This is a genomic window from Streptomyces bacillaris, assembly GCF_003268675.1.
Classification (GTDB): Bacteria; Actinomycetota; Actinomycetes; order Streptomycetales; family Streptomycetaceae; genus Streptomyces; species Streptomyces bacillaris.
In genome coordinates this window covers 7,105,449-7,220,791 of sequence record NZ_CP029378.1, presented here as the reverse complement: position 1 = coordinate 7,220,791, position 115,343 = coordinate 7,105,449, and the positions used below count along the sequence as shown (strand labels likewise).

82 protein-coding genes and 11 pseudogenes (2 of these 93 cut by a window edge) are annotated in these 115,343 nt (G+C 70.6%); 32 read left to right on the top strand and 61 right to left on the bottom strand.

The window, feature by feature from the left end:
- Window positions 1–1,895, bottom strand: the 5' portion of a protein-coding gene (locus tag DJ476_RS31495; RefSeq protein WP_112492102.1) for an ATP-dependent Clp protease ATP-binding subunit. It extends 595 nt beyond the left edge of the window; 1,895 of the gene's 2,490 nt are visible here — the first part of the coding sequence; the start codon lies at window positions 1,893–1,895; its stop codon lies beyond the left edge, outside the window.
- A 318-nt stretch (window positions 1,896–2,213) separates the two neighbouring features.
- Between DJ476_RS31495 and DJ476_RS31490 the strand changes: the two genes are divergently transcribed.
- Together DJ476_RS31490 and DJ476_RS31485 are read left to right on the top strand one after the other, a co-directional pair.
- On the top strand, window positions 2,214–3,065 hold the full coding sequence (locus tag DJ476_RS31490) for a hypothetical protein (RefSeq protein WP_103419439.1): 852 nt from the start codon (window positions 2,214–2,216) through the stop codon (window positions 3,063–3,065).
- Between the two features lie 232 nt (window positions 3,066–3,297).
- Window positions 3,298–3,543 (top strand): hypothetical protein, encoded by a 246-nt coding sequence (locus DJ476_RS31485; RefSeq protein ID WP_112492101.1) that lies wholly within the window; start codon window positions 3,298–3,300, stop codon window positions 3,541–3,543.
- A 141-nt stretch (window positions 3,544–3,684) separates the two neighbouring features.
- On the opposite strand, the gene DJ476_RS31480 is transcribed toward DJ476_RS31485, so the two are convergent.
- The 3 genes from DJ476_RS31480 to DJ476_RS31470 form a co-directional block, all read right to left on the bottom strand.
- Complete coding sequence (locus DJ476_RS31480) at window positions 3,685–4,719, bottom strand: FecCD family ABC transporter permease (protein ID WP_112492100.1); 1,035 nt, start codon at window positions 4,717–4,719, stop codon at window positions 3,685–3,687.
- Complete coding sequence (locus DJ476_RS31475; RefSeq protein WP_112492099.1) at window positions 4,716–5,783, bottom strand: iron chelate uptake ABC transporter family permease subunit; 1,068 nt, start codon at window positions 5,781–5,783, stop codon at window positions 4,716–4,718. The genes DJ476_RS31480 and DJ476_RS31475 overlap by 4 nt, the downstream gene beginning before the upstream one ends.
- Window positions 5,784–5,879: 96 nt before the next feature.
- Window positions 5,880–6,626, bottom strand: a complete 747-nt coding sequence (locus DJ476_RS31470) for a helix-turn-helix domain-containing protein (RefSeq protein WP_112492098.1) — start codon at window positions 6,624–6,626, stop codon at window positions 5,880–5,882.
- 141 nt (window positions 6,627–6,767) lie between these two features.
- Here DJ476_RS31470 and DJ476_RS31465 point away from each other — a divergent pair, with 141 nt between their 5' ends.
- Window positions 6,768–7,760, top strand: a complete 993-nt coding sequence (locus DJ476_RS31465; protein ID WP_112492097.1) for an ABC transporter substrate-binding protein — start codon at window positions 6,768–6,770, stop codon at window positions 7,758–7,760.
- On the top strand, window positions 7,760–9,538 hold the full coding sequence (locus tag DJ476_RS31460) for a siderophore-interacting protein (RefSeq protein WP_112492096.1): 1,779 nt from the start codon (window positions 7,760–7,762) through the stop codon (window positions 9,536–9,538). The genes DJ476_RS31465 and DJ476_RS31460 overlap by 1 nt, the downstream gene beginning before the upstream one ends.
- Window positions 9,539–9,549: 11 nt before the next feature.
- Here DJ476_RS31460 and DJ476_RS31455 read toward each other — a convergent pair whose 3' ends face one another.
- On the bottom strand, window positions 9,550–10,572 hold the full coding sequence (locus tag DJ476_RS31455) for an oxygenase MpaB family protein (RefSeq protein ID WP_103419436.1): 1,023 nt from the start codon (window positions 10,570–10,572) through the stop codon (window positions 9,550–9,552).
- 93 nt (window positions 10,573–10,665) lie between these two features.
- Between DJ476_RS31455 and DJ476_RS31450 the strand changes: the two genes are divergently transcribed.
- Window positions 10,666–11,268, top strand: a complete 603-nt coding sequence (locus DJ476_RS31450; RefSeq protein WP_103419435.1) for a TetR/AcrR family transcriptional regulator — start codon at window positions 10,666–10,668, stop codon at window positions 11,266–11,268.
- A gap of 42 nt (window positions 11,269–11,310) precedes the next feature.
- Here DJ476_RS31450 and DJ476_RS31445 read toward each other — a convergent pair whose 3' ends face one another.
- Window positions 11,311–13,272 carry an acyl-CoA dehydrogenase family protein gene (locus DJ476_RS31445; protein ID WP_112492095.1) on the bottom strand — a complete coding sequence of 654 codons (1,962 nt, stop codon included), beginning with the start codon at window positions 13,270–13,272 and terminating at the stop codon, window positions 11,311–11,313.
- A 104-nt stretch (window positions 13,273–13,376) separates the two neighbouring features.
- On the bottom strand, window positions 13,377–14,246 hold the full coding sequence (locus DJ476_RS31440) for an alpha/beta fold hydrolase (protein WP_112492677.1): 870 nt from the start codon (window positions 14,244–14,246) through the stop codon (window positions 13,377–13,379).
- Between the two features lie 391 nt (window positions 14,247–14,637).
- Between DJ476_RS31440 and DJ476_RS31435 the strand changes: the two genes are divergently transcribed.
- Window positions 14,638–15,525: a bile acid:sodium symporter family protein gene (locus DJ476_RS31435; protein WP_103419433.1), complete on the top strand. Its 888-nt coding sequence runs from the start codon at window positions 14,638–14,640 to the stop codon at window positions 15,523–15,525.
- Between the two features lie 102 nt (window positions 15,526–15,627).
- On the opposite strand, the pseudogene DJ476_RS31430 reads toward DJ476_RS31435, so the two are convergent.
- The 3 genes and pseudogenes from DJ476_RS31430 to DJ476_RS31420 form a co-directional block, all read right to left on the bottom strand.
- Window positions 15,628–16,924, bottom strand: a pseudogene (locus DJ476_RS31430) (pyroglutamyl peptidase).
- A gap of 86 nt (window positions 16,925–17,010) precedes the next feature.
- Window positions 17,011–17,475, bottom strand: a complete 465-nt coding sequence (locus DJ476_RS31425) for an LIC_13387 family protein (RefSeq protein WP_112492094.1) — start codon at window positions 17,473–17,475, stop codon at window positions 17,011–17,013.
- Entirely contained in the window at window positions 17,472–18,743 is a 1,272-nt protein-coding gene (locus DJ476_RS31420; protein ID WP_318294824.1) for an FAD-dependent monooxygenase, read from the bottom strand. Before DJ476_RS31420 ends, DJ476_RS31425 begins: the two co-directional genes overlap by 4 nt.
- A 69-nt stretch (window positions 18,744–18,812) precedes the next feature.
- On the opposite strand from DJ476_RS31420, the gene DJ476_RS31415 reads away from it, so the two are divergent.
- Window positions 18,813–19,412 carry a TetR/AcrR family transcriptional regulator gene (locus tag DJ476_RS31415; protein ID WP_112492093.1) on the top strand — a complete coding sequence of 200 codons (600 nt, stop codon included), beginning with the start codon at window positions 18,813–18,815 and terminating at the stop codon, window positions 19,410–19,412.
- A gap of 78 nt (window positions 19,413–19,490) precedes the next feature.
- On the opposite strand, the gene DJ476_RS31410 is transcribed toward DJ476_RS31415, so the two are convergent.
- Window positions 19,491–20,405: a LysR family transcriptional regulator gene (locus DJ476_RS31410; protein ID WP_112492092.1), complete on the bottom strand. Its 915-nt coding sequence runs from the start codon at window positions 20,403–20,405 to the stop codon at window positions 19,491–19,493.
- A gap of 157 nt (window positions 20,406–20,562) precedes the next feature.
- On the opposite strand from DJ476_RS31410, the gene DJ476_RS31405 reads away from it, so the two are divergent.
- Window positions 20,563–21,909, top strand: coding sequence for a D-arabinono-1,4-lactone oxidase (locus DJ476_RS31405; RefSeq protein ID WP_112492091.1), 1,347 nt, complete (start codon window positions 20,563–20,565; stop codon window positions 21,907–21,909).
- Window positions 21,906–23,095 (top strand): annotated as a pseudogene (locus DJ476_RS31400) (amino acid deaminase/aldolase). Before DJ476_RS31405 ends, DJ476_RS31400 begins: the two are co-directional and overlap by 4 nt.
- A gap of 46 nt (window positions 23,096–23,141) precedes the next feature.
- On the opposite strand, the gene DJ476_RS31395 reads toward DJ476_RS31400, so the two are convergent.
- On the bottom strand, window positions 23,142–23,552 hold the full coding sequence (locus DJ476_RS31395) for a Fur family transcriptional regulator (RefSeq protein ID WP_103419426.1): 411 nt from the start codon (window positions 23,550–23,552) through the stop codon (window positions 23,142–23,144).
- A gap of 397 nt (window positions 23,553–23,949) precedes the next feature.
- Here DJ476_RS31395 and katG point away from each other — a divergent pair, with 397 nt between their 5' ends.
- On the top strand, window positions 23,950–26,205 hold the full coding sequence (gene katG, locus DJ476_RS31390) for a catalase/peroxidase HPI (protein ID WP_112492090.1): 2,256 nt from the start codon (window positions 23,950–23,952) through the stop codon (window positions 26,203–26,205).
- 160 nt (window positions 26,206–26,365) lie between these two features.
- Here the strand turns inward: katG and DJ476_RS31385 are convergent, their stop codons facing one another.
- Window positions 26,366–27,679 carry a hypothetical protein gene (locus tag DJ476_RS31385; RefSeq protein WP_112492089.1) on the bottom strand — a complete coding sequence of 438 codons (1,314 nt, stop codon included), beginning with the start codon at window positions 27,677–27,679 and terminating at the stop codon, window positions 26,366–26,368.
- 156 nt (window positions 27,680–27,835) lie between these two features.
- Window positions 27,836–28,240: an FKBP-type peptidyl-prolyl cis-trans isomerase gene (locus tag DJ476_RS31380; protein WP_112492088.1), complete on the bottom strand. Its 405-nt coding sequence runs from the start codon at window positions 28,238–28,240 to the stop codon at window positions 27,836–27,838.
- 249 nt (window positions 28,241–28,489) lie between these two features.
- Between DJ476_RS31380 and DJ476_RS31375 the strand changes: the two genes are divergently transcribed.
- From DJ476_RS31375 to DJ476_RS31360, 4 genes and pseudogenes are all read left to right on the top strand, one after another.
- The gene (locus DJ476_RS31375; RefSeq protein WP_112492087.1) at window positions 28,490–29,149 is read left to right on the top strand and encodes a response regulator; all 660 of its coding nucleotides are present in this window, start codon (window positions 28,490–28,492) and stop codon (window positions 29,147–29,149) included.
- A gap of 330 nt (window positions 29,150–29,479) precedes the next feature.
- The gene (locus DJ476_RS31370; protein WP_318294822.1) at window positions 29,480–33,700 is read left to right on the top strand and encodes a LamG domain-containing protein; all 4,221 of its coding nucleotides are present in this window, start codon (window positions 29,480–29,482) and stop codon (window positions 33,698–33,700) included.
- A 110-nt stretch (window positions 33,701–33,810) separates the two neighbouring features.
- Window positions 33,811–40,116 carry an RHS repeat domain-containing protein gene (locus DJ476_RS31365; RefSeq protein ID WP_112492085.1) on the top strand — a complete coding sequence of 2,102 codons (6,306 nt, stop codon included), beginning with the start codon at window positions 33,811–33,813 and terminating at the stop codon, window positions 40,114–40,116.
- Between the two features lie 324 nt (window positions 40,117–40,440).
- A pseudogene (locus tag DJ476_RS31360) lies at window positions 40,441–40,613 on the top strand (IS5/IS1182 family transposase); the annotation flags it as partial.
- 119 nt (window positions 40,614–40,732) lie between these two features.
- Here the strand turns inward: DJ476_RS31360 and DJ476_RS31355 are convergent.
- The 9 genes and pseudogenes from DJ476_RS31355 to DJ476_RS31315 form a co-directional block, all read right to left on the bottom strand.
- Window positions 40,733–41,593 carry a SigB/SigF/SigG family RNA polymerase sigma factor gene (locus DJ476_RS31355; RefSeq protein ID WP_112492084.1) on the bottom strand — a complete coding sequence of 287 codons (861 nt, stop codon included), beginning with the start codon at window positions 41,591–41,593 and terminating at the stop codon, window positions 40,733–40,735.
- A 549-nt stretch (window positions 41,594–42,142) separates the two neighbouring features.
- Window positions 42,143–42,352 (bottom strand): ANTAR domain-containing protein, encoded by a 210-nt coding sequence (locus DJ476_RS35865; RefSeq protein WP_318294821.1) that lies wholly within the window; start codon window positions 42,350–42,352, stop codon window positions 42,143–42,145.
- Window positions 42,353–42,497: 145 nt separating this feature from the next.
- Window positions 42,498–42,872: pseudogene (locus DJ476_RS35860) on the bottom strand (transcriptional regulator); the annotation flags it as partial.
- Window positions 42,873–42,877: 5 nt separating this feature from the next.
- On the bottom strand, window positions 42,878–43,597 hold the full coding sequence (locus tag DJ476_RS31345; protein WP_103419418.1) for an ANTAR domain-containing protein: 720 nt from the start codon (window positions 43,595–43,597) through the stop codon (window positions 42,878–42,880).
- 25 nt (window positions 43,598–43,622) lie between these two features.
- Window positions 43,623–44,015, bottom strand: coding sequence for an STAS domain-containing protein (locus DJ476_RS36165; RefSeq protein ID WP_103419417.1), 393 nt, complete (start codon window positions 44,013–44,015; stop codon window positions 43,623–43,625).
- A 906-nt stretch (window positions 44,016–44,921) separates the two neighbouring features.
- A pseudogene (locus DJ476_RS31330) lies at window positions 44,922–45,512 on the bottom strand (fatty acid desaturase family protein); the annotation flags it as partial.
- Window positions 45,513–45,546: 34 nt separating this feature from the next.
- A protein-coding gene (locus DJ476_RS31325) for an IS3 family transposase (RefSeq protein WP_112489517.1) occupies window positions 45,547–46,739 on the bottom strand; the annotation gives its coding sequence in 2 pieces (ribosomal slippage) (window positions 45,547–46,475 and window positions 46,475–46,739; 1,194 coding nt in all).
- A 293-nt stretch (window positions 46,740–47,032) separates the two neighbouring features.
- Window positions 47,033–47,323, bottom strand: coding sequence for an ANTAR domain-containing protein (locus tag DJ476_RS31320; RefSeq protein WP_318294820.1), 291 nt, complete (start codon window positions 47,321–47,323; stop codon window positions 47,033–47,035).
- Window positions 47,324–47,668: 345 nt separating this feature from the next.
- Entirely contained in the window at window positions 47,669–48,304 is a 636-nt protein-coding gene (locus DJ476_RS31315) for a hypothetical protein (protein ID WP_146066198.1), read from the bottom strand.
- A 289-nt stretch (window positions 48,305–48,593) separates the two neighbouring features.
- On the opposite strand from DJ476_RS31315, the pseudogene DJ476_RS36160 reads away from it, so the two are divergent.
- A pseudogene (locus DJ476_RS36160) lies at window positions 48,594–48,677 on the top strand (succinyl-CoA--3-ketoacid-CoA transferase); the annotation flags it as partial.
- Window positions 48,678–48,789: 112 nt separating this feature from the next.
- Here DJ476_RS36160 and DJ476_RS31305 read toward each other — a convergent pair.
- The 3 genes from DJ476_RS31305 to DJ476_RS31295 all read right to left on the bottom strand — a co-directional run bounded on the left by DJ476_RS31305 (window position 48,790) and on the right by DJ476_RS31295 (window position 51,352).
- Entirely contained in the window at window positions 48,790–49,167 is a 378-nt protein-coding gene (locus DJ476_RS31305) for a cation-transporting P-type ATPase (protein WP_241565544.1), read from the bottom strand.
- A 171-nt stretch (window positions 49,168–49,338) separates the two neighbouring features.
- Entirely contained in the window at window positions 49,339–50,220 is an 882-nt protein-coding gene (locus DJ476_RS31300) for a universal stress protein (RefSeq protein WP_208853548.1), read from the bottom strand.
- Between the two features lie 217 nt (window positions 50,221–50,437).
- Entirely contained in the window at window positions 50,438–51,352 is a 915-nt protein-coding gene (locus DJ476_RS31295; RefSeq protein WP_112492674.1) for a universal stress protein, read from the bottom strand.
- A 359-nt stretch (window positions 51,353–51,711) separates the two neighbouring features.
- Here DJ476_RS31295 and DJ476_RS31290 point away from each other — a divergent pair, with 359 nt between their 5' ends.
- The 3 genes from DJ476_RS31290 to DJ476_RS31280 all read left to right on the top strand — a co-directional run bounded on the left by DJ476_RS31290 (window position 51,712) and on the right by DJ476_RS31280 (window position 54,180).
- Window positions 51,712–52,191, top strand: a complete 480-nt coding sequence (locus DJ476_RS31290; protein ID WP_112492673.1) for a cation:proton antiporter regulatory subunit — start codon at window positions 51,712–51,714, stop codon at window positions 52,189–52,191.
- Between the two features lie 4 nt (window positions 52,192–52,195).
- A complete protein-coding gene (locus tag DJ476_RS31285; RefSeq protein ID WP_103417907.1) occupies window positions 52,196–53,371 on the top strand; it encodes a cation:proton antiporter in 1,176 nt (391 codons plus the stop codon).
- A gap of 353 nt (window positions 53,372–53,724) precedes the next feature.
- Window positions 53,725–54,180 (top strand): cyclic nucleotide-binding domain-containing protein, encoded by a 456-nt coding sequence (locus DJ476_RS31280; RefSeq protein WP_103417906.1) that lies wholly within the window; start codon window positions 53,725–53,727, stop codon window positions 54,178–54,180.
- Between the two features lie 423 nt (window positions 54,181–54,603).
- Here DJ476_RS31280 and DJ476_RS31275 read toward each other — a convergent pair whose 3' ends face one another.
- The 15 genes and pseudogenes from DJ476_RS31275 to pflB form a co-directional block, all read right to left on the bottom strand.
- Window positions 54,604–55,467, bottom strand: coding sequence for a universal stress protein (locus DJ476_RS31275; protein WP_103417905.1), 864 nt, complete (start codon window positions 55,465–55,467; stop codon window positions 54,604–54,606).
- Between the two features lie 5 nt (window positions 55,468–55,472).
- Window positions 55,473–56,495, bottom strand: coding sequence for an alcohol dehydrogenase AdhP (adhP, locus tag DJ476_RS31270; RefSeq protein WP_103417904.1), 1,023 nt, complete (start codon window positions 56,493–56,495; stop codon window positions 55,473–55,475).
- A gap of 32 nt (window positions 56,496–56,527) precedes the next feature.
- Window positions 56,528–57,019: a universal stress protein gene (locus DJ476_RS36155; RefSeq protein ID WP_404827600.1), complete on the bottom strand. Its 492-nt coding sequence runs from the start codon at window positions 57,017–57,019 to the stop codon at window positions 56,528–56,530.
- Between the two features lie 54 nt (window positions 57,020–57,073).
- Window positions 57,074–57,250 (bottom strand): annotated as a pseudogene (locus DJ476_RS36150) (universal stress protein); the annotation flags it as partial.
- Window positions 57,184–57,426: a universal stress protein gene (locus DJ476_RS36145; protein WP_404827560.1), complete on the bottom strand. Its 243-nt coding sequence runs from the start codon at window positions 57,424–57,426 to the stop codon at window positions 57,184–57,186. The gene DJ476_RS36145 and the pseudogene DJ476_RS36150, both read right to left, overlap by 67 nt.
- Before the next feature lie 324 nt (window positions 57,427–57,750).
- The gene (locus tag DJ476_RS31260; protein ID WP_112492082.1) at window positions 57,751–58,626 is read right to left on the bottom strand and encodes a universal stress protein; all 876 of its coding nucleotides are present in this window, start codon (window positions 58,624–58,626) and stop codon (window positions 57,751–57,753) included.
- Window positions 58,627–58,906: 280 nt separating this feature from the next.
- Window positions 58,907–59,824 carry a universal stress protein gene (locus tag DJ476_RS31255; protein ID WP_112492081.1) on the bottom strand — a complete coding sequence of 306 codons (918 nt, stop codon included), beginning with the start codon at window positions 59,822–59,824 and terminating at the stop codon, window positions 58,907–58,909.
- Between the two features lie 170 nt (window positions 59,825–59,994).
- Window positions 59,995–60,792, bottom strand: coding sequence for a sigma 54 modulation/S30EA ribosomal C-terminal domain-containing protein (locus tag DJ476_RS31250; protein WP_103417900.1), 798 nt, complete (start codon window positions 60,790–60,792; stop codon window positions 59,995–59,997).
- A 369-nt stretch (window positions 60,793–61,161) separates the two neighbouring features.
- Window positions 61,162–61,602: a pyridoxamine 5'-phosphate oxidase family protein gene (locus tag DJ476_RS31245; RefSeq protein ID WP_103417899.1), complete on the bottom strand. Its 441-nt coding sequence runs from the start codon at window positions 61,600–61,602 to the stop codon at window positions 61,162–61,164.
- A gap of 227 nt (window positions 61,603–61,829) precedes the next feature.
- Window positions 61,830–62,735 (bottom strand): universal stress protein, encoded by a 906-nt coding sequence (locus DJ476_RS31240; protein WP_103417898.1) that lies wholly within the window; start codon window positions 62,733–62,735, stop codon window positions 61,830–61,832.
- Between the two features lie 152 nt (window positions 62,736–62,887).
- Window positions 62,888–63,517, bottom strand: a complete 630-nt coding sequence (locus DJ476_RS31235) for a DoxX family membrane protein (RefSeq protein ID WP_112492080.1) — start codon at window positions 63,515–63,517, stop codon at window positions 62,888–62,890.
- A gap of 295 nt (window positions 63,518–63,812) precedes the next feature.
- Window positions 63,813–65,570: a GAF domain-containing sensor histidine kinase gene (locus tag DJ476_RS31230; RefSeq protein ID WP_112492079.1), complete on the bottom strand. Its 1,758-nt coding sequence runs from the start codon at window positions 65,568–65,570 to the stop codon at window positions 63,813–63,815.
- Window positions 65,571–65,687: 117 nt separating this feature from the next.
- Window positions 65,688–66,380, bottom strand: a complete 693-nt coding sequence (locus DJ476_RS31225; RefSeq protein WP_112492078.1) for a response regulator — start codon at window positions 66,378–66,380, stop codon at window positions 65,688–65,690.
- 92 nt (window positions 66,381–66,472) lie between these two features.
- A complete protein-coding gene (gene pflA, locus DJ476_RS31220; RefSeq protein ID WP_103417895.1) occupies window positions 66,473–67,210 on the bottom strand; it encodes a pyruvate formate-lyase-activating protein in 738 nt (245 codons plus the stop codon).
- Complete coding sequence (gene pflB, locus DJ476_RS31215; protein WP_112492077.1) at window positions 67,207–69,465, bottom strand: formate C-acetyltransferase; 2,259 nt, start codon at window positions 69,463–69,465, stop codon at window positions 67,207–67,209. The genes pflA and pflB overlap by 4 nt, the downstream gene beginning before the upstream one ends.
- Window positions 69,466–70,087: 622 nt before the next feature.
- Between pflB and DJ476_RS31210 the strand changes: the two genes are divergently transcribed.
- Window positions 70,088–71,293: a globin domain-containing protein gene (locus DJ476_RS31210; protein WP_112492076.1), complete on the top strand. Its 1,206-nt coding sequence runs from the start codon at window positions 70,088–70,090 to the stop codon at window positions 71,291–71,293.
- A gap of 1,011 nt (window positions 71,294–72,304) precedes the next feature.
- On the opposite strand, the gene DJ476_RS31200 is transcribed toward DJ476_RS31210, so the two are convergent.
- Entirely contained in the window at window positions 72,305–72,727 is a 423-nt protein-coding gene (locus DJ476_RS31200) for a pyridoxamine 5'-phosphate oxidase family protein (RefSeq protein WP_103417891.1), read from the bottom strand.
- Between the two features lie 203 nt (window positions 72,728–72,930).
- Between DJ476_RS31200 and DJ476_RS35855 the strand changes: the two are divergent.
- The 3 genes and pseudogenes from DJ476_RS35855 to adhE form a co-directional block, all read left to right on the top strand.
- Window positions 72,931–73,059: pseudogene (locus tag DJ476_RS35855) on the top strand (MFS transporter); the annotation flags it as partial.
- A gap of 1,993 nt (window positions 73,060–75,052) precedes the next feature.
- Window positions 75,053–75,703: a CBS domain-containing protein gene (locus DJ476_RS31185; protein ID WP_162638815.1), complete on the top strand. Its 651-nt coding sequence runs from the start codon at window positions 75,053–75,055 to the stop codon at window positions 75,701–75,703.
- 219 nt (window positions 75,704–75,922) lie between these two features.
- On the top strand, window positions 75,923–78,565 hold the full coding sequence (gene adhE, locus DJ476_RS31180) for a bifunctional acetaldehyde-CoA/alcohol dehydrogenase (protein ID WP_103417889.1): 2,643 nt from the start codon (window positions 75,923–75,925) through the stop codon (window positions 78,563–78,565).
- Between the two features lie 203 nt (window positions 78,566–78,768).
- Here adhE and DJ476_RS31175 read toward each other — a convergent pair whose 3' ends face one another.
- A complete protein-coding gene (locus tag DJ476_RS31175) occupies window positions 78,769–80,025 on the bottom strand; it encodes a YncE family protein (RefSeq protein ID WP_107499805.1) in 1,257 nt (418 codons plus the stop codon).
- 755 nt (window positions 80,026–80,780) lie between these two features.
- Between DJ476_RS31175 and DJ476_RS35850 the strand changes: the two are divergent.
- From DJ476_RS35850 to DJ476_RS31160, 3 genes and pseudogenes are all read left to right on the top strand, one after another.
- Window positions 80,781–81,008: pseudogene (locus DJ476_RS35850) on the top strand (winged helix-turn-helix domain-containing protein); the annotation flags it as partial.
- 199 nt (window positions 81,009–81,207) lie between these two features.
- Window positions 81,208–81,603, top strand: coding sequence for a Fur family transcriptional regulator (locus DJ476_RS31165; protein ID WP_103417887.1), 396 nt, complete (start codon window positions 81,208–81,210; stop codon window positions 81,601–81,603).
- Between the two features lie 115 nt (window positions 81,604–81,718).
- Window positions 81,719–82,249: a GNAT family N-acetyltransferase gene (locus DJ476_RS31160; RefSeq protein ID WP_318294819.1), complete on the top strand. Its 531-nt coding sequence runs from the start codon at window positions 81,719–81,721 to the stop codon at window positions 82,247–82,249.
- Window positions 82,250–82,291: 42 nt separating this feature from the next.
- On the opposite strand, the gene DJ476_RS31155 is transcribed toward DJ476_RS31160, so the two are convergent.
- The 8 genes from DJ476_RS31155 to aztB all read right to left on the bottom strand — a co-directional run bounded on the left by DJ476_RS31155 (window position 82,292) and on the right by aztB (window position 91,853).
- On the bottom strand, window positions 82,292–83,101 hold the full coding sequence (locus tag DJ476_RS31155; RefSeq protein WP_103417885.1) for a class I SAM-dependent methyltransferase: 810 nt from the start codon (window positions 83,099–83,101) through the stop codon (window positions 82,292–82,294).
- An 80-nt stretch (window positions 83,102–83,181) separates the two neighbouring features.
- Entirely contained in the window at window positions 83,182–84,405 is a 1,224-nt protein-coding gene (locus DJ476_RS31150; RefSeq protein WP_112492073.1) for an aminotransferase class V-fold PLP-dependent enzyme, read from the bottom strand.
- Window positions 84,402–85,739 (bottom strand): pyridoxal-phosphate dependent enzyme, encoded by a 1,338-nt coding sequence (locus tag DJ476_RS31145; protein WP_112492072.1) that lies wholly within the window; start codon window positions 85,737–85,739, stop codon window positions 84,402–84,404. The genes DJ476_RS31150 and DJ476_RS31145 overlap by 4 nt, the downstream gene beginning before the upstream one ends.
- On the bottom strand, window positions 85,729–87,234 hold the full coding sequence (locus DJ476_RS31140; RefSeq protein ID WP_318294818.1) for a Y4yA family PLP-dependent enzyme: 1,506 nt from the start codon (window positions 87,232–87,234) through the stop codon (window positions 85,729–85,731). Before DJ476_RS31140 ends, DJ476_RS31145 begins: the two co-directional genes overlap by 11 nt.
- 218 nt (window positions 87,235–87,452) lie before the next feature.
- Window positions 87,453–88,652 (bottom strand): zinc metallochaperone AztD, encoded by a 1,200-nt coding sequence (aztD, locus tag DJ476_RS31135; protein WP_103417881.1) that lies wholly within the window; start codon window positions 88,650–88,652, stop codon window positions 87,453–87,455.
- Window positions 88,653–88,758: 106 nt separating this feature from the next.
- Window positions 88,759–89,736 carry a zinc ABC transporter substrate-binding protein AztC gene (aztC, locus tag DJ476_RS31130; RefSeq protein WP_103417880.1) on the bottom strand — a complete coding sequence of 326 codons (978 nt, stop codon included), beginning with the start codon at window positions 89,734–89,736 and terminating at the stop codon, window positions 88,759–88,761.
- Entirely contained in the window at window positions 89,733–90,968 is a 1,236-nt protein-coding gene (locus tag DJ476_RS31125) for a hypothetical protein (RefSeq protein WP_112492070.1), read from the bottom strand. Before DJ476_RS31125 ends, aztC begins: the two co-directional genes overlap by 4 nt.
- A 21-nt stretch (window positions 90,969–90,989) precedes the next feature.
- The gene (gene aztB, locus DJ476_RS31120; RefSeq protein WP_112492069.1) at window positions 90,990–91,853 is read right to left on the bottom strand and encodes a zinc ABC transporter permease AztB; all 864 of its coding nucleotides are present in this window, start codon (window positions 91,851–91,853) and stop codon (window positions 90,990–90,992) included.
- A gap of 15 nt (window positions 91,854–91,868) precedes the next feature.
- On the opposite strand from aztB, the gene aztA reads away from it, so the two are divergent.
- Together aztA and DJ476_RS31110 are read left to right on the top strand one after the other, a co-directional pair.
- Window positions 91,869–92,612 carry a zinc ABC transporter ATP-binding protein AztA gene (aztA, locus tag DJ476_RS31115; RefSeq protein WP_112492068.1) on the top strand — a complete coding sequence of 248 codons (744 nt, stop codon included), beginning with the start codon at window positions 91,869–91,871 and terminating at the stop codon, window positions 92,610–92,612.
- Between the two features lie 739 nt (window positions 92,613–93,351).
- A complete protein-coding gene (locus tag DJ476_RS31110; protein WP_112492067.1) occupies window positions 93,352–93,741 on the top strand; it encodes a cupin domain-containing protein in 390 nt (129 codons plus the stop codon).
- Between the two features lie 135 nt (window positions 93,742–93,876).
- On the opposite strand, the gene DJ476_RS31105 is transcribed toward DJ476_RS31110, so the two are convergent.
- Both DJ476_RS31105 and DJ476_RS31100 read right to left on the bottom strand, forming a co-directional pair.
- Window positions 93,877–94,086, bottom strand: coding sequence for a transposase (locus DJ476_RS31105; RefSeq protein ID WP_162638813.1), 210 nt, complete (start codon window positions 94,084–94,086; stop codon window positions 93,877–93,879).
- 160 nt (window positions 94,087–94,246) lie between these two features.
- The gene (locus DJ476_RS31100) at window positions 94,247–96,736 is read right to left on the bottom strand and encodes an alpha-L-arabinofuranosidase C-terminal domain-containing protein (protein WP_112492065.1); all 2,490 of its coding nucleotides are present in this window, start codon (window positions 96,734–96,736) and stop codon (window positions 94,247–94,249) included.
- Between the two features lie 951 nt (window positions 96,737–97,687).
- Here DJ476_RS31100 and DJ476_RS31095 point away from each other — a divergent pair.
- Complete coding sequence (locus DJ476_RS31095; RefSeq protein WP_112492064.1) at window positions 97,688–98,770, top strand: aldose epimerase family protein; 1,083 nt, start codon at window positions 97,688–97,690, stop codon at window positions 98,768–98,770.
- A gap of 72 nt (window positions 98,771–98,842) precedes the next feature.
- Here DJ476_RS31095 and mmsB read toward each other — a convergent pair whose 3' ends face one another.
- The 3 genes from mmsB to chvE are packed head-to-tail and all read right to left on the bottom strand — an operon-like array spanning window position 98,843 to window position 102,827.
- Window positions 98,843–100,090: a multiple monosaccharide ABC transporter permease gene (mmsB, locus tag DJ476_RS31090; RefSeq protein ID WP_112492063.1), complete on the bottom strand. Its 1,248-nt coding sequence runs from the start codon at window positions 100,088–100,090 to the stop codon at window positions 98,843–98,845.
- Window positions 100,087–101,661, bottom strand: coding sequence for a multiple monosaccharide ABC transporter ATP-binding protein (gene mmsA / locus DJ476_RS31085; RefSeq protein WP_112492672.1), 1,575 nt, complete (start codon window positions 101,659–101,661; stop codon window positions 100,087–100,089). Before mmsA ends, mmsB begins: the two co-directional genes overlap by 4 nt.
- A 56-nt stretch (window positions 101,662–101,717) precedes the next feature.
- Window positions 101,718–102,827, bottom strand: a complete 1,110-nt coding sequence (gene chvE, locus DJ476_RS31080) for a multiple monosaccharide ABC transporter substrate-binding protein (protein WP_112492062.1) — start codon at window positions 102,825–102,827, stop codon at window positions 101,718–101,720.
- Window positions 102,828–104,119: 1,292 nt separating this feature from the next.
- Here chvE and tkt point away from each other — a divergent pair.
- Both tkt and DJ476_RS31070 read left to right on the top strand, forming a co-directional pair.
- Window positions 104,120–106,207 (top strand): transketolase, encoded by a 2,088-nt coding sequence (tkt, locus tag DJ476_RS31075; RefSeq protein WP_112491785.1) that lies wholly within the window; start codon window positions 104,120–104,122, stop codon window positions 106,205–106,207.
- Between the two features lie 63 nt (window positions 106,208–106,270).
- Window positions 106,271–106,711 (top strand): annotated as a pseudogene (locus DJ476_RS31070) (IS5 family transposase); the annotation flags it as partial.
- A gap of 53 nt (window positions 106,712–106,764) precedes the next feature.
- On the opposite strand, the gene DJ476_RS31065 reads toward DJ476_RS31070, so the two are convergent.
- Window positions 106,765–107,301, bottom strand: a complete 537-nt coding sequence (locus DJ476_RS31065; protein ID WP_112492061.1) for a GNAT family N-acetyltransferase — start codon at window positions 107,299–107,301, stop codon at window positions 106,765–106,767.
- A 207-nt stretch (window positions 107,302–107,508) separates the two neighbouring features.
- Between DJ476_RS31065 and DJ476_RS35225 the strand changes: the two are divergent.
- A pseudogene (locus DJ476_RS35225) lies at window positions 107,509–107,823 on the top strand (transposase); the annotation flags it as partial.
- Window positions 107,824–108,243: 420 nt separating this feature from the next.
- On the opposite strand, the gene DJ476_RS31050 reads toward DJ476_RS35225, so the two are convergent.
- Together DJ476_RS31050 and DJ476_RS31045 are read right to left on the bottom strand one after the other, a co-directional pair.
- Window positions 108,244–109,644: a family 43 glycosylhydrolase gene (locus DJ476_RS31050; RefSeq protein WP_162638811.1), complete on the bottom strand. Its 1,401-nt coding sequence runs from the start codon at window positions 109,642–109,644 to the stop codon at window positions 108,244–108,246.
- Window positions 109,645–109,855: 211 nt separating this feature from the next.
- Window positions 109,856–111,298 (bottom strand): AbfB domain-containing protein, encoded by a 1,443-nt coding sequence (locus DJ476_RS31045; RefSeq protein WP_112492059.1) that lies wholly within the window; start codon window positions 111,296–111,298, stop codon window positions 109,856–109,858.
- A 974-nt stretch (window positions 111,299–112,272) separates the two neighbouring features.
- Here DJ476_RS31045 and DJ476_RS31040 point away from each other — a divergent pair.
- Entirely contained in the window at window positions 112,273–113,667 is a 1,395-nt protein-coding gene (locus DJ476_RS31040; protein ID WP_404827599.1) for a family 43 glycosylhydrolase, read from the top strand.
- A 106-nt stretch (window positions 113,668–113,773) separates the two neighbouring features.
- Here DJ476_RS31040 and araA read toward each other — a convergent pair whose 3' ends face one another.
- Entirely contained in the window at window positions 113,774–115,264 is a 1,491-nt protein-coding gene (gene araA, locus DJ476_RS31035) for an L-arabinose isomerase (protein WP_112492058.1), read from the bottom strand.
- 19 nt (window positions 115,265–115,283) lie between these two features.
- On the bottom strand, window positions 115,284–115,343 hold the 3' portion of the coding sequence (locus tag DJ476_RS31030) for an L-ribulose-5-phosphate 4-epimerase (RefSeq protein WP_112492057.1). Its footprint extends 603 nt past the window's final position; the window shows 60 of its 663 coding nt (coding positions 604–663); the start codon falls outside the window, past its right edge — the gene reads right to left on this strand; the stop codon is at window positions 115,284–115,286.

The following is a 115,343-nucleotide window of genomic DNA, read 5'->3' as shown; positions in this document are numbered from 1 at the left end:
GTCAGCTGGCCGGCCTCCTCGTATCCGACGTAGCCGGGAGGCGCGCCGACGAGCCGGGCGACCGTGTGCTTCTCCTGGAACTCGCTCATGTCGAACCGGATCATCCGGTCCTCGTCACCGAACAGCAGCTCGGCGAGGGTCTTGGCCAGCTCGGTCTTGCCCACGCCGGTGGGACCGAGGAAGAGGAACGAGCCGACGGGCCGGTCGGGGTCGCCCATGCCCGCGCGGTTGCGGCGGACGGCTTCGGAGACGGCCGTGACGGCCTCGTCCTGGCCGACGATCCGGGCGTGCATCTCCTCCTCCAGCTTGAGGAGCCGCTCCTTCTCCCCGGCGGTGAGCTGGGCGACCGGAATGCCCGTGCGGCGGGAGACGATGTCCGCGATGTCGGAGGCCGTCACGGACACGACGCCCTCGCGGCGTTCCTCGATGCCCGCGAGTTCGCCCTGCACCTCCGCGATCTGCTCCTTCAGCTCCTTGGCCCGCTCGAACTCCTCGGCGGCCACGGCCTGGTCCTTCTCCCGGCGCAGCTTCGCCAGGCGGTCCTCCCGGCTGACGACCTCGGTGGAGCGGTTGGCGCTGCGCAGCCGTACGCGGGCGCCGGCCTGGTCCATCAGGTCGATGGCCTTGTCGGGGAGGTAGCGGTCGGAGATGTAGCGGTCGGACAGCTCGGCGGCGGCGGTCAGGGCACCGTCGGCGAAGCGGACCCGGTGGTGGGCCTCGTACGCGTCCCGCAGCCCTTCGAGGATCTGTACGGTCTCCTCGACGGTGGGCTCCGGAATCAGTACGGGCTGGAAGCGGCGCTCCAGGGCGGCGTCCTTCTCGACGTGCTTGCGGTACTCGTCGATGGTCGTCGCGCCGACCACGTGCAGTTCGCCGCGGGCGAGGGCGGGCTTGAGCATGTTGCCCGCGTCCATCGAGCCCTCGCCGGTCGCGCCCGCGCCGACGACGGTGTGGAGTTCGTCGATGAAGAGGATGACCTCGCCCTCGGCCTGCTGGACGTCCTCGATGACCTTCTTGAGCCGCTCCTCGAACTGGCCGCGGTACTGGGCCCCGGCGACCATGCCGGACAGGTCCAGCGAGACGACCCGCTTGTCCTTGAGGGTGTCGGGGACCTCGCCCGCGACGATGCGCTGGGCGAGCCCCTCCACGATGGCGGTCTTGCCGACGCCCGGTTCACCGATGAGCACGGGATTGTTCTTGGAGCGCCGCGACAGGATCTCGATGGTCTGCTCGATCTCCTCGGCCCGGCCGACCACGGGGTCGAGCCTGCCCGCCCTGGCCTCCTCGGTCAGATCCCGGCCGAACTCGTCCAGCGTTGTGGCCGGTTCCTTCGCCCCGGCGCCCGGGGAGCCCTGGCCCCCAGCCGCCCGGTCGGTCATGCCGCGCAGCTCGGAGACGTCCATGTCCTGGGCGCGCAGGAACCGGGAGGCGCCGGAGTCGGCGTCGCCGAGGAGCGCGCCGAGGATGTGCTCGGGCCCGATGTAGGAGACCTCGGCCGCCTGCGAGCGGGCGTGGGCCAGGGCGAGCGTCCGCTTGGCCGCCGGGGTGAGTCCGGGCTCGGAGGACGGCTCCTGGGACTCGCGGGGCAGCACCTTGGCGATCCGCTCCCCGAGCGCGTCGGGGTCGACCCCGGCGCGGGCGAGCAGTCTGCGGGTGGGCTCCACCTGGGTGGCGGCCCACAGCAGGTGCTCCGTGTCGAGGTCCGACGTACCGTCCTGGACCGCCCGGCCCGCAGCGGCGTCCAGGAGTTCCCGTGCGGGTTCCGTGAGGAGCCGCCCGATGGGCACACGCTGTACGGCGGGGGGCGAGGACGCCGGTGACATTCCGAAGAAGCGGTTGAGCAGATCGCTGAAGGGGTCCGGCGAACCGGAGGGAGAACCGAAGGCCATCGACATACCGGCTCCAGGGAGGCGGGTGGAGGGGGTCCCACCCACTCAAACCCGAGGCCCGGCGCTCCGCAAACGGTGGGGCGGGCAGCTTTCGGCGAGGTGCCTCCCGAACCTCTCCGGGGCTCGTCTCCGGGCCGGGGAACGGCGCGCCTCCGCGCGCGGCACGACGTCGACCGGTCATGGCGGCAGGTCGTACGGTGCCGTCCGGTCGTACGGTGCCGTCCCCGTCGGCGTAGTTCTGGTGGCCGGTGCGCGGCGAGCGGCGGAGACTGCTGAACGGCACGCGCCGGCACCGTCGGCGGACCTGCCCGTACGGAAGGCGCCATGGCGGAGAAGGCGGGCTTGAGCAGCGTCAGCCCCGGACCGGGCCAGGAGGAGCCGCCCCGGTCCGCCGACCGCAAGGGCGGCCCCGGGCACACGGTCCTGCTGGCGCTGGTCCTCGCGGTTCCGGTGACGAAGGTCGCGTACACGGTCGGGGGCGGTGGCGCCGCCCGTGACGTGTTCGTCGGCATGGAGCCCGCGAACTGGCCTGACGTCCTCATCGGCATGGTACTCACCGATCCGCTCCTCGCCTCCGTGCTGGCCGTCGTCGTCTCCCGGGTGGTGTTCGCCCTGTTCGCCGCGCGCGGCGCGGTCCCGGTGGGAAGCGGTTTCTGGGCAGTTGTCCAGCGGGTGGCGCTGACCGTCGTCAACCCGATCGCGGTGGGGGTGGTGGACACGTGCTTCTTCGGCCCCTGGTGGGGGCTGGGCACCGGGCTCGCCGCGTACGCGCTGCGCAAGGGCGTCGTGGTGGAGTACCGCACCGGCAGACGGCGGCCGCACGGACACCGTGCCGGGCGGCCGGCGACGGCCGGGGCGCACCGCGAGGGTGACGGCCGGCCGTCGTCCGGGCTGCGCCGGGTGGCAGCTCTCGAACAGTGGGTGGCGCTGGGCCTGACCACCGTCGCGCTCCCCGTCCTGTGCTTCGTCTCGGCGCTGGACGGGCAGGCGTGGACCTCGATCGTCCGCTGCCAGGTCACCGACGGCACCCGGTCCGAGAGCAACCGCCTGATCGAGCTGGGCCGCAAGGGCAATGGTGTCGTGGGCTGGAACCTGGACACGGAGGAGATCTCCAACGGCCTGGGGTGCACGGGCGAGGAGAGCCTGTACGTGCGTGAGCCGTGGTGGCGCGGCTGAGAGGCCGGTCCCACGGATCTGCGGAGGGAGGGCTCGCCCGAATGCGCGGAGACGCTCACCGCGGCAACGGCAACGGCAACGATCCCGGGCGGGCGGCCACGGATTCTCCGACAGGTGACCCGAATGCCGCATTCCCCCTGCCGGGAAAGATCGTTGTGCGGGGTGCGACAGCGCAGGAAACGAGGAGCAGACGTACGAAGGAAGCATTCCGCTCGAGGGCTCTCTCGAGACCATGAACCGGCTGCAGGCCGACTTCGAACGACGGCTCGGAGGTATCGAGCGCAAGGCACCGCCCGCACCCCTGGCCCACCCGCACCCGCAAGAACGTTTCAGCTCATCGGCGTGGACCCCGGAGGACGGCTACCGCCCGCTCGGGATCGAGGCCATCTGGACCGCGGCCCGCGCAGCGCCGGACAGCCGTTCAAGCAGTCAGCAGGAACGCTTCCCCGCCCCCAGCTGGGCCGCTCCTGCCGACTAGCTCCTCCCGAGGACAGGAAAGCGGAATGACGGGAAGGCGGATCCACGGGAAGGCGGGAAGACCGGACGCCGCGAAGAGAAGAAACGTTCACCCCACCCTCTCTCGTCAGACCAGTGGCCAAACCGGTTGAACCGGACACCCCTACCGCCCGCGCCGGGACTCCCGTACCAGCAGCACCAGCAGGTACGCCCCGCCCACGCACACGGTGACTGCCCCGGTCGGCAGCACCACGCCCGGGACGGCGTGCTGGGCGGCGATGTCGGCGCCCAGCAGCAGGAGGGCGCCGACGAGGGCCGAACCGGCCAGGTCGACGGAGGTGCCGCGCCCGGTGAGGCGGCGGGCGATCTGGGGTGCGGCCAGGGCGACGAAGGCGATGGGTCCCGCGGCGGCGGTCACCGCGGCGGTCGCGGCGACGCCGAGGACGACCAGCAGCAGCTTGGTACGCTCGACGGGCACGCCCATCGTGGTCGCCGTCTCGTCGCCCAGTTCCAGTCGGCGCAGGCGGTGCTGGGCGACCGGGGCGGCCAGGGCGACCGCCGCCAGCAGGGCGGAGGCCATGAGGACGGCGGGCCGGCCGATGGCGCTGAGGGAGCCGGCGCCCCAGACGGCGGCGCGCAGCGCGGTGTCCACGTCGGCCTTCACCGAGAACCAGGTGTTGACCGAAGAAAGCAGGGCGCCGACCGCGATGCCCACGATGATGAGCCGGAAGCCCCGCACGCCCCGCCGGAACGCCAGCAGGTAGACGGTGAGGGCGGTGAGGAGCCCTCCGGCCAGGGCGCCCGCGGCGAGCGCCGCGTAGCTGCTCGCGCCCGCGAGCAGCGTGAGGACGACGCCGGTGTACGAGCCGGTGGTGAAGCCGATGACGTCGGGGCTGCCGAGCGGGTTGCGGGTCAGGGCCTGGAAGACCGCGCCGCCCACGGCGAGGGCGGCCCCGAAGAGGACGGCGGCGACGATGCGCGGCGCCCGCCACTCCAGGACGACCGTACGGACGCCGGTCCCGGCCGTGCCGGACGCGACGGCGGCCAGGTCGGTGAGGGTGAGCGGGTAGCTGCCGAGGGTGAAGGCCCAGAGCGCCAGCGCCACCAGCGCGAGTGCCAGCACCGCGCAGACGGCGACCGCACGGCGCGTCACCTTCAGGCTCAGGGTCCCGGCCCTGAGGACGAACACGCCGTTCACAGCTCCCTCGCCCGGCTTCCGCGGACCAGCAGGATCAGGACGGGTGCGCCGATGAGCGGCATCATGACGCCGACCGGGAGTTCGGCGGGCATCACGATCAGCCGGCCCAGGACGTCCGCGGCGAGCACGATGGCCGGGGCGAGGACGGCGGAGTAGGCGAGGATCCACCGCCAGTCGGGGCCGGTGAGCCAGCGCACCGCGTGCGGGACCATCAGGCCGACGAACATCAGAGGTCCCGCGGCGGCCGTCGCCGCGCCGCAGAGCAGGGCGACCGCGATCACCACCCCGCACCGGGTGGCGCCGACCCGCAGCCCGACCGCCCGTGCCGCGTCGTCACCGAGGGCGATGGCGTTGAGCGGGCGCGCACAGCAGAGGGCGACCACCAGCCCGGCCAGGACGAAGGGGACGATGTCTCCGGCGGTGCCCGTGGGGCGGTCGGTGATGGTGCCCGCGCCCCAGAACCGCATCCGGTCGAAGGTCTCCGTATCGATGAGGGCGAGGGTCTGGGAGATGCCCGCCAGCACCGCAGTGAAGGCGACCCCGACGAGGGTGAGCCGCAGCGGCGAGGGGCCGCCACGCCCGCCGCGTCCGCCGCTCGCGGCGAGGTAGACCAGCGCCGAACCGGCGACGGCCCCGGCGAAGGCGAAGGGCAGGTACTGCTCGATCCGGGTGACGCCGAAGACGGCCACGGCCAGGGTGACGGCGAACCCCGCGCCCGCGTTGACGCCGAGCACGCCCGGGTCCGCGAGCGGGTTGCGGGTGAGCGCCTGGATGAGCGCCCCCGCGACGCCCAGGGAGACGCCGACGACGATGCCGAGCAGCGTGCGGTCCACGCGGGCGTCGCCCACCGTGGCGTGCGAGGCGGAGCCGTCGGGGTGGGTCAGCGCCTGCCACACGACGTCGAGGGGGAGCATCGCGGAGCCGACCGCGACGCTGAGGAGGACGGCGACGGAGAGCACGCCGAGGGCGACGCCCAGGCCGAGGAGCCGGTGCGTGCCGCGCCGCGACGGCCGCGGCGGCGGGGCAGGCGGTGGCTCGGTCGTCTTCGTGAGCACCTGTGACATCGGACCTCCCTGAGCGATCCGCCACCGGACAGCCGGAAGTGCCGTGCGTGATCGACGTACGTGAACTGCGTGGGCCGGTGCGGCCCGGCCATGGCTTCAGCGGCCGCCGAGCGCCCCCACCGCATCCGTGGTGAGCGCGCTCACGGGCACTCCGGACTCGCGGCTCAGCGCGCGCAGCAGTCCGGCCCGGGTCGCGTATCCGGCCGCCCTGGCCGCAGCCGTCAGCTCACCTCCGCCGCGGAGGTGTTCGACGGCGGCGTTCATCCTGGCCCGGTTGCGCCACCGTGTGAAGGGCAGTCCGGTCTCGTCCAGGAAGACGCGCTGCACCTGGCGGGCGCTCATCCGGTGCCGTACGGAGAGCTGCTCCAGGGTCTCGGCGGGGGTGCGCAGGGCCTCGCGGGCGAGTGCGCGTACGGCGGGATGGGCGGGCAGGACGACGGGGAAGTACTGCCGGGAGATGCCTCTCAGCACCCGTCCCAGCGCCTGCCGGAACGGCTCCACCTGCTCCGCCGTGGTCGGCGCGGCGCCGAGTGTGGTGGTCATGACCTCGACGATCGCGGGGACCGCCCCGAGCGGCTGGACGCGGCATCGTGGCTGGTCAGCGGGGTCGAGGAAGGGTCCGAGCGCCATGCCGCCGGGCTCGATCCGCAGGGCGTGCGGGACGCGCGGGGCGAGCCAGAGGGCCTCGTGGCGGCCGAGCCGCCACTCCTCGCCGTCGGCGGTCAGCCGGGCGGTGCCGCTGGCCACGTAGATGAGGTGCGGCTCGTCGTGCTGGTGGGTGTCGTGGCCGAGGAAGCGGATGGCGTTCTCCGCGACCACGGTGCCGAGGGATGTCACCGGCAAGCGTGCCTCCCGTTGTGTGCGACGCGTCGTGTCCGTCACCAGCGATGTCGTACGCGGATCGGCGCGGCGGTACCAGCGAGGTTAGCCTCACCTTACCAATCCGGTTCGAACGTTCGAACCTGCCCAGTCACATGAGGTCCCATGTCTGCTCCTGCCCGCCTTCTCGCCTTCGCGCTGGTCACAGCGCTGGCCCTCACCGGCTGCTCGGCCTCCTCCTCCCCGTCGGACGGCGGGGACAAGGGGTCCGCCGCCGCGAAGACCCGTACCGTCACGACCGACTACGGCACGGTGAAGGTACCGACCGCGCCCCAGCGCGTGGTCGTCCTCAACCACGCCCTCGCCGGGTACCTCTACGACCTGGACGTGCCGGTGCGCGCCACGATCCCGGAGGACGCGGACGGCAAGGGCGAGTTCTCCCCGTACTGGGAGAAGGAGGCGAAGGAGGACGGCACGACCTTCCTGCCCTGGAGCGTCGACGGCTTCGACCTGGAGGCGATCCTCGCCCTGAAGCCCGACCTCATCGTGGGCGGTGGCATCGGCTTCCCGCTCTTCCAGGCGGAGAAGGTGTACGACGACCTCTCCGGCATCGCCCCCACCGTGCTGGTCGGTAAGAAGCTCGGGGACTGGCGGAGCCAGTTCTCGTTCCTCGCCGACGACGTGTTCGGCAAGGCGGACGTCTACAAGGAGCACGTGGCCGCCTACGACAAGCGGATCGCGGAGGTGAAGGCGTCGATCACACCGCCGCCCGGCCCGGTCTCCTACCTCACCTTCACCGGCGACGGCACCGCGTTCGGCCTGGTGGAGAGCGTGGGTCTGCCCAACGAGCTGAAGAAGGTCGGCATCGAACCGGCCCCGGTCTTCGCCGACGGCGGGTTCAAGGTGTACGGGCAGGGCGGTGACATGTTCGAGCTGTCGACCGAGAAGGCCGGCCAGACCGTCACCCAGCCGTCCGTGTTCGTCATGGGCTTCAACGCCGACACGACCGATGTCGCCACGCTGAAGAAGAACCCCGTCTACAGCGCGCTCCCCGCCTTCACGACCGACCACGCCTACGACCTGCCCTACTGGGTGCTGCGCGGCGACTACGACGAGTCGATGGCGCTGCTCGACATCATCGAGAAGAAGTTCTCCTGATGGCCGCCCAGCGCGCGTACACCACGCACCCCCTCGTCCTGCGCCGGGTCACCGTGCGCCGAGTCCACGAGGTGACCCCGAAGATGCGGCGGGTCGTCCTCGGGGGCGACGACCTCGCCGCGTTCACCCGGGACGGCACCGGCCGTCCCGCCTTCGCCGCGCCCGGGTTCGACGACCACATCAAACTGATCCTGGCCACCGACGGGGACATCCGCGCGGCGCTGCCCGCCCAACTGCCGTACGGCATCGAGTGGACGCCGTCCGAACACCGGCTGACCCGCGACTACACGCCCCGCCGGGTGGACCTCGACGCCGGAGAGCTGCACCTCGACTTCGTGGTGCACGGCGAAGGACCGGCGGAGGCCTGGTCGGCGTCGGCGCGGGAGGGCGACGAGCTGTGGTTCGTCGGACCCAAGTCCTCGCTGCGGCTCCCGGAACGGCTGGACTGGATCCAGCTCGTCGGAGACGAGACGGCGCTGCCCGCGATCGGCCGCTTCCTGGACGAGCGCCCCCTCGACGCCCCGGCGCACGTCCTGGTCACCGTCTCGGACGCCTCGGCCCGCCAGGAGCTGGCCCTGCGCGACGGCGACACGGTCACCTGGGTGGTCGCGGAGCCGGGTGACGCGGCGGCCCTGGACGCCGCCGTACGGGCGCTGCCGGTGCCGGAGGGCGAGGGGTACGTCTGGGCGGCGGCGGAGAGCCGGGCGCTGCTTCCCGTACGCCGGTACCTCCAGCGGGAACGGAAGCTCCCCAAGGACCGGCTGAACATCACGGGATACTGGCACCGGGAGGACTCCCCCGCCCCGGAGGCGGAGAACGCGGCCGGTGCCGACGCGCAGGCTTCCGCCGTCGGTCCGGTCCCCTCGCCGCTGCCGTGGCTGGCCGTACGGGCGGCGGTGCAGCTCGGTGTCGTGGACGCGGTGGCCGACGCGCCGGGTCTGACGGCCGGTGCGCTGGCGGCCCGGCTGGGGGTGCCCGTGGCGGGGATCGACGTCCTGCTGCCGGTGCTGGCCGCGTACGACGTGGTCGTCGGCACGGACGACGGAGCGTCCGGGCTGCGCCTCGGCACCGCGGGCGAGGAACTCCTCGACGAGCACGAGCGCGAGGAGTACGCGGGCCACGAGGCCGAGCTGCTGCTCGCCCTCACCCACCTCGCCCCCGCGCTCCGGGGCGGCTCCTCCCCCTGGCGTCTCGCCTCGGGGGCCACCCTGCACGAGACGGTGTCGGGCGACGCGGAGCGCTACGGCGAACTGGTCGAAGAGTGCGAGCAGTTGGTGTTTCTGCTCGGCGGGCTGACGGCCGATCCGCTCTGGGAGGGCGTCTGCAGCTGCCTGCTGACCGGCCCCGGCAGCGCCTCGGTGGTGGCCGCGCTCGACGACGCGGGGCTGCGGCCGCGGTTGCGGGTCGCGGAGGACGCCACCCCGGCGGCGGTCCTGCGCGGACACGTCACCGCGCCGGACCGCGTCGACTGGACGCCCGGTCCCGCCGATGTCGCCGTGGCCGCGAAGGCGCTGGCCCACCGCACCGACGAGGAGGCCGTCCTGCTGCTCACCCGTCTCGCCGGGTGGACCGGGACGGCCGTGCTCGTCGAGGCCTCCCGCCCGGACGGCCTGAGCCCGCACGCGGCGGAGGCGGGGCTGCACGCGTACGCCGCGACCGGCAGCCCGCTGCGCGACTCGGCCGCGCTCGCCGCCCTGGCTGGGCGGTCGGGCTGGGCGGTCGAACGGACGGTCGCGCTGGGCTGGGGCACGGAGGCCACGGTGCTTCGCAGAGCCTGAGGCGTACGGGATCAACGCCCCGGTACGTAATGCTGCGGGAGCCCCCGCCGCTCCTCCGGCGGCAGGTTGCGGGCGGGGGTCTCCACCGGGCCGGTCGCCGGGCGGCCCCGCTCGCGGTCCCACCCCGCCCGGGCGCGCGGGTGGAAGCGGTACCGCTCGGGAACGCACCGCCAGACGTGGTGCACCACCCGCCCCAGCGCGCGCAGCAGCCGTTCGTCCCGGGGCGTCCAGCGCAGCCCGAGGCGCTCCCGTACCGCCTGCGGATACAGACCGACCGTGATCCACAGCGTCAGCCGGACCATCGGGACCCGGAGGACGGCCCACAGCGGTTCCGGCAGCCGGCGCAGGAGGGGCGGCCGGGCGATCCGGCGCATGTTCAGGACGTCCCGGGTCGGCCGGTTGTCCTCCAGGACATGGGCGCACATGTGGTCCCAGTACCGCTGGAACTCCTCCCAGCTACCGGGGACGGGCTTCATGGAGAGCCCGTACAGCGCGTACCAGCGCACGTGCTCGTCGAAGAGCGTGCGCCGCTGGGCCTCGGTCAGTCCGCCGCCGAAGCACTCGGCCACCCGCACGGTCAGCATGAAGAAGGTGGCGTGCGCCCAGTAGAACGTTCCCGGGTTCAGCGCGTGGTACGGGCGGCCGCGCTCGTCGACCCCGCTGATCGAGGCGTGGTAGCCGCGCACTTCGCGGGCCGTACGGGCGGCGAGCGGGCCGTCGTACACGACTCCGCCGATGGGGTAGAGCGAGCGGAAGAGACGCTCCCACCGCTCCTCGAAGAAGCGCGAGTGCTGGGCGACGCCCGCGCCCAGCTCGGGGTGCATGTTCTGCATCGACCCGGCCCAGGGGGCGAGGAGGAGCCCCCGCCAGTCACCGAACCAGCGCCAGGTGAGGGAGTCGGGGCCGAGGGGTTCGACGGTTCGCGGTCCGGCCGGGGTCGGGGGCGGATCCGCCGGGGCCGGGCCGGACGGGTCCGGGCCGCGCGGGTCCGGTCCCGCCGGGTCATGGGCTGATGGTTCCACGTGCGCCTCCACTTCTGAGGACACCTGTCATCACTTGGAACGTTAAAATGTGAGGACACCTGTCGTCAATGGGTCGGCGGGCAACACCGTTGAGGGGAAGGCGAGTTGGCCGAGCGGAGCTGGGGCGGGACCAAGCTGGCCGATCGTCGCGCGGCCCGTCGGCAGGCGCTGCTGGACACCGCCGAGCGGCTGGCCGGGGAGGAGGGGTGCGCGGCCGTCACGGTCCGCTCCGTCTGCAGGCGGGCGCGGCTGACGGACCGCTACTTCTACGAGAGTTTCGCCGGGCGCGACGAGCTGCTCCTCGCCGCCTTCGAGCGGGTGGCCGACGAGGCCAGGAGGGCGCTGGAGGAGGCCGTGGCGGTGAGCGCCCCGCAGCCGGAGGTCCGGGCCCGGGCCGCCGTCGCCGCCTTCGTCGCCCTGGTCCTGGACGCCCCGCACAAGGGGCGGCTGCTGCTCCTGGAGCCCTTCGCGGACCCGGCGCTCGGGGCCCACAGCCACCGGCTGATGCCGGTCTTCACCGATCTCGTCGGCGGTCAGCTCGCCGGTACGGGGGACGGCATCGACCGCCGGATGGCCGCCCACGCGCTGGTGGGCGGCCTGGCGAGCCTCTTCGCGGGGTGGCTGCACGGCACGCTCGACGTCCCGCGCGAGCGGCTGGAGGCGCACTGCGTGCAGTTGGTGCTGGCGGCGACCTCACCCCGGGAGTAGTGACGTCACCCCCCGGGGGGGGAGTACGGGGGGGGCGGCGGGTCAGCCCACCAGGTCCGGGGCGCGCAGCATCTCGGCCGGGATGCCCCAGGCGTCGACGAGGTCGCCCGCGAGGGGCCGGATCTTGCGGCAGAGGTCGTTCACCTCGCGGGTGATCGCCTTGGAGCGCTGGACGGTGAGGCGGCCGTGCTCCATGAACCACGCCCGGTCCGCTTCGATCGTCGACAGGGCGAAGAGGTCGCAGAGCAGGCCGAGCGCGACCTTGTTGCCGCCCTCGGGCAGCGTCCGCATCTTCTCGACGAACGCCTCCAGCACCAGCCGCTCGACATGCGCGTGGGCGACGGCGATGACGTGGTCCTGCACCTCGGAGAAGACCGCGCCCGCGTCGCGCTTCCGGTCGATGCCGCTCTTGAGCCTGCGGGCCACCCCGGCGAGCATGTGCTCCTCCCGGTAGCGGACCATGGCGAGCTGGTACTCGGAGTCGAGCAGCCCGGCCTCCTGGTCCCACTCGTCGCCGCCGGGCAGCAGATCCCGTACGCGTTCGAGCAGTTTGTGGGCGGAGGTCTTCTCGATGACCGTCTCGACGGCGAGGTTGGTGACGTACCGGACCATGCCGAGCTGGTCCAGGTCCTCGAACTCGCTGGCGTAGTCCGTCAGCAGTCCCTTGGCGACGAGCTGGAGCAGGACGTGGTTGTCGCCCTCGAAGGTGGTGAAGATGTCGCTGTCGGCCTTGAGGGCGGCGAACCGGTTGACGGCGAGATAGCCCGCGCCGCCGCACGCCTCGCGGCACTCCTGGATCGTCCGGGTGGCGTGCCAGGTGCCGAGCGCCTTGGTCCCGGCGGCCCGGGCCTCCAGCCGGCGCCGGGCCTGCGGGTCGTCCTCGACGCCGGAGAACACGTCGTGCAGCTGCCCGCGGACGACGTCCTGGGCGAAGTGCAGGGCGTACGTACGGGCGATGAGCGGCAGCAGCCGGCGCTGGTGCAGCCCGTAGTCCAGGAGCAGTTGCTCCTCGCCCTCGGGGTTGGCCTCGAACTGGCGCCGCCGCAGGGCGTACTTGGTGGCGACGGCGAGGGCGACCTTGGAGGCGCTCACCCCGGCCCCGCCGACGCTGACCCGGCCCTGGACGAGGGTGCCGAGCATGGTGAAGAAGCGGCGGTCGGGGTTGTCGATCGTGCTCTCGTAGACGCCTTCGGAGGTGACGTCCGCGAACCGGTTGAGCAGCGCCTCGCGGGGCACGCGCACCCCGTCGAAGCGGATGCGCCCGTTGTCCACGCCGTTGAGGCCCATCTTGCGGCCGTCGTCCTCGATGTCGACGCCGGGCGCGGGCTCGCCGTCGACCCGGATCGGTACGACGAAGGCGTGGACGCCCTCGGACGTACCGCCGACCTCCAGCTGGGCGAAGACGACGGCCAGCTCTCCGTGGCGGGCGGCGTTGCCGATGTAGTCCTTGCGGGCCTGCTCGCCCTCGGTGGTGATGACGAACTCGCCCGTGGCGGCGTCGTACCGCGCGACGGTGCCGAGCGCCTGCACGTTGGAGCCGTGCCCGGTCTCGGTCATCGCGAAGCAGCCCATCAGCTCCCCGGTGATCAGGCGGGGCAGATAGGCGTCGTGGTGGCGTTCGGTGCCCAGGTGGAGGATCGCTCCGCCGAAGAGCCCGAACTGCACGCCGACCTTGACCAGCACCGACAGGTCACCGTAGGCGAGCGTCTCGAAGGCGGCGATCGAGGCCCCGACGTCGCCGCCCCCGCCGTACTCCTTGGGGAAGCCCATGCCGGTCTGCCCGGTCGCCGCCATCCCGACCACCAGCTCGCGCACCCGCTCGCGGAACGCGTCGATGCCGAGTTCGTCGGCCTCCTCCAGGACGGAGGCGTACGTCACCAGGTTGGTGCGGACCAGGTCGCGGACCTCGGCGTACTCGCCGTCGAGCAGCCCGGTCAGGGCCGGGACGTCGAGCTGCGGCTGCACATATCCGTCGGGAGCGGGGGCTGTTCTGTCAGTGGTCATATCCGTTCGCTACCCCGCCCGGGAACGATCACTCGGTCGGACACTCTGCCGGACGGGGTACATACGGCCGGACCCGCTCCGGCTCCATCCGGGCCCGCTCCGGCCTACGAGGCGCCGTCCAGCACCTCGCGCAGCCGGTGGGCGAACTCGTCGGGCTTGCCCGGGTAGCCGAACTCCCCGTCCAGGAAGCCGCCGTGGTGGCTGGGGAAGACGGTGGCCCGCTGCCCGAGCAGTTCCGCGACGGCGTCGGAGGTGCGCCCGGTCTGGACGGCACGGGACTCCTCCCCCACGGCGATCACCACCCGGGTGGGCGCACCCGTGACGGCCTCGACGTCCGGGCGGTGGTCGCTGATCGCCCAGGACCGGTCGGAGAGAAGCGGATCGTCCCGCGACCCGTCGTCCTCGGTGGGCATCCCGAACGCGGCCGGGTCGGGGGCAGGCTGCGCGAAGTACGCGTCGGTGAACTCGCCCTCCCAGGAGGTCATGGCGACGAAGGCGGCCATCCCGGCCCCCCACCCGCGCTGCTCGTACGCCTCCCGGACGGCGGCCCGGGCCCGGACCGCGGCGGGGCCGTCCGGGGTGAGGGTGATGAGCGGCGGTTCGTGCGCGACCAGGACGGAGACGTCGCCGGGGTGGCGCGCCACGAGCGCGAGCGCGGTGACCGCGCCGCCGCTGCTGGCGAACATCTCGACCGGGCCGCCGCCGAGCGCCCCGATCACGGCGTGCAGATCGTCGGCCTGGGTCTCGGGGGTGTGGTCGGTCCGTCCGTCGCCGCGGGTGCTCCGACCCAGTCCGCGCGGGTCGTAGGTGACGACCGTCCGCTCGGGGAATCGGGCCGCGAGCGCGGCGAACCCGGTGGCGTCCATGGGCGCGCCGACCATGAACAGCGGCGGACGCCCGTCGGCTCCGGCCTGGGGCTCGCGCACGTCGTAGACGAGATCCGCGCCGGCCGTGGTGAGCGTGTGAGTCTTCATACCCGGGTAGACCGCCCCGGCCACGAAAACTCATCGCACGCGCACCCGCGGCTCGGCGGCCCGGGCCTTTCAGCCGGTCGTCCGGGGCCGTACCCACCCGTGACCTGGTCGTCCGAGTCAGGGCGTCGGGGGCGTGGGGGTCGGAGGGGTAGGAGGCCGGGGCGACTTCGAGCATCAGCTCACCGATCGCGTGGCGGGGGCGTTCGTGTCACTGCCGGGGGCCCGTGCTCGTAGGCACGCGGCGCCATGCCCGGGCCGAGGATGAGGCAACAGAGAGACGGCCAAGGTCTTGCCACCGCCTGGTGCTGCGGACGACCATCGCATGGCCCGGCCCCCGTCACCTGCGCCGGAATCCCTGCCGCGCCCACTCCTTCCCATCCACAGGAGACCGATGAACGACTCAGCGCTCATCACCACCGGCCTGCCGATCGCCCTGGCGATCATCATGTTCGGCCTCGGGCTGTCCCTCACCACCGACGACTTCAGGAGGGTCAGCCGGTCACCGAGGGCCGTGGTCGTCGCGCTGGTGCTACAGGTGCTGGTGCTCCCGCTCATCGCCTTCGGGCTGGTGAAGCTCTTCGACCTCGACCCCCTGCTCGCCGTCGGCGTGATGCTGCTGGCCGCGTCCCCCGGCGGGACCACGGCCAACCTCTTCAGCCACCTCTTCCGAGGAGACGTGGCCCTCAACATCACCCTGACCGCGATCAACTCGGTGCTCGCCGCCATCACCATCCCGATCATCACCAACCTGGCCATCGACCACTTCGACGCCCAGGGCGACCTCGGTCTGCAGCTCGGCAAGGTGGTGCAGGTGATCGCCATCGTGCTCATCCCGGTCGCTGTCGGTATGGCGGTCCGCCGACGCTCCGCCGACTTCGCCGCACGCGCCGACCGTCCGGTCCGGATCTTCTCCATCCTCGTGCTGGTGATCGTCTCGGTCGGTGCCCTGCTGGGTGAGCGGGAGAACCTGGCCGACTACATGCAGCAGGTCGGTCTGGTCACCGGCATCTTCTGCCTCGCGAGCCTCACCCTCGGCTACGCCGGTGCCCGGCTGCTCCGCCTGGACAAGCGCCAGGCGATAGCGAGCTCCATGGAGGTCGGCATCCACAACACGACGGTGGCACTCACCATCGCGCTCAGCGTCCTGGACAGCACCGAGGTCGCGATCCCCAGCGCCGTCTACTCAGTACTCATGTACGTCCTCGCGGCCGCCTTCGGCTACCTGATCACCCGACGACACACCGACACCGAGAAGAACCTCCACCAACCGACCGGATGACAACGCGGCACCACGGAAGGACCGTCCGCCCGGCCGCCCGGGGGCAGGAGAGGCGATCACGTAACAGAATTCCCGACCCGACAGAGTTCCCGCCCCGGAGGACTAGCGGCCCGGGCCCTTCTCCCACCCTTCAGGGGCCACGCCCACCGCCGTCACCACCAGGGCCCGTACCTGGCGCACGATGTCCGCACGGTTGCGCTCGAACTCCGGGTCGGTGACGGTGCCCGTCGCCGGGTCCGTGTTGCCCGTGCCGAACTGGAGCACCGGCGTGTGCAGATGGCCGCCGGGCAGCCCCGGCAGTCCCAGCCGGTCGCGCAGCAGGGTGGCCCGGTAGGCGATCTCGTTGGAGAGGTAGTCGCCGCCGCCTCCGGCCCGTGCGGTCGAGCCCGGGGTGGGGCCGTCCGGCCTGCTCACCGGCTGGGTGGCGCCCGCCGGGATCTCGGTGACCTGGGTGTTGTCGTACACCGGGAAGCGGCCCGTGTCCGCCTCGGTGAGCAGGCGGTACGGGAGGGTCGTGGAGGTCCACTGCGGCTGCGAGGCGGGATCGGTGACGGGGACGGTCTCCGTACGGGAGAGGTTCTCGTTGTCGGGGAAGCCGCCGCGCCAGGCGCCGTTGGTGCGTTCCACGTCGAAGCGGCCCGGGCGGCCCTGGCTGACGGTGGTGAACAGGTCCAGGTGGGGCAGGTGCCGGGCGAGGGCCCTCTCGACGGCCCCGTCGGCGAAGTCCGTCCAGCGGACCGGGAAGACCACGGTCTCGATCCGGGCCGGTCCCTCGGCGGTCCGCACCAGGGTGCCGTCCAGGGCGAGTGCGCTCGCGCCCGAGGGGTTGCCGATCCGGACGTCCCGGTCCAGCGTGAACGGGTCGAAGCCGGTGACGAGGACGCGTTTCACCCGGGGCCCGGGGTGGCGGATGTCGTCCTGGCCGCGCGAGGCGGTCTCCAGAGCGGTGCGCAGGGCCGCGCGCCGCCGCTCGTCCAGGGCGAACCGGGGGGGTCCACGTACGGAGTTCGCTGCTGAGGGCGAGCCGGGCCCAGTACAGCGGCCGGTCGTCGCCCCGGCTCAGGTCGCCCCCGGCCGGGCCGCGCCCCTGGGCACGGTCCACGGCCCGCCGCCACAGCGCCGAGGCATGGCGGGTGACCTCCCGCTCCGCCTGGGCGTAGTTGCGGGAGCCCTCCAGGGCACGGGCGAAGCGCGGGGCGAGGACGTCGAATCCGCTGCGGCGCAGGATCTCCTGCGGGGCGGCCCGGTCGAGGCGCTGCTCCTCGACCGTGGTCCGCCCGGTGGCGCGTACGGCGTCGGCGGGGGCCGCCGTGGCGGGCAGGGTGGAGCCCGCCAGGACGAGCGCCAGCGCCACACCGCCGAGGCCGAGCCGGGTGATTGCGGGGAACGGGTGCGTCACGTGGGCCCTTTCGGCAGAAACGGTTGGCCCGCAGTATCGCGGCACGACGGGCGGCGGCGCCATGGGGCAGGGTTCCCGCCCGTACGTCAGACCGCGGCCCCTCTCCGCAGCGACAGGGCGAAAGCGCAGCTGGTGACGGCCAGGACGACGATCGGCGGCGCGGGCAGCAGGATGACCGCTGTTCCGAGGATGACCAGGGAGGCCACCAGGGGTACCCAGCCGAAGGCGGTACGCAGTCGGACGAGGTCAGGAGCGTGCCGGACGGCGGCGAGCATCAGCAGACCGCAGGCGACGGCGAAGAAAGCCATGGCGATGCTCATGCCGTGGGTGACGTCGAAGGCGGTGCGTTCCAGGCCGAGCAGGGTGAAGGTGGACTCCCGCATGGCTGTGTCGGCCGTACGTTGCTCGGGGGTCGGGGCGGCCGAGGCCGCGGCGGCGGAGAGGGCGAGGTGGCCGACCCCTAGGACGACGAATCCGTAGGCGCCGACCTTGAAGGGCCGTACGGCGTCGGCTCCGGCAGAGGTACGGGCGGCGGGGATCGCGGTGGTCATGGCTGCTGCTCCTTGATGTCGACGGACGGGTGGGGCGTTGGGGCAGGGGTCGGGGGCGGGTCAGAACCGGCCGACGGGCCCGAACCGGTCGCCGAGGCCGGGCCTGGCGGGGGCTGCCAAGCCAGGAGCGTGTCCAGCCCCCTTCTCGTAACCGCCGAAGGCGTGGCCCGTACGGCGAAGTTGCGGACGGAGACGGCCACGGGATGGGAGAGCCGGGCGAGGTCCCCCATGTGCCGGGAGCGACGGCTGATCCGGGTGGTGCGTCCGTGCCGGGCCTCCGTGTAGGCGGCGAGCGCGGCCGGTACGTCGGTGTCGCCCGCGAGGAGGTGCGCCAGGACGACCGCGTCCTCGATGGCCTGGCAGCCGCCCTGGCCCAGGTTGGGCGTCATCGCATGGGCGGCGTCACCGAGCAGGGCCACCCGGCCGGAGTGGAACCGGGGCAGGGGCGCGGCGAGTTCGTAGAAGTCGTGGTGGAGGATGCCCACGGGGTCGGGGCCGTGCCGGTCCGATTGTTCAAGGCGTTCCAGCAGCGCGGGGATCGGGTCGTGCCAGGCGCCGAAGCGCCGGATCAGCTCAGCGAGGTGGTCGGCCGGTCGCGTACCGGGCCCGGTGACGGCGGTCGCGTACACATAGACCCGGCCGTCGACGAGGGGGACGATCCCGAACCGCTCCCCTCTCCCCCACGTCTCGGCCGCCGGCAGCGCGGGCAGGCCGGTGCCGGACAGCACCGCACGCCAGCCGGTCTCACCGGCGTAGCGCGGACCGGGGTGCCGGGGGAAGAGCTGTCCTCGGAGCACGCTGCGCAGTCCGTCGGCCGCCACGACGGCGTCCGCGCGCAGCTCCCCCTCCGGCGTACGCACCACCACCGCATCGCCGCCGTCGTCCACCCCGCTCACCGGGACGCCGAGGCGCAGTGCGTCGGTCGGCAGGACGGCGGCGAGGGCGTCGATCAGGAAGCCGCGGTGCACGGCGCGGGCGGGAAGCCCGTAGCGGGAGGCAGCGGCGCCGGTCCGGCTCAGCCACGCACCGTCGGGGGTACGGAGTCCGAGCGCACCGGCCAGGGGCTCACCCTCCGACACCGCGGGTCCCAGGCCGATCGAGTGCAGGGCGCGCAGGGCGTTGGGGGCGAGCACGATGCCCGCGCCGATCCCCGTGACGGCGGGAGCCCGCTCGCACACGGTCACCCGCCACCCGCGACGGCTCAGCGCCACCGCGGCCGTCAGGCCCCCGATCCCGCCCCCGGCCACGACAGCATGACGAACACCCATAAGGAACGCCTCCCCACACACGCCCTCTACACCTGTAGAGGATCACGCTCCGAACTCTACACCTATAGAGTGCGGACCATGCCTGCTCCTCTTCCCGACCGCCGGGACCTGATCGCCGACACCGCCATCGCCACCGTGGCCGCCGCAGGCCTGCGCGGCCTGACCCATCGCGCGGTCGACACGGCGGCGGGGCTGCCCGCCGGCAGCACGTCGTACTACTTCCGCACGCGATCCGCCCTGATCAGCGCCTGTTACCTCCGCCTGGCCGCGCTGACGGTCACCGATGTGGACCTCTGGGAGAAGGAGCACGGCACCCCGGATCCGGACTCCGCCGCCGAGGCCCTCGCCGCGCTGCTGCACCACTGGCTGACCACGGAACGCGACCGACAGCTGGCCCGCTTCGAACTGAGCCTGGAGGCGACCCGCCGCCCGGAACTCCGCGCCGACCTGGAGACCGGCGGCCGCGCCGCACGAGCCAGGGCCGCCACGCTGCTGGCCTCGCTCGGCGCCCCCGACCCGGAACAGGCGGCGGACCTGCTCGTCGCCTGGACCGACGGCCTGCTGTACGACCGCCTCGCCGGGGCCCCGGCCGCGAGCCGCCCGGCACCGGACCCGGCCGAACTGACCTTGGTCGTACGGCGGATGCTCACCGCCCTGCTCGCTCCCTGAGGGCACGCCCCCCGAGGCACGGAAGCACCCCGGGAACGACCGAACCGACAGGGTGCTCCTGGACCGTCGAGGCCCCGATCAGACCAACGGGGCCTCGATGGCGCGCACGATCGCGCTCTCCCGGTCGCGTACCTCCCGGGCGACGGCCACGAACCGTTCCACGTCCGGGCCGCCCTGCCCCCGCCGCCGGGCGACGGCCACCGTGGAACCGGGGACCCCGGTGAGCGGGACGTACCGTACGCCCGCGAGCGGGGTGTGGCGCCGGGCACCGGCCACCGTGATCGAGCAGGCCAGGCCGGCGGCGACGAGCTGCAGCTCCTCGGTGTGGGTGGTGGTCTCCCGGACGAGGCCGGGCGGGCGGCCGCCACGCTGTTCGTCCAGGGTCCAGTAGCGCCGCCAGACCGCGTCGGCAGTACGGCCGACGGCCAGCGGTTCGTCGATCACGTCCTCGGCGGTGAGGCTCGCCCGCCCGGCCAGCCGGTGGTGCGGCGGCAGCGCGACGACCAGGGGCTCCACGAAGAGCGGCAGCACGTCGAGATCGGGCAGGGCGAGCGGGAGCCGGACGATCGCGACGTCCGAGGAGCCGTCGGCCAGCCCGGCGGAGGGGTCGGCGAGGCCGGTCTCGTGCAGCTCCAGCTCGATGTCCGGGCACCGCGCCGAGAACGCGGCCAGGATCGGCGTGGTCAGCTCCAGCGCACCGCCCATGAGGAACCCCAGGCGGACCCTGCCCCCCGGGCCCGCGCTCCGCGCCGCGGCCACTCCGGCGTCCAGCACGGCGAGCGCCTCCCTGACCGAGGCCAGGAACACTTCCCCGGCCGGGGTCAGCGCCATTCGGCGCGTGGAACGGTCCAGCAGCCGCACGCCGACGGCCTCTTCGAGGTCGCGGAGCTGCTTGCTGAGCGCCTGCTGGGTGACGAAGAGGCGGGGTGCCGCCCGGCTGAGGTTCAGCTCTTCCGCCACGACGACGAAGTTCCGCAGTTTCTGCGTGGCCACATCCACAACCTCTGATGGTAGACGCACGCCCGATTCGTTGTTTCCCTCCGGAACGCGGGCGCCCCTACGGTCGCCCCAGGACGCGAACAGGCTTCGAACACCTCAAGCGCCTCGAACGGCTCGAACACCTCGATCACCGCGAACGAAGGAGACCGTAGTGGCGGAGAAGTGGCGCAACTGGGCCCGCCAGCAGAGCTGTTCCCCCACCCGCGTCGAACGCCCGGCGAGCGAGGAGCAGTTGAGCGAGGCGCTCGCCCGCGCGGCCCGGGACGGACTGCGGGTCCGGCCGGTGGGCAGCGGGCACTCGTTCACCGACACCTGTCTCACCGATGGCGTCATGGTGGACCAGAGCGGCATGGGGCGCGTCCTCGACGTCGACCGGGCGACCGGTCTGGTGCGGATCGAGGCCGGTATCAAGCTGCACCGACTGACCGCCGAACTCCACCGGCACGGGCTGGCGTTGGAGAACCAGGGCGACATCGACACGCAGTCCCTGGCCGGGGCGATGGCCACCGCCACCCACGGCACCGGGGAGCGCTTCCCCAATCTGTCGGCCAATGTCGTCGGCTGCCGGCTGGTCACCGCGACCGGCGAGGTCGTCGAGATCGACGAGGCGGGCGACCCGGACGCCTGGCGCGCGGCCCGGGTCTCGCTCGGGGCGCTCGGCGTGATCTCCGAGTACACGCTGCGCTGTGTCCCCGCATTCCGTGTCCACCGGGTGGACGAGCTGCGCCCGGTGGGCGAGGTGCTGGCCGATCTGGACGCGCTCGTGGCCACGTACGACCACTTCGAGGTCATGGCGCTGCCGCACACGGACCAGGTCCTGACCTATGCCTCGCGCCGTACCGACCGCCCGGCGGCTCCGCCGGGCCGGGTCTCCGCGTGGTGGAACGACGACGTGCTCAGCAACGCGGGCCTGGGCGCCGCCTGCCACCTGGGCCGTCTCTTCCCCCGTGCGGTTCCGGGGATCGCCCGTGCGGTCACCGGCGCGGTCGGCCGTTACGAGCAGCTCGACGACAGCCACCGGGTCTACGCGCACCGGCGGCGGGTCCGGTTCACGGAGATGGAGTACGCGATCCCGCGCGTCCACGCCGCCGAGGCGCTGGAGCGGGTCCGGGCGCTGATCACCGACCGGCGGCTGCCCGTGCTGTTCCCGATCGAGCTGCGGTTCACCGCGCCCGACGACGCCTTCCTCTCCACCGCGTACGGCCGCGACACCGCCTATCTCGCGGTCCACCAGGTCGTACGGGCCGAGTACGAGGCGTTCTTCCGCGCTGTCGAAGCCATCATGGACGAGTACGGGGGCCGCCCGCACTGGGGCAAGCGCCACTTCCAGACCTCCGGCACGCTGGCCCCCCGCTACCCCGGCTGGCAGGACTTCCAGGCCGTACGGGCCCGTCTCGACCCGGACGGTGTGTTCACCAACGACTACGTGGCCCGGGTCCTCGGCCCGGTCGGTGCGGCGCCCGCCCGTCCCCGTACCGGAAGGACCGACCGCCCGTGAACACCGTCGACTTCACCGCCCTCGACCGGGCCACCCGCGAGATCCGGCCACCGTTCGCGGTGCTGGACCTCCGGGCCCTCCACCACAACGCGGAGTCCATGCGCCGCCGGGCCGGGGGCAAGCCGATCCGGGTCGCCGGCAAGTCGGTACGGTGCCGGTCCGTCCTCCGCTCGGTGCTCGCCCTGCCCGGCTTCGCGGGCATCCTCGCCTTCACCCTGCCCGAAGCCCTGTGGCTCGCCGAGGAGTTCGACGATGTGCTGGTCGGCTACCCGACCGCCGACGACGACGCCCTGCGCCGACTGGCGGCGGACCCGGCGCTCGCGGCCCGGGTCACCGTGATGGCCGACTGCCCGGCGCACCTGGACCGGATCGCCGCAGCCGCCGCGGCGGGCGGCCGGCCACTGCGGGTCTGTCTCGATCTCGACGCCTCGCTCACCTCCCTCGGCGGCAGGCTGCACTTCGGCACGCACCGATCGCCGCTGCACACCCCCGCCCAGGCCCGGGATCTCGCGCGGGCCGTGGTCGCGCGCTCCGGCCTGCGGCTGGTCGGGGTGATGGCGTACGAGGCCCAGATCGCCGGAGTCGGTGACAGCGCCCCCGGCGCACCGCTAAGGCGTGCGGCGATCCGGGTGTTGCAGGGGGTCTCCCGGCGTGAACTACGGCTCCGTCGTGCGGCGGTGGTCGCGGCCGTACGGGAGGTGGCGCCGCTGGAGTTCGTCAACGGCGGCGGGACCGGCAGCCTGGAGTCCACCGCCGCCGAGGCCGCCGTCACCGAACTGGGCGCGGGGTCGGGTCTGTACGCGCCGACCCTCTTCGACACCTACCGCGGCTTCCGGCCCCGGCCCGCGGCGTTCTTCGTCCAGTCCGTCGTCCGGCGCCCGTCCGCCGCCCGCGCGACCGTGCTCGGGGCGGCTGGCCCGCCTCGGGCGCGGCGGGCCGCGACCGGCTCCCCACCCCGGTCTGGCCGCCGGGCCTGCGGCTGACCCGGCTGGAGGGCGCGGGCGAGGTCCAGACGCCGCTGACCGGTCCGGGCGCGGCAGGGCTGGCCATCGGTGACCGGGTCTGGTTCCGGCACACCAAGGCCGGGGAGCTGTGCGAGCGCGTGAACGCGCTCCATCTCGTGGACGGCGACCGCGTCGTCGACGTACTGCCCACCTATCGGGGCGAGGGCCGGGCACTGCTGTAGAGGGACACCGCTTCGGACGGGCTCTCCCGCGGAGGCGTCGGCCCGCTCAGGCGCAGGCCGGGCAGAGGCCGCGGTAGGTCATCTCCACCGAGCCGACGGTGAAGCCGAACCGCTCGGACTCGGGCAGATCACCGAGGGCGTCGCCCGCCGGGAGGACGTCGCGGACCGTGCCGCAGCCGGAGCAGACCAGGTGCTGGTGGGGGCGGCGCGCGTTCGGGTCGTAGCGCTTGGCGCGGCCGACGGTGGAGACCTCCAGCACCTCTCCGAGCGCGACCAGCTCCCCCAGCGTGTTGTAGACGGTGGCGCGGGAGATCTCGGGGAGTTTGGCGGCGGCCCGTACATGCACCTCGTCCGCCGTCAGGTGCACATGGTCGCCGTCGAGGACCTCCGCGACGACACGCCGCTGGGAGGTCAGCCGCCAGCCACGGCCCCGCAGCCGCTGAAGGAGGTCGCTCACTCGATTCACCTGCCTCGTTTCACGGAGGGCTTCGTTTCGGGCCATGCGATGCGCGGAAGGATCCCACGGCGCCGTACCCGATCGCTATACTTAGTGCGCTTCTTGACTTAGACGATGTCCATTGTAGGATCGATCCCGGCGACATCCAAGAGACAGGAAGACTCCGGTACGGCAGCAGAGACATGCGACGGAACACCGCCGGACCACCGCGCGGCGCCGCCCGTCGGCCGAGCACCCTCCTCGCCACCATCGCCCGGGACCACCCGGTGCGGCGGTCCGCGAGACCTCGGTCCGGCTCACGGCGAGCCTTCCCACCCCAGCGTGCCCCTTCTGCACGGCCCGAATCCTCCTCCCCCGTTCAGCGCCCCACGACCCGCCGGGTCCGGAAGGATTTCCCATGACCGAGAACCACGAGTCTCACGTCTTCGACCCCGTCACCCCGGATTCGCCCGAGACGGCCATCCCCGAGGTGCCCGAGGCGCAGGCGAGCGGCTGCCCCGTGGCCCACGGCCGCGCGCCGCACCCCACGCAGGGCGGCGGGAACCGCCAGTGGTGGCCGGACCGCCTCAACCTGAAGATCCTGGCCAAGAACCCCGCCGTGGCGAACCCGCTGGGCGAGGAGTTCGACTACGCCGCCGCGTTCCGGGCGCTCGACCTGCCCGCCGTGAAACGGGACATCGCCGAGGTGCTCACCACCTCGCAGGACTGGTGGCCCGCCGACTTCGGCAACTACGGGCCGCTGATGGTCCGGATGGCCTGGCACAGCGCCGGCACGTACCGCATCAGCGACGGCCGCGGTGGCGCGGGCGCCGGTCAGCAGCGCTTCGCCCCGCTCAACAGCTGGCCGGACAACGGCAACCTGGACAAGGCGCGCCGTCTGCTCTGGCCGGTCAAGAAGAAGTACGGCCAGTCGCTCTCCTGGGCCGACCTGCTGATCCTCACCGGCAACGTGGCCCTGGAGACCATGGGCTTCAAGACCTTCGGCTTCGCCGGTGGCCGCGAGGACGTCTGGGAGTCGGAGGAGGACGTCTACTGGGGCCCGGAGACCACCTGGCTCGACGACGAGCGCTACACGGGCGACCGTGAGCTGGAGAACCCGCTCGGCGCGGTCCAGATGGGCCTGATCTACGTCAACCCCGAGGGCCCCAACGGCAACCCGGACCCGATCGCCGCCGCCCGCGACATCCGCGAGACCTTCCGCCGGATGGCGATGAACGACGAGGAGACCGTCGCCCTCATCGCCGGTGGCCACACCTTCGGCAAGGCGCACGGCGCGGGCCCGGCCGAGAGCGTCGGCGCGGACCCCGAGGGCGCCCCGCTGGAGGAGCAGGGCCTCGGCTGGCGCAGCTCGTACGGGACGGGCAAGGGCGGGGACGCCATCACCAGCGGTCTGGAGGTGACCTGGACCAGCACCCCGACCAAGTGGGGCAACGAGTTCTTCCACAACCTCTTCGCCTACGAGTACGAGCTGACCAAGTCCCCGGCCGGGGCGCACCAGTGGGTCGCCAAGGACGCCGAGGCGACCATCCCGGACGCGCACGACCCGGCGAAGAAGCACAAGCCGCAGATGCTCACCACCGACCTGTCGCTGCGCTTCGACCCGGCGTACGAGCAGATCTCGCGCCGCTTCCACGAGAACCCGGAGGAGTTCGCGGACGCCTTCGCCCGCGCCTGGTACAAGCTGACGCACCGTGACATGGGCCCGATCCAGCGCTACCTGGGTCCGGAGGTGCCCTCCGAGGTACTGCTGTGGCAGGACCCGCTGCCCGCGCGCACCGAGGAGCCGCTGGACGCCGCGGAGATCGCCGCGCTCAAGGAGCAGGTGCTCGCCACGGACCTGACGGTGGCTCAGCTGGTCTCGGCCGCCTGGGCCTCGGCCGCGTCCTTCCGCGGCAGCGACAAGCGCGGTGGCGCCAACGGTGCCCGGGTCCGCCTGGAGCCGCAGCGCGGCTGGGAGGCGAACGACCCGGACGAGCTGGCCCAGGTCCTGCGCGCCCTCGAAGGCATCCAGGAGTCCTTCAACACCAAGGGCGGCAAGAAGGTCTCGCTGGCCGACCTGATCGTCCTCGCGGGCAACGCGGCCGTCGAGCAGGCGGCCAAGGACGCCGGCGTCGAGGTCGAGGTGCCGTTCACCCCGGGCCGGGTCGACGCCACGCAGGAGCAGACGGACATCGAGTCCTTCGCCGCGCTGGAGCCCGCGTACGACGGCTTCCGCAACTACGTCGGCAAGGGCACCCGCCTCCCCGCCGAGTACCTCCTCCTGGACCGCGCCAACCTCCTGACGCTCAGCGCCCCGGAGACCACGGTCCTGGTCGGCGGTCTGCGCGTGCTGGGCGCCAACACCGGCGGCTCGAAGCACGGCGTCCTCACCGAGCGCCCGGGCACGCTGACCAACGACTTCTTCGTGAACCTGCTCGACCTGGGCATCACCTGGAAGTCGACGTCGTCGGCACAGGACGAGTTCGAGGCCCGTGACGCGAGCGGCCAGGTCAAGTGGACCGGCACCCGCGCCGATCTGGTCTTCGGCTCCAACTCCGAGCTCCGCGCCCTCGCCGAGGTCTACGCGAGCGACGACGCCCGGCAGAAGTTCGTGACGGACTTCGTCGCCGCCTGGGCCAAGGTCATGGACCTGGACCGCTTCGACCTGGTCTGACCTGCTGCCGCGTCCGTGGGGCCGGTGCGTGTGCGCGCACCGGCCCCACGGCATGTCGGGGGTCGGCTCGGTCCCACCCGCTTCCGAGCGCGGCTAGGGCCTGTCGTCAAACTGCCGCCTGCCGGGCGTCGCACGGCAGGCGGCAGTTTGACGACAGGCCCTAGGCGGGAACCGCCGGGAACACCACCAGCGAGCCGTCCCTCTCACGGGCCATCTCGATCACCACGTCGGCGACGCGGCTCCCGCCCGCGACATCGTCACCCAACCGGCGGATCCGGTACATGGCGCGCATCAGGCGATCGACCTCACCCGGTGTGAACACGGGCGGCCGCAGACCGCCCGGGCGGGCCAACTCCAGCGCCGACAGGCGCACGAGGACGTCGGCGATCCCCGACTCCAGCTCTTCGAGGCGCTGTTGGTCGCGCCGGAGAGCACGAGTGAAGCTATCGAACAGGTTGTCAGGGTCGTTCTGGGCGTGCTCGACGGCCTGCAGCACGTTGACCCGCCGCTTCAACGCGGCAGCCAGGGCGGCGAGTTCGAGGTGTGCACGGAACCGGCCGCCCTCCTCGTCGATGCCGGGGAACGACTTGGTCAACGTACCGATCTCGACGGCCTCACCGGCAGGGAGCTTGTCCAGGGCGCTCCGCCACCGGGCGAGACGGCGGTCGGCGGCGCCCAGCGCCGTGTTGATGGCGTGCACCGCCGAGTCCAGCCCGAGCGAGATGCCGAGCTTGCCCTGGTCGAGCAGGATGGCCGTGGCCTTGTCGATGGCATCGCGGCAGCCGTCGAGTGCGCTGTGCTCGTCATCGAGCTTCTCTTCCCGCAACTGCTCCAGCAGTTCCGTAATGTGCTCGATCGCCTGCTGACGCTTGCGGTCGGCGTGCGCGCTCACCCCCACCGCCACAGCCATGAGCACGAACGGCGCGGCCACGGTGAGCGCGGCGCTCCCGGCGGCCGCGACACCGGCTGTCGCACCGGCTCCACCGACGGCGCCGACTGCTGCCGTGCGGCCGACCGGCAGGAACGTCACGCCGGAGACGATCTTGCCGGTGGTGTCCACGAGCGGCCCACGGACACCACCGGCCATCGCCCTCGATCCCATCGAGCAGATGAAACCCTGATCGAACTGGGCGGCGAACTTCGCCGGAACGACCATGCGATACAGGGTCTCGCCGCCGGCGGTCGCCTTGGCCGCCGTGGACGAACTCCGCGCGGTCCGCGTGACGAGTTCCGACAGGTGCTGCGCCAGAGGGCTCGCGGCCTCGAGCGCGATGCCCCGACCGCGGTCGAGCTTGTCGGGCAGCGGATGTGCCTCCAACGTGGCGATCGGCCGGTCGGCCAAGGCGGCCAGCACCCCCCGCAGTTCACCCAGGCGCTCGGCCGTCATCGGCCCGTCCCCGGCCACTGCGGGCACCCGGACGTCCCCCGTCGCGAGCGTCCACACCGGAACGGTCGCCTTGAGATAGTCGATCATCGTCTCCCCTTGTTCTCCCGGCACAGCCTATGGCCGGGGTGCGAGGAGAGCAGCCGATTCCCGATCTCCCGGACCGGACGTCAGCCCCCGTCCGCGAGCAGCCCGAAACCGCGACGCTGCGGCGTCGGACGGGCCTCCGCGGCCCGGGCGAGCCCGTCAGGCCCGGCCTTTCTCCGGCGGTCCCCCCACCACCGTGAGCAGGTCCACGACGAAGATCAGCGTCGAGCCCGCCGGGATCAGCGGAGAGGGTGACTGCTTGCCGTAGCCGAGACGCGGCGGAACGATGATCTCGCGTCGCCCGCCGACCCTCATGCCCCTCACGCCCCGGTCCCAGCCCTTGATGGCCCTGCCTCCGCCCACGGCGAACTTGAACGGCTGGTCCCGCTCCCAGGAGGAGTCGAACTCCCTCCCGGACGCGAACGTCACCCCCACGTAGTGCAACTGGACGACCCGTCCCGGCCGCGCCTCGGGCCCGTCCCCGACCACCAGGTCCCGGACCGTCAGTTCGTCGGGGGCGTCCCCCTCCGGAACCTCGATCACGGGCTTCGTCAGTTCGCTCATCACGGCCCCATCGCTCGCCACCGGCCTCCCTCGCACGGGCCGACCGGGCACATGGACCTTCCATGCGGCAGGCGATCACGCTAACGCGGGAGTTCCGCGGATCCTCGTGACGGCCCGGGACGGCGTGGGACGGGCAGGGACGGCATGGGACGGCATGGGACGGCCCGCACCAAGGGTGGCACGTACATTCAAGGCAGTCCGGCCCCGGAGAGAAGTCCTGTTCACTCCCGGAGAGGAGCCCCCTTACCCATGAGCCCGCAGTCCCCCGTCGTGACGGTCGCCGTCATCGACGACCACCCGGTGGTGGCGGCCGGCATCGCCGCCTGGTACGCCGTCGCCGACCCGCCGGTGCGGCTGCTCGCCGTCGGCACGGACATCTCCGCCGCCCTCCACGGGCCGGGACGGGACGCGGACGTGGTGGTGCTCGACCTCCAACCGAGCGAGGTCGGAGCGGACTTCGGCACGCTACGGGAGTTGGTGACACAGGGCCGGAACGTCATCGTCTACACCGTGCTGGACAGTGAGGACACCGCCCTGACCGCCCTGGACCTGGGCGCCGTCGGCTATCTCACCAAGGCCGAGGGCGCGCACCACCTGGTGGCAGCCACTCATGCCGCCGCCCGTCAGCTGCCATTCACGCCGCCCGCGCAGGCCGGTGCGCCCGGCAGCGGCCGGCGCCCGGTGCGGCCGACGCTGGCCCGGCGGGAGATCGACGTGCTGCGCGCCTGGTTCCAGTGCGAGTCCAAGGCGCTGGTGGCCCAGCGTCTGAACATCTCGGTCCGGACGGTGAACACCTATCTCGACCGGGTGCGGATCAAGTACGCCAACGCGGGTCGGCCTGCCTCCACAAAGGCCCATCTGGTGGCGCGGGCGGTTCAGGACGGGCTGGTCTCGCTCGACGAATTGTGAACGGGGCGCATCGCCCCCTCGGCCACGGCCGGTATCGCCGCACCGGTGGCCATGGGCTGCCCTGCGGGTAGGGGCTGAACCGTTTCTCGGACGCCGGGGTCTGCGCTGAGGGTCGAACGGCCGTCACTCCTGTCCCCCAACTGCCGCTACCGTCCCCGAGAACCAAGATTTCTCCATGCTTTCTCCTCCTCCCGGTCACTTTTCGTCCGGGAGAAGGAGCACGGGTGCCCGGACTCCGGTACGGCCCCGTTCGCGTGGCTCATGACGGACCGTCACACTGCACAGGGAGACAGAATGGGGCCAGGGGGCTCACGACGTAGACGGCACAGCGTGCTCGCGGCGGGGATCTGCGCGGCGCTGTGGCTGACCGGGCTGGCGGGCCCGCTCCCCGCCTCGGCCGCCGGTACGTCGTCCGACCGGCCGGCGGGGGCAGGCATCGGCTACGAGCCGTCGGTGGCGGAGGAGAGCGCGGAGGGCGCGGCCCTGGCAGCGGCCCGCGCGTCCGGCGAACCGGTGGAGGTGCCCGCCCTGCGCGGTGAGACCCGTGAGGTCTTCGCCACCCCCCAGGGGACTCTGGAGGCCCGTGAGTACGTCACGCCGGTGTGGACCAGGTCCGGCGGCACGTGGCGAGCCGTCGATCTGGATCTGGCCGTCCGCGCCGACGGCACGGTGGGACCGATCGCCTCCACCGTCGGCCTCGCCTTCTCACCGGGCGGCGACACGGCGCTGGTCCGGCTGACCCGCAACGGCCGCGAGCTGGCGCTGTCGTGGCCACGCCCGCTTCCCGAGCCTCGGCTGGCCGGCGACACCGCCCACTACCCGGAGATCCTGCCGGGCGTGGAGCTGCGGCTGACCGCCGTCCCCGACGGCTTCATGTCCCTGCTGGTGGTCTCCACGCCGGAGGCCGCGGCCCACCCGGAACTGGAGCGGCTGCGGTTCGGTCTGGCGACCGAGGGCATGGCGGTGGACGTCACCGACGACGGCGGGCTGGCCGCCACCGACGCGGGCTCCGGGGGCACCGTCTTCGAGGCGCCGACGCCCCTGATGTGGGACTCGAGGCAGGAGGAGGACGAGGTGGCCACCGCCCGGAACCGCTCCGGGGACGCCGGAACACCGAAGCCGTCCGGCGCCGAGGGTCCCGGCGGTTCGTCCCGGATCGCCGAACTCGGTGTCGAGGTCACCGACGGCGGCTCCGCGCTGGTGCTCACCCCTGCAACGGAACTGCTCACCGCGGAGGACACCGACTACCCGGTGTACATCGACCCGCAGTGGCACTCCCCGCGCGCCTCCGCCTGGACGATGACCTCCAAGGCGTTTCCGACCACCCGCTACTGGCAGTTCAACGGCAAGGCCGACGAGGGGCTGGGCAACTGCACCGGCTGGTCCGGCTGCGCCTCCGGCGACGTCAAGCGGCTGATGTACCGGATGGACACCTCCCGCTTCGTCGGCACCCGTGTTCTGAGCGCCGAGTTCGTGGTCCGCAACGTGCACTCCGCCCAGTGCACCAACCATCCCGTGGAGCTGTGGAGGACCAAGGCCATCTCCAGCAGCACCAGCTGGAACACGCAGAACGCCTCAGGGTTCTGGATCGAGCGGCTGCGCACCGAGTCCTTCAACTACGGCAGCGGGCTGTCGGGCTGCAAGCCCGCCGGCGACGCCGAGTTCCCGATCCGCGCCGCCGTCCAGCAGGCCGCCGACAGCAAGGCCTCCACGATGACCTTCGGTCTGCGGGCAGGCAACGAGACCAGCCCGTACCACTGGAAGCGGTTCCACAAGAACGCCCATCTACGGGTGGAGTACAACCGTCCGCCCCGGCAGATCCCCATGTCCCAGCTGACGATGGAGTACGGGGGCACCTGCCGGGGGCCCTCCGACCCGGTCGGCGTCCGCACCCTGGGCCAGCTGCGGGCCGGTAACGTCACCGACCCCGACGGCGACAGCGTCCAGGTGCAGATCCAGATCAAGCGCGGGTCGGAGGTCCTGTGGAACTCCGCCCTCACCACGGGCAAGGCGTCCGGCTCGCAGCACGCGGTGACCATGCCCGGCGGGCTCCCCAAGGGTGAGACGCTGCACTGGATCATCCGCGCCTACGACGGCCGGGACTACGGCCCCTGGTCCTCCGACGGCTCTCCCACCGGCTGCTACTTCGTGTACGACACCACCGTGCCCGAGGCCCCGGTGATCGGCTCCTCCCAGTACCCGGCCTCCGACCCGGAGGACCCGCAGGACCCCTGGCTGGACGGCACCGGCAAGTACGGCACCTTCACGCTCAGCACCGACGACTCCTCCGTCACCGCCTACCGGTACGGCGTCAACGGCGATCCGCACCCGGCCAATCGGGTGGCCACGACGGCTGGGGCCCCGGCGACCGTCCGGGTGCTGCCGGACCGGCCCGGACTCCACATGGTCACCGCCCAGGCGCTGGACGCCGCGGGCAATCTCTCGGAGATCCGCACCTACCAGTTCCGGATCGGGACCGGCAGCGGTGAGCGTACGTCCTGGCGGTTGAACGAGCCCGAGGGCGCGGAGCGGTTCACTGCCACCGCGCCGACCCGGACCGCCACCCTGCACGGGGGCGCCACCACCGGCGCACCCGGGGCGCCGACCGTCGGCGGCACCGCGCTGGCACTGGACGGCACCGGCGGATACGCCGCGACCGACCGTGCGGTGGTGGACACCAGCGGGCCGTTCACGGTCTCGGCGTGGGCCCGGCTGGAGACCAAGCCCGACCACGCGGCCATCGTGGTGACCCAGACCGGTACGGACAAGCCCGGGTTCGAGCTGTACTACTCGGCCACCCTGGACAGCTGGGCCTTCAACCAGTACCGGGCCGACGCGCCGCACGACAACCGGATGGCCCGGGTCGTGGCCGACGCCGAGGTGCGCGCCGGTAGGTGGACCCACCTCGTGGGGTCCTACGACGGGGCGACCCTGCGACTGTACGTCGACGGGGTGCTCGCCGGGTCGCTGGCATACACCGACGCCTGGGATGCGCGCGGGCCGGTGCAGATCGGCGTCGGCAAGTACGGCGCCGAGCGCAGGTCCTGGTTCCCGGGCAGCGTCGACGAGGTGCAACTCCTCGGCGGCGCCGTGCACGACGGCACCGCCTCCGTCCAGCGGCTGTACGCGGGCGAACGGCTGGACACGGAGCCCGCGCTGCCGGCGCTGGCGCTGTTCGGGCTGGACGAGAAGGCGGGCGCGACGGCCGTCGGCGGGGACGCCCACAAGCTGGCCGCCACGCCTACCGGCGGGGTGACGGCGGGTCGCGAAGGCCCGCTGGACCGTGCGGTGCGCTTCGACGGCACCTCCGGCCTGGCGCGTACCTCGGCGGGCGCCGTCCGGACCGACCGCAGCTTCTCGGTCTCCGCATGGGCCCGGCTGGAGCGCAGACCGGACTCGGCGGCGGTGGTCGCCACCCAGCTGTCGGAGTCCCGGCCCGGTTTCGAGCTGTATTACTCCGCCACCTACGACCGCTGGGCGTTCAACCAGTACAGCGCCGACAGCGCCGACAGCCGTCCGGTGCGGGCGATGCAGCCCACCGGGGACAGCGCCCGGGTCGGGGAGTGGACGCATCTGCTGGGCGTGCATGACCAGGTGAGCGACACCCTCACGCTGTACGTGAACGGCCGGCGGACGGACCGGGTGACGCTCGGCGGCGCCTGGCACGCGACCGGACCCGTGCAGTTCGGTGCCGGGCGGTACGACGACGTCGTCAAGTCGTTCTTCCCCGGCGAGATCGCCGATGTCCGGATCTGGGACCGGGTGGTCACCGGCTACGAGGCCGGTCGGCTGAACCAGCAGCCCTTGGCCGTCGCCGCCCGCTGGATGTTCGAGGAGACCGGCGCGGACGGGAGCACCACCCCGGACGCGGCGGGTACCGGCAACGCGCTGACGCTGCGCGGCAGTACGCGGATCGGCGACGGCTTCGTCGACCTGGGCGCCCTCGAACTCGACGGAATCACCGGATACGCCGACACCACCACCGTCCCGGCCGATCCCTCCCGTGGCTTCACCGTGGCCGCCTGGGCGCAGGCGGCCGCCGCCCCCGACGGCCCGGTCACGCTGATGAGCGCGGCCGGTGAGCACCACAGTGCCCTCACCGTGCGCTTCGTGCCGAACGCGCAGGATCCGGCGTGGGGCAGCTGGCAGGTGACGGTGCCCGAGCAGGACACACCGCAGGCCCGGGTGGTCACGGTGGGCCACAGTCTGGCCTCCGATGTCCGCGAGTGGCAGCACATCGCGGTCTCCTATGACGGCCTGGACCGCCGTCTGACGCTGTACGTCAACGGCCGGACGGCCGAGACGGTGTGCACGGAGGACCCGCTGCCCGAGTGCTCCGAGGAGCAGTCCTGGGCCGACCAGGTGACGGTCTTCCCCGCGACCGCCTCCTTCCAGGCCGGCCGCGGACTGACCGGCGGGGAGTGGGGCGAGCACTGGCCGGGCTCGATCGACGACCTGTGGGTCTTCGACGGACCGCTGACGTCCGAACAGATCGGTGAACTCGCCGGCGGTGTATCCGGTCTGCCCACCGAGGTTCCCGGCACCCCGTGACCGACCGGGTGGGGGCGGGCCATGTGCCCCGCCCCCACCCGTCACCGACACCGTCCTCTCGCCGCGCCGTTCCGCGCCCCGCGCGCCGACCCCGAAGGATTCCCTGCCCGATGACGCGCATACCCCTGCCCACGCGCTGGCTGAGCGCCGCACTGGCGTCGGTGATGACCGGCGCCCTGCTGCTCACCGGTGCCGGCCCGGCGCAGTCCGCCGGACCCCCCGACCTGCCCGACGCGGAGTCCAGCGTGCCCGGCACCGACGGCCCGCCCGCCCTGCCCCGGCCGGCCGGCACCGCCGACCCCGTCCCCCCGCCGGCACCCACCGCGTACGCCACCGGCACCGCCGACATCACCGTCGGTGCGGGGCCGGGGCCGCTGCGCCGACAGGCCGGAACGGTCGGGCTGCCGGTCACGCTGGCCGCGGCCGATACGCCGCTGACCGCCGAGGTCACCGTCCACGAGCCCGAGGACGCCGCCGCGCTGGGCCTGCCCGGTCCGCTGCTGACCGTGACCGCCGAGAACCGGAAGGCGCGGGTCCCGCTGACGGCCTCCGCCACCGACGCGGCCACCGCCACGCTGACCCTCGACTACTCCGCGATCGCCCGCGACTACGGCGGCGGGTACGGCGCCCGGCTGGGCCTGGTGGCGCTGCCCGCCTGTGCCCTCACCACCCCGGAACGCGCCGAGTGCCGGCAGGGCGAACCCGTACCGGCCGACAACGACACCCGGCGGCAGGCACTCACCGCCACCGCCCTGGAGCTGCCGGACGGCGAGCCGCTGGTGCTGGCCGCCGCAGCCGAGGAGGAAGGGGAGAAGGGCTCCTACAAGGCCACCGGCCTGGCGGCCTCCGCCACCTGGAGCACCGACCTCAACTCCGGTGCCTTCACCTGGTCCTACGACTTCCCCGCCCCCGAGGTGCCCGGCGGTCTGGCCCCCGATCTGGGCCTGGCCTACTCCTCCGGCAGCATCGACGGCCGGACCGGGGGCACCAACAACCAGGGCTCCTGGATCGGTGACGGCTTCGACATGTGGCCGGGCTACATCGAGCGCAAGTACAAGCAGTGCGGTTACGACGACGTCCAGAACGGCGACGGCGTGAAGATCTCCGACCTGTGCTGGGACCACGACAACGCCTACATCTCCTTCAACGGCGAGGCCGGAGAACTCGTCCCGGCCGGCCAGGACCGCTGGAAACTCCAGAAGGACAACGGCACCGTCATCGAACGTCTGAAGGACAGCGCGCGGGCCAACGGCGACAACGACAACGAGTACTGGCGGCTCACCGACCCCGACGGCGTCCAGTACCACTTCGGCTACCACCGGCTGCCCGGTTGGAGCAGCGGCGACCCGGTCACCGACTCCGCCTGGACCGTGCCGGTCTACGGCACCGACGGCTCCGACCCGTGCCGCGCCACCCCGCTCCGGGACTCCTGGTGCCAGCAGGCCTGGCGCTGGAACCTGGACTACGTCGTCGACACCCGCGGCAACGTCCTGACCTACTACTACGACCGCGAGCAGAACTCCTACGGCCGGTTCCTGGACGAGAAGAACAACACGCGCTACACCCGCGGCGGCACTCTCACCCGCGCCGAGTACGGCCTCACCAGGGACACCGTGCTGGACGGCGCCCCGCTCGCACGGGTGCGGTTCACCAACAGCGACCGCTGCCTGCCCGGTGACGGCGCCGACTGCTCGGACATCGACAAGAACCCGCAGTACTGGTACGACACCCCCTGGGATCTCGACTGCGCCTCCGGCGAGGACTGCGACGCCGGACGGTTCAGCCCGACCTTCTTCACCACCCACCGACTCACCGGCGTCACCACCGAGGTCCGCTCGGGCACCACGTACCGGGCCGTCGACTCCTGGAAGCTCGACCACCACTGGGGCACCGCCGACGTCGACCACCAGCTGCTTCTCGACTCGGTGACGCACACCGGGCACAGCGCCGCGCAGCCCATCACCCTGCCGCCGGTGACCTTCGCCTACACCCAGCTGGCCAACCGGCTCGACCGCAGCGGTGACGGGTACGCGCCGTTCATCAAGTCCCGGCTGTCCACCGTCGCCGACGAGGTGGGCGGACAGCTCGACGTCGGGTACTCCCCGCCGGCCTGCACCGCCGGCGCACCGCCCACCCCGGCCTCCAACACCACCCGCTGTTTTCCCCAGTACCTGGCGGGCGGCCCGCACCACGATCCCGAACTGCACTGGTTCAACAAGTACGTGACCACCTCGGTCACCGGCACCGACCGCACCGGCGGCGCACCCGACCAGGTCACCCGCTACCAGTACCTGGGCGGCGCGGCCTGGCACTGGGACGACGACAACGGCATGGTGCCCGAGAAGGAGAAGACCTGGTCCCAGTGGCGCGGCTACGGCCAGGTCCGGGTCACCACCGGCGGCCAGACGGGCACCGCCGCGCAGGAGGACACCTACTTCCTGCGCGGTATGGACGGTGACCGCAGCAACTCCTCGGGCGGCACCAGGTCGGTCACCGTACCGCTGGGCCCCGGCGAGGGCGAGGCGCTCACCGACCATCCCGCACTGGCCGGCTACCCCTACAAGACCGTCAGCTTCTCGGGCGCCGGCGGCGACATCCTGGCCAAGACCGTCAGCCGGCCCTGGCGCCACCAGACCGCCGAGCACAAGCGCGACTGGGGCACGCTGCGGGCATCGTTCACCGACGACGCGAACCGTACCTCGTGGACTTCACTGGACAACGGCGCCGGGCTGCGGTGGCGGACCACCGAACAGTCCTTCCGCTACGACACGGTCGCCGGCCGGGTCGTCGAGACCGACAGCACCGGCGACATCTCCGTCACCGGCGACGAGCAGTGCGTCCGCACCACGTACGCGACCAACACGGCACGCAACATCCTCGGGGCCGTCGCCCGCGAGGAGGCGGTGGGCGGCCGCTGCTCCGCCACGCCCGACCGGGCCGAGGACGTCACCAGCGACGTCCGGTACGCCTACGACGGCCTCGGCCACGGCGAGGCCCCGACCACCGGGGACCTGACCGCCACGGCGGTCCTGCACGAGCACGACGGCACGACCGCCCGCTACGTGGAGTCCGGCACGGCCTACGACCGCTACGGCCGGACCACCGCCGAGACCGACATCACCGCCGACATCACCGTCACCGGCGGCGGGACCCCGGTCCGGAAACCTCGCGGCGACGGACTGACCGTCACCACCTCCTACTCCCCCGCCACCGGCATCGCGACCACCGTCACCGAGACCACTCCGCCCGCCCGCTCCGGCGACGGCTCCACCGCCCAGCAGCGGGTCACCCAGGTGGACGGGGTGCGCGGCCTGCCCGAGCGGCTGACCGACACCAACGGCAGAACCACCACGTACACCCACGACGCGCTGGGCCGGATGACAGGGGTGTGGCTGCCCGACCGAAGCACCTCGCAACTGCCCAGCCTGGCCTACACCTACCGGATCGCGGAGAACCAGCCGGTGGCCGTGGGCACCCGCACCATCGGCAACCGGGGACTCCAGAACACCTCCTACGTCCTGTACGACGGTTTCCTGCGCGAGCGCCAGACCCAGGGCCCCGGCCCGGCCGGCGGCCGGCTGCTGACCGACATCTTCTACGACGAGCGCGGCCTCACCGCGAAGACCTTCGCCTCCTACTACACGACCGGGGCACCGGCCCAGAATCTGTTCCTGCCCGCCGACGAGTCGGTGGTCGAATCCCAGACCCGGCACCGCTACGACGGGCTCGGCCGCGAGACCGAGTCCACCGTCATGGCCGGCGACGGCGACGGCGGCACCGTCCTGGCCGCCACCCGGACGATCCACGGAGGCGACCGCGCCACCGTCGTACCGCCCCAGGGGGCCACCACCGTCACAACACTCGTCAACGCACTCGGCGAGCCCGTCGAGGTACGCCGCCACCACGGGCGCGACGCGGGCTCCGCCTACGACAGCACCCGCTACACCTACAACCAGCACGGCCGCCTCGCCGAGGTCACCGATCCCGCCGGGAGCACCTGGACCTACCGCTACGACCAGGTGGGCCGGCAGATCTCCTCGACCGGTCCCAACACCGGCACCAAGACCACCGCGTTCGACGAACGGGGCCGCACCGTCTCCATCACGGACGACCGGGGGGACACCCTGGCGTACGGATACGACGGCATGGGCCGGCAGACCGAGCTCCGCGAGGACAGCGCCGACGGCACACTCCTGGCCCGCTGGGAGTACGACACCGTGAGCGGCGCCCGGGGACAGCTGGGCCGCAGCATCCGCTACGAGGGCGGCGAAGCCTATGTGTCGGAGGTCCTGAACTACGACAAGCTCTACCGTCCGCTGCGCACCCGGGTCGTCATACCGGAGTCCGAGGGGGCGCTGGCCGGCAGCTATGTGTCGACCACCCAGTACGACCCGTCCGGCGAGATCCGCAGCATCGGGCTGCCGGCTGCCGGGGCCCTGCCCGGCCAGAGCGTGACCTTCGCGTACGAGGACGGCACGCTGCGGCCGGTCGCCTCCAACGGGCCGCTGGGGATCACCAGCGAGGTGACCTACAGCCTCACCGGTAAGGCGCTGCGCTACGCCCTGGGCCGCGCCGACGGGAAGCGGTCCTACGCCACCAACACCTACGAATGGGGCACCCAGCGGCTGCGGACCACCCGGCTGGACCGGGAGGACCAGCCGGGTGTCGACCGCCACGAGACCTACTCCTACGACCAGGCGGGCAACGTCCTGTCCATCGCCGACGTCGCACGCGGCGGCACCGACACCCAGTGCTTCGCCTACGACCATCTGCGGAGGCTGACCGACGCCTGGGCACAGGGCACCACCGCATGCGCGGACTCCGGCAGCGCGGCCACGGTCGGCGGCCCGGCCCCGTACCACCACTCCTACGCCTACGACGCCTCCGGCAACCGGCTCAAGGAGACCCGCCACGAGCAGGGGACGACCCGCACCTACCGGTACGCCGAGGACAGGCCCGGCACGCTGTTGGGGGTCGAGGGCACCGGGACCGACCCCGTCTCCCTCACCTACGCCTATGACGCGGCGGGCAACACCGTCACGCGCGAGGGCGGCGCGGTCGACCAGGAACTGGCGTGGAGCGCCGAGGGCCGGGTGACCGAGGTGAAGGGCTCCGACGGCAGCACCGCCTCCTACGTGTACGACGCGGACGGCAACCGGCTGATCGGCCGTACCGCCTCGGGTACCACGCTGTACCTCGGGGAGACGGAGGTGACCGTCCCGGCCGGCGGCGACCGGGCGGTGGCGACCCGCCACATCGACCTGGGCGGCGGGCATCTCGCGGTGATCAGCGACGACCGGCAGGTGTCGTTCAGCATCGCCGACCAGCACGGCACCGGGCAGTTGGCGGTGAACGCGGACAGTCAGGGGCTGGTGCAACGGCGCACCCTGCCGTTCGGCGGGCTCCGGGGTCAGCAGTCGGGCGGCCGGTGGCCCGGCAGTCGCACCTTCGCCAACGGTACGGACGACAAGGACACCGGCCTCGTCAGCATGGGCGCCCGCGAGTACGACGCGGACACCGGCCGATTCCTCTCCTCGGACCCGGTGGTGGACCACAAGAACCCCCAGCAGATGAACGGCTACACGTACGCGTACAACAACCCGCTGGCGTACGCGGACGCGAGCGGGCTGTACGGAAAGAAGATCGGCAAGCCGAGCGGGAAGAAGAAGGCGACCGGGGGCTCGGGCGGCAAGAAGCAGGTCGGCAAGCCGTCGGCGAAGAAGTCCTCGAAGTACCGCGCCGCTCCGCCGCGCAAGAAGGCGACCTACCAGGTCAGGACCGCGTCGTTCCGGGGATTGAAGAGCGGGGTGCGCAAGCCCGCGCCGTGGGACACGGAGGTCGGCTGCAACGCCATGTGCCAATGGATCAAGCTGACCGGCGCCGGCCCGCTCGCAGTGGTGGTGATGGAGTGGAAGGGCGGGCCGAACGGCTACGACGTCATCGACGAGTTCCTCAGATTCAACAATCCCGACGAGTGGAACTTCACGGAGGGCGACGCGTTCACCGAGGAGGTACGGCAGCACCACCACATGGAACTGGTCCGCGAACGGCTCAGGGAACAGCTCGGGGGTGCGGAGCCGGGAACGCTGTTCGAGGGCGAGGAGTGGAAGTACAAGAACAGCGACAAGACCTTGGCCGAGCAGGGCGCCCAAGCGGCGGAGGACATCGCGAACTACCTCGCGGGCACGGGCAACAGCTCCTACGCGGCGCTCGGGTCCTACAACGTCCGGGTCCACGTGGAGAGCATCGACCACAATGCCGGCACCGCCGAGGTCGTCATCAAGGTGTCCGACAGAATGAACTGGGACTCCCTGCTGCGTACCCTCACACCGTGGAACGCCTATGGCGACGGTGCCCGGAACCGGGGCGGGGTGCCGATCAACATCGTGTGGCGGGAGACCATCCACTTCGACTGAGGAACCGGTGGACACGGGCCCCGCCGGATGTGCTCCGGCGGGGTCAGCCGTATGCGCCCATGGAACCCTGGGCTCCTCCGGGTGCGGAAACACCCGGGGTGACGAAGGTCAGGCGAGGAACGACAGCCGCACCTGCCGCTCCGGGTTGTCCCGGTTCGTGTCCACCAACATCCGTTGAGGCAACCCGGACTATCCGTGCGGCGACGCGTACTACTGTGAGAGGTAATCTCATTTGGATAGCTCGGTATTCCGTGAGCCATGGTGGGGATCGTTGAGCGGTTGGTGCCGGACGAGTTGCGGGAGTTGTTCCAGCGGGTGCTGCCGGAGGCACGGGTGTGGGCCAAGCTCCACCGCCTGGTCCTTCACGAACTGGGTGCCCGCGGCGAGCTGGACTGGTCGCGGTGCGCGATCGACTCGGTGAACATGCGGGCCCTGAAAAGGGGGACCTGACAGGTCCGAATCCTGTCGACCGGGGGAAGTACGGCTCGAAGATCCACCTGCAGGGCATGTCCCGCTGCCCGCCCGGGTTTCCCGCCCGCCATGAGCCCGGTGGCTGCCCGCGACGACGTCGGGCGTCGCGGGCAGTCACTTTCGTACCGGTGAGGGCTGACCATGCTCAGTTCTGGCTGAGCATGCCCCGGCGGAGCTTGGCCAGCAGGCGGGTCAGGAGTCGGGAGACCTGCATCTGGGAGATGCCGAGATACTCACCGATCTGGGCCTGGGTCATCTCCTGGCCGAAGCGCATGGCTACGATCTCGCGGTCCCGGTCGTCGAGATCCTCCAGCAGCGGCGCCAGCGCGTGGAGGTTCTCGACCAGTTCCATGGCCGGATCGACGTCGCCCTTCACATCTCCGTAGGTGACGGTCTCGGATCCGTTGTGTTCGGCGCCGATGGGCAGGTCCAGGGAGCCGGCGGTGTAGCCGTTGGAGGCGATGAGGCCCTCTATGACCTCTTCCGCGGTGAGGTCCAGGTACTGGGCGAGTTCGGCGACGCTGGGGTCGCGATCGAGTCGGCCGGCGAGTTCTTCACGGGTCTTGGCCAGGGTGACGCGAAGCTCCTGCAGACGGCGCGGCACGTGGACGGCCCAGGTGGAGTCGCGGAAGAACCTCTTGATCTCCCCGACGACGTAGGGGATGGCGAAGGAGGTGAACTTCACTTCACGGCTGAGCTCGAATCGGTCGATCGCCTTGATCAGCCCGATCGTGCCGACCTGGACGATGTCCTCCATCTCGCCGCTGCCACGGTTGCGAAATCTCCTAGCCGAGAAATGCACCAGGGACAGATTGATCTCGATCAGCGTGTTCCGGGCGTACTGGTGCTCCGGTGTGCCCTCTTCGAGCACCTGCAACTGCTCGAAGAACAGGGACCCCAGCCCCCGTGCGTCCTTCGGGGCGATCTTCCCGGGTTCCTCGATCCGCGGAAGCGTCGCCGGGGCGATGACGGCGATCGCGGCCGGAGCCTCCGCGGATATCGGCATGGTCGGATCCCCGGCCGTCGACTCTGACATGAAGACCCCGCGCGCACGCAGTTGTGCGTCTGTCGTGCCTGACAGCGCCCGCGGTCCATTCTCCGGTGCGTCGGCGGAAATCCGAGGGTGTTGCGATGTGCTACGCATTCGCATCTCCCGATGGCTGCTTATCGTGTACAGCACGGGAGGGCCATGACTAGGACACCTCAGGATGGCCGGAGAAGCCGCTCCCGTGAGTGTGTGCCTGTCTGCCTAAGCACGCCGAACCAGCGTCTGTCCCCGATCGGCGGGCCCAAACACCTTCGCGGTCATAGCGGTTACCGCACCGCCGAAGTTCCCCCCGGGCCGACCCCGTCGAGGAGGGCATCGTGAACAGGCCCGAGGCGGCTGGCGGTTGCCCGGGGCCGCCCCGTGGCCCGTCAGCCCGGCAGGTCCCCGTCAGGCGTCGGGTGGCTGTGCGTCGGTGCGCTCGACCATGGCCTTGTCCACGGCGAAGATGACACACTGGACGGCGGCGATCAGGATCCGGCGCAAGGCACGGTGCACGTCCGCAGGATGCTAGACGTGCGGGATCTCGTCGGTGTCGAGGGTCTGGTCGATGATGTGGCGGGCGCAGTCGGAGATGCGTAGTCGGCGTGCTCGGGCATAGGTGCGCAGAGCGTCGTACGCCGCGTCGGGAGTGGCGTTCCAGCGTTCGGCGAGGATCCCCTTGGCCTGTTCGATGACGATGCGACTGGACAGGGCACGTTGCAGTTGTGTCTTCTCCAACTGCTCCTGTCCGAGGTCGCGCTGTTGGAGAATGGCGATCGTCGCGACGTCCGCGAGCGCCTGGGCGAGTGAAGCGTCCTGGGGGGGTCAGCGACTGCCGGCCGGTGTGGAAGAGGTTCATCGCCCCCACGGCGCGGTCACGCAAGCGAAGAGGAAAGACGTGGCTCGTCTGGAAGCCGCTGCGCCGGGCCTGGTCTGCGAACGCGGGCCAGGTCTCGTTGGCCACGGGATCGTGCAGGTCGATGTTGATGCGTGCGTCGCCGGCGCGGTAGCAGTCGAGGCAGGGGCCTTCGTCGTGCTGTATGGCGAAGAGTTCCAGCAGGTGCGTGTTCTGGTCCGACGCGGCGATCGTATGCAGGAGCCCCTTTTCGTTGGCGAGGAGAATGCCGACCGCGGAGACGTCGAGCAGACTGACGCAGTGGGCGCACAGCCCCTCAAGGAATTCGATGAGGTCGAAGTCATCGATGAGGGAGTCCGCGACCTGCACGAATACTGTTGACACCTGTTGCTCGCGGGACATGGATGTCATCCCCTCGTCTCCTTGGATGATTCGGGTTCCGGACGGTCGTCGTCGAGTCGGAGCCGCCGGGAGACGACGTCTTCGGCGGCTTCGATGATGGAACGGTCGTGGCTGTAGGTGTACGCGCGCAGGCGGAGCAGGGCCTCGCCCAGCGGAAGGTCGAGCTGGACACTGAGCATGCCGGTGGCCTGGTGGACGACAGCACGGTGCAGCTCTCCGTCCGGCTGCGCGTCGAACCAGGTCTCGCCTCGCGTTCCTGCCCCGCCGAGGAACTGGAGGGTGAGGGCTGCTGCGAGACCGAGGGCGTCATCCATCTCCTGGCCGCTCATGGGCCCGGGGGACGCGCGGAGTGCGGTGAGGACGCCGACGGAGATGCCGCCGAGGGCCAGCGGGAGGCAGAAGATGGCCCCGATCGGCAGATGGGCCATCGCCGGAACGAGGGTGGGCCATCGTGCCGCTCCCAACGCTGTCACATCGTGTTCCGCCGCCGTCTGGCTGGTGCGAAGGGCATCCGGGCCGGGGCCCTGGCCCAAGGTGAACTGGAGGTCCTCGAACGAGGCACCCACGGAGTCGGAGGACCACAACTGTTCCGTGATGTGCCCTTCGACCACCAAGGACACCACGAGGTGGTCCATGCCGAGAACCGCTACACAGCCGACGTCCAGCCCCGGCCCGACGTCCATGTGGAGGGCCCGAAGGATCCGGGTCATCTCGGGGCTGAGCACAGGCGGCCACCTTTCGGACTCCCCATCATACCGGCGGGGCAGGGGATCGATCTTCGAAGCGCCTCGCGGCGGTCTCGTCCGGACCGGAGGTGCGGAACCCCGGCCCGAGAAGAATGCCGACGGTGCCGGTCAGGGTGAACAGGCGAAGGACTGCCGGGGACGGAGCATGCGCCTGAAACTTCCGCCCCTCCGTCCGACTGTCCTGAGCTGCCGTGAGGAGAGCGGTGAGTCCACCGCAGTCGCAGAACGCGACGGCGCTCAGATCCACGTGAACGGCCGCGGCCCCGGCACGCGAGACCTCAGCCATCGCCGCGGTGAACACGGGGACGGAGTCCCTGTCCATCGCCCCGGCCAGAACGATGACGGTGCGCGTTTCCTCCTGGCGCCGGTCGACGTGGAGGAGTGGTGGAGTCTGCATCAGCCATCCTCGCTTCGAGCCTGTTGGTCGGGGCTAGCCTGGTGGAACGGCCCCGGGGTGAACGCCCGGTCGGGTTATGCAAGGCAGCGCCGTGGTGAGGAGGCCTTTCGTGGCCACGGCGCTGCCGACTCCGGCTGCCCTCTGCGGCCCCCAAGACCACGGTGGGCAACCCGGTATCGGGGCCCGTGCCTCTTACGTCCAGCGGTGGCTGGCTACGCTCGCGGCGTGGTGCAGGAGGGCTCGCGACCGCACAGCGGCCGAAGAGGCCGGCAGACCGATCAGCGCGGCAGCCTGCCCATAGGTGTGAGCGCCGAACAGGACCAGCCCAAGCACAGCCAAGTACTGCTCGGGCTGGTCCTGTTCGCGGGACGGTCGGTTCCGGTGCGACCGGAGGTACGGAGCAGGTTCCGGTAGCCGCCCGTCGGGAACACGCGCGCACCGGTTCCACAGATCCGCCGCGAGGTGCTGACGCCGCGCCCCGTTCGGACAAGGCTCGGACGGCGTCCCGTCCACCAGGGTCAGTGTGGCGACGACTGCGTCGGCGGCCAGGTCGACGTCCCGGCACAGAAGGAGAGCCAGGGAGAAGAGGGCGTCACCGTGGCAGTCGTAGTCGACCAGCGCCTCTCGCGCTCGCACCCGCCGGACCTCCGGCACACCGCTGGGAGGACTGCTGCGGGGCGACTGGACGGGACTGTGGTGCGCCATGATCTCCACCTGTTTTCGGCCGTAAGGTCAGAAACGGCCGGGGGCAGGGGCGCGGTGCTCAGGCTAGGCCCTGTCGCAGCGGAGGGCTACCCCCGTAGGCCGATGACCGGGAGATGCCGGGTCACGCTGTGGCTGTTACGTGGACGTCACCTGCCTGGGCGCTGCTCCCCGTCCCGCCCGGAGGGTACGGAGGAGCGGCGCTCAGGAAGCGGCGGCCGGGGTGCGGCGCAGTGGGGCGCCCGCCTCGTGGAGGCTGCGGAGCGCCTGCCGGTACGAGGTGATCAAGCCCGTCTCCAGATAGGAAACGCTCAGCTCGTCACAGTAGTGCCGCACGATGATCTGTGCCCTGCGCAGGTTAGGGCTGGGCATGCTCGGGAAGAGGTGGTGTTCGATCTGGTAGTTCAGTCCCCCCAGCGCGATGTCGGTGAACCAGTTGCCCCGGACGTTACGTGAGGTGAGGACCTGGCGGCGCAGGAAGTCCGGGCGGTCCTTTCCTGTCAGGATCGGCATGCCCTTGTGGTTGGGGGCGAAGACCGAGCCGAGATACACACCGAAGAGGCACTGCTGAACGGCGAGGAAGGCGATCGCCATGCCGGGCGGCAGCACCAGGAACAGTGCGGTCAGGTAGACCGCGAAGTGGCCGATGAGCAGCGCTCCCTCCAGTGGCCGGTGCTTGAGCGAGCGGTCTGCCAGCGCCCGGACACCCGCCACGTGCAGGTTGAACGCCTCCAGAGTGAGGAGGGGGAAGAACAGATAGGCCTGCAAGCGGCCGATCAGGCGGGGCAGTGAGCTGCCCCGAGTTTCGTAGAGTCCGATCTTGATTGGTTCAGGCGGACTGCGGGGTTTGCTCCTGGCTGCGCCAGAAGGCTTCCTCGTGCTCGGCCGGCGGCACGTAGTCGAGCGCGGAGTGCAGACGTTCCTCGTTGTACCAGGTGACCCACTGGAAGATCGCCCGCTCGACCTGCTCGACGTCCTTCCAAGGACCCTGCATCTCGATCAGCTCGGCCTTGAAGGTCCCGTTCAGCGCCTCGGCCATCGCGTTGTCATACGAGTCCGCGACCGACCCGACGGAGGCGGAGGCGCCGATGTCCGCGAGCCGGTCGGTATACCGAATTGACACGTATTGCGACCCGCGATCGCTGTGGTGGATCAGTCCGGAGTCCTTCTTGATCCGACGCCGCCAGAGCGCCATCTCCAGGGCGTCCAGAGGGAGTTCGGTCCGCATGTGGTTCGCGACCTGCCAGCCGACGATCATCCGCGAGTACACGTCCAGGACGAATGCCACATACATCCATCCCGACCAGGTGCGGACATAGGTCATGTCCGCGACCCACAGCTGATCGGGCCGCGAGGCGGTGAAGTCGCGGTCGACCAGGTCCGGCGGACGCGGCGCCGACGGCTCCGGGACCGTGGTGCGGCGGCGCCGGCCACGGATGACGCCCTCCAGGCCCAGCTCGGCCATCAGCCGCTCGACCGTGCAGCGGGCCACCTCGACGCCCCGGCGGCCCAGGGCCCGCGTGATCCGGCGGGCGCCATAGGTGCCGCCCGAGTCCGCGTGGACCTCCTCGATCAGAGGCATGAGCTGCTCGTCGCGGAGCCGACGGGCCGACTTCGGCCGCTTCTTGCGGGCGAAGTACGTCGACGGAGACAGGTCCAGCACCCGGCAGACGGGATCGACCCCGAGGCCGTGTCCACGCAGGTGGTCGATCACCTGCTCGGCCTCGTCCGGGGACGGTCGATCTCCTGGGCAAAAAACACCGAGGCGGCTTTCAGGATCTCGTTCGCCCGCCGCAGCTCCGCTACTTCTTTACGGAGTTGCTTGAGCTCGTCGAGCTCTGCGGTGGTGAGCCGGTCGTCCCGCTCGCCGCGGTCGGCCTCGGCCTGGCGGACCCAGCCGCGCAAGGCCTCCTTGTGGATGCCCAGGTCCTTCGCGACGTGCGCGATCGGGCGGCCGGTGGTGCGGACCTCGCGAATCGCGCGCTCGCGCAGTTCGTCCGGATATTTACGGGGTGCTGCCATGGTGCTGGTGGATCTCCTTCGCCAGGACCGTAACCCTGGCATCAGGGACTCCACAAATCTCAGTACAGCTCAGTTGGGCGGTCCACCGCGGTTCGAGGGAAGAGCCAAGAACGTGACCAGTGTCGGTCGAACGGTGGTTTGTGGAGCGTGTTGGCTCGCTCCGGGTGGGGAATTCTCTTCGGTTCGTCCGCTCTCATAGCGGACGCGATCCGCCGTGCGCGATTCGGTGGCTACTCGAGCAGCCTTCTCCTGCTCCGCCCCCATTCAGTACGGGCTTGGTGAATGCACCGGAGTCATGTCGCCACTGGGTTGACGCCATCCGGCGCCGCCGCGTTCGCGCCGCCTGCCTCGTCACTGCGGGACCAGGCAGGCGGCGCGCTGTGCGAAAACCCGGGCGATATCGGGCTCGCGGAACTTTCCGTGAGGCGCAGTGCGAGCGTGTGGAGCTTGGTGTTGGTTCGCTGGGAGGAATTCACCATGATCAGCCAGGCCTCGTCCAACGAGCATCCCTCGGTCGCCATCACCATGCCGAGCGCCACGTCGATCATGGGGCGGGTCTGGAGTGCTCGTCTCAGCCCGTCCACCTCGCGGCGAAGATGGAGTAATTCCTGCTTTGCGCCTTGCGGCTCTCGGGAGACCACAGCGTCCCGCTCGTGGTCTTCCCTGGAGTTCGTAGACGGTCGCACGGGCGTGGCCCCCAAAAATGATCGAGCGGCGCGCACCGGGGGCTGGGGTGCTGGCGCGGCTGCATGCGAGAATTCGAGAGCTCGCACGCGCTGATGTCTGTTCAACCAACCGTGGACAGCAGGAGAAACTGCTGCCCATGGTCCGGATGCTTCTTTCACCGTCTCACATAACTGCCGTGCCGACCAGGGGGCGGCGGTGGCCGAGCTGGATTCGCCAGCTCTCTTGGACGCCTCCTGAGCCTGTCACCACTGCGACCCGTCCGACCCTCCCGAGCGGCCCTTCTTCGAGTCGTGGGAACCACCGGCCGCATCGTTCTGCTCGTACTGCGTACGGTCGGAACCCTCGCGCCCTCGATCACCGCTGTCCGAGTCCCTGGCCGGAACCGGCAGACCGCGCGGTGCCGACGCCTGTTGCTCCGGCCGCCGGACCATGCGCTGCGGTGGACCGCCCTCTCCCGATGGGGTACGGCGGGCGGAACCGGCACCGGCCACGTCCCGTGTCTCCTGGTCCCGGGCGGCCATGTCGTACGGGCGCTCGGCCTCGGCGCCGCGACTGTCCCGGTCCTCGTGGTCCAACACGTTCCGCTCCTGCTGGTCCTGCCCGTCGCGCGCCTTGCGCACGGCCCTGCGCTCACGGCCACCCATCACGGCCGCGCCGGTCAGCATGAGGAGACCACCGAGCAGGGCGAGCCCCACTCCGCTACCGAGCCCGTCGCTGTCGCCCGTGACCGTAAGACTGCCTTCAGCCTGCCCTTGTCGCACCATCCAAAGGATGGCGAACCCGAGGGTGATGATTCCGGCGGTGAGGACCAGCAGTCGCGATCGGAACACCACTCCGAGAACCGTGAGGACCGCGCCGACCAGGAGGGGCAGGAACATGGATGCGAACAGTCCCGCGCCCGAGTCCGTCACGCCCGCTCCGGTGAAGAGTTCCCAGACTCGGAAGTCGTGTCCGACCCGACCGTTGTACCAACTGCGAAATGGCGCCCAGAGGGCCGCGGCAGCGCCGACGACTGCCAAGATGATTCCTATGGTGTTGCGGATACTCCGTACCATGCCGCTACCTCCCGGCAAGTCGGAATGATGCATGCAAACCCCCACATGCAGTACCTCGCCCCCGGTTCACGTTACGCCCGCCCCACACTCCACGCCATGCGGCTCCGCACGAGATAGCGGGGTCGACCCCGGCCTGATCAACGCCGACAAGGAGACTGTGACCGCCCTTCCCGGCGCCTCGTTCTTCGAAGACGCCAGCTTGCGCCCACCGTAAGAAACAGCAGGTCAGATGGCATTCTTGGACTGCTCGTGCACCGCGTGGGCGCCCGGAGCGTCAGACGGGCGTCACGGTCGACCGACCTGAGCTGTCAGGAGAGCCGCCGACACGACTGCGGCCCACCCGAGGAAGTCGTGCACGCACGAGTGGGCAAGCGCACGCACCGCCTGGCCGATCCCGGTGGGATTGAGAAGGGCAAGGGCCCCAGGACCACCGTGACCGTGCCGATTCTCCCTGTCACTTCTTCAGCCTCCAGAGTCGGCGGTTCGATGGTGCCTCGTACTCCGCGCCTCCGAACGACCCGACCGTTCTCGCACCGCTCGCCAGGGATACCGATCAGCCAGCTGCGGAACTGGTCCAGCAGGCGCAACCACTGCGGCCGGCGGACCGGTTCGGCCGGTTCGTTGGCACCCCGGGCGTCGGCCCGTCGTCCGGCGTCCGCGGTGGTCAGGCCCCGTGCCGGAACCACTGCGCGCCCCAGGCGTCGGCCCGTCGTTCGGCGTCCGCAGTGGTCAGGCAACGTGCCGGAACCACTGCGAGCGAGCCGGTCACGTCGGCGGCGTCGCGTCGGTGGGCGTCCGGCTGCGGGCCCCCGGTACCGGCAGAGCGCTGCTCCCGGTCGTGGGCTGCCGAGGCACGGTCATTCCTGGCCGCGGACCACGGTGACGGGGCAGTGTGCGTGGTGCAGCAGAGCCTGGCTGACGGAGCCGAGCAGCAGGCCGGTGAAACCACCGCGTCCCCGGGCGCCGACCACCACCAGCTGTGCGTCGCGGCTGGCGTCGAGCAGGGCCGGGCGGATCCGGGCACGCTCCAGCCGCCGCTCCACCGTGACATCGGGAAAGACCTTCTGCCAGGGCGCGACCGTCTCGTCCAACAGGCGTTGCTCGGCCTCTCGGAGTCGTTCGATGTCGACCACCATGGCGTTGAGGGGGTCTCCGGGGCCTTCGTAGGCGCGCTCGCTCCAGGTGTTCCAGACGTGCAGGGCCACCAGCGGCGCCCCGCGCAGAGCGGCCTCGGCGAACGCGAACTCCACAGCCGCCCCACCGGCATCGGATCCGTCGACGGCCAGCAGCACCGCTCCGGACGGGTCGGTGCGGCCTCGCACCACCATCAGCGGGCAACGGCCGTGCGCGGCCAGATGCACCGCCGTCGAGCCCAGCAGCAACCCCGAGAACCCGCTCAGGCCCCGGCTGCCGACGACGGCCAAGGACGCCGAGCGCGATTCGATCTCCATCACCTCCAACGCCTCCCCCGCCACCACCGACCGGGTCACGGCCACGCCCGGTGCCGCCGCGTGGGCCCGTTCCTCGGCATCGGCCAGCGCTCCCCGGACCATCGGCTCCAGGCCGTGGTCGGCCGGGCTCCGCGGCGGCCCGCCGGCCGGTCGGTGTCCGGGTACATGGCCGAATGCGTGCACGATCCGCAGCGGGGCATCGCGCAGGCGCGCCTCACGAGCCGCCACGTCGACCGCCTCAAGGCTGGAAGCGGAACCATCCACCCCTACGATCACCGGATCAGTCATTGCAGTCTCCCGTCCCGGGACGCCGCCGATGCGCGGCCCCGTGATCCCCATCCTGGTCGCAGCCCATCCGTTGCGCCCAGGGACCAACGGGCCGCCGTCGCGACCGAGCAGGGCGCCCGCTCTGCGCGCGCACATGCCCTGCGGCGCCGTCGCCGTCTGTTCGGCAGTCCGCGTCCGCACCCCGGAACGCACCGGCCGGCCCCGCGCCGGGGCGTGGTCAGTGCCGCGCGCCCGGCGCCCGCACCACTGCGACCGGGCAGTGGGCGTGGTGCAGCACGGCCTGGCTGACCGAGCCGAGCAGCAGTCCGGCGAACCCGCCCCGCCCTCGGGCGCCGACCACCACCAGCTGTGCGGAGCGGCTCGCGCCGATCAGCGCCTCGCGTGTTCGGCCGTGCACCACCCGGCGCTCCACCACCACGTCCGGGTACCGTGCCCGGTAGCCCGCGAGGGCCTCGGACAGCAGCGTCTCCTCCTCGGCGAGAGCACCCGGTGGGCCGGCGTACGGAGCGGAAGCGTCCTGTGGAGCGGGCAGCGGCGCGTTCCACGTCGTCCAGGCGTGCAGGGCCACCAGGGGGGCCTTCCGCCGCTCCGCCGTGGCGAAGGCGAGGTCCACCGCCGGTCCGCCCGCCGCTGAACCGTCGACGCCCAGTACGACCGGGCCGTCCGCGCGTGGCTGCTCGCGAACCACCAGCACCGGACACCGCCCGTGCGCCACCAGGTGCACCGCCGTCGACCCGGCCAGCAGCCCGACGAACCCGCCCAGCCCCCGGGACCCCACCACGACCAGCTCGGCCGCACGGGACTCCGCCTCCAGGACGGTCAGGGGCTCGCCGGGCACCACGGCGTGGCTGACCTGGACACCCGGCGCCACCGCCCGCGCCCGCCCGACCGCCTCGGTCACCAGACCCCCGGCCATCTTCCGGAGCCCGGCCTCTGACGTGTCCATCGGCGGCGGCCCCAACGGCGACGTGCCTCCCGGCGAAGGGCGCGGAAGCACGTACGTCACCGGCCAGACCAGCGCGTGCACCACCCGCAGCCCCAGCCCACGCGCCCGCGCCTCCCGAGCCGCCGCCTCCACCGCGGCGAAACTCGACTCCGACCCGTCCACACCCACAACCACCGGACCACTCATCATGCCTCCTGCCTCCGGACCGCCTGACTCTCGTCTCCCAGCCCACCCCGCACGTGCTCCCCCCGCCATGGGGCGTGTGGGCCACTTTCAGGGCCGACCGGCCTGACACGCCCGTCCGGCACGGCGGCTGTCAGCGTCCCGGCCGGAGCCACTTGTCGTACGGAGGCCCGTTCGGCCCTCCGTACGGGGCCGCTCGGGTCCTGCCGGCCCAAGCCCAACGCGAGGAAGAGTGGCCCGCGGGCCTCCGAGGCCGAGGCCGGAGCTTGAGCCGCCGCCCCCGGATGCCGAATACCCAGGGCACGGCGGTCGGGGCACCGGGCCGCACGACAGCGATTTCACGGCGGACGGGATGAGTGCAGGTGGATGTCAACGAAGTGCTACTGCCGGGTGTGGGGCTGCTCTACGAGTTCGTCAATCTGGAGGGCGACAAGGTCGGTGTGGTCGCCAGGCGCTCCGGCGACTTCGAACTGGCGGTTTACGGAGAGGGGGACCCGGATCAGGCGCGGGCCGTCTTCCGGCTCACCGGCGAGGAGGCCGACGTCCTCGCCGGGATCCTGGGCGCGCCGCGCATCGCCGAGCGGTTCGCGGATCTGACCAAAGAGGTGCCCGGGCTCAGCGCCGGGCAGGTCGAGGTGCTCGCCGGCACCCCGTACGTCGGCCGCCCGCTGGGGGAATCCAGGGCACGCACACGGACAGGTGCGTCGATCGTGGCGATCGTCCGTGGTGAGGACGTCATCCCGTCCCCCGGGCCGGAGAAGGTCCTATGTGCTGGAGACGTACTGGTGGTGATCGGGACCCGCGAGGGGATCGCCGCGGTGGAACAGCTCGTCCGGGGCTGAGCAGATGCACATCTCGGTCGCCCTGCTGCTGGAGCTGGGCATCATCCTCGCCTCGCTGAGTCTGCTCGGTACGCTGGCGCGACGCTACGCGCTGTCCCCGATCCCGCTGTATCTCCTGGCCGGACTGGCCCTGGGCGAGGGAGGCGTCGCCCCGGTCCCGGCAGCCGGTTCCTTCGTGGAGACCGGCGCGGGCATCGGCGTCGTTCTACTGCTGCTGGTACTCGGGCTTGAGTTCACCGTGCCGGAGTTCACGGTCAGTCTGCGCCGCCACCTGCCCTCGGCATGGGTCGATCTCGTGCTGAACGCGACCCCCGGTGCGGTGGCGGGATGGTTGTTCGGGCTGGACGCCGGAGGGATTCTGGCGCTCGCCGGGGTGACCTACATCTCCTCCTCGGGCATCGTCGCCCGGCTCCTGGGCGACCTGCGGAGGATGAGCAACCGGGAGACCCCGGCAGTGCTGTCCGTACTGGTGCTGGAGGACTTCGCGATGGCCGCGTACCTCCCGCTGCTCGCCGTGGTGGCTGCCGGAGGAACATGGCAGCAGGCCCTACTGGGAGTGCTGCTGGCCCTGGCCGCCGTCGTGGCCGCGCTCACCATGTCCTACTGGTGGGGGCATCACCTGGGGCGACTGCTGTCGCACCCCGACGCGGAGCAGCTGCTGCTGCGCGTCCTGGGCGTGACACTGGTCGTCGCGGCCCTCGCGGAGGCCGTCCACGTCTCGGCGGCGGTCGGCGCCTTCCTGGTCGGGCTCTCCCTCACGGGCGAAGCGGCCGACCGGGCACGGAAGGTACTGAGTCCGCTGCGAGACCTGTTCGCCGCCGTGTTCTTTCTCGCCATCGGCCTGTCCATCCCACCGAACTCGCTGCTGCCGGTGCTTCCGGTCGCCCTGCTCCTGGCCGTGGTCACCGCCGCGACCAAGGTGGCGTCCGGTTGGTACGCGGCACGCCGCGAAGGGGTGGGACGCCGAGGACGCCTGCGGGCAGGAACCGCGCTCATCGCCCGGGGCGAGTTCTCCATCGTCATCATCGGCCTCGTGGGCACCGGTCACGACCGGCTCGGCGCCCTGGTGGCCGCCTATGTCCTCCTGCTCGCCGTGGCCGGCCCCGTCATCACCCGCTTCACCGGATCACGCCCCTCCGATCCGAAGCGCTCACCGCGCCGCAGCACGCCGGTGTCCTGATCCGCCGGACGGCACCGCACCCCCGTGGGGTTGGCGTCCGGCCTCGAAGGACCACCGTATGAGCCTGCGACGGCACGGGAACCAGGGCCGGTCTCCCGGCCCTGCGGAGCGGGCCGCGGCAAAGCTGCATCCCGCGCTTCCCCCTCGTCCGGCGCTCCTCCTGGGAGCGCGGCGGTACAACCGGGCAGGCCAGTGGGGCCGAACGGCTCCCCGGCGGGGCCGATCGGCACATGGCTCACACCCCCTGCTGGGAAACAGTCTGGGTCAAGAGCCCGCGCCGTGGGCGCATGCGATTCCGACCGGCAGCATGCCACGGCCGGACAGCCGTCGGAGAGAGATGGGGAACCGGCACGATGACCACCACCATGATGACCGCGGCCCTGCCGACCGCACACCGGAACCGGCTGATGCGCACGGCCCGGGAAGCCGTTTTCGAGCCAGGCGCCCGGCTGCTGGAGGAGGGCGGGCCCGCAGACCGGTTCTGGGTGATCCGGAGCGGCACGGTCGCCCTCGACTCGCGAGCCCCCGGGCGGTCGGCCTCGACCATCGATTCCCTCGGTCACGAGGAGCTCCTCGGATGGTCCTGGCACTTCCCGCCCTACCGGTGGCAGTTGGGCGCCCAGGCTGTGAGCCAGGTGCGCGCCTGGGAGTTCGACGCGGCGACCGTACGGGCCATGTGTGCCGCGGACGCGGAGTTCGGGCGCTCGATCGCTGTCTGGGTCGGCTCGGTGGTCGCATGCCGACTCCGGGCGACACGTGAGCGGCTCCTCAGCCTCGACGCTCATCGCGGCGGCCGAGCAGGAGCGTGAGCACGCCCTTCGACGCAGCCGGTCGTCTCGTGTCGCGCACCACGCGAGCGATGAGGTGGTCCGCCGGTCGAACGGCGGACCACCTCAGACCTGGTCGATGGAGCATCTCCTGCTGAACAACCACGCCACTCACAAGGCGTCGTTGCTCACAACATGACTGTCGGCACGCCCGGTCTCCACCCGCGCGAGCAGACGTTCCGCCCTTACCGAAGAAGAGCCGGCCGGCGGGAGACGCTTCGCACAACGGGGATCTGCACGCGGTACTCCCACCGGCCGTCCAGCGACTCCCTCGCACTCCGGCTGTCCCGTCACCGCGAACTCTCCGGCAGGTACTCCACCCGTGTGTCGCGGGTGAACGGGGCATGCCAGCGCCTGGCAGAAGCTGATCCACACTCCCCGCCGTCCCGCGTCGGGGCCCTTCCCTCACTCCGGTTCCGGCACGACCACGACAGGGCAGCCGGAGTGGTGCAGGACCGTGTGGGCGACCCGTCCCAGATGAGGCCCCGGCCGGCCGGGACGCCGTCGGCCCACGATGAGGAGGCCGGCGTCTCGCGAGGCGGCCAGGAGGACCCTGTGGGCGGGGCCCTCCGCTGTGCGCCGCCGCAACCGAACCTCCATGGGAGCGTCGGCGAGAGCTTCCTCCAGCTCCTTGGCCGCCCGTTCCTCATGCAGTCGCTCGGGACCACCCGTGAGCAGAGGGTGGCCGACCGTCTCGTGCATGGGGCACCGCCACGCCCGTACCGCCTCCAAGGCGACGCCGCGCCGCTTCGCCTCCGCGTAGGCGAAGCGCACCGCCGCTGTCGGCGCGTCGGCCACTCCGACGAGGATGTGGTCCTGCCCTCCGCCGACAGCACGGCTGTTGTGGTTGCCACGGATCACGACGACAGGGCAGTCCGCTCGCGCGGCCACGGTCAGGCTGACGGAGCCCAGAAGCAGATCGGCGAGACCGCTGCGTCCACGGGTGCCCACGACCACGGCGGACGCGTCGCGGCCTTCGCGCACGAGGGCGTGCTCAGGCTCCTCCAGCACGTCGGCGGTCGTCACGGGCAGTTCGGCATGATGGCGCAGCGCCCGCAGGGCCGCGGCCGCGAGGATGTCCTCCGCGGTGACACGCCCGGACGTGCTGCCGACTTCCGGCGCGAGCGCGGGCCCTTCGTAGCGCTCCCACAGGGAGGCGTACACGATCCGCAGGGACGCCCGGCGCAGGGCGGCCTCGTCGGCCGCCCAGTCGACGGCCCGCAGGCTGGGCTCGGAGCCGTCGACGCCGACGATGAGGGGCAGGTTCATCGCTCTCAGCCTCCCGCGCCGAGGTCGAAGACGATGCGGGCCTTGACCTTGCCGTGGAGCACGTCGTCGATCGATTCGTTGACGGCGGTGAGCGGTCGGGTCTCGTGGATGACCTTCGTCCGGCCGTCCGCGTGGAGCTGGAAGACCTCCGCGAGGTCCTGGCGGGTTCCGACGATGGAGCCGATCACCGAGGTGCCGTTGAGCACGGTGTCGAAGATGGGCACCTGGATGGTGCCGTGCGCGGGCAGGGCCACCATGACGAGCTTCCCACCACGCCGCAGACCCGAGTTGGCGGCTTCGAACGCGGCCGGGCTGACCGCGAGGGCGAGGGCTGCGTGGGCGCCGCCGTGCCGCTTCAGCTCCGCCCCGACGTCCTGGATACGGGCGTCGATGAGGATGTCGGCGCCCAGTTCCCGGGCGAGTTCGAGCTTCTCGTCGGTGACGTCGATGGCGGCGACGGTGGCGCCGGCGATCTTGGCGTACTGAACCGCCAGATGGCCGAGACCGCCCACTCCGGAGATGGCGACGAGCTGTGCGGGCCGGACGCCGGCGACCTTCAGGGCCTTGTAGGTGGTGACGCCCGCGCAGGTCAGCGGGGCGGCGTCGACGGCGCTGACGCCCTCGGGCACCAGCTGGGCGAAGTCGGCCCAGGCCAGCATCTTCTCGGCGTATCCGCCGTCGCAGCCGTAACCGGTGTTGACCTGGCTCTCGCACAGCGTCTCCCAGCCCGACAGGCAGTGCTCGCAGCGCCCGCACGCGCTGCCGAGCCACGGCACGGCGACCCGTTGGCCGACGGCGAGATGCGTGACTCCCTCGCCGAGCTTCTCGACGAGGCCGACGCCTTCGTGGCCGGGCACGAACGGTGGGGCGGGTTTGACGGGCCAGTCACCGTGCGCGGCGTGGATGTCGGTGTGGCACAGCCCGGACGCCTCGACGCGGACGCGGACCTGCCCGGGGCCGGGCTCGGGGTCGGGGTGCTCCTCGATGACGAGGGGCTGACCGAGTTCCCGTACGACCGCTGCCTTCATGATGTCCTCGTTCTCTCGTGTACGGATGTGCGTCAGTCGTGTGCGACGACGGCGACAGGCGCGGTGGAGTGGTGGAGCACCGCGTGGGTGACGGCCCCGATGTGGGTGCCGAAGGGGTTGCGGCGCACACGCCTGCCGACGACGACGAGGGAGGCGTCACGGGAGGCGTCGATCAGGTGGGTGGCGGCGCTGCCCGGGCGGGACATCTCGACGACCTCGACGTCCGGGTACTTCTGCCGCCAGGGACGCAGCGTGTCGGCGAGCGCGTCGGCCCGCTGCCGGGTGAATCCCTCGTGGTGCTCGAAGCCCGGCCCGATGGTGTAGACGGCGTAGGGCCACGTGTCCCAGGCCTGGACCACGTACAAAGCGGTCTCCCGGCGCCGTGCCTCCTCGAAAGCGAAGGCGATGACGGTGCCGTCGGGACTGCCCAGGCCGAGGACGACGGGCCGGAACGCGCTGGCGGCGGACGGAATGCCGGCAGGGTCCATGACGTGCTCGTCGGCCGCCTGTGCCCCGGCGCGCACCAGGACCACGGGCACCTCGCTCCGGGCGATCACGGCCTGTCCGACGGAGCCCACGAGGAAGCCGCCGAGCCCGCTCAGCCCTCGGGACCCCAGGACCAGCAGCTCGGCGTCGCGGGCGGCTTCCACGAGGGCCTCGGCCGGCGTCCCGTCACGCTGCTCGGTGCTCACCTCGACCCCGGGTGGCGCAGTCTGAGCCCTTCGGCGGCCTCGCGCGGAACCCGCTCGGTCCAGTGCTGGTGGGTCTCTGCTCCCAGGAGCGGGGCCTGGGCCATCGGTTCCGGCACCGGCATCCACACGTGCATCAGCCGTACCGGCACGTCGCGCAGCTTCGCCTCGCGCGCCGCCCATTCCGCAGCGGCTCCGCTCTCAGCCGATCCGTCGAGTCCTACGATGATCGTGCGGGCCATGATGGTCCCCTCCGGTGTCGGATGCTCTGGTTCCAGCGTCGTGTTCGGCAGGTTCTCGGGGCAGGGGCCGCTTGTCCCCGGCAGGGGCCGACCGGCCCTATCAGTGTGGGTGGACGGGCGCTCCGGGGCACTCGGCCGCAGTCATGAGGGCCCCGGACGCCCGGAAGCGGACGGCCAGAGCCGCACCGGGCCGAGCGGCACCGGGCGGGCACCGCCCGGCCCGGGCGCGGGCCGGGGGGTCCGGCCAGGCCGCTCCGGCCGCCGCGGGCGAGGAGACATCGCACGCTCCTTCGTCCGCACGGCGGGGGGATGCGGGCGGCGGTCCTACCCGGGAGGACAGTCGTGAGGCACGACCGCCACAGGAGCTGTGGCGTGGTGCAGAACGGCGTGGGTGACCGGACCGAGACGTCGCAGGCCCGCATCGTGACTGCGACGCCCGACGACCACGAGGCCGGCCCGGACGCTGTTGGACAGCAGGACCTCCGAGGCGGAGCCGATCTCGAAGTGCTCGACGACCTCGACCTGCGGGTACTTGTCGCGCCAGGGCTTGAGGGTCTCGGTCAGCACCTCCCTGTTGATCTGCTCCAGACCGTTCGCCTCGTCGACCCGGTACAGCGAACCCGGACTCCAGGCGAGGGCCGTCGGGACGCTCCAGGCGTGTACGGCACGCAGGGCCGCTCCGCGTTCGCTCGCGGCTGAGAAGGCGAACTCCATGACCGCGTCACCGATCTGTCCGGGTTCCAAGCCGACCACCACTTCCTGGGCGTGCCCGGGCGTGGCGGAGTGCGGCTTCCCGACCATGACGACCGGCCCGGCGGCCTGGCGCAGCACCTTCATCGAGACGGAACCGAGCAGGTAACCGGTCAGCGTGCCGTAACCGCGCGATCCCAGCACCAGCATGTCGGCGCGTGCGGCTTCGGCCAGGAGGGTGGGCACCGGGTCGTCGACGATCAGCTCGGTCGTGACGTCCAGGGCCGGATGGTCCCTGGCCACGCGGGACCGGACCTGGTCGAGCACGTTGCGTACCCAGCGCTCCTCGGCCGCCCGGTCTCCGACGTACGCCACGTCGGTGGGGCGCCAGACCCAGGCATGCACCAGGCGCAGGGCCGATCCCCGGCGCTCCGCCTCTTCCGCGGCCCAATCGGCCGCCGCCGAGGCGTGGTCGGTCCCGTCCAGTCCTACGGTGATGGTGCCGGACATGTTGCCTCCTGATGCTGCCGCTGGGGGGAGACCCCAGAGGACGTGATGGTGTGATGGTGTGAGCCTCACACGGGTCCGGCGAACGGCGCTCGGGCCGATCGTCCCTGGTGTGGGCCTGAGCGGCCCTGGTTGTACCGGCCGGTGAGGCCTCGAACCGGTACCGGGCCGCGGCGGACGGCGCGACCGCCGGAAGGACCGCTTCGGGGAGCCGGTGTGCCAGGGAAGCGGAGACGGCCGGCTCCGGTGGTCTGTCCGTCCGCGTCGAGCCGACCGTACGCGCTCACAGGTGGGGGACCACCGCCACCGGGGAGGCGGCGTGGTGCAGCACCGCGTGCGTGACCGACCCGACGTGCGTGCCGAACGGTGCCCGGCGTACACGCCGCCCCACCACCACCAGTGAGGCGTCCGCGGAGGCGTCCACGAGGTGGTGGGCGGCCCTGCCGACGACACACTGTTCCGTGACCTCGACCTGCGGGAACCTGCCGCGCCACGGCCGCAGTACGTCTGTGAGCGCGCTCGCTTCACGCAGTCCCCTGGCGACACGGTGGCCGGGGTCGGCGGCTGCGGGGTCGTGGTCGAAGACGGCCGGGGCGGTCCAGCCGTGGACGACCCGCAGCCCGGCCCCGCGAGCGGTCGCGGCTTCGAAGGCATACGAGATCAACTCGTCACACGGCCGGGAGAGGTCGAGGCCGAGCACCACGTCGAGGTACTGCCGGCCCACCGCGCTGCCACCGGCCTCGTCCTCGACCCGTTCGCCGGGCCGGACGACGACAACCGGGCGCTCAGCACGTGCGATGACGGGCGTGGACACCGATCCGGCCAGGAAGCCCCCGAGGGCGCCGAGCCCTCTCGATCCCATCACCAGGACCTCCGCCCGCTCCGTCGCGGAGAGCAACACCTCCGCGGGGCGCCCGACCACCCGCTCGGCGCTGACGTCGAGGTCGGGGTACCCCTCCCCCAGCCGATCGGCCGTCTCAGCCAGGACGCGCTCCGCCCGGTGCCGGGTCAGGGTGGTTCCGTCGGGTGTGGGACCCATGCCCCCCGACAGGGCGGGGCTGAAGAGCGGCGAACGGTCCTGCCGGGCATGGAGGAGCTGCAGGGGCAGACCGCGCAGGCGGGCCTCCCGGGCAGCCCACGCCGCTGCGGCGAGCGACTCGGCCGAGCCGTCCACGGCGGCGATGACGGTACGTCGTGACATGGTTTCCTCCGAATAGGGGGTACGTCTGGTCGAGGAGCGGCGGCAGAGCGAAGGCGAGGGCGGGGCAACGGCCCGGACGCGGTGCCTGGCGGCGGCGCTCGGGCCGTCGACCGCGTGCTGTCCGATTCCGGAAGAGCCGGAACGGGCGGTACGGCGGTGAGATGCTCCCCCTACAGGGCCGGGGTGATCAGTCCGTAGTGGCCGTCGTAGCGGTGGTAGAGCACGCTGCCCCGGCCGGTGCCGGTGTCGTGGAAGAAGACGAAGGGGAGGCCGGTCAGGCGCAGTCGGCGGACGGCCCCGTCCACATCGCTCACGGGGACGGGAACCGTGCTGACACTCAGCGGTCCCTCGAAGTCCCTTTGTCGGCCGGTGGTCCCGAGCGACGCCATACGGTGCCGGCCGCCGACAGCGTCCCGGTAGACCACGCTGTCGTGCCCCGAGGCCAGGTCGGTGAAGAGCCAGAAGTCGTGGTCCATGGCCTCCAGGTCGATCACGGCGTCCTGCGGTGTCTGCCGGGCCAGGCTGAACGACTTGTGCCGGATGATGCGACGCTCCTCGGCCGGAAGGTGCTGGCGGTGCGGGCGGTGCTCATGACCCGAACCGTCTTGCCCCGTCCGGTCGTCCGGGCCGCCACCGCGCGATCCGCGCGCCCGGTACCGCCGTGCCCGGGCGATGCGCGCGGTCAGGCGTTCCTGCAGGAGATCGACGGCCTCGAACATGGTGGTCGCGGCGACATGGGCCCGCACCGGCCTGCCGTTGACGTCCACCACGGCCTGAGCCGTAGCCGGACGGGCCGTCGAAGCATGGGCGGCTTGCGTGAGCTTCACATGGGCCGACAGGATCGGTTCGCTCACATGGCTGATCACCACGAGCACCTTCCTCCGGGCGTAGGCTTCCGCCTCCTGGGGCACCTGTCCTCGGTTCCGCACCTGGACGTCGACTTCTTCGCTGGTCCTGAGACCACTCATGGCAACTCCTCCTCGGTCTCCCTCATCCTGGCTTCCGCCGCGCCTCCCCGGCAGAGCCGACAGGTCCGCACCGAGGTGCCACCCGTACCCGCGGGAGGCCCGTGGGCGAGGACCACCGGACAGCCGGTGAGGGCCCTTCGGCCCACAGCCATCCGCGGAGCCCGGAAGGCCGGGAAGAGCGATCGGCGGCAGGCAGCCTGGATCACGGACGGCCCGTACGGACCCGGCTAGTGAACCGCCGGTGCCCCGGGCAGAGATCGGAAGAGGCCTGCCTGGCCGGGGAGGGACACCGCCACGAAGCTCCTGCGTAGGCAGGACGATCTCGTGCCGGCGGAAGGTGGGAGCCGATGTCCGGGCGCACCCGAGGGCTCACGAGGGCAGGTTCACTCCGTAGAGGGTGCGCCCGCCGACCAGTTCCCGGCCGGTGACCAGTTCCGGCTCGATACGGACGAAGACCTCCACGGGCCAGGGCGCCCAGGAGCGGGGACCGGTGCGGACCAGGCGTTCGTGCTCGTCGGGGTCGGTCACCACAGAGGCGAGACCGGTGACGACAACGCTCCAGCCGGAGTGCGCCGCGGGGTCGACCTCGTCGGCCTCGAAAGCGACGACCGTGCCGTCGACGGCACGGACCAGCTCGGAAGAGGCGGACGTACGCAGCAACACGGCACCGTCCTCCTCGACAAGGAAGTTGACCGGCAGGACGGCCGGCAGGGCGTCGCGCGTGTGGACGATGCGCCCCACCGTCGCCTCGGCCAGCCGGCGCAGGCTCTCCCGCCGGTTCAGTTCCCGAAATCCATCATTGCGGTACACCAGCCGGCCGCCTTTCCGTGCGTGGGCCTGCGCGCATCTTCATCCTTCACGGCAGGGACGGCCGGCTTCGGGGGCCGACCGACCCTGATCTGCCGCAGAACGGCCACACGCCGATGTCCTCTCCCCCGATCTGCCCACCGCTCAGGCGACAGCGGTTCGGTCACGGCAATGCGCGGCCGACGCGGACAGAGTGTGGTGGCCGTCGTGGCAGCAGGCGTGTCCGCGCGTCAGTCGTGTGCGACGACCGCGACCGGCGCGACGGCGTGGTGCATGACCGCGTGGGCGACGGCACCGATGCGCGCGCCGAAGGGGCTGCGGCGCAGGCGCCGGCCCACCACGACGAGGGAGGCGTCGCGCGAGGCGTCGATCAGGAGGCCGGCGGCACTGCCGAGCCGAGTGACTTCGGCCACCTCAACATCCGGGTACTTCTCGCGCCACGGCAGGAGCACTTCGCTGAGTGCCATGGCGTGTTCCCGGATGATGTCCTCGCGGAGGTCCACGCCTGCGGCCAGGCTGTACGCATAGGAGGACGGGAGGTTCCAGCCCGTCGCGACGGTCAACGTGGCATCGCGACGTCGCGCCTCCTCGAACGCAAAAGTGATCACCGTGCCTTCGGGACCGTCGGTGTCCAGGCCCAGGACCACAGGTCGGAACCCGGTAGCGGTGGACGGAAGGCCGACGGGGTCCTCGACGTGCTCGTCGGCGGGTCTTTCCCCGGCACGCACCAGAACGACGGGCACCTCGGCCCGGGCGACCACCGACTGGCCGACCGACCCGACCAGGAAGCCCATGAGGCCGCTCAGGGCGCGGGAGCCCAGCACGAGCAGTTCCGCGTCGTGCGTGGCGTCGAGCAGAACCTCCGCCGGAACTCCTGTCCGCTGCTCGGTGGTCACCTCCACGCCGGGGTGACGCAGTATCAGCCCCTGCGCTGCTTCCCGGGGAATCCGCTCGGTCCAGTGCTGATGTGTCTCGGTGCCGAGAGGTGGGGCCTCGGCCATGGGCTCCGGCACCGGCTGCCACACGTGCAGCAGCCGTACCGGCCGCTCCCGCAGCGCCGCTTCGCGGGCCGCCCACTCAGCTGCTGCCCGGCTCTCGGGCGAGCCGTCGAGTCCTACGGTGATCGAGCGGGCCATGCTGCCCACCTCCTGTGTCATTCGGTCTGTTCCCAGCGTGTCTTGCGACGGCCCCACGGGCAGGGGGCCGCTGGTCCCGGAAGAGAGCCGACGGTCCCTGTCGACGGGCTGGTGAAACGGGCCCGTCGGCGGACCCGCCCCACCAGCCGTGTTCAGCGCAGCCACCCGTGGTCACGAACGACCGGGAGCCGGGCCCACAGCCGCCCCAGACCGAACACGTCACCGGCCGCGACAGCCGCCAGAGCGATCAGCATCACCGCGTAGACCAGGTGGTAGTCGGCGAACGGGTTCGTCGACATGCTCGCCGAACCGTCCGACAGGTGCTGCGCGGGCGGCCATGTGGCCACCCACATCAACGCCATCATCAGCGTTCCCGCGAGCGCTGCCAGACGCAGCGCCACCCCCGCCGTCAGAGCCAGCCCGACCCCGAGCAGACCCAGCATGAACAGCCAGTCCGCCCAGGCCGCACCCGCCCACGTGTGGAACGTCGACTCCATCGGACCGACAGCGACATGCCCGAGGAAGCCCTCGGTGGGCGAACCACCGTCGATCCAGCCCCTGCCGGAGGCGGTCGCGTAACCGAGGCCGAACGTCTTGTCGAGGAAGGCCCACAGGAAGACGAAACCCATCAGCACACGGGCCGAGGCGAGAAGAAGGGGCGGTGCGCTACGCGTGCCGGCACCCGCCGACACACCAGCCTCCGGATCGGAAGCGGCCTGAGTCCCGCGCAACGACGGCAGGTGGACACGCGAGCTGCGGTGAGCGGACTGGTGCACAGCCATGACGGCGATCCCTTCGACACGGGCCGAGTGCTTCCCGGCACCGCTCACCCTTCCGGACCGCGCCACCCGGCACCCGAGGCCAAAGGTCCACGCCGATGGGCTGAACGGCCCTCAGGAAAAGGGGCGTTCGGCGTGGGCGATCGCCATCACATCGGCGGCACCGGTCACCAGGGGACCTCGCCCCTCGTCGCCGGGACTGCCACGCTGTAAGGCGACGGCCCGGCGAGCTGTCGGCCCCGCTCGACGGCGGCCCGCGGAAGGCACTGGCGGGCCGCTCAGCTGCCGCCCCGCGCCCTCACGAGGCGGGCCGGGTGCTGCGGACCGTGTCAGAGGACTGCCCCAGGGGTGCGTGCCACACCAGCCGTGCCCCCGTTCCTTCGGGACTATCCAGCTCCATGTCGCCACCGAGCGTCCGTGCGCGTTCCGCCATGTTGGCCAGCCCACTGCGGCGGCCTCCGGCCGGGATGCCGACGCCGTTGTCCGTGACCATCAGGCGGACCTGCTTGCCGTCGGTGTCCAGCACCACGTCGGCACGGTCGGCGTGGGCGTGCCGGGCGATGTTGGTCAGGGACTCGGTGAGGACGGCCATGACGTGGTCGGCGATCCGACCGGGCACGTGCGTGTCGAGCAGGCCCTCCATGCGGACGCTGGGGGCGAAGCCCAGAAGAGGAGCTGCCTCGCCGATCGCGCGTACCGCGCGGGAGCGCAGGCCGGGCGCCGACTCGTCGTCGCGGGAGCGCAGGCCGAAGATCGTCGACCTGATGATCTTGATGGTTTCGTCGAGGTCGTCCACCGCCCGCAGGATGCGCTCGGAAGCCACGCCGTCCTGGACCCGCCGCCCAGCACTCTGCAGCGTCATGCCGGTGGCGAAGAGCCGCTGGATGGCCAAGTCGTGCAGGTCGCGTGCGATCCGGTCGCGGTCCTCCAGAAGGGCGATCTGCTCGGCGTCCTGACGGCGTTCGGCCAGCTCCATCGCGACGGCGGCCTGCGCGGCGAAGACCTGGAGAGACTCGGTCTCCTTCCCGGTGAACTCCCGGCCGCCCGACTGCCGGACCAGCAGGACCACTCCCTGGGCCTCGTCGCGCGAGCCGATGGGCACGGCGACGGCCGGTCCCAGCCCGTCGGAGTGCGGCGGGCCGACCGAGAGCGGGGAGTCATGTGAAAGGTCCGCGGTGCTGACAGGGGCGCGGTGGACGAACGCCCTTCCGACGAGAGTGCCTTCCACCGGCAGGACGACCCCCCGCCATGCGTCGGCCTCCTGGCCTATCGCGAGTTCCACGGCGAGTGTGTCCGTCCCGCTCACCGGCATGGCCACCACGCTCAGGGCCGAAGCGGTGATCTCCCTGGCCCGGTCCGCGATCAGCGGCAGCACCCCGCCCTGGTCGGCACCGGACATCAACGTGTGGGTGATCTCCGCGTTCGCCTGCAGCCAGCGTTCCCGCAGCCGGGACTCCTCGTAGAGGCGGGCGTTGTCGATCGCCACGCCGGCCGCCACGGCCAGCGTGGCGAGCACCGACTCGTCGTCCTCGTCGAACTGCTGCCCACCGCGCTTCTCCGTCAGGTACAGGTTCCCGAAGACGTGATCGCGCACCCGGATGGGGACGCCGAGGAAGGTGTTCATCGGCGGGTGGTCGGCCGGGAAGCCGTAGGAGGCCGGGTGCTCGGAGAGCTTGGGCAGTCGCAACGGCTCCGGGTGGCGGATGAGCTCGCCCAGGATGCCGTGGCCTTCCGGGTAGGGCCCGATCCTCGCGATCTGTTCCTCGTCCACACCCACCGTGTGGAAAGCCGACAGCCGTTTGCCGTCCGGGCCGATCACTCCGAGCGCGGCGTACTCGGCGTCGACCAGGGCCGCCGCGGCCTCCACGATACTGCGCAGCGCCTGCTCCAGGTCCAGCTCACGGCCGACCGACAGCACGGCCTCCAGGAGGCTGTGAACCCGGTCCCGGGTCCCGCGCGCCGCGTCCAGCCGGGCCTGCAGCTCCTCCAGCAACTCGTCCAGCCGCAGTTGCGGCAGCCGTACCCGAGCCTCGCGGGCTCCTTCGGCGCTCTCCACCCGCTGCTCCTCCAACGCCGCACCGCCTGTCGGCAACTGGCCCGTTCAGCCTCCACAGTAACGGCTCGAACAGGAAGGAGGACAAGAGACCGCCGGCGGTGTTCCGGGCGACGGCCTTCAGCGGCCGTCGGGTCGCATACGGTCGCGAGCCTGGGTGGCGATGACCGCGGCCTGGACGCGGCGCTCCACGCCCAGCTTGGCGAGCAGGCGGGAGATGTGGTTCTTCACCGTCTTCTCCGCGAGGTACAGCCGCTGCCCGATCTGCCGGTTGGTCAGCCCTTCACCGATCAGGTCGAGAATCTCACGCTCGCGGTCGGTCAGCCCCGGCAGCATCTCCGGCTCCTCGGCCGCCTGCCCGCCCCGCAGCCGTGCCATGAGCTTGGTCGTGGCGCTCGCGTCCAGCAGCGACTGGCCACGGGCCACCGTCCGCACGGCCGTGACGAGGTCCGATCCCTGGATCTGCTTCAGGACGTACCCGGCGGCTCCCGCCATGATCGAGTCCAGCAGTGCCTCCTCGTCGTCGAAGGAGGTGAGCATCAGACAGGCCAGGTCCGGTATCGTCGAGCGCAGTTCACGGCAGACGGTCACCCCGTCGCCGTCGGGCAGACGCACGTCGAGGACGGCCACGTCGGGGCGCAGGGCGGGGACCCGCACCAATGCCTGCTCCGCCGTCGCCGCTTCTCCGATGACCGTGATGCCCGGTTCGTCCTCCAGTAGGTCGTGCACCCCTCGCCGTACCACCTCGTGGTCGTCCAGGAGGAACACCCTGATCGGCCTCCCCGTGCTGCCGTCCTGCTCGCCGTGCGCCATCGACCGCTCCTCGTATGCCTGGTCCTGTGCCGACATCCTCATCTTCCCGGACAGCCCGGGACCAGGGCCGGTCGGCCCCATTTTCGCCCGCGTCAGTGGGCCACGAGCCCGTGCTCACGGAACTGGCCCCGTACCCGGTCCACCAGCGCCGGGTCGGGTATCGGGGTGTCACGCAGAGGGAAGGGGATGTCCAGTGCGTCGTACTTGGCGGCGCCGAGCTTGTGGAACGGCAGGACGTCGACCCGCTCCACGCAGCCCAGGCCCGAGAGGAACGCGGCGAGTCCGTCGACGGCGATCTCGTCGTCGGTCCAGCCGGGCACCAGGACGTACCTGATCCACACGCGCTTGCCCAGGGTCTCCAGACGGGTCACGAAGCTGAGGGTGGGAGCGAGTGCGCCGCCGGTCAGCTTCCTGTAGGTGGTGATGTCGAAGGACTTGATGTCGAGGAGCACCAGATCGGTATCGGCGAGGAGCTCGTCCGAGGCCCGGGCCCCCAGGAGGCCCGAGGTGTCGAGGGCGGTGTGCAGACCGGCCTGCTTGCAGCGGCGCAGGACCGCCGCGGTGAAGGTCGACTGGAGCAGAGGTTCACCACCGGTGACGGTGACCCCGCCCCCCGCTGTGGTGATGAAGCCCCGGAGCTTGCCGATCTCAGCCATCACCTCGTCGACGGTGGCCTCCCGTCCGTCGCGCATGTGCCAGGTGTCGGGATTGGCGCAGTACAGGCAGCGCAGCGGGCAGCCGCTCACGAAGAGCACGAACCGGGTCCCGGGACCGTCCACGCCGGTGGACAGGTCCCAGGAGTGGATCCGGCCTGTCGTCAAGGTGCTCACAGTGCGCCGTGGAAGGTGCGGCTGATCACGTCGAGCTGCTGCTCGCGGGTCAGGCGGACGAAGTTCACCGCGTAGCCGGAGACCCTGACGGTCAGCTCGGGGTAGTTCTCCGGGTGCTCCATGGCGTCCTCCAGCACGGCCCGGCTCAACACGTTGACGTTCATGTGGAAGCCGCCCGCGGACACGTAGGCGTCGAGGATGCCGACCAGGTGGCCGGCCCGTTCCCCGGGGACGTGCCCCAGCCCTTCCGGGGTGATCGTGGTGGTCAGGGAGATGCCGTCCCGTGCGGCGTCGTAGGGGAGCTTGGCCACCGAGAGGGCGGAGGCGGCCACTCCGTGCTTGTCTCGGCCGTTCATCGGGTTGGCGCCGGGAGCGAAGGGCTGCCCGGCGCGCCGGCCGTCAGGAGTGTTGCCCGTGTGCTTGCCGTACACGACGTTGGAGGTGATGGTCAGCACGGACTGGGTGTGCTCCGCGTCGCGGTAGGCGGGGTGCTTTCGCACCTTCGCCATGAACGACTCCACCAGGTCGACGGCGATGCTGTCGGCACGGTCGTCGTTGTTTCCGTACACCGGGAATTCCCCCTCGGTCCGGAAATCCACGGCCAGCCCCGTCCGGTCGCGGAAGACCTTGACACGGGCGTGCTTGACGGCGGACAGGCTGTCCACGGCGACGGACAGGCCGGCGATGCCGCAGGCCATGAAGCGGTGGACGGGGTAGTCGTGCAGCGCCATCTCGATGCGCTCGTAGGCGTACTTGTCGTGCATGTAGTGGATGACGTTGAGCGCGTCGACGTACGTCTGCGCGAGCCAGTCCAGGACGCGGTCGTACGCCGCCGACAGCTCGTCGTAGTCGAGGTACTCACCGGTCAGCGGCGCCGTCTCGGGGGCGATCTGGTCGCCGGTCATCTCGTCCTGGCCGCCGTTGACGGCGTACAGCAGTGCCTTGGCGAGGTTGACGCGGGCTCCGAAGAACTGCATCTGCCTGCCCACCACCATGGCGGAGACGCAGCAGGCGATCGCCGTGTCGTCGCCGGTGCGCTCGCGCATCAGGTCGTCCGACTCGTACTGGACGGCGCTGGTGTCGATGGACACCTGTGCGCAGAACTCCTTGAAGCCGTCCGGAAGTCGCGAGGACCACAGCACGGTCAGGTTCGGTTCCGGGGCGGGACCGAGGTTGTACAGGGTCTGCAGGAAACGGAAGGAGGTGCGGGTGACCAGCGGGCGGCCGTCGGCACCGATGCCACCGATGGACTCCGTCACCCAGGTCGGGTCGCCGGAGAACAGCGCGTCGTACTCAGGGGTGCGCAGGAAACGGACGATGCGGAGCTTGATGACGAAGTCGTCGATCAGTTCCTGGGCGCGCGTCTCGTCGAGGAGTCCTGCGTCCAGATCGCGCTGGAGGTAGACGTCCAGGAAAGTGGAGGTCCGGCCGAGCGACATCGCCGCGCCGTTCTGCTCCTTCACGGCGGCCAGGTAGCCGAGGTAGAGCCATTGCACGGCCTCGTGCGCGGTGGCCGCAGGACGGCTGACGTCACAGCCGTACGTGGCCGCCATCGCCGTCAGCTCGCCCAGCGCCCGGATCTGTTCGGCGAGTTCCTCCCGGTCGCGGATGACGTCGGCGGTGGACGGCCTGCCGTCGAGACCGGCGCGTTCGGCGTGCTTGGCCTCGATGAGCCGGTCGGTGCCGTAGAGGGCGACGCGCCGGTAGTCCCCGATGATCCGGCCACGGCCGTAGGCGTCCGGCAGGCCGGTGATGATGCCGACCCTGCGGGCGGCGCGCATCGCCGGGGTGTAGGCGTCGAACACGCCGGCGTTGTGGGTCTTGCGGTACGTGTCGAACACCCGCGTCACGAACGGGTCCGGCTCGTAGCCGTACGCCTTCAGCCCGTTCTCCACCATGCGCAGACCGCCGTTGGGCATGATCGCCCGCTTCAGCGGCGCGTCGGTCTGCAGGCCGACGATCAGCTCGCGGTCGCGGTCGATCCAGCCGGGGGCGTGCGAGGTGATGGTGGAGGGGGTGGCGGTGTCCACGTCGAGGATGCCCTTGCGGCGCTCCTCGGGGAACAGCGCGCTGACCTTCTCCCATACCGCCCGTGTGCGGTCCGTGGCACCCGCCAGGAAGGCGGCGTCGCCTTCGTAGGGCGTGTAGTTGGCCTGGATGAAATCACGCACGTCGATACGCGCACGCCACCCGCTCCCCGTGAACTGCCGCCAGGCGTCGGCGGTCCGGGGGGCGGCTGTCACCGTCGCGGTCATCGCAGGTCCTCTCGTCGGACGGTCTCGTCACTGCCGATGCTCGCCGTACGGGCCGGTGGCGGGCAGTGCCGGTCAGGGCACCGGGCGTGTCCCGTGCGGCCCCGATCGGCGGGACCTTCGGCCTCCCACGGACAGATACCGGGCGCGGTGGGGCGAGCCGGCCGGCGGCAGTCTTCGCTCCGGAGCCGAACGGGTGGCGTGAAGCGCGGGCCCGCGCTCGCCCCTGACGCCGCGTCCGGCCGACGCACAGACCAGATCGGATCGGGATGCTGGTGGCGGTGGTGTTCGTCCACCGGCTGCTACAGGCGCGATCTGGGTCGGGAGCCTCGTCCTCGGCTACGAACCGCGCCACCAGGAGCTCCACTCGAACCAGGGCCCCGCATCGCCCGCCACCGGCGTGTTCTGCCGGGGGCAGTGGACGCGAGGACGCACGGCCCGTTCCGGACGAGGAGCGGTAGGGCCGACGCGCTCGCGCGCCCGGCCGGCCGGTCCGTTGCCTGACCTCCGGGGCCCCGAGCCGATCGGCCCCACAGGGAAGGCCGATCGGCCCATCTGGCCCCGCACCGGGACCGCCAGGATGGTGAGCACAGTTCCCCTGCACACCACCTTGTCGAGGAGACCCATGCTTTCGCCCGATTCGGCCGCCGTCGTCCGCGCAACCCTGCCCGCCGTCGGCGGGGCTCTGGACGAGATCACGGCTCGGTTCTACGGCACCATGTTCGCCGAGCAGCCCGAACTGCTGGACGGGCTGTTCAACCGCGGCAACCAGGCCAGCGGTGGTCAGCGCCGTGCTCTCGCCGGTTCCATCGCCGCCTTCGCGCAGGCGCTGCTCGCCGATCCCGACACCAGGCCGGACGCGCTGCTTTCCCGGATCGCCCACAAGCATGCCGCGCTCGGTGTGACCGAGGACCAGTACACGATCGTCCACAAGTACCTCTTCCGTGCCATCGCGGAGGTGCTCGGCGAAGCGGTCACGCCGCAGGTGGCCGCCGCTTGGGACGAGGTGTACTGGCTCATGGCCGGCGCCCTGATCGCCCAGGAAGCCCGTCTCTATCAGGAGGCGCAGATCGACCCCCGTCACCCCTGGCGGCGGTGGACGGTGGTGGAACGGCGCGAGGAGACCCCCGACGTGGTCTCCTTCCTGCTGCGCCCGGCCGACGAGGGTCCCGTGCCACCCGCCCGCGCCGGCCAGTACGTCAGCGTCAGGGTGCGGATGCCCGACGGCATACACCAGGTGCGCCAGTACAGCCTGTCGGGCGCCCCCGGCGACCAGCTGCGCCGGGTCACCGTGAAACGGGTGGCGAGCCTGTCCGGCGCGCCCGAGGGCGAGGTGTCCACCCAGTTGCACCGCACCGTCGGGGCCGGTGACGAACTCACCCTGTCCGCTCCGTTCGGCGATGTGGTCCTCGACGAGGCCGACAGCCCTCTGCTGCTGGTCTCGGCCGGCATCGGCTGCACCCCGATGGTCGGCATGCTCGAACACCTCGCGGCGACCGGGGCCACCCGCCCCATCACAGTGCTGCACGCCGACCGTTCTCCGGCAGACCACGCCCTGCGCTCGGACACACGCCGACTGGTCGGTCACCTGCCTGCCGCCCGCGCCGAGTTCTGGTACGAGCAGAACGCCGCTGCCGAGCCCGGCGCCCATTCCGGCCTGATGGACCTCAAAGGGCTGAACCCGTCCGGCGACACCGACGTCTACCTTTGCGGCTCCCTGCCCTTCATGCGGGCCGTCAGGGCACAGCTGCTCCAGTCAGGCGTCCCGGCGCGCCACATCCGCTACGAGGTCTTCGGCCCCGACCTGTGGCTGGCCCACACGGAAGCATGAGCGCAGGCGGTGCGAGGGTCGTGGTGTCGACGACCCGATCAGTGAGGGAGACCCGGCGGCGAGGAGCGGCCGTCGTCGCCAACCACCGGTAGCTGCTTGACGAGCCGCCTGCGGAGGTTCTTGCCCTGCGCACTCCTGCGGTCCGTCCGGGTTGTACTGGTCGGCCCCACCCTGTCCCTGGCCCCGGCGGGCCACGGTTCAGGGCCGTGTGGCGCGCAGGGAGGGGCGACCAACCCGCGTGCCGCAGGGTGAGTGACACACGTGAGCCTGCGAAGGAGAGCCGCCATGAGGACGCGGGAAATCGATGCCACCGCCGTCCAGACCCTGCTGGCCGCGGCGGTGGCCACGCCCTTGAAGCGATCGTGACAGAGATGATCACTGAGGCGCACGCGCAGGGCGCGCGCCTCGAGGTCACCGGCATCGTAGGGACCAGGCGTCTGCTGCGGTTGACCGAGGCGGGCGAGGTCCGTAACGCCTCCCGCCCCGGCCGCACGGCGGATGCGCACCGCTGCTCACCGCCCCAGGGCTCGACTCCGGGTACGGCCTCCCCGTCTACGCGGTGGGAGCCCCGGACGCGTCCGGTCGCATTCCGATACGGGACTTCACCGGTCAGCTACCCGTGCCGCACCTTCCTGCCCTGCACTTCGAACACCACTCGCAGGTAGCGCTGTTGTGGACGGCGCGGGACCGGCACAAGGACGGGCCGAGGACAGGCCTAACGCTGCAACACGTGTTGCTCACAGCGACCTCGTACGGGATACGCACCTCCATGCTGCACCGGGCGATGGAAGGGATGGATCTGCGGCGGCGGTGAGCGGATTGCAGCAGCGGTGCCCGCAGTCGCTGATCCGGTCCGGGTACGGCCCCGAGGGCAGCCGCACCCCGCGTGCGCCGCGCCGCCCCCATGCCCAGGTCGGCAGTCTCCGGTGGGAGGGCCGCCTCACCCGGTCGACCGTGTCCGGTCGGCTTCGCAGAGCGGACAGGCATGCGGCAACGCTCGCGGCTTCCGCCTCAGCCGACCGTACGCGTGCCTGTGATCTCGCGTCCCGTGACCAACTCGGACTCGATGCGCACGAAGACACCGTCACGTACGGGCATCCAGGAATGCGGGCCGGACCGCGAGAGCCGTTCGTGCTCGTCGGGCTCGGCCACCACGCCGGCCCGACCGGTGACGACCACGCTCCAGCCCGACCGGGTCGCCATGGTGAACTCGTCCGCCTCGAAAGCGACCACGGCACCATCAATGGCCTGCACGAGGTCAGAGACCGCCGAGGTGTACAGCAGAACGGAGTCGTCCTCGTCCAGGAAGAAGTTGACCGGGAGGACCGCGGGCAGCGCCTGCCGGGTGTACACGACCCGGCCGAGCGGCACCTTGGCCAGCAGACGAAGGCATTCCATCCGGTCGAGAATGCGAAGGGCGTCGTTCTCGAGCATCCCACCATTCTTCGCGTCGCGGTGTGACGCCGGGTAGGGCCGGTCGGCCCCTTCTGCGGATCCCGGCGGCAGACGGCCGCATCCCCCGCTCCGACCGAGTCCTGTGGGCAACCCGGGGAGTGGTTTCGAAGAGAGGGCCGGCCGGATTCGGTGGAGGACCGTCAGCCTCGCGGCAGGGCCTCTTGGCCCATGCCGCCCCGGCGCCCCGGCGGCGCGGTCTCGCCATCGGAGTCTTCGGCGTGGGTATGGGTGGCACCGACATCAGCGCCCTGACCACGGTGAAGTTGGTCGACGCCCACAGCATGTCCGCGCCGTTCCTGATCACCGCGGCGGGTCACCCGCGCCGCTGCGCCACCTCACCCGGCCTCACATCGCTCACCCCCACGTCGAGGGCGGTGCCCGAGCCCCTCATCGCGTCGGGGAACGCACGGATGGACGAGAGTCCGACAGCCTCCACGGCTGTGAACAGGTCGTCCCTCCGGCTGGGAGCGGCCCCTCGTGCACCGTCGGCATGACCTGCGCCGCCGAAGAGGCCGTCATCCGGGCCAAGGCGGTTGCGACGCGGCACTCGCCGAGGCCCGCGACTGCCGACAACCGCCTGATGCGCGGAGCAGCTGTACGTACTTTGGTTGACGCCGAAGCTGTCGCGCTCTGTCACCGTGCTTCGAGATGCGCCCCCGGTGCCGACGCACCCGGGCGCCACTACCGAGGGAGCGGGAATGAAGGTGGACGGACTGCGGCCGGTTCCGGTCGTCGTGGTGACGCTGGCGACGGTGGCCCTGCCGGCCGGCTGCGGAGGCGGCGATGGGGCCGGAGACAGCGGAGGCAGTGCAGTGACCGAGGAAGCAGCGAGGGGCAAGTCGGCGGGGAGGACGAGCGACGGCCCGTTGGAGGCCGCCGGCCTCGAGAGCGTGGCGGTCGCCGAAGCGGACCTGCCCGAAATACACCTTCACCGTCTTCGAGCAGGGCACCGTCCTCGGGGCCAAGAGGAAGCCCGCCGACCCGGCAGCCTGCCAGCCCATGGAGGACATCCGGCTGCGCCCGCCCGAACCGGCGCCGACCGCGGCGGCGGCCCGATCCGTCCGCCCGAAGACGGACACGAAGGCCACCGACATCACTCTCTACGCCTATGGCAAGGCCGCCGACGCCGAAGAACCCCTCACCCGTTCGCAACGCGGCGACGAACTGCACCAGCTACGAGGACGACATGGGCCTCGACCCGACCGTCACCGCTCTCCCCGACCGCGACCCGGGCCCGGGCCCGGCCGACGATGCCTTCGCCTACAGAAGGGAGCTGGCGGGAACGGTGCACTTGGTACCGGGTGGTGCGCAGCGGGCCCCATGTGGCCGTCTTCGGCTGGCAGAGCCTGGTCGCGCACAAGAAGGCGGGCGAGGCCCCGGACGAGGTGATCGCCGCGCAGCTCGAAAAGCTGACGGAGTCGGCAGGCACGGACCGAGCCCCCTCCTTTCAGCCGGAAGAGCTCGTAACACCATCGTGCTGAAGTGGGTTGGTCCTGCCTCGATTCGGCCCTCCGCTTGCGTCCTCTGCCGAGTCCCAGGGGAACGGGCCGAACCGGCGAACCCGGCCAAACGGTCGAGGTCGGCGAACCGGTGAGGTCACCGCAGGTCCGCGCTGACGAGCTCCGTTTGGGGAGCCGGTCCCATGCCAGGCATCCTGAGGATGGCCCGGCCTCCTGTTTCTCACGGAGGCGGGCTCCGATCCTGGCGCCGCGTTCGGCTGCTCCGCCGTTGTGGGCGCCGCACAGAGCCGGGCGCGCGGCGCGATCGTCGCCGAGAGCCTCCTTGCCGGTGCCACCTCCAGGCGGGGTCCGGCTCGGCGCACTTCTTCCCCACGACCGGGCCGAGCCACGTCTCCTGCTCGCCGTTCCGCGCTCCGGAGGCACCACGCCCGGAGGCCGGCCGGGCCGCCGCCCCGGAGGGGACCGAGGGGAGCGGGCGGCAGCCGGGGCGCGGGGCTCCTCGGCCCTCTGGCCAGGGCCGGGTCGCCCTCCCCACCAGGACCGGCCGCCCCTGGTACGTGACTGCGGAGCGCGGCAGTCTTGAGGTGTGGCGGCACGGTCACCGGCAGTGGAGCAAGGGGGCGCCCGGCGCCTCGGTGCCCGTGAGACCTGCGGCATCATCCGAGCGCTCCACGACCGCTGCCGAACGGACCCACCACGGCGGCACCTGTCGGGCGAACGCGTGGACCCCGTGGCGGGACGGCTCGCAGAAGTGGGCGTCACGCGGCGCCTGCCAGATGTGGCGGGGCGTCGGAGTCGGCCATCGGATCCGGCTCTCTCTGCCCGTGCTCGTGAAGGAGGATTGATGGTCACCCCTCGCACTGTCGGTGAGGTCATGACACGGGAAGTCGTGCAGGCCGGCCCGACGACACCGTTCAAGGAGGTCGTGCGACTGCTCGACCACCACCGGATCAGCGGCCTGCCGGTGGTCGACGCCGACGACAAAGTCCTCGGTGTGCTGTCCGGAAGCGATCTGGTAGGCGCCCAGGCGTATCGGGAAGGCTCAGCTCCGCGCCAGGCCGTGACCGCGCAGGAGGTGATGTCAAGCCCGGCCGTCACCGTGCACCCGGAGCAGTCCGTACCGGACGCCGCCCGGCTCATGGAGCGCCGCGGTGTAGAGCGGCTGCCCGTGGTGGACGAGGCCGACCGCCTGATCGGCATCGCCACCCGCCGCGACCTCCTCCGGGTCTTCCTGCGTGCGGACGAGGACATCCGCCGAGAGGTGACCGAGGAGATCGTCGGCGGAGCGGAGGGACTGCCGTCCGACACGGTCCTCGTCTCCGTTCGCGACGGTGTCATCACTCTCGAGGGCCGGGTGGAACTGCGTTCCCGGGTACCGGAGATCGTCTACGCCGCCTGGCGCCTCGAAGGCGTGGTCGGAGTGGTGAACGGTCTGGGCTACCGCATCGACGACTGTCCGGCACCGGCCGGACCCGCTCGCATCGGGAGTTCATGAGCGCCCGGCGAGCAGCCTCGACCGGCGGCTCGGGCGGCCTGGGCCGACGGTCCCTACCGAGGCGGGCCGGACGGCGTCGACGAAGGCCCTCCGGGTCCTCCTGCACCAGTCGGCACCGAAGGACAGTGAGGGCAGAGAGCCGGGCGGTTCACCGTCGCACCGCTCCCGGCCGGCACCGCCGCACACCACGGCGGCCCCTGACAACGGAGGCACACCACCATGACCCGACAGGACGTACGGACCGAGGACCGCGCCAGGACCGACGCCCGGTCCGACGCCGAGGTCGCCGTGGACCGTCTGGTCGCGGCCGGTCTCAAGGCACTCGCCGACTACGAGAGCCTCACCCAGGAACAGGTCGACCACATCGTCAAGAAGGCGTCGGTAGCAGCCCTGGACCAGCACACCGCGCTGGCCCGTCTGGCGGTCGAGGAGACGGGACGCGGGGTCTTCGAGGACAAGGCCGCCAAGAACATGTTCGCCTGCGAGCACGTCACGCACAGCATGGACCGCATGAAGACCGTCGGAGTCATCGGCCGGGACGACATCGAGAACATGGTCGAGATCGCCGAACCGGTGGGCGTGGTGGCCGCGGTCACCCCCGTCACCAACCCGACCTCGACCACGATTTTCAAAGCACTGATGGCGCTGAAGACCCGAAACCCGGTGATCTTCGCGTTCCACCCCTCCTCCCAGCGGTGCAGTGCCGAAGCGGCCCGCGTCGTACGGGACGCGGCCGTCGCCGCCGGTGCACCGGAGCACTGCGTGCAGTGGATCGAGGCCCCTTCCGTCGAGGCGACCAACACGCTGATGCGGCACCCCGGGGTCTCCCTGATCCTCGCCACCGGCGGCAACGCCATGGTCAAGGCCGCCTACTCGGCCGGCAAGCCCGCACTCGGCGTCGGCGCCGGCAACGTCCCCGCATACGTCCACCGCAGCGCCAAGCTGCGCAGGGCCGTCAACGACCTGGTGCTGTCCAAGTCGTTCGACAACGGCATGATCTGCGCCTCCGAGCAGGCCGTCATCCTGGACACGGAGATCCACGACGCGGCACTCGCCGAGTTCAGCACCCTGCACGCCCATCTGGCCACCCCACAGGAGAAGGCGAAGCTGGAGACCTTCCTGTTCCCGGCCACCGGTGGTTCGGGGGGCGGCTGCGAGCCCAAGGTCAACGCCGCCGCTGTCGGCCAGAGCCCCGCGTGGATCGCCGAGAGGGCCGGGTTCTCGGTGCCGGAGAACACCTCGGTCATCCTCGTCCAAGCCGAACGCGTCGGCCCCGACGAGCCGTTGACCCGCGAGAAGCTCTGCCCGGTGCTCGCCGTGCTGCGGGCCGAGGACGAACGTCACGGCTTCGACCTGGCCGCCGACATGGTCGCCTTCCACGGTCAGGGCCACAGCGCCGTCATCCACACCGAGGACGCGGCTGTGGCGGAGGCGTACGGCATGCGGATGAAGACCGCCCGGATCATCGTCAACTCCCCCTCCTCCCAGGGCGCGATCGGCGGCATCTACAACGGCTTGCTGCCCTCACTCACCTTGGGTTGCGGCTCCTGGGGCAGCACCTCGGTCTCCAACAACGTCTCCGCCGCCCAGCTGCTGAACGTCAAGCGAGTCTCCACCCGCCGCAACAACCTCCAGTGGTTCAAGGTCCCACCGAAGATCTACTTCGAACCGCAGGCCATCCGCTACCTGACCTCCATGCCCGACGTCCACCGCGTCACCATCGTCACGGACGCCACCATGACCCGCCTCGGGTTCGTCGACCGCATCAGCCGCGCACTGCAGCAGCGTCGGGAACCGGTCACCCTCCAGATCATCGACAACGTCCAGCCCGAACCCAGCATCGACTCCGTCCAGCACGGTGCCGACCTCATGCGGGACTTCCGCCCCGACACGATCATCGCGCTCGGCGGCGGTTCCCCCATGGACGCCGCCAAGGTCATGTGGCTGCTGTACGAGCAGCCCGGCATCGACTTCGCGGACATGCGGCAGAAGTTCTCCGACATCCGCAAGCGCGCCTTCCGCTTCCCCGCCCTGGGCAAGCTGGCCCGTCTGGTCTGCGTGCCCACCACCTCCGGCACCGGTGCCGAGGTCACCCCCTTCGCCGTCATCTCCGATCCCGCCACCGGCAAGAAGTACCCCCTGGCCGACTACGCGCTCACGCCCAGCGTGGCCATCATCGACCCCCTGCTCACCACGGTCCTGCCCCCTGCCCTCGCTGCCGACAGCGGCTTCGACGCCCTCACCCACGCCATCGAGGCGTACGCGTCCGTCTACGCCAACGACTTCACCGACGGCCTCGCGCTGCACGCCATCCGCCTGGTCTTCGACCACCTGGAGGCAGCGGTCACCGACCGCGAGGGCGCCCCGGAAGCCCGGGAGAAGATGCACAACGCCGGCACCATCGCCGGCATGGCCTTCGGAAACGCCTTCCTCGGCATCGTCCACGCCATGTCCCACACCCTCGGTGCGACCTTCCACATCGCGCACGGGCGCACCAACGCCGTGCTGCTCCCCCATGTCATCCGCTACAACGGCACCATACCGACGAAGCTGACCGGCTGGCCCAAGTACGAGGACTACCGCGCTCCCGAACGCTTCCAGGACATCGCACGCGCCCTGGGGCTGCCCGCCACGACCCCGGCCGAGGGCGTGGAGTCCCTCGCCGCGGCCGTCGAGCGCCTGCGCGACGCCGTCGGCATCGAGCCGACGTTCAAGGCGCTGGGGGTCGACGAACGGACCTTCCTGGACGCGCTTCCGCAGCAGGCCATCAACGCCTACGAGGACCAGTGCGCACCGGCGAACCCCCGCATGCCGATGCTGGACGACATGCGGGAGCTGATGCGCACGGCTTACTACGGCTGAGCACGGGGCGGTCATCTCCGCGCGGAGCTGCTGCCAAGGTTCTCCCCTGGCAGCACTGGCGGAGGACCGCCCGCAGGCCCGATCACCGTCCGGAGTGCTTGGCGACCCGGACTGGGAGCGGGGGGAACTGTTCCCGGACCCCCGTCGGATTCGACGCGGCGAGTTCGGGGCGGAGCGGCATGAGGCTCGGGGTCCGGTGCGTCTCAGCTGGTGGTGGGGCCCGTCCAGTCCGTAGGGACGTGGCCGAGGCGGACCCGCTGCGGGTGGTCGCCGACAGGGATGGAGGTGACCTTCTCGCCGGTGGCGAAGTCGATCGCCGTCACCTGGTCGGTGCCGCTCTCGGACACCACGCAGTGCTTGCCGTCTCCGCTGACGGTGGCCCAGTACGGCTTGGAGGCGGTGACGAGCGGGCCCTCCTGAAGGGACTCGCGGTTCACGACGGTGACGTAGTCGTCCATGGTCCCGGCGATGCAGAGCTTGTCACCCCGGGGGCTCATGGACATGCCGTGGTGGCGGGAGTCGTTGACATAGGTGGTGCGATCGTCACTGGTGTCCGGGTTCTTCGGCAGCGTCCTCACCCGGGTGATCTTGTCCGTGTGCACGTCGTACTCGACGAAGCCGTTGAAGAAGGAGACCTGGAAGTACATCTTGGACTCGTCGGGCGTGAAGGCGACGGGGCGCAGGGCGTCGGACAGGTCCTTGCGGCCGAAGGCGTCCAGCCGCTCGCGCATGTCGATGACCTTCTTGACCTGGAAGGTCTTCGCGTCGGCGACGGTGATGCGCCGGTCGCCCTTGGTGAAGTCCTGCCAGGGCGCGTCCAAGTCGGTGTTGACCTCGCCGATGGCCATGTTCCAGAGGTACTTGCCGCCGTCGGTGTAGACGTTCTCGTGCGGCTTGTCACCCGCCGTGAACCTGCCCGCCTCCTTGCCCGTCGCCATGTCCAGGACGTGGACGGTGTTGGAGGTGGAGGCGGAGACGGCGACCTGGGTCCCGTCGGGGGAGACCGCCATGTGGTCGGAGCGGAATCCGGACACCGGGAAACGCCAGTTGATCTTGCCGCTCGCCACGTCTATGGAGACCACGTCGGCGAAACTGGGCCGGGAGGCGATCACGGACCTGCCGTCCTTCGTGGTGTACATGTCGTCGACGTACTGGTCGTGCCCCTCACCCGGCCCGAGCCGGATGCCGAGGAAGAACGCGAGCTTGACGGGGTCGAGGTAGATCTCCCACAGGCGCTCCTTCTTGTCGGGGATCATGTCGATGCGGCCGATCTTGGCGTAGTCACCACGCGAGTTGATGACGTCGGCGGTGCCCTCCCAGTTGTTGCCGACGAAGAACACCTCCCTGAGCTCCTCCGAACGGTTTGCCCGTGCCTCCTTCGGGACCTCGCTCGCGTCGGCCCGGCCGGGGAGGGTGGACACCGCGCCTGCCGTCAGCCCCACGGCGACAAGGACGGTCACGCCGAAGGGGCGCCGACGGCGCGGACGACGAGGAGCAGAACGCGTCAAGGTGAACTCCAGGGGCAGGGACGGGCGGCGCGGCGTCAGAGAGGCCCGCTTCTATTACTGGAGGTAACGTAGCCAGCGGAGGGGAACTTGAGAAGAGTCCCATCCGGCGGGTGCGATCGAGCCTTCCCGACGGTCGCCGCGGGCCGACTCGCATGAGCCGCCTTGCCGCGGGCGTCGCGCATGCCGCCAGCAAGATCCAGCAACGCCGAGCGCAGGGCCTCCTCGCATTGGCCCGATGAGGGATCACTCGACCATCGCGGTGTTCAGCGGTGGGGCAGAGAGCGGCGACACCACCACGTGCCTGCATCAGCCAAGAGCCCGCTACGCGTCGAAGGCCCGTCGGAGCAGTTGGGTCCGCACGACGGGCAAGAGGCATCGAACTCCCGGGCGAAGTCAGTGATCTTCGCCAGGACAACGGCGGTCAGCCACCCGCAGCCTCCCGACTTCCTCCGCACACCGGCAACCCGAGCGTCATGTTGATCCGAATCGCTTGTCATTCTGGGTCGTTGAGCTGGGTGTGAGCAATCTGGTGGGGGACGCGCGGCATCTGTCGCCGTCGGCGCACGAGGCGCTGCGGTTGCGGGCGGTGGCCGCGTCGGGTGGCGGGGTGGGGCCGTGAGGACGTGGCGGCGGTGTTGGGGGTGTCGCTGAAGGCGGTCGACGTCTGGCGGGCGAAGTGGCAGGTCGGCGGGCGGGAGGCGCTGGTCATGCAGCCGCGCGGTAGGCCGGTCGGGGTGCGTCAGGTGCTCGGGGACGCCGAGCAGGCCGCCGTGCGGCAGGCGGTCCTTGATCACCGGCCCTGCGACGTGGGGCTGAGCGGGCAGTTGTGGACGCGGCGGCTGGTCGGTGACCTGATCGCGAAGCTGTACCGGGTGCGGCTGACCGAGGTGGGGGTGGGCAAGTACCTGAAGCGGTGGGGGCTGTCGTTCCAGCGGCCGGACAAGCGGGCCGTCGAGCAGGACCCGGAGGCCGTGCGGCGCTGGCACGAGGAGACCTGGCCGGCGATCCGGGCGGAGGCGAGGAAGGACGGCGGCGAGGTCCTTGGCACACAGCCAACCGGCCCCGCCTACTGGGAGGTGGGCGTCCTGCGCGACGCACCGGCAACGCAGTCACCGGCGCCCGACGCGGCAGCGGATGGCTGTCCTGAGCGCCCTGTACGACCGAGCCGACTTCGCCTCCGCACAGGAACTGCACGAGACCCTCGAAACCGAGGGCATCACCGTCGGCCTGACCACGGTCTACCGGACCCTGCGCGCCCTGGAGCGCGCCGGACAGGTCGACGTCGTGCGGGACAGGACCGGAGAACGTCTCTACCGTCCCCGGCCCACCGACGGCCACCGCCACTACCTCGTCTGTCGCGACTGCGGCTTCAGTGCGGCGGTCGACGCCGACCCCGTGGAACGGTGGGCGGACGGCGTCGCCGAGACCATGAGATTCACCGAGGTGGAACACACCGTGGAACTCTCCGGCGTCTGCGACCGCTGCCGCGTCGACGTAACCGCGCGCGATCCAGCGGAACAGCGCGCCTGAGCGGGGTTCACACCCGGTCGGCAGCGCGCGCTCCGGTTCGGCAGCTCGTGGCGGAGATCCGCAAGGTGCTGGCAAGCTGACGGGTGTGACAGCGTCCGAGACGGTACCCAGCACCGTGATCGCACAACTCAGTCGGCCTCATCACGCCACCGAAGCCGTCCGGCGGGAGCTCACGGCGTGCTGGACGGCGGTCGTCAACGCGGGAGGGGCCGTCGTCCCGACGGGTTGCCCGCTTCCGCCGGTGGCCCAGGCCGCGCTCCGCCCGGCGGTCGAGCGAATCAGTCGTGAACTGTCCCCCGACCACAGCAGACTCCTCGTGGCGAGGGTGGACGGCGTACTCGCGGGCTGGCTGCTGCTGCGCCGCGAGGCGCATCCCCTCGCGGTGCATTGCGGCGTGTTGAACCACGTTCAGACACACGTGCACTTCCGTGGCAGGGGCGTTGGCGCGGCGATGATGCGGTACGCCCAGGGTGTCGCGCGCGCCGAGATGGGGCTGGAGCGGCTGCAACTCGCCGTACGGTCCGGCCTGGGGCTGGAGGAGTTCTACCGCAAGGCGGGCTGGGAGGAGGTCGGCAGGTGGCCGGGCGCGCTGCGCGTCTCCCCCGGCGACGACCGCGACGAGATCCTGATGAGTCTGGCCCTGTGAGAGCGTCGGCAGTTCTGTTCTCGCAGGCGTCGAGCGAACCGCTCACCGACCTCGGGTTCCGGCGGACGAGGAAAGCCCGTCCGCGCCCCCCATGACCGCCACCAGTACGGTGCTGTCTCCGAACTGCCAGACCGGCGCGACGTGGGCGAAGCCGGCCCGACGCAGCAGTGCGGCGTGTCGGCCCACCGCGATCCGCTGGTCGCCACCGCGGCCGCCATGGAGGGCATGGCGCCGCCGACGTTCATCGAGGAGGTCGGTCAGTTCGGGGTCCCGGTCCGCGGCGTCCCACCAGGACAGCCAGTCCTCGCACGCGTGGCTGCCCGAGCGTTCGGACCTGCGACGGCCCACATGGGCGGTGAGCTCCGAGCAGGCCGCCGCATCCGGCGGGAAGTGGTCCCCGTTGACCAGGACGCCGCCGGGGCGCAGCAGGGACGCGAGGGCACGGTAGGTGCGCAACAGCACCGGCTCGGTCAGGTAGTGCAGGGCGGTCGTCGAGACGGCCGCGTCCAAGGGGCGGTCCAGCCGGAGCAGGTCGGTCCAGCCGTCCGCGCCGATGACGGTGTCGACGTAGCGGGCGGCGTCGGCATGGTGGGTGCGTCCCAGTTCCAGCAGCACGGGGTCCATGTCGGCGGCCACGATCTCGGCGTGCGGGAAGCGGGCGGCGAGCCTGGCGGCCAGCGAGCCGGGGCCGCACCCGAGATCGAGCAGCAGGGGGTCGGCGCGGCCGACGACGACGTGCTCGACGATATCGGCGATCACGGTGAACCGCTCCTCCCGGTCCACCGCGTACCGCTCCTGCTGGCGTTCCCAGCGCTCGACCCAGGTCCTGGCCGTCGCCATGCTCACACCCATAGCTTGCGTCACCTCGTCTGTCGCTCGTCCGTGCGGGAGCACCGACGGTGCTACAGATGGTAACGATTATCAATTGCTGTTCATGCCAACGACGCGAGGACTACCAGCAGCCGGTCGATCTCCTCCACCGTGTTGTACACGTGCAGGCTCACGCGTACCGAAGCGTCCCGAGCGTCGGAGCCGGCCTGGCACAGGTTGTCGGCCCGCACCATGAAGCCGTGGCTGAAGAGAATGAACCCGAGATCATCCGAGGGGATGTCGCGGTGCCGGAAGGTGACGATGCCGCGTCGGCGCTGCTCGGCGGGCAGGGCGGAGTCGGCGGACAGGCTCGCCTGACAGCCGATGATCTCGTACGGTCCCAGAAGCGCGAGCCGGTCCGTCAACCGGGTGGCGAGCGCGGTCGTCCAGTGGGCGACGCACTCCGGCCCGATGGTGTCGAGCCAGTCCAGGGCGGCCCGTAGCGAGACGATGCCGGTCGTGTTGGGCGTCCCCTTCCAGCCCTCCGGCCGGAACGTCGGCCCTCGCGTATTGCGCGCCCAGATCACGCCTGAGCCCGGCAGAGCCATCGCCTTGTGCCCCGAAAAAACCACGAAGTCCACGTCGAGGGACGGGTCGTCGAGGTGGACGGGCAGGTGGCCGACGCTCTGCGCCGCGTCCAGGCAGATGGCCACGTCCGGGCCGACCGCCTCGCGGATACGGTGCACGTTCATGTCACCGCCGTAGACGTGGTGGACGTGGGTGGCGGCCACGAAACGGGTCCGCGGGCCCACAGCCTGAGCCAAGACCCGATGGTCGTAGTCTCCGGAGCCTGCTTGGTAGGGCAGCGCCTGCACGCGCACCTGGACACCGCGCTCGGCCAGGAGCCGCCGGGCCTCGATCCAGGGGTCCAGATTGGCCCGGTGGTCGGCGTACGGCACGAGGATCTCGTCCCCGTCGTCGAGGTACGGCACGAGCCAGTCACGGGCGACGGTGCGCAGGCCCTCGGTGGTGCCACTGGTGAAGTGAACGCCGGAGCGGCCCGGTTCGGGGTCGTGGAGGAACTCCTTGACGCGTTCCCGGGTCGACTCCACCAGTTCCGTCGTCCGGTTGGCCCAGGGGTAGGTGCCGCGGCCGGCGTTGGCGTTCGACGTCGTGAGGTAGGTCTGAACGGCCTCCAGCACGGCTCGTGGCTTCTGGGACGTGGCAGCGCTGTCGAGGTAGGCAAGCTCCGGGTGCGCGGTGACGATGGGGAACTGTTCCCTCGCTTCCCGCTGCCAGGACGGGTTCCCGGGATCCGCGGAAGGGAGCGGGTCCGCCGTGCTCATTCGCGCACCAGCGGTGCGCCCGCATCCCGCCAGGCGACGATCCCGCCCGCCAGACTGCGGACGTCCGGGTGACCCATCCGGGACAGCGCGGCAGCGTAACGCAGTGACTTCTCGCCGACGGGACAGGCGAGGAGTACGGGAGTGCGCTTGCTGAAGGGGAGCCCGCCACGGAGCAGTTCCTCGAACACCTCGTCGACGATGTTGAGCGAGCCCTCGATGTGCAGGGCGGCATAGGCGTGCGGGCTGCGCAGGTCGACGACGAGTGGGCGAGGATCGCCCTCGGCAAACCAGCGCCGGGCGTCGTCCACTTCGATGACGCGAGCCTCCGCTCGGGCCTCGGCGTCGGTGACGGCCGCCGCGGAACGCCCACGGCCCGTTCGGCCCAGGAGCTCCGGGCGCCGCTGACGCACATAGCTGAGATAGCTCTCGGCCCGGTCGCACACGATGAACACCGCCGTACGACGCTGCCCCGTCCCATCCAGCTCCTCGTCGGCGTACCGCAGTTGCCGAACCGCCCCTTGGTAGGCGGCTCCGCCGGTCGGTCCGCTCAGCAGTCCGCAGCGGCGGATCAGGGTGATCATTCCGTCGATGGCCTCGTCCGAGGTGACCGACTCGATGGTGTCGTACGTCGCCGGGTCGAACAGGCCGACCTGGTGGACCTCGTCGATGGTGCGGATACCCGGTATGAAGTCCGATTTGTGGGCGACCAGGCCGAGCACCCGCACGCGCGGGTCGTGCTCACGCAGGACCCTGGCGACACCGGTCGACGAACCGGCCGTACCCACACAGGCGATGAACCAGTCCGGCGCCCTGCCGTCCAGATCCTTGACGATCTCGGGGCCGGTGCCCTCCGCGTGGGCCTCGACGTTGCGGGGGTTGAAGTACTGGTCGGTGTGCAGATACGTGCTCCCCGGGTCGGCGAGCGCTCGGTGGAAGTGTGTCAGCGGGTCGTCCGTGTCGGTCGGGTCGAGGCACTCGCTGCGCCCGGGAAGTTCCTCGATCTCCGCGCCGAGAAGCAGCAGAAGTTCCTTGATCTCGGGCACACGCATGCGATTGGTGACGCTCTTGAACTTCACGCCGTGCATACCGGCCAGCAGGGCCAGTGCCTTGGCGGTGTTGCCGCTGGAAAGCTCCACAACTGTCCCGTCACCACTGGTGGCAGCCTCCAGGTGAGGCCGGGCCATGTGCCACGCGGGCCGGTCCTTGACGGACCCGAAGGGGTTGAGCATCTCCAGTTTGGCGTAGAGGTCGATGTTGCGCAGTCCGTGCACGGCGGGATCGATGCGCACCAGAGGCGTGTTGCCTATGGCCTCGGTGATGCTGTCATACCTCATCCGGCTGCTCCCCTACGGGTGTGATCGGCCAGTAGTCCTCGTCCGGGCACCAGTTCCAGGATTCGCCCCGTCGCTCCACCGCGACCGTCCGCGCGACCGGCTGCCGCTGTGCGCGGTGGGCGTGGAAGTCCATCGCGTACCCCGCGGTGTTGACGAAAGCCAGCAGGTCCCCCGCCACCGGCAGCCGCGGCAGATAGACCAGACGGCGCGTGATGAGGTCACCTTCCAGGCAGAGGTTGCCCATCAGATGGACACCGACCGGCTTCCCGTCACCGGCTGCGGTGGTTCCGCCCCTCGGCAGCAGAACGGGGTCCACCAGGACGCCGTGCTCCTCCAGGCTCATGTCACCCGCGTTCATGGCGAGGTGCACCAGGTACTGCCCCGAGTCCGGGTCAGCGGGGCGTACGTCCAGCACGCGCGCGAGCGACAGTCCGCACTGGTCGACGAGAGAGCGCCCCGGTTCGATGTGCAGGTCGTGGAGGTGCTCCAGAAGCAGGGTGGCGGGTGGGCGGCCCAGCACCGGCGCGGGCAGGGAGAGCAGCTCGTCGAGGTACCCGGGGCCTGCGGTGGGGCGGTGCGCGGCGTACAGCGCGGCCGCACCGCGCACCGTACCGCCCTCGTTGCGCAGCCCGTATCCGTGACCGCGCCAGGTCAGCGGCGGGCGGACACCGAGCACCGCCTCGGTCAGCGCGGTTGTCCACCGCTCCCACTCCTCCGCCTCGGCGACGTAGCCGACGCCGAATCCGCCCCCGATGTCCAGGGAGCGCGGCGATAGCCCTCGTGCCCGGCATTCGTCCATGAACAGCACGCACTGCTCCAGCGCCCGCGCCTTCTCCTCCAAGCCGGTGGTGTCGAGGTGATAAGCGGCGCCGACGAACTCCACCGTCTCCGCGTTGCGTTCGAGCGCCGACAGCAGCGCCTCCGTGTCCCGCAACGGAGTGCCGAACCTGCTGCGCCGGGAGAGCAGTCGGGTGCCCGCTCCCTCGCGGCCGGAGGCGTACTCGAAACCTGACAGGCGCACCAGCACGTCAACCCGGCCGAGCCCGTGCGCGCGCACCAGACCGGAGAGCCGTTCCAGTTCGCCGGGCGAGTCCAGGTTGACGGTCGCTCCGACTCGGGCGGCCAGCCAGAGGAACGCGGCGTCCTTGGCGCCGGTGGCCATGATGCGGTCGCCGGTGAACCCGCACCCGAGTGCGTGCCTGAGCTCCTCCACGGATGCGACGTCGACGCCGACGGCGGCCGGGTCCTCCGCCGCCAGTCGCCGCAGCAGGGCGCTGGAACGATTCGCCTTGTGCGCGAAGTACACGCGTCCGGTGAGATGGTGGCGGTCGTAGACGGTCCGAAAGCTGGCGGCGTTCTTGGCCACGGCCTCGGGGAGCAGCACGTTGAGCGGCGAACCCAGCGCGTCGACGAGCGAGTGCAGGAAGTGCCGGTCCGTCAGCAGTGCGTCGAGCGGCGGCTCCACCCTGGGCCTCAGATATAGGGGCGCGTCCACGTATGGCCTCTCCCGGTGTCGGCCGACCACCGAAGCGGCGATCGCTCGGGAGTAGTCGTTTCCAGGTACAACCGCTCCTAAGCCTCGTAGGTCCGGTTCCCGGGCGCAGGCCCCTGCTCAGGGAGAGAGTGCTGAGGTCACGGTCGAGCGCGCTGCCGTGGATGCGTGTGCCCTCGCCGCCGCGGCGGCGAGCCGTGGTGGCGAGGGCGCACACGCGGTCAGTGTCCGGCGACGACGCCCGACAGCTCGTTGGTGCTCTTCGGCAGGGTGACGGAGGTGATCTTCTTCCCCGTCTCCACGTCGATGGCGTGCAGCGCCTTCTTGCCGGGCTCGGAGACGTAGGCGACGTGCCCGCGCACGAACAGGGTGGGCCTGGCCTGCTGCCAGTCCAGCGGCTCCTGCCACTCGCCCACGACGGGGATCTTCTTCTCGATCGTGCCGGTCTCCGGGTCGATGACGTGGAGGGCGCCGTCGGTTCCGAGGACCAGGGCCTCACCGTGCGGGCCGCGGGCCAGCGAGCGGAAGGAGTAGCTGGTGCCCAGGTCGACCAGGCGCAGCTTCTTCTTCTCGGTGTCGATGAGGGAGACGCGGGTGGGGCGTTCCAGCTCGGCCTCGGGGTCGCTCTTGTAGTCACCCAGCAGAACGGGCGAGGCGTCGCTGCCGGCCTGGTTGCCGATCCGGCCGTAGTCGTCGGGTGAGTCGATCTTGGTGAACGTGCCGTTCTGGTAGATCAGGATGCCGTCCTCGCAGCCAACGGCGACGGCTTCGTTCTTGGCGGCGGCTTCGCCGTGGACGCCGGGGCAGTCCTCGTTGCGCGCGATCTCCTTGTTGTTCCGGTCCAGCACCAGGGCCCCGGTGCGCTTCTCCTCGTTGCCCAGGGTGCTCACGAGCTTGCCGTCGGCCAGCTCGATGGCGACGCCGTGGTGCGCCTCGGCGGAGGTGTAGGTGCGCCCTGCCGGCTTCTTCCCGCTGCTCAGTGCGGTGGGGTCGAAGACGTTGACCTCTCCGGTGCCGTCGGTGAAGAGCACAGTCTTTGCGGCGTGACGGACGACGTGGCCCGGCTTGGAGCCCTTGTACTCGATGTCGGTGAGAGCCTGACCGGTGGCGTTCAGGACACGGAATCCGCTGTCCGTGGAGACCATGACGTGGTCCTTGTCGCCAGCGGGGTTGACCCGGTTGAAGCCGGGCAGCTCGATGGTCCTGGCAAGCTTCAGGCTCTCGCCGTCGAGGATGTAGAGGCCGCCGTCGAAGGTGGCGACCAGCGGCTCCTTCACCGCGACCGCGGGCGTGGTGCTCGCGGCTCCGTCGGACTTGGTGGCGGTGGAGGAGCTCTCCCCTCCGCAAGCGGTCAGGACCGCGGCGGCGGCCAGGGCGAGTGCGGTACCGGTGAGGGCTCTGCCGCGTATCGACGTGTTCATCGGTCGGTGTTCCTTTCTGCGCCGCGCGGTGGCGGCATGGGGGTACGGCACTCCGACGCCCGACGGGCGGGTGTGCCGGGAGGAGCGGGGGTTCAGGATCTGGTGGTCAGGTGCCGGTCAGACCGGTGACCATGGCGGTGGTGTTGGAGCGCATCATCCGCAGGTAGGTGTCGGCTCCCGCGCCCTCGGCGGTCAGGGACTCCGAGTGGAGTGCGACGACGCGGACCCCGCCGCCCGTCTCCGTACGGAGTACGTCGGCGAGCCGTCGGGGCTGGGAGGAGTCCGCGAAGACGGTGCGTACGCCCGCTCTCTCCATCGCCTGGGTGAGGGAGCGCAGATCCGAGGAGCTGGGTGAGGCCAGCGTGGTGCCGCTGGGGATGACCGCGCCGATCACCTCCAAGCCGAAGCGGTCGGCGAGGTAGCCGAAGACGTGGTGGTTGGTGACGAGGGCGCGCCGGTCCGCGGGGACGCGGCCGAAGGACTTCTCCATCCAGGTGGTGAGGTCCGTGAGCTGCTTGGTGTAGCGGTCGGCGTTGGCCCGTATCGTGCCGGGGTCCACACCCTTGACGTGTTCGACGACCCGGTCGGCTATCAGGCCGGTGACCTTGCGCATCCGGTCGGGGTCCGTCCAGAAGTGCGGGTCGGGCTGTCCTTCCTCGCCCTCGGGCCCGCCGTCGTCGGCGGTGTGGAAGGTGAGCGGGTCGGCCGCCTCGCCGGCCGCGAAGGTGGCGACACCGGCCGCGCGGGCGGCGTCCACGTGCCGCAGGACGTTCTCCTCCAGGCCCAGGCCGTTGTGGACGACCAGGTCGGCCTGTTCCAGCTCGGCGGCCTGGACCGCCGACAGCCCGAAGGAGTGCGGGTCGGCGTTGGGCTTCATCAGGACGCTGACATGGGCCTCTTCGCCCACTATCTCGCGGGTGACGTCACCGAGGATGTTGGTCGTGACGACGATGCTGGGCCGGTCGTCACCGGTGGTGCAGGCGGTGGCGGTCATCGCGGTCACGAGGACGAGGAGGCCCGCGACCAGACGTCGCAGGCGAGCGGTGACCACCTCCGCGCGACGCTTCGCTTCGGTTCGAGTCATCGGCCGGTCTCCGCCATGAGGACGGGCTTGACGTCCAGGTCGAAGGTGCGCGCGATGCGCAGGCCGTCGTTGTAGTCGATTTCGAACACCTTCTTGCCCTCGGGGTCGTTGACGTAGGCGCGGCTGCGGTCGACCTCGATGACGGGGGCGGAGCCGGCGGAGTCGTCCCGTTTCCCTGCTGTCAGCAGGGGTTTGGTCCGTGCGGTCTGCTTTCCGGTCGCGATGTCATAGCCGTGTACGGAGCCGTCGGTCTCCAGAACGAGCAGCGGGGAGCCCTCCCCGGCCGTGTTGGCCGCAACGACGGGCCCGGTCTCCACCCGCTTCCAGTTCCGCTCGGCGACGTCCAGGACCCAGACGGCGTCGCCCCCGGCCAGGGCGGTGAGGGTGTCGCTGCCTGGGCGATGGCGGAAGGAGGTGGCGCGTTCCTCCTCCGGGACGTGCTTTCCGTACGGGATCTTCTCGGCGGTGAAGGCACCGTCCTGCGCACGCACGAGCAGGGCGCCGTCGGCGCAGCCGAGGATCACGCCGCGCCGGGTGACCCCGTCTCCTCCAGGGGCTTCGCACGCCACGTCCGGGGAGGCCACGCGTTCGCCCTTGCGGTCGAGGACGACGAGTTCCGTGGTGCCACCCTGGTTCGCGAAGGCGAGCAGGTGCTCCTCGTACGGCACGACGGCGCCGACGTAAGTGCCGCCCAGCGTCCGGGAAGTAGCGATCTTCCCCTTCTCCAGCTTGCCGCGGTCGTAGAGGACGGTCCGGCCGTTCTCGTCGGTCACCGCGGTGACGGCGACATCACTGCGTATGCGCGCCTGGCTGCCTGCGGGAATCTCGCCCACGTCCCGTGTCGCCGCGCTGTAGTAGTGGACATGGTCGCCGTGGTCCACCATCCACGCGCCGCTGTCGAGCACATGGGTGCCGTCGGCTGCTTGAAGGTAGCCGAACCTGCCGTCCATGCCCAACCGAACGGCGTCCTTCACCTGAGTCGTCCTGTGTACCTTGCCGGTGACGAGGTCGAGGACCCTGGTGTTTCCGCTGCCGGGGTCGTTCAGGAGGAGCCGGGACTGCTGTTCGGCGGTCTCCTGGGCCCCCTCGACGTACCCGTGCGGAGTGGAGGACGGGGGTTTCGCCTCGGATCGCGTGGCGTTGGGCTCCTTTCCCGCGCAGCTCGTGGTGAGCAGCGCGGTGAGCACCAGGGCGGCCGATGCCCAGGGAGTGACGTTTCTGCGGATCGTCATGTCGATCGCTTCCGGCTTCTTTCAGTTGGCTTCGAGCAGGGGTGCCGCCGGGGAGTGAACCTGGCGTGTACGGCGGTCACGCAGGCCGGACAGCACGTGGGAGAGGAAGAACAGACCCACCGCGAGGGCTGCGACGGTCGCGCCGGCCGCGGTGCTCAGGTGCCAGGACAGCAGCAGGCCGCCGAACGTGGCCGCGCTGCCGGTCAGGGCGGCGAGCGCCATGACTCCGCGTACGGAGCGGGCCCAGGGCAGGGCGGCCGCCGGTGGCGCGATGAGCAGGCCGAGGACGAGCAGCGTTCCCACGATGTGGAACGAGGCGACGATCGCCAGGCCGAGCAGGCCGAGGAGTACGGCGTGGGCCAGGCGCGGCCGCAGCCCCAGGGTGTGGGCCTTGCGCGCGTCGAACGCGAGGGCCAGGAAGGCACGGTGGCCGAGGACCGAGACCGTCAGTGCCGCGAGCAGTGCCGCCGCGAGCACGAGGAGGTCCTGCTGTCTGACGGCGAGGACGTCCCCGAAGAGGAATCCGGTCAGGTCGACCGCGAAGGACTGGGAGCGGGACACGATGATCACACCGAGCGAGAGCATGCCGACGAACAGCAGCCCGATGCCGGTGTCCTGCGACAGCTTCGGCGTACGGCCCAGCGCGGTGACGCCCGCCGTCATGACGGCGGCGCTGACCACCGCGCCCGCCATCAGATTGCCGCCGAGGAGCGCGGCGACCGCGACGCCCGGCAGCAGCCCGTGGGACATGGCGTCACCGAGGAAGGCCATCCCCCTCAGCACCACCCAGGTGCCCGCCAGCGCGCAGATCGCGGACACCAGCATCCCGCCCCACAGGGCCCGCTGCACGAAGGTCACCTCGAACGGGACCGTCAACCATTCCATGCACCGGACACTACAATGAAAATCATGTTCAACAAACCGCGCACCTCACCCACGCCCTCCGCCGGCCGGACTGCTTCCCTCCGCTTCTCGGAGCTGTGCGCCGGCTATCCAGGGCGCCCTGTCCTCGATCAAGTCAGCGGAGAAATAACGGGGTTGACCACGACGGCGCTTGTCGGCCCGAACGGCAGCGGCAAGTCGACCCTGCTCGGCGTGCTCGCGGGTGTGATCAAGCCGACATCCGGCGACCTCTTCCGCGCCGGTGACCGGCCGCCCGCCTTCGTGCCGCAGCGCGGAGCAGTGGGCGACACTCTTCCGCTCACCGTTCGGCAGACCGTGGAGATGGGGCGCTGGGGCGAGCGCGGTCCATGGCGCCGGCTCACCGCACGGGACCACGCAACCGTGGACGCGGCCCTCGACCGGCTCGGTATCGGCGACCTCGCCTCACGCCAACTGGGCGAACTCTCGGGCGGGCAGCGGCAACGCGCCCTCATCGCCCAAGGTCTGGCACAGGAATCGGACCTGCTACTACTCGACGAGCCGACCACCGGCCTGGACCCGGAGGCCAGGGACCGGATCGGGGCACTGCTGACGGAACTCGTCGCCGACGGGGTGACGATCGTCCAGGCCACACACGACCTTGAGGTGGCGCGCGCGGCCGACACCTGCCTCCTGCTCCAGGACGGCCGCCTCGTGGGGCAGGGGCATCCGGACCAGGTCCTCACCACGTCGTCACTGACGCGAATCTGGCAAACGATCTGAGGAGCCCGGCGCACGCAACCTCGACGGCCGTGCCGGGCAGGGCCGAGCGATGCCCAGAACCCGGGTGTTCGCCCCGGACAGCAGGCCCTATCCCGCACGACCGCCTGCCCGGCGGGCACTCACGCCGGACGGGCAGGCTGGTGCGCGTCGGCTCAACGCTTGAGTCCGCGCGGGGAGGTCGCGAACTTCCCCCAGGCCGTCGATGTTCCAGGGGCCTACGATCCCCACACCCCGTCGGGCAACGGCCGAGCCGCTCGCTGGAGCTGCTGGTTCACCCCTCCTATTTGGTACGGCCGGAAAGCGCCCCTACAGTCGTCACATCCTGGGAGCTACCCGAGGAACGACAGCCGCACCCGGCGCTCCGCATTATCGACGTTCGTGTCCGCCAACCTCCCCTGAGACGACCGTCACGGTACCTGGTCAGGCCCCACATGGCTGGCTGGTCGGAGGGAGCTCGTATGAAGGGAAAGCCGTCTTGGAGCAGAGCGGTGCGGACTCAAGAGTCGCCTCGGATAGCGGCCCGGCCATAGAGAGGCGGCGGAGCCCTGTACGAGCGAGCGCGAGCAGCCGGCCGCCCCTCGCCTCTGCCCGGCCCCGCGAGGGCGGGAACTCAGCGCGGGTCACCTGCGACTCCCTCCTCGTCCCGGCGTCGACGGGATTCCCGTGAGGCGGGGAGGGGTCGGACATGGGCGGATGCCGGTCCGCTCCTACGGGCGAGCCACTGCTAGCGTGGCGAAGCGTGGATGACAGCGTGTACGTGAGCAACGCGGGCAAGGACGCGGCTCTGGACCGGGGTTGGCTTCTCGGGCACTTCAAGGATGTGGACGATCCGCGTCATAGCCAAGCTGTGGAGATCAAGTGGGGTGTCCACCCTCGCGGTGACGAGCGAGCGCAGTGGGTCGAGAACGAGAGACGGACAGCCCTCCTGGTGCTCATCAGCGGGCGCTTCCGGGTCGACTTTCCGGGCCACAGCGTTCTTCTGCAGGAACAAGGTGACTACGTCGTGTGGGGACGGGATGTCGGTCACTCGTGGCGCGCCGAGGAGGAGTCGGTTCTGCTGACCGTTCGCTGGCCTTCGGTGCCCGGATACGCGGTGCCGGAAGGGAAGCGGGGCCGCCTGCGGGGCTAGGCAGTTTCGCTTGGATCACCTGGCGGACCCGGGGGAAGACGACTGCGATGTGGAGTCCGGCCAGGTAGGTGGTGGCGGTCTTTCGTAGCGGGGGACGATGCCACGTCAGTGCTTCGACGGTGCTGCTCGCAGTTCTCACAGGCGGTTGCAGACCCCCTGCCAGTCGCCGTACTCCCCCGGCAGGGGGTCCCGCTGCGTGCCGGTCCGGAACTTGTGGGCGATCGCGTCCGTCACTTCACGAAGGTCCCGACGGCGCCCGGTGCGATCACCGTCGGAAAGCGAGCGGTCGTCTTGCGCCTGCGGACCGGACACCACCGTGCACGAGATCAAGACGGTGGTGGTCACCGGTGCACCGAGAACATCCACCGGTGACCACCGCCGGCAGTCACCCCCGCTCCGCGCGGCCCGCTACCGCGACCGGGCGGAGCCGGGGCGTTCCGCCCGGGCGACCCCCGCGGCTACGCTCGCCCCCGGGACACTGCCCACGGCCACCCTGCGACGGCCGCTACCGTTCGCCGATCCTCAGGAACGTGATCGAGTTGGCGGGGAACGTGTACGTGAAGGTGTCCGAGATCCCGGTCAGGGTCGACCTCACGGGGGCAACAGGAGTGGCTGTCTCGCTGTTCTCGGCGGAGGGGTCGGCCGCCAGGGTCGTCACCCGGGCCCGGGAGGCCACCCGCGCTCCGCCGAGGTCGACCCTGGTGCGTGCCTCGCTCGCCTGGGCGTTCACGACCTTGACGATCAGATCACCGGTCGCCGGGTCCCGGGTGACGACCTGACGGAACGGTTCGGCCGCCTGGTCGTCGGTGAAGGCCCCCCATTCCTGGCCGTCCAGGTAGAGGGTCACCTGGCGCCCGCGGATCTTCACTTCGATGTCGTAGGCGCGTCCTGACTCGATGGTGCCGGGCTTGCTGATCAGTGTCGTCTTCGCACCGTTGTCGGAACGCTCTACTCCGTGCGCGGTGTTGCCCCATCCTCCGAGGTTCCACCAGTAGTAGTTACCAGTGTCCTTGACACCGAAGGCGACCAGGAATCCTTCGTTGCCCGCCTGCTTGGTGGCCTTCACGTGCAGGTCGTAGTCGCGCCAGGCACGATCGCCCGCGACGACCGTGGTGTTCTCGGCCGCGACGTCCGTCTGGGCGTACTGACCGTCCTGGACGGCCCAGCTGCCGGTGCCGGTGTGGGTCCAGGCCGAGGCCGGGCCTGAGAAGTCGTCGGTCAGCAGGGCACTGCCGTCCGCGGCGGTCACCCGTACGTCGTCGTACGAGGCGGCCGTCGCCCACGTCGACAGGCCGACGGCCCCGGAGATGGGTCCGCTGACCGAAGGGGTGGAAGTGGTCTCGGAGGGAACGACCCGGTCGCCGGTGTTGTTCATGAACAGCTTCTGGACCTCGTAGTTGGCCGACCCCCAGGACGCGCGGTTGTTGAACCAGATCAAGTTGGGGCGCCACTGCACGTAGTCCTCGTTGGCGAGGACGGGCGCGTAGGAGGCCAGCTTGACGATGTCCGCGTTGCGCTCCAGACCGGTCATGAACGCGGCCTCGGCGAGACCGTTGCCGAAGGTGTTGCCCCGGGAGGCGTACTCACCGAGGAAGACCCTGGGGCCGGAGCGGTCGTAGGAGTCGTAGCGCTGGTTGTTCTCCAGGAACCACTGCGGACTGTTGTAGTAGTGCTCGTCGACCATGGAGACGCCTGCCTCCCGGTTGAGTCGCCAGAGGGTGTCGAAGGTCGCGCCGGATGCAGCCGGTCCGGAGTTGGAGACCACCGTGATCCCCGGGTACTTCGCCTCGATGGCCGTACGGAACTTCGTGAAGCGTTCGAAGAACTCCCGAGGGAGGTTCTCCTCGTTGCCGACCTGGACGTGCGTGAGGCCGAACGGCTCGGGGTGACCCATTTCGGCACGCTTACTCCCCCAGGTGGACGTCACCGGTCCGTTGGCGAACTCGATGAGGTCCAGGGTGTCCTGGATGTGCCGCTTCAGCAGGGCCTCATCGACGACGGCCCGGTTCTGACCGCAGCCGGTGACCAGGGCGGGCACGACGGGCAGCGGCATCGCCCCCACGTCCTCGGCGAAGCGGAAGTACTCGTAGTAGCCGAGGCCATAGCTCTGGTTGTAGCCCCAGAAGTTGGCGTTGGTGGCACGCTGCTCGACCGGGCCTATGGTGTCCTTCCACTGGTAGGAACGGGCTCGCTGCCAGCCGGACGCCTCGCTGTAGTCCTCCATCGAGCCGGTGTTGACGAGGCAGCCACCGGGAAAGCGGAGGAAGCCGGGCTTCAGCGCGGCGAGCTTCTCCGCCAGGTCCTTGCGCAGACCCCCCGGCTGATTCTTGTACGTGTCACGAGGGAAGAGGGACACTTCGTCCAGGGCGGCGGCGCCCGTCGAGGCTACGGCGAGCCGCCCGGTGGTGGTGCTGCGCATCGCGGTGAACGTGGCGCGGTACTGCTTCCAGCCGCCCTTCACGGCCTTCTGCTGGACCTTGGCCAGGGCGCCGCCCGCGTCCCCGAGCGTGAGCGTGAGGGTGGTTCCGGCCTCGGCGCGGGCCCATACCGAGAAGTCGTACTTCGCCCCGCCCCTCAGCGACAGACCGCTGTTGTAGCTGGAGTTGGTCAGGGTCGTGCCCGCCGTCACCCGGGCGTAGTTGCGGTTGTTCGCGTGGAGACGGCCGGCGTCGTTCACGACAGTGGCGGAGCCGTCGACGTCCCACGAGGTCAACGGGGTGTAGGCCCGGTTGTCGACGGTGGAGTACTCGAAGGACCTGTTCTGCACGAGTTCGGCGTACAGGCCTCCGTCGGCGGCCCGGTTGATGTCCTCCAGGAACAGCCCGTACATGGTGTCGTCGATCGCGGCGCCCCGCGCACTCGGGTCCACGGTGATGGTGTAGTCGGTGGCGGGCGCCTCGCCGTGCGCGGGGGCCGGCACGACGGCTGTCGTGAGCAGGACCGCGGCGGCCGTCAGGCCGAGCCCGAGACGTGGTCGGGCACTTCTGCGGGACATGGATCCTCCGAGTCGTGGCGCCCGAAGGCGCCGGTCTGGGCGGCCAGAGGTGTCGTGGTGCGCCGCGCCGCTGGGCCGACCTGCCTCGGCGGCCTCAGCCACTTCTGACCGGGAGCAGTTCCGCACCGCCGGACGTGGATGACCGGACGGACTCGGCGCGGCCCCGTGGCTGCGGGCTTCGGCCGCCGATCGAAGTGCGCATCACGCACCGTGCTGCCACCACCTCCCGAGCGAGATGGCGTCCCGCGGAGAGGGCCGAGGCAGCCGGCCGGCTCGCGTGAGCGCCCGGGCGGCATCGGCACACGACCACCCCTCGGATTGTGAGCGCTAACTAGCCCGAGCTCAAGATGCTTGCACCACCCCATAAGGGATTGACGCGGAATCGTTCGGCGACGTGTCGACGCAAAAGCCTTCACTTGACCCCAAACCTCTTCCACTCCACCACGAGCGTCCGGAACACTGCGACTCCAACTTCCCCTTACCGGCCAAGAAGGCCCAGCCCGGCCTGACCCCTTCCCGTGTCGCCGGTCGGCTGGTGCGCCGAGGACGGCACACCAGGAGGCGCACCCCGGTCCCGCACTCCGGCTGTTGCGGTGGGTACTGGCAAGCCCTCCCAGAGCTTGTTATCGTTAACAGTCACGTGGTTGGTATGCGGGTGCGACGTGGTCGGCCTCCGCTCTTCGCGCCCACGCGAAGGCTTCGCTGACCCCAGAACCTGTCCGTGACCATCAGGGGCCGATCACCCACCGCCGGCGCACCCTCCGAAAGCGCCGCCGTCCAGCCGGGGCAGGGATGACACGGATCAGGTTGCTTCTGCGGGATGTCGCGCCCAACCGGGCGGAGCCGTCACGTCGGCCTCGACACGCCAGGTTTCCCAGCAGTCCTCCGGCCCTTACCGCCGCCGCAGCAGGCGCGATCATCCCGTCCCCGCCCAACAACTTACGGAGCCGCATGAGCCTGTCCCCGCCCCCTTTCACCGGAGGCCCTCCGGTCTGTCGACCCGACCCGGCAGCCGGGCAACTCTGGACCTTCGGCTTCGTCGGAGGGCTCACGGCGGAAGTGCACACCCACGGCGCCCGCATCCACGGACTGTGGGTGCCGGACCGGCACGGCCGTCCGGACGATGTCGTCCTCGCGCCCCGCGTACCGGGCGAGTCGACCGACGCCGCCCGGTACTTCGGAGCCACCGTGGGCCGCTACGCCAACCGCATCGCCCACGGACGGTTCACCCTGGACGGCACGCCGTACCAGCTGACCACGCAGGAGAACGGCCACTGCCTGCACGGTGGAACCGACGGGTTCGACACCCGGATCTGGGAGGCCGAAAGTGTGCACACTCCGGAGCGGACCGGGGTGCTCCTGCATCTCCGCAGCCCTGACGGCGATCAGGGCTTTCCAGGCAACCTGGACGTCACGGTCAGCTTCCTCATAGGCCGGAACGACGATCTCACACTCACCTACGCAGCGGTCACCGACGCCGCCACGCCGGTCAACCTCACCAACCACGCCTACTTCAACCTCGAAGGCGAGGGCGCCGGTGACATCCTCGATCACGAGCTGGCCGTCGACGCCTCCCACTACACACCGGTCGACGGAGATCTCCTTCCGCACGGGGAGCATCTCCCCGTCTCCGGCACCGCATTCGACCTCCGCCGGGCACTCAAGCTCTCCGAGGCGCTGTCCCGCACCGAGCACGGGCCCATGGCAGCGGGCGGGGGGTACGACCACAACTTCGTACTGACCCCGGTCCGCGGCGGCACGCTGCGCCGGGCAGCCGTCCTCCACGCGCCGGCCACGGGCCGGTGCATGGAGGTGTTCACCACCGAGCCCGGCCTGCAGGTGTACACGGGCGGGCAGTTCGACGGAACCGTGGTCGGCAAGAGCGGAGCGCCCTACCGGGCGGGTGCCGGTATCGCGTTGGAGACCCAGCACTTCCCCGACTCCCCGAACCGCCCCGGCGACCCGTCCACGGTGCTCCGGACCGGCGACGAGTACCGGTCGACGACGGTCCTGCGTTTCGGTGTCCGCGGCTGACCGCGAAGGAACATGCTGAAGTGGCTGTGCCCGCCGGTGACCGACCGGCGGGCACAGCCACCAGGGGTGGAGTCAGACGCCCGCCCTGCGCCTGTTCCACACGTCGAATCCGACCGCCGCGAGCAGCACGAGGCCCTTGATGACCTGCTGCCAGTCGGTGCCGACCCCGACCAGGTTCATGCCGTTGTTGAGCACACCGAGGACCAGGCCGCCGATGATGGCGCCGGCCACGGTTCCCACGCCGCCGCTCATCGAGGCACCGCCGATGAACGCGGCGGCGATGGCCTCCAGTTCGAAGTTCACGCCCGCCTTGGGTGAGGCCGCGTTGAAGCGTGCCGCGAAAACGAGCCCGGCGAGCGCCGCGAGCATCCCCATGTTCAGGAACACCGCGAAGGTCACCTTCTTGTCCTTGACCCCGGACAGCTTCGCGGCGGGCAGGTTTCCCCCCACCGCGTACACGTGGCGGCCGATCACCGCGTTGCGCATCACGTAGCCGAAGCCGACCAGCAGCACGGCCAGGATCAGGAGTACGACAGGAGCGCCCTTGTAGCTGGCGAGCAGCAGGGTCGTGACCAGCACGGCGGCGACCAATGCCGTCACCTTGAGCACGAAGAGGCTGGTGGGGAGCGGCTCCAATGCGAACTCCCGCTGGCGCCGACGGTCTCGCACCTCCTGGAACACGACGTAGGCGATCAGCCCCAAGCCGAGGAGGAGGGTCAGGTTGTGGTAGTTGGTCTGCGGCCCTGCTTCCGGCAGGAAACCATTGGCGACCTTCTGCAGTCCCTCCGGGAACGGGCCGAGAGTCTGGCCCTGGAGGAAGATCTCCGTGAGCCCCCGGAACAGCAGCATGCCGGCGAGAGTCACGATGAACGACGGTATGCCCACGTAGGCGATGAAGAACCCTTGGAGCGCTCCCGCGACGGCCCCCAGCAGGAGGGTGAGGATCACCGCGACGGGCCAGGAGATCCGGTGCTCGACCATGAGCACGGCTCCCACGCCACCGACCAGGGCCATCAGCGAGCCCACTGACAGGTCGATGTGCCCGGAGATGATGACCATCATCATGCCGATGGCCAGGATGAGGATGTAGCTGTTCTGAAGCACCAGGTTGGACACGTTGCGAGGTAGCAGGAGGTCTCCTCCCGTCCAGACCTGGAACAGCAGCACGATCAGGCCGAGCGCGAGAAGCATTCCGTACTGGCGCATGTTCCGCCGGACGCCGTCCACAAGCGCACGAGCCACCTGCACCCCGGCAGGCCGGGCAGCACCGCTCCCCGGCGGCGCCGGAGCGGTCGTTTTCGTGGTGGCGGGGGTACTCATTGCTGATGTCCTTCGTTGGGGGTGGCGGTGCCTGCGCCGACTGCCGACGGTGCGGGGACGTCCTGCGTCATGTGCCGCATCAGCACTTCCTGGGTGGCGTCCTCGCGGGCGACTTCGCCGGTCAACCGGCCGGCGGCCATGGTGTAGACCCGGTCGCACATGCCGAGCAGTTCGGGCAGCTCGGAGGAGATGAGGAGGATCGCCTTGCCCTCGGCGGCGAGTCGGTCGATCACGGTGTAGATCTCGAACTTGGCCCCCACGTCGACGCCGCGGGTGGGCTCGTCGAGGATGAGGACATCGGGTCCGGCGAGGATCCACTTGCCGAGAACGACCTTCTGCTGGTTGCCGCCGGAGAGTCGGCCGACCGCTTCGAGGACGTTCGGGGCCTTGATGCCCATGGTCCGCCGGTACCGTTCGGCGACTCTGCGCTCCTCGTGGGCGTCGACGATGCCCCGTCGGGCGAGCGTGCGGAGGGACGCGAGCGAGATGTTCCGGCTCACGGAGTCCTCCAGGTTGAGGCCGTAGCGCTTGCGGTCCTCGGTGACGTACGCGATGCCGTTGGCAACCGCTTCGGGAACCGTGCGGGTGCGCACCGCTCGGCCGTCCTTGAGAACGGTCCCCTGCTCGTAGCGGCCGTAGGAGCGGCCGAAGACGCTCATCGCGAGTTCCGTCCGGCCTGCGCCCATGAGCCCCGCGAGGCCGACGATCTCGCCGCGGCGGACCCGGAGCGAGACCCGGTCGACGACCTTGCGGCTGTGGTCCAGGGGGTGGCGTACGGTCCAGTCCCGGATCTCCAGGACCGGGTTGACGTCCGCCGGGCCCTTGTACGGGGTGCGGTCGGGGAATCGGCTGTCCAGGTTCCGCCCCACCATGCCTTGGATGATGCGGTCCTCGGTGGTGGCCGGGTCCCTGACGTCCAGGGTCTCGATGGAGTGTCCGTCGCGCAGGATGGTGACGGAGTCGGCGATCTGCGCGATCTCGTTGAGCTTGTGCGAGATGATGATGGAAGTGATGCCCTGCTCTTTCAGTTCCCGCATCAGCCGCAGCAGTTTCGCGCTGTCCTCGTCGTTGAGGGCTGCGGTGGGTTCGTCGAGGATCAGCAGCCGGACGTCCTTCGCGAGCGCCTTCGCGATCTCCACGAGCTGCTGCTTGCCGACGCCGATGTCGGCCACCCGGGTCTCCGGGTGCTCGTCGAGACCGACGAGCCGCAGCAGCTCGGCGGCACGCCTCAGCGCTTCGCGCCAGTCGATGATTCCACGTCGCGAAGGCTCGTTGCCGAGGAAGATGTTCTCGGCGATGGACAGGTAGGGGACGAGGGCGAGTTCCTGATGGATGATGACGATGCCGTGCTGCTCACTGGCCCTGATGTCCTTGAAGCGGCACGGTTCACCGTCGAAGAGGATCTCGCCCTCGTAGGTCCCGTGCGGATGCACGCCGGACAGGACCTTCATCAGCGTCGACTTGCCGGCGCCGTTCTCTCCGCAGAGGGCGTGAACCTCACCGCGCTTCACGGACAGGGTCACTTCCGACAGAGCCCTGACGCCGGGGAAGGTCTTGACGATGGCCCGCATCTCCAGCACGGGGCCGCCCGGAGGCCCGTCCGAGGACGAGGCGAACGCCGGGGAGCTCAACGGAGTTCCTCCGCCTTGATGTAGCCGGAGTCGACCAGAACCTTCCGGTAGTTCGCCTTGTCGACGCTGATCGGGTCGAGCAGGTAGGCCGGAACCACCTTCTTGCCGTTGTCGTAGGTGCTGTCGTCATTGATCTCGGGCTTCTCGCCATCGAGGACGGCGGTCACCATGTTCGCGGCGACCTCCGCCAGTGCGCGGGTGTCCTTGTAGACGGTCTGGGTCTGCTGGTTCGCGATGATCGACTTCACGGACGCGACCTCGGCGTCCTGGCCGGTGACGATCGGCAGGGGCTTGGCCGAACTTCCGTAGTCGTCGGACTTCAGGGCGGACAGGATGCCGATCGAGATGCCGTCGTAAGGGGACAGCACGGCGTCGACCCGTGCCGTGGAATAGGCCGAGGTCAACAGGTCGTCCATGCGCTTCTGCGCCGTGCCTCCGTCCCAGCGCAACGTGGTGACCTGAGCGAGCCGGGTCTGCTGGGAGCGTACGACGAGCTGCTTCTTGTCGAGGTAGGGCTTCAGCACCTCCATGGCTCCGTTGAAGAAGTACTTGGTGTTGTTGTCGTCGTTCGAGCCGGCGAACAGCTCGATGTTGAAGGGGCCCTTCTTCGAGCCGTCCTTCAGACCCAGCTTGTCGACGATGTAGGTGGCTTGGAGCTTGCCGACCTTCTCGTTGTCGAAGGAGGCGTAGTAGGCCACATGCGGGGATCCCAGGATGAGCCGGTCATAGGAGATCACCGGGATGTCGGCGTCCGCCGCCTGCTGCAGGACATTGGACAGCGCCTCACCGTTGATGGCCGCCACGACCAAGGCGTCGACGCCTTGGGTGATCATGTTCTCGATCTGGGCCACCTGCTGGTCCGGGTCGTCCTCCCCGTACTGCAGGTTGGTGAGAAAGCCGCTCTCCTTCAAACCTGCGGTCATGTTGGCGCCGTCCGCGATCCACCTCTCGGAGGACTTGGTGGGCATGGAGATCCCGATGGTGAGGTCCTTCTTGTCCTTCGACTCCCGACTTCCTCCCTCGCTGTTCTGCCCACAGGCCGTGAGAAGCAGGAGGCAGCTGGTGGTCGCGGCGAGGAGGGGGGATGCGGCTCGGAACTTCGTCATGGGCATTACCTGGCAATCTCGTCGTTGAGGATGCATCGGCCCCGAAGGGCTTCGGCGGCAGCACGTGTCCTCGCACCACCGGGGCGTCGTCGCGGAGACAGTCGGGCTCAAGAGCCTCGGTCGAGCTTGATTGTTAGCGCTCGCATCACTGCAGGACAAGAGGAACCAGGCATTTTCTCGTGGTGATGCTCGCCCGCCGACCCGAAGAACGGGGCAAAAGCGGGGCATCCCAGAGAGGCCGCGTACCGACGCCGCAGTCAGCCTGCCACCGGACGGCACCTCCGGCACAGCACAGTCGACTCGATACGCTTCGCCCAACGCGCGTCGGCGACCCGCGGCGCGAAGAGGCCGGGCGGCCTCGCCGCACCGCCGGACCCACCCGGCCGGACAGCAGCGGGTCGACCGGCCCTCGGGAGGCTCCATGAAGAGCACTGGGCCCCGGCGTCAGGCCGCACCAGCGGCGCGAACCCCCCGAGCATGGGACGATCCCGGCCCCCGGATGCCCGGCGCTCCTCTGTCCCGGAGCAGCTTCCCCACGGCCATCACGGAACCGCCGCAGGCCGGCCCCGCCCGGAATCTCCCTCGACGAGTCACACCCGCCGAGTGGTCTTCGCCCCAGGGCTCCGGAAGACGTCTCCAGCTCCGCCGCGGAAGCCGGCCGCCACGCATCCGCCCTGCGGGGCTCGCGACGCAGCCAGGGTGCGCCGACCCGCGGGCTCGACATCCCCCTCCATGCTGCCGGTCACAGACGGAGGATCGCCGCCCGCCGGGCATGGAAACACCGCCTGCCCGCGAAGTCGGCGCACGAACGCATGCCGGGAGACCGCTTTGATGCCGACAGGCCGGATCGGCACCCTGGACGGGACGAGCACGGGGTGAGCCCCAGGAAGCACCCCTCGGCACCGACGGTGCGGGCGCACCCGACCTCATGACCTCGGCGCTGCGAACACAACACGACCACCCTCTCGCCGGTCGACAGGACGGGCTTCCAAGAACGCCCCAGAGCAAGGACGCGCAGAGCCGGTCGTGAGGACCGGTACAGCCCCGAAGGTCGACGAAAGTGCCTGAGGCTCTTGTCGAACTTGGTTGTGAACGTTAACAATTGGGGTGCCAGGATGACGAACTACGTGAGTCCCCCTGTGGTATCACCACCGACCGCATCCCCAACCAGCCGGCCCGGAGAACGCGTTGCCACACGGATCCGCTCGCGGGCTCCGGGAAGGCATCACACCCCGGCGACACCGTATCCGGCAACCCGATATCCGACCTGTTGAGAGGAGCCCTGACGCAGGGTGAGCATCAAGCCGACCACCTCAGACCTCCAGTGGACCGATTTGGACCAGCGGGCGGTGGACACCGCCCGCGTCCTCGCCGCGGACGCCGTACAGAAAGTCGGAAACGGCCACCCGGGCACGGCGATGAGCCTGGCCCCCGCCGCGTACACCCTGTTCCAGAAAGTCATGCGGCACGACCCGGCGGACGCGGAGTGGACCGGCCGCGACCGGTTCGTCCTGTCGGCGGGTCACTCCAGCCTGACCCTCTACATCCAGCTCTACCTGGCCGGTTACGGCCTGGAGCTGGACGACCTGAAGGCGTTCCGGACGTGGGGCTCCAAGACCCCGGGCCACCCGGAGTACGGCCACACGACCGGTGTCGAGACGACGACGGGCCCGCTGGGCCAGGGTGTCGCCAACGCGGTGGGCATGGCCATGGCCGCCCGCTACGAGCGCGGCCTCTTCGACCCGGAGGCGGCCCCCGGCACCTCCCCGTTCGACCACACCGTCTGGGTCGTCGCCGGTGACGGCTGCCTCCAGGAGGGCATCGCCGCCGAGGCATCCTCGCTGGCCGGGCACCAGAAGCTGGGCAACCTGGTCCTGCTCTGGGACGACAACCACATCTCCATCGAGGGCGACACCGAGACCGCGGTCTCCGAGGACACCCTCAAGCGGTACGAGGCGTACGGCTGGCACGTCCAGCGCGTCGAGCAGCAGGCCAACGGCGACCTGGACCCGGCGGGCCTGTACGCGGCGCTCCAGGCGGCCAGGGCCGAGACCGAGCGCCCCTCGTTCATCGCGGCCCGCTCGATCATCGCCTGGCCCGCCCCGAACGCCCAGAACACCGAGGCCGCCCACGGTTCGGCCCTCGGCGAGGCGGAGATCGCGGCCACCAAGCGGGTCCTGGGCTTCGACCCGGAGCAGACCTTCGAGGTCTCCGACGAGGTCATCGGCCACACCCGCCAGGCCCTGGACCGCGGCCGTGAGGCCCGTGCCGAGTGGGACAAGGCGTTCGCCGCGTGGCGCACCGCCAACCCCGAGCGCGCCGCCGACTTCGACCGGATCGCGGCGGGCGAGCTGCCCGCGGGCTGGGAGGACAAGCTCCCGGTCTTCGAGCCCGGCAAGTCCCTGGCCACCCGCGCCGCCTCCGGCAAGGTCCTCCAGGCGCTGGGCGAGATCGTGCCCGAGCTGTGGGGCGGCTCCGCCGACCTCGCGGGCTCGAACAACACCACGATCGACAAGACGTCCTCGTTCCTCCCGGTCGGCAACCCGCTGCCCGAGGCCGACCCGTACGGCCGCACGATCCACTTCGGGATCCGCGAGCACGCGATGGCCGCCGCCATGAACGGCATCGCGCTGCACGGCAACACCCGTATCTACGGCGGGACCTTCCTGGTCTTCTCCGACTACATGCGCAACGCGGTGCGCCTCTCCGCGCTGATGCACCTGCCGGTGACGTACGTGTGGACGCACGACTCGATCGGCCTCGGCGAGGACGGCCCGACCCACCAGCCCGTCGAGCACCTGGCCTCGCTGCGCGCCATCCCGGGGCTGAACATCGTCCGCCCGGCCGACGCCAACGAGACGTCCATCGCCTGGGCCGAGATCCTGCGCCGCTACACCAAGGTGTTCGGCAAGGGCACCCCGCACGGTCTGGCGCTGACCCGCCAGGGCGTGCCGACGTACGAGCCCAACGAGGACGCGGCCAAGGGCGGTTACGTCCTGTTCGAGGCCGAAGGTGGCGAGCCGCAGGTGCTGCTCATCGCGACCGGCTCCGAGGTCCACGTCGCTGTCGAGGCGCGCGAGCAGCTCCAAGCGGCCGGTGTGCCGACCCGGGTGGTCTCGATGCCGTCCGTCGAGTGGTTCGAGGAGCAGGATCAGGGTTACAAGGAGAGCGTGCTCCCGCCGTCGGTCAAGGCGCGGGTCGCCGTGGAGGCGGGCATCGGCCTGACCTGGCACCGGTACGTCGGGGACGCCGGCCGGATCGTCTCGCTCGAGCACTTCGGCGCCTCGGCCGACGCCAAGGTCCTCTTCCGCGAGTTCGGCTTCACCCCCGAGAACGTGGCCGCCGCCGCACGGGAATCTCTCGAAGCCGCAGCACGCTGACGCCGACAGATACGACCAGGGCGTGTAGCGAAAGTCGATCTTGGTTGTGCATGATCGCTTGCTGTGGGGCGTGGTGATCTGACGAACGACCAGTGGGCGCGGCTTGAGCTGTTGCTGCCTCTGGGCAAAAAGCCGAGCCGTCCACCGGTGTGGACCCGGCGGCAGTTGATGGACGGCATACGGTGGCGGACCAGGACCGGCGCCCCGTGGCGCGACGTGCCGGAGCGGTACGGGCCGTGGGATCAGGCCTACGACCTGTTCCGGCGCTGGCAGCACGGCGGCATCTGGAAGCGGATCTTCGAGCAGCTGCAGGCCGAGGCCGACGCGAAGGGCCTGATCACATGGGACGTCAGCGTGGACTCCACGATCGCCCGGACCCACCAACATGCCGCCGGGGCGCGTAAGAAGGGGCACTGCAGAAGGCGCCTCCCTGCGGCGTACACCGAACCCGACGACCATGGCCTCGGACGTTCGCGTGGTGGGCTGACCACCAAGCTGCACCTGGCGGTCGAGCAGGGGTGGTCGCGGCCATCAACGAGTGGCTGTGACGAAGACGATCAGCTGGCTGACAGGTCACGTTCGTACCGGCTCACCCAGGTGAGGGGGCCCTCGTCGTGCCGCTGCCCAGGGGCGCCGCCCACCGCCACGTCACCGCGGTGCACGAACCCCCGAGCCTCGTAGTAGGCGCGCAGCCGCGCGTTGGAGCTCACGCAGTCCAGCCGCAGGGCATCGGCGCCGCGGTGGCGTGCGGCATCGGACGCCCAGTCGAGCATCACAGCCCCCAGGCCGGCCGCCCAGCGACACACGGCCATCCGATGCACGTAGCCCGCGGTACCGCCGAGATCCGCCCACACAGGATCGGCCCAATCCAGAGTGATCGTGCCCGCGACCGTGTCCCCAACGCTGACCAGCCACGTCTCACCACGCGATATCGCCTCGACAACCCACTCCGCGTCGAATCGCGAGGGCCACTGGGTGATCCCCCGCGCACCGAGCCACCCCGCGGCCTCATCGAGCACCCCCAGGACATCGTCCCTCCGACTCCCGGCCGCGATCCTGAAGACGACCTCACTGCTGTCCCACTCACCCGACATGCCTCGGATGATCTCAGTGATCGAGCTGCCCTCGTGACTCAGCCACTACTCTCGCAACAGGCCCTGGCTCGATCTTTATCCTCGGAGCCCGAACGAGTCCTCGTACTTGATCACTCGGACCGGTAACCGCCCTGCGTGCGGGCGGCCTTCGGCTGAGCATGTGATCCGACCGAGGAACACGCAACGCTCAGCACGAAGGCCGTGGGAATGAGGCTGGCGCATCATGTTGTCCGGAAGGATCCGTTCGCGGGACTGTCACGCTTCCGGGGTGAGTTCTGCTCCTGTCTGACCCGGCGTGCGGACGCCCTGCTCGAACTAGCGGACGCGGTGTTGTGCGCCGATGGGCTGGTCCGGTCGCTGGTGGAACTCTCACTGGTCGGCGAACACCGTCGTGGACACGGCGGGCTCTACGACGCCCTGTCCGCAGGCCGGGGCGATATCGTCCGGCTGCGACGGGCCCTGGCCGCGGTTCCGCTGCCACGATCAGCGGACGGCCGACTGGTCCTGGCCGCCGACCTCACCTACGAGGAGGTCTTCCGAGCGACCGCTGGGCCCCTGGACAAGGCACAGGCCAACAAGCAGCGCCCGCTGTGGGCCTCCACCGGCGTCAAGGACACCCTCTACGTCGACGACCTCGACGCCATCAAGATCTTGGCATCTCCTACGACGACGTCGTCCAGGTACTGGAGGACGAGGGCATCGAGAAGTTCGCGGCGTCCTGCAACGACCTGCTCAAGTCGACCGAGGCGGAGCTCTCGCGCCTCACCCCCTCGGAAGCCTCGGCATGACGGGAGCGGTGCCGCGGAGTCGGCCGGCTCCGTTGTGGCGCTCACCGCACCCGATGGCTGCCGGGCCGGTGGCAGCCATCGGGTGCGGTTCATATCGCAGAAGGCGCGCGGACCTGCCGACGCTGTGCGGACGGTCCGGCCCGGAGTCCGATGATCAGCCTATGCTCCACTGCTGTGCGTTGTTTCCGTTGCAGGTCCACTGCCGGACCTCGGCACCCGGTGCGGTTGCCCAGTTGTAGTTGTCCAGGCACAGACCACTGTGCCGGTTGCTGAGGGTGGAAAAGCCCTCCCCCACCGGACTGGTGCGCCACTGCTGTGCGTTGTTTCCGTTGCAGGTCCACTGCCGGACCTCGGCACCCGGTGTGGTCCCCCAGTTGTAGTTGTCCAGGCACAGACCACTGTGCCGGTTGCGGATCTGGTAATAGCCGCCGCTCACCGGCGTCATGGCCCAGTCCTGAACCGCCGCCCCGTTGCAGGTCCACTGCTGTACGGCAGCCCCCGGCGTGGTCGCCCAGTCACGGTCGTCCAGGCACAGGCCGCTGTGCCTGTTGCGAAGCACGACCGGTGCCGCAGCGGCTCCCGCCTCGCCGGACGGTCCCTGGACGACGGTCGAAGTGGACACCGGGGTACCGAGATCCGGTGTGCCGTCCGCCTTCCAGGAGATCTTCTGTACGCGGGTCGTGCGCGAGGTGCCGCACCCCTGGCCGGGAGAGGAGTTCGCGTGGTAGGCGATCCAGGTCTCGCTGCCATCGGGTGAGGAGAAGAACGAGTGGTGCCCCGGCCCGAAGACACCTGCGGCGTCATCGCGTTGGAATATCGGCGCGGCGTGTTTGGTCCACGACGCGGCGGCAAGAGGGCTGCCGCCCCGGTACTCCAGCATGCCCAACTTGTAGTTGGGGCCGTTGCAGTGGCTGGCCGAGTACGTGAGGAAGGTACGCCCGCCCCGCTGCAGGGCGAACGACCCCTCGTTGACCGCTCCGTCCTGCCGCTCCCACGCCAGGGTCGGGGCCGAGATCCGCGTCCCGGTCGCGGCGGCGGTCCACGGATTCGTCATGGGCGCGATGTAGATCGACTGCAGATTGTCCTGCGGGGAGAACGCCGAGAACGTCATGTAGAGGCTGCCGTTGAGCTTCAGCAGGCTCGCGTCGATGGCCCAGCCGTTGTCGGGCATGAGGTTGATGATGCCGCGGTCGGTGTACGGCCCCAATGGATCACGCCCGGAACTCTCCAGGACGTGTGTCCTCCGGGGGCCGCCGCTCTGCTCGATCGAGTAGTACAGGTACCAGCGGTCGCCGACCATCTCCAGGTGCGGCGCCCACATACCGGTCCCGCCGGTACGGAAGACGAGTCGCTCCGGTGCGTCGCGCAGGCCGGCGACAGTCGGCGACCGACGCATGACGATGTCGGACGACCACGTGGTGGCGACGTAGTAGTAGAAGCCCTCGTGGTGCACCAAGGTCGGGTCGGCGCTGTTCGGCGCGCCGACCACGGGATTGGTGAAGGAGGGACCGGGTGCCGCCTCGGCCCGGGGGGATCCGATGAGGTTGATGCTCATGATGGTGACAAGAGCCACCGCGAACAGGAGAAGTCGTCCTGCCGATGTTCGTTGTCGGGCGAATGACACCGTGCCTCCTGGGGCGTGTCGGTCGTACTGGGTGAGGGGCATGAGGGGCTGGAGCGCGATCAGGGGCAAGCACCGAGGCAACCTCACGCACACCGCATGGGAGGTAGGGCCCACGGGGTGGCCCGCGCGGGCCGGTGAGAACTCAGTACCCGATGCGGAAGGTCGCGTCGGCACGGTCGCCGGCGCTCGCCACCTCATCAAGGCGCAGGGCGAAGTCCGCGTGCCGGAGGTGGCGAGCCGGGTGGTTGACAGAGCGGAAGGACGACCAGTCCGGGTCCGCCAGACCGGGCTCACGACGGAACGTGGCATCCCGCGCGAACTGTGCCGTTCCGTCATCGCGGAGGAGCTTGACCTGGAAGCCCTGGTGCCGCAGGTAGTGGCCGGGGAAGCTCACGGATTCGAACGAGACGTCGTCGGAACCTGCCAGACCTGGCGTCAGACGCCATACGGAGTCCTGGTAGGGCTCCGAAGGTTGCTCGGCGATCCAGGCGTCGAAGTCGGCGTGCCGGATGAAGTGCCCCGGAAAGTTGTACGACTTCAGCCGCTTTCCCTCCGTGCCGCCGTACGTCCGCAGCAGCCGGTCGTACTCCGCGGCGGTGACGGTCTGGATCGTGTTGTGCTTCGCGTTCAACGGCGCGGTGTACCGCCCGCGGTCGAGCTTCGTCCAGGAAGCGGACGCCAGGTCTCCCTCCCAGACATCGAACCTCGCGTTCGGGCAGAAGGTGTCGCCCCAGAGCTGCCACCTGCCGGACGTCAGCGACTTGACCAGTGTCGGGGCCTCGGTGCACGGGTTCCCGGCGAGAGTGCCGCCGTAGCGCCTGAAGCTGCCCGGGGCCGACGACGCCGACCGGGCGCCGACGAGGCCGCCGGTCGCGTGGTCCTTGTAGTACAGGTAGTTCATGCCGTTGACATCGGTCACGACATGCGAGTCGATGACGCCCGCCGGGCCGCCGTCGAAGAACGTCGTGGGCGCGGTGGTGGTGCGGAAATCGGTGGTGTACACGACCGCGATGACCGAGTACCTGCTGCCCTCGGGGACCGTCGAGTAGGTGATCCCGTACGCCTGTCGGCTCGGGTCCCAGTGAACGGCAGGCGCCCAGCTGTAGGAGTTCGGATTGGTCCGGTTGACGTTGAGCAGACGGTCGGCGGACCAGTTCACCAGGTTCGGGGAGGTCCAGACGTGGATGTTCGGATTGGGCTCAGTGAAATCGCCTCCCCTGGGGATGTCCGTCGCCACCGCCACCCAGGTACCGTCGTTGAGCCGGTACAGGAAGGGATCACGGAGGCCCTTGGTGCCGGCCGTGGGTATGAGCACCGCCTTGTTGTCGTGGAGTGGCGTCCACTCCAGACCATCGGTGCTCAGGGCCAGATGCAGGGCGTTCACGTCGCCTGATCCGTTGAGGGACTCCTTGAAGTAGCCCATGACGTAGCCCGCGTCGTCGGCGGCCACAGTGGCGTTGCTTGCCGCGTCGATGGGCTGGGACGCGTCGGTGGGCTGGGAGGCATGTGCGGGCACCGCGCCGACGGCGGCGAGCGAGGCCGCGACGAGCCAGCGGGCGAACCGTTTCCGATGAGGTCTTCTCATGAGGAATCCATTCGCGTGTGGGGGCGGGCACGGGGAGGCTGGGGCGCCCCGGCCTGCTTTCCGAAGGGCAATCGGGAACGGTCGGTGCCTGCTGCGATGCGATGAGGCGGGCAAGGCGAAGAGAGCATGCGTGTGCGCGGCATGACGCCGTGAAGCAGCGGTGCTTTCGGGTTCCGCGACCCGGGCCCTTCCGTTTTCGCGACCGTCGAGAAGGCGTCCGGTGTCCGTCGCCCGACAGCGGCCGGTCCCCAGGCCGACCCGACGCGGCCAACGGCGAAGACTCCTCGTGAGCAGCGAACGGCGAACCAACGGCGGTGAGCAGCACGTAACGTAGCTCAGGCATCCGCCACCGACAACCCCTTCTGTTATCGATAACACTCGACCGGTGGATGGGAGTTCACTTCCGTCGACACCGATACAGGCAGGCTGCGGAACCACCCTCCTCCACCGCACTCCCTCTCTCTGGCACGGTTGACGCCATGTTTCGCGGTGATCAGCAACCGCGACGAGCTGGCCAGGGGCACACCCGGCCAACGGGATCAGCCTGCCGCGGAGCACGGCCGACACCAGGATTTGTTTCCGAGGGATTGAGCCGGTGAACAACCGCTGTTAACGTTCACACCCATCGGAAGCACTTCGATCGCTCGTTGGTGACGGCTCGGTCGGCGCCATCGCGCACTCGCCCAACTCCCCCCAGGAGGAGCCGTGGCGTCGAAAGGCGGCGTTCGTGACCGTGCCGTCCTCGGAGCTCCCCCGCCGAGCTGACCACCGAGAATGCGGCTGCCCGCGCCCGGGCACGGCCTCCCCGGCACCCTCCGCTTTCCCGCGCGCGGACGTGGCCGCCACGCCCGCGCTTCTCTCCCACGGCGAACGCTGGAAACCGACCCGCTGCCGTTCCCGCATCACCGACGAAGGAGAATCCCGTGAGGCTCAGAAGTCGCGGCCTGCTCACCGCGACGGCCGTCCTGGCCGTGTTGTCGGTCGGCATTCCCGCTCCCGCTGCGGCGGCTGCTCCCACCCCCGCGGCAACGTTCGTGAATCCGATCGCCCAGCAGCGCGCCGATCCGCACGTCCACAAGCACACGGACGGCTACTACTACTACACCGCGACCGTGCCCGCCTACGACCGCATCGTCCTGCGCCGCGCCACCACGCTGCAGGGGCTGGCGACCGCCCCGGAGACAACGATCTGGACCAAGCACGCCAGCGGTGACATGGGCGCGCACATCTGGGCTCCGGAGATCCACTTCATCGACGGCAAGTGGTACATCTACTTCGCCGCTGCTCCCGCCGAAGACCCTTGGGCGATCCGTCCGTACGTACTGGAGTCCGGGTCCGCCAATCCGCTCACCGGCTCCTGGAACGAGAAGGGCCGGATCAGTCTGCCACTGAACACCTTCTCCCTGGACGCCACCACGTTCGTACACAACGGCACCCGCTACCTGAGCTGGGCACAGGCCGATCCCGCCATCGGTGACGGCACGGGCATCTACATCGCCCGGATGTCCAACCCCTGGACCATCAGCGGCCGCCCTGCACGGATCGCCTCCCCCACCCACGCGTGGGAGACCAGAGGCCATCGGGTCAACGAAGGACCGGCCTTCATCAGCAAGGGCGACAAGGTCTTCATGACCTTCTCCGCCAGTGCGACCGACAGCAACTACTGTCTGGGGCTCCTGACGGCCGACCGGACGTCCGATCTGCTGAGCCCCTCCTCCTGGTCGAAGAAGCCCACCCCTGTCTTCACCAGCAACACGGCGACGAGTCAGTACGGTCCGGGCCACAACTCCTTCACCGTCTCCGAGGACGGTGCGTCGGACATCATGGTCTACCACTCCCGCACGTACCGGGACATCAGCGGCGACCCGCTGAAGGACCCCAACCGGCAGACCCGGATGCAGAAGCTGTACTGGAACAGTGACGGCACTCCCAACTTCGGCGTGCCCGTCGCCGAAGGGCCCACCCCCGTCCGCCTCTCCTCGTTCAACTTCCCCGACCGGTACATCCGCCACGCAGGTCTGCGGGCCCGGGTGGAGGCGAACGTCACCGACCTCGCCGACTCGCAGTTCCGCATCGTCGGTGGACTGGCCGGCAACGGCACCGTCTCCCTGGAGTCGGCGAACTTCCCCGGCCACTACCTGCGCCACAAGGGCTTCGAGGTCTGGCTCGAGAGGAACGACGGATCTTCTCTCTTCTCGGCCGACGCCTCGTTCCACCGCAGGCCGGGCCTGGCCGCCGCGTCGGCCGGCTTCTCCTTCGAGTCGTCCAACTACCCCGGCCGCTACCTGCGGCACTACGACAGTCTTCTGTACGTCCAGCCGGTGAACTCGGCGCTGGACCGGGCCGACGCCACCTACTCCATCGAGTAGGCACCTGGGGGCGGCACCTGGCGCCCGCCCTTTCCGCGTGAAGGAGCCCCGCCCGGTTGGGCGGGGCTCCTTCACGCGGGAGAGGCGGGTCACGCTTGAGCTCGGGTCACATCCGCTGGGCCAGCCGGTGGTACGCCTGGTTCCAACGGAGACGGTCCGCGAAGTCATGGGCCGTGGTGGTGTCGTCGATCATCACCAGCTCGGTGCCGACCATCTGAGCGAAGTCACGCAGAACGTCCGACCCCACCGTGGTGAGGACCGTGTGGTGCGGGCCACCGGCCATCAGCCAGCACTCGGCCGATGTGGACAGCGAGGGCCGAGGCTCCCACACCGCCCGCGCCACCGGCAGGCACGGCAGAGGCTCATCCGGCAATACGACATCGATGTCGTTGGCCACGAGCCGGAAACGGTCGCCCATATCGGCCAGACCGATCACCGTGGCAGGGCCGGCGGCGGCGTCGAAGACCAGGCGCACCGGGTCCTCACGCCCTCCGATCGACAGGGGGTGAACCTCACAGGACGGCTGGGCATCGGCGATCGAGGGACACACCTCGAGCATGTGCGCGCCGAGGGTCCTGGGCGTGCCGGGCCCGAAGTGGTAGGTGTAGTCCTCCATGAACGAGGCCCGCGGGCCCATGGCCTTCGCGGCGGCGAGCAGCGCGGAGGTCTTCCAGTCGCCCTCGCCGCCGAAGCCGTAACCGTGGGCCATGAGGCGCTGGACGGCCAGGCCGGGTAGCTGCCGCAGTCCGCCCAGGTCCTCGAAGTTGGTGGTGAAGGCGCCGAAGCCGCCCCGGACGAGGAACTGGCGCAGGCCGGCCTCGATGGCGGCTGCGTGGCGCAGCGAGGAGTGGCGATCGCCGCCGCGCACCAACTCCGGTGCCAGTCGGTAGAGTTCGGAGTACTCTCCGACGAGCTTGTCGATCTCTTCGGCGGTCACGGCGTCGACGAGCTCGACGAGGTCGTTGACACCGTAGGTGTTCACGCTGACACCGAACCGGAGCTCCGCCTCCACCTTGTCACCCTCGGTCACCGCCACGTCACGCATGTTGTCGCCGAAGCGCGCCAGGCGGAGATTGCGCATGTGATGGAAGCCGAGCGCCGCCCGGACCCAGTCGTCGACCCGCCCGACGACCTCCGGGTCGGACACATGGCCCACCACGGTCTTGCGGGCCACGCCGATACGGGTCTGTATGTAGCCGAACTCCCGGTCGCCGTGGGCTGCCTGATTGAGGTTCATGAAGTCCATGTCGATGGACGACCACGGCAGTTCCCGGTTGAGCTGGGTGTGCAGATGCAGCAGCGGCTTACGCAGGGCGTCGAGCCCGGAGATCCACATCTTCGCAGGAGAGAAGGTGTGCATCCACGCGATCACCCCGACACAGGCCGGGTCGGTGTTGGCGGCCTCCAGTGTCCGCCTGATGGCGGAGGCCTCGGTCAGGACCGGCTTTCCCACGATGTCGGCGCCGATCCGTCCGGAAGCGGCCAGCATCTCCTGGATTCTGGCCGACTGCTCCGCCACCTGGTTCAGGGTGTCCGCACCGTAGAGGTGCTGACTTCCCGTCAGGAACCAGATCTGCGGCTGGGTTGTGCTGTTCATCGGTCTTCCCCTCGTGGGCTCACTGGCCGTAGACGTTCTGGTAGCGCTCATAGAGCCGGTCCACGGCGGCCGCGTCGAT

What these genes read in the sequence shown, in the direction of transcription:
- DJ476_RS31355 (WP_112492084.1), bottom strand. Translation starts at nt 41,593, where the DNA reads ATGCCGATATCCGCGGAGGCTCCGGCCGCGATCGCCGTCATCGCCCCG.
- DJ476_RS31300 (WP_208853548.1), bottom strand. Translation starts at nt 50,220, where the DNA reads ATGACTGATCCGGTGATCGTAGGGGTGGATGGTTCCGCTTCCAGCCTT.
- DJ476_RS31385 (WP_112492089.1), bottom strand. Translation starts at nt 27,679, where the DNA reads ATGATCGACTATCTCAAGGCGACCGTTCCGGTGTGGACGCTCGCGACG.
- DJ476_RS31200 (WP_103417891.1), bottom strand. Translation starts at nt 72,727, where the DNA reads ATGCTCGAGAACGACGCCCTTCGCATTCTCGACCGGATGGAATGCCTT.
- mmsA (WP_112492672.1), bottom strand. Translation starts at nt 101,661, where the DNA reads ATGCGGGCCATCGTCAAGACCTTCCCCGGCGTCAGGGCTCTGTCGGAA.
- DJ476_RS31255 (WP_112492081.1), bottom strand. Translation starts at nt 59,824, where the DNA reads ATGTCACGACGTACCGTCATCGCCGCCGTGGACGGCTCGGCCGAGTCG.
- DJ476_RS31460 (WP_112492096.1), top strand. Translation starts at nt 7,760, where the DNA reads ATGGCCGCCCAGCGCGCGTACACCACGCACCCCCTCGTCCTGCGCCGG.
- DJ476_RS31485 (WP_112492101.1), top strand. Translation starts at nt 3,298, where the DNA reads ATGAACCGGCTGCAGGCCGACTTCGAACGACGGCTCGGAGGTATCGAG.
- aztC (WP_103417880.1), bottom strand. Translation starts at nt 89,736, where the DNA reads ATGACTCGAACCGAAGCGAAGCGTCGCGCGGAGGTGGTCACCGCTCGC.
- DJ476_RS36165 (WP_103419417.1), bottom strand. Translation starts at nt 44,015, where the DNA reads ATGCAGACTCCACCACTCCTCCACGTCGACCGGCGCCAGGAGGAAACG.
- DJ476_RS31435 (WP_103419433.1), top strand. Translation starts at nt 14,638, where the DNA reads ATGAACGACTCAGCGCTCATCACCACCGGCCTGCCGATCGCCCTGGCG.
- aztB (WP_112492069.1), bottom strand. Translation starts at nt 91,853, where the DNA reads ATGGAATGGTTGACGGTCCCGTTCGAGGTGACCTTCGTGCAGCGGGCC.
- DJ476_RS31315 (WP_146066198.1), bottom strand. Translation starts at nt 48,304, where the DNA reads ATGTTCCTGCCCCTCCTGGTCGGCGCGGTCCTCACGGTTCTCGGAGTG.
- DJ476_RS31380 (WP_112492088.1), bottom strand. Translation starts at nt 28,240, where the DNA reads ATGAGCGAACTGACGAAGCCCGTGATCGAGGTTCCGGAGGGGGACGCC.
- DJ476_RS31425 (WP_112492094.1), bottom strand. Translation starts at nt 17,475, where the DNA reads ATGACCACCGCGATCCCCGCCGCCCGTACCTCTGCCGGAGCCGACGCC.
- DJ476_RS31445 (WP_112492095.1), bottom strand. Translation starts at nt 13,272, where the DNA reads ATGACCACTGACAGAACAGCCCCCGCTCCCGACGGATATGTGCAGCCG.
- DJ476_RS31185 (WP_162638815.1), top strand. Translation starts at nt 75,053, where the DNA reads ATGGTCACCCCTCGCACTGTCGGTGAGGTCATGACACGGGAAGTCGTG.
- araA (WP_112492058.1), bottom strand. Translation starts at nt 115,264, where the DNA reads ATGAACAGCACAACCCAGCCGCAGATCTGGTTCCTGACGGGAAGTCAG.
- DJ476_RS31250 (WP_103417900.1), bottom strand. Translation starts at nt 60,792, where the DNA reads ATGAGTGGTCTCAGGACCAGCGAAGAAGTCGACGTCCAGGTGCGGAAC.
- DJ476_RS31275 (WP_103417905.1), bottom strand. Translation starts at nt 55,467, where the DNA reads ATGAACCTGCCCCTCATCGTCGGCGTCGACGGCTCCGAGCCCAGCCTG.
- mmsB (WP_112492063.1), bottom strand. Translation starts at nt 100,090, where the DNA reads ATGAGTACCCCCGCCACCACGAAAACGACCGCTCCGGCGCCGCCGGGG.
- pflB (WP_112492077.1), bottom strand. Translation starts at nt 69,465, where the DNA reads ATGACCGCGACGGTGACAGCCGCCCCCCGGACCGCCGACGCCTGGCGG.
- aztA (WP_112492068.1), top strand. Translation starts at nt 91,869, where the DNA reads ATGAAAATCATGTTCAACAAACCGCGCACCTCACCCACGCCCTCCGCC.
- DJ476_RS31225 (WP_112492078.1), bottom strand. Translation starts at nt 66,380, where the DNA reads ATGGCGCACGGCGAGCAGGACGGCAGCACGGGGAGGCCGATCAGGGTG.
- DJ476_RS31150 (WP_112492073.1), bottom strand. Translation starts at nt 84,405, where the DNA reads ATGAGCACGGCGGACCCGCTCCCTTCCGCGGATCCCGGGAACCCGTCC.
- DJ476_RS31210 (WP_112492076.1), top strand. Translation starts at nt 70,088, where the DNA reads ATGCTTTCGCCCGATTCGGCCGCCGTCGTCCGCGCAACCCTGCCCGCC.
- DJ476_RS31260 (WP_112492082.1), bottom strand. Translation starts at nt 58,626, where the DNA reads ATGTCCGGCACCATCACCGTAGGACTGGACGGGACCGACCACGCCTCG.
- DJ476_RS31100 (WP_112492065.1), bottom strand. Translation starts at nt 96,736, where the DNA reads ATGTCCCGCAGAAGTGCCCGACCACGTCTCGGGCTCGGCCTGACGGCC.
- DJ476_RS31095 (WP_112492064.1), top strand. Translation starts at nt 97,688, where the DNA reads ATGAGCCTGTCCCCGCCCCCTTTCACCGGAGGCCCTCCGGTCTGTCGA.
- DJ476_RS31050 (WP_162638811.1), bottom strand. Translation starts at nt 109,644, where the DNA reads ATGAGCATCAACCTCATCGGATCCCCCCGGGCCGAGGCGGCACCCGGT.
- DJ476_RS31045 (WP_112492059.1), bottom strand. Translation starts at nt 111,298, where the DNA reads ATGAGAAGACCTCATCGGAAACGGTTCGCCCGCTGGCTCGTCGCGGCC.
- DJ476_RS31420 (WP_318294824.1), bottom strand. Translation starts at nt 18,743, where the DNA reads ATGGGTGTTCGTCATGCTGTCGTGGCCGGGGGCGGGATCGGGGGCCTG.
- DJ476_RS31475 (WP_112492099.1), bottom strand. Translation starts at nt 5,783, where the DNA reads ATGTCACAGGTGCTCACGAAGACGACCGAGCCACCGCCTGCCCCGCCG.
- DJ476_RS31240 (WP_103417898.1), bottom strand. Translation starts at nt 62,735, where the DNA reads ATGGCCCGCTCGATCACCGTAGGACTCGACGGCTCGCCCGAGAGCCGG.
- DJ476_RS31280 (WP_103417906.1), top strand. Translation starts at nt 53,725, where the DNA reads ATGACCACCACCATGATGACCGCGGCCCTGCCGACCGCACACCGGAAC.
- chvE (WP_112492062.1), bottom strand. Translation starts at nt 102,827, where the DNA reads ATGACGAAGTTCCGAGCCGCATCCCCCCTCCTCGCCGCGACCACCAGC.
- DJ476_RS31285 (WP_103417907.1), top strand. Translation starts at nt 52,196, where the DNA reads ATGCACATCTCGGTCGCCCTGCTGCTGGAGCTGGGCATCATCCTCGCC.
- DJ476_RS31490 (WP_103419439.1), top strand. Translation starts at nt 2,214, where the DNA reads ATGGCGGAGAAGGCGGGCTTGAGCAGCGTCAGCCCCGGACCGGGCCAG.
- DJ476_RS31065 (WP_112492061.1), bottom strand. Translation starts at nt 107,301, where the DNA reads ATGTCGGGTGAGTGGGACAGCAGTGAGGTCGTCTTCAGGATCGCGGCC.
- DJ476_RS31235 (WP_112492080.1), bottom strand. Translation starts at nt 63,517, where the DNA reads ATGGCTGTGCACCAGTCCGCTCACCGCAGCTCGCGTGTCCACCTGCCG.
- DJ476_RS31155 (WP_103417885.1), bottom strand. Translation starts at nt 83,101, where the DNA reads ATGGGTGTGAGCATGGCGACGGCCAGGACCTGGGTCGAGCGCTGGGAA.
- aztD (WP_103417881.1), bottom strand. Translation starts at nt 88,652, where the DNA reads ATGAACACGTCGATACGCGGCAGAGCCCTCACCGGTACCGCACTCGCC.
- adhP (WP_103417904.1), bottom strand. Translation starts at nt 56,495, where the DNA reads ATGAAGGCAGCGGTCGTACGGGAACTCGGTCAGCCCCTCGTCATCGAG.
- DJ476_RS36145 (WP_404827560.1), bottom strand. Translation starts at nt 57,426, where the DNA reads ATGGCCCGCACGATCATCGTAGGACTCGACGGATCGGCTGAGAGCGGA.
- DJ476_RS31440 (WP_112492677.1), bottom strand. Translation starts at nt 14,246, where the DNA reads ATGAAGACTCACACGCTCACCACGGCCGGCGCGGATCTCGTCTACGAC.
- DJ476_RS31295 (WP_112492674.1), bottom strand. Translation starts at nt 51,352, where the DNA reads ATGAGTGGTCCGGTGGTTGTGGGTGTGGACGGGTCGGAGTCGAGTTTC.
- DJ476_RS31375 (WP_112492087.1), top strand. Translation starts at nt 28,490, where the DNA reads ATGAGCCCGCAGTCCCCCGTCGTGACGGTCGCCGTCATCGACGACCAC.
- DJ476_RS31465 (WP_112492097.1), top strand. Translation starts at nt 6,768, where the DNA reads ATGTCTGCTCCTGCCCGCCTTCTCGCCTTCGCGCTGGTCACAGCGCTG.
- DJ476_RS31125 (WP_112492070.1), bottom strand. Translation starts at nt 90,968, where the DNA reads ATGACGATCCGCAGAAACGTCACTCCCTGGGCATCGGCCGCCCTGGTG.
- adhE (WP_103417889.1), top strand. Translation starts at nt 75,923, where the DNA reads ATGACCCGACAGGACGTACGGACCGAGGACCGCGCCAGGACCGACGCC.
- DJ476_RS31365 (WP_112492085.1), top strand. Translation starts at nt 33,811, where the DNA reads ATGACGCGCATACCCCTGCCCACGCGCTGGCTGAGCGCCGCACTGGCG.
- katG (WP_112492090.1), top strand. Translation starts at nt 23,950, where the DNA reads ATGACCGAGAACCACGAGTCTCACGTCTTCGACCCCGTCACCCCGGAT.
- DJ476_RS31165 (WP_103417887.1), top strand. Translation starts at nt 81,208, where the DNA reads ATGGCTGTCCTGAGCGCCCTGTACGACCGAGCCGACTTCGCCTCCGCA.
- DJ476_RS31145 (WP_112492072.1), bottom strand. Translation starts at nt 85,739, where the DNA reads ATGAGGTATGACAGCATCACCGAGGCCATAGGCAACACGCCTCTGGTG.